Raw genomic sequence first — 87,971 nt, 5'->3', positions numbered from 1 at the left:
TCGACGGCAGCTCGATCAGCGGCTGGCGCGGCATCCAGAACTCCGACATGGTGCTGCTGCCGGACCCTTCCACCGCGTTCCTGGATCCATTCACCGCCGACCCGACGCTGGTGCTGACCTGCGACATCCTCGATCCGGCGACGATGCAGGCCTATTCGCGCGACCCGCGCGGCGTGGCCCACCGCGCCGAGGCCTATCTCAAGGCCAGCGGCATCGCCGAGCAGGGCTTCTTCGGTCCGGAACCCGAATTCTTCATCTTCGATTCGGTGCGCTTCGCCAACGAGATGGGCCATACCTTCTTCCAGGTCGACTCCGAGGAGGCGCACTGGAACTCCGCGCGCGAGTACGCGGGCGGCAACAGCGGCTACCGGCCGATGGTCAAGGGCGGCTACTTCCCGGTGGCGCCGCTGGATTCGCTGCACGACCTGCGCGCGGAAATGTGCAAGACGCTGGAGCAGGTCGGCATCGAGACCGAGGTGCACCACCACGAGGTGGCTAACGCCGGCCAGTGCGAGATCGGCACCAAGTTCAACACGCTGGTGAAGAAGGGCGACGACCTGATGACGATGAAGTACGTCATCAAGAACGTCGCCCACCGCAGCGGCAAGACCGTCACCTTCATGCCCAAGCCCATCGTGGGCGACAACGGCAGCGGCATGCACGTGCACATGTCGCTGGCCAAGGGCGGCGTCAACCTGTTCAGCGGCGATGGCTACGGCGGCCTGTCGCAGATGGCGCTGTGGTACATCGGCGGCATCTTCAAGCACGCGCGCGCGATCAACGCCTTCGCCAACTCCACCACCAACAGCTACAAGCGGCTGGTGCCGGGCTACGAAGCGCCGGTGATGCTGGCCTACTCGGCCTCCAACCGCTCCGCCTCCTGCCGCATCCCGTACGTGGCCAACCCGAAGGCGCGCCGCGTCGAGATCCGCTTCCCCGACCCGATGAACAGCGGCTACCTGATCTTCGCCGCGCTGCTGATGGCCGGCCTGGACGGCATCAAGAACCAGATCGACCCGGGCGCGCCGTCCGACAAGGACCTGTACGACCTGCCGCCGGAAGAGGAAAAGAACTTCCCCACCGTCTGCCATTCGCTGGACCAGGCGCTGGACGCGTTGGACAAGGACCGCGAGTTCCTCAAGGCCGGCGGCGTGTTCACCGACGACTTCATCGATGCCTACATCGGCTTGAAGATGAAGGAAGTGACGGCCTTCCGCGGCGCCACCCATCCGCTCGAATACCAGATGTACTACACGATCTGATGGCGCCGCATCGGCCCGCTTGGTCAGCCGATCAGGCGGGCTGGTGCGCCCGCACGTAGTCCACGAACGCCTCCCCCGGCAGCGCCGGCGACCAGTGGTACCCCTGCGCGTATTCGCAGCCGAACGCGTGCAGGCGCTCCAGGGTCTGACTGTCCTCCACGCCCTCGGCAATGGTCTGCAGGTCCAGGCAGTGCGCCATTTCGATGATCGCGCGCACCAGTCCCTCGTCATGGGCGTTGATGCACATCCGGCGCACGAACGACTGGTCGATCTTCAGCCGGTGCACCGAGAAGCGGCGCAGGTAGCCGAGGTTGGAATAGCCGGTGCCGAAGTCGTCGATGGCGATCTGCACCCCCTGCGCGCCCAGCCGCTGCAGCACGTCGCCGATGTTGCGCGCGTCGGCCACCAGCAGCGACTCGGTCAATTCCAGCTCCAGCGCGGTGGCCGGCAGGCCGCTGGCCAACAGCGCCTGCGCGACTTCGCGCTCGATGTCGTCGCGGCGGAACTGCAGCGGCGACACGTTCACCGCCACCCGCAGTTCGCCCAGGCCGTCGCTGCGCCATGCCTGGGCGTCACGGCAGGCCTGCCGCAGCACCCAGGTGCCAAGTTCGTTGATCAGGCCGCTGCGTTCGGCGATCGGGATGAACTTGCCGGGCGGGATCCAGCCCAGCTCCGGGTGATGCCAGCGCAGCAGCGCCTCGGCGCCGAGGATGCGCCCGCTGTGCAGGTCGAACTGCGGCTGGTAGTGCAGCTGCAGCTCACCCGATGCCAGCGCCGAGCGCAGGCCCGAGGCGATGTGCAGGTGCTCGGTGACGCTCTCGTTCATGCTGGCATCGAAGAAGCAGAACGTGTTGCGGCCGGCGTCCTTGGACTGGTACATCGCGGTGTCGGCGTTCTTCAGCAGCAGGTCGGCATCCTCGCCGTCGCGCGGCGCCACCGCGATCCCGAGCGAGGCGGTGACCAGCACCTCCACGCCCTCGACGGTGAACGCGCGGCCCAGCAGATGGGTCACCTTCGCCACCACCGCCACGATCGCGTCCTCGTCCTGCAGGTCGCCGAGCAGGATCAGGAACTCGTCGCCGGACACCCGCGCCACCGTGTCGGTCTCGCGCACGCAGGCGCGCAGCTTGTCGGCGACCTGGCAGAGCAGGTCGTCGCCGGCGGCGTGGCCCAGCGAATCGTTGATGGTCTTGAAGTTGTCGAGGTCGAGGAACATCACCGCGACCATGCCGCCGCTGCGCCGCGCCTGCTGCAGCAGGAAGCCCAGCCGTTCGCGCGCCAGCGAACGGTTGGGCAGGCCGGTCAGGCTGTCGCGCTGCGCCAGCACCTCGATCCGCGCGTGCGATGCCTCCAGCGCGCGTTTTTCCGCTTCCAGCTGGCGCATCGCCAGCATCAGGTCACTGGTGAGCAGCCACGCGAACAGACCGGTGACCAGCACGATCAGGCCGATGACGAACGGCCGCCGCCAGTCCAGCGGCATCACCGGCGCGCTATGGAACACCCCGGCCTGGTGCAGGAAGAACAACAGCGCCACCACCGCCAGCATGCCGCACACCAAGCCCCAGAACATGCGCCTGAAGCCGAATAGCCCGGCAAACAGCAGCAGCGCCGGGAACGCCATTGGCGCCTCGTCGTACAGGCCTTGGTTGTTGACCATGAGGACGCACAGCCCCAGCAGCAGCGTGGCCACCGTCAGCCCGACCGCATGCATTGTCCGGGCGCGCTGGTTCCAGTGCATCGCCAGCGCCAGCGACAAGATAATCACCATCTCCAGTCCGGCACTGCGGTAGCGCCCGAAAACAAGGTTCATCACGATCAGCAGGCCAAACACCGCCACGAGCACCCACAGCAGCTGCTGCAGGCGTCGCTGCCGCAGCCACGCGAGGCCCGCGGCATGCGACATGTCCATGGATGCGGGCAATGACTGGGGCATGCTGCCGGATGCACTTTGCGATAGGTGGCGACAGGCTAGCAGCCCCTCCGGGCCCAAGCACGGGCTAAGATCCGGGCATGCGCCGATTCCTGCTCTTGCTCCCGGCCTGCCTGCTGGCCGCTTCCTGCGCGCACGTCGAGGCGCCTTCCCGCAACCCGCTTGCCGAATGGGTGCCGTCGCCCAACCTCGACCAGCGCCGGCCGGTGGTGATCGTCCTCCACGCCACCGAACAGGCCTCCGCGCAGCAGAGCCTGGACACCCTGCGCACCGCCAACCGCCACGGGCCGGTAAGCTCGCACTACCTGATCGGCGACGATGGCCGGCTCTACCAGCTGGTGGCCGACAGCGAGCGCGCCTGGCATGCCGGCGGCGGCCGCTGGGGCACGCTGACCGACCTCAATTCCACCTCGATCGGCATCGAGATCGACAACGAAGTGGGCGAGCCCTACACCGAGGCGCAGCTGGTCACGCTGCTGCGGCTGCTGGACGACCTCACCACCCGCCTGTCGATCCCGAAAACGCAGGTGATCGCCCACGCCGATCTAGCGCCCACCCGCAAGCGCGACCCCGGCGCGCTGTTTCCCTGGCAGCGTCTGGCCGATGCCGGCTACGGCCTGTGGCCGCGCGGCGAGCTGGTCGATCCGCCGGCCGGCTTCGATCCGTGGCTGGCGATGGCAGCGATCGGCTATCCGCTGGAGGACCGCGCAGCGGCGGTGCGCGCCTTCCACCGCCACTACCGCGGCCGCGACGACGGCGAAGATCCCGCGGCAACGTTCGATGCGGAAGACCTGCGCATCCTGCATGCGCTGGCGGCGCAGAAGCTGGGGCAGTGATCAGCGCGGCGCAACCAGCAGCGGATACGGATTGATCGCGGTTCCTTCCCACCAGCGCCGCTCCGGGCCAAGCTCGAACACCGCGAAGTGCAGGTGCGGCGCGTCCGCGCTGGCATTGCCGGTGGCGCCGACGTAGCCGATCACCTGCCCGCGCCGCAGCACCTGGTGTTCGGCGATGCCCGGCGCATACCCCTGCAGATGGGCGTAGTAGTAGGCGTGGGTGCGCTGCGGGTTGAACTGGTACAGGGTGATGCCGCCGCGCTGGCTCGCGAACAGTTTTTCGACGCTGCCGTCGGCCACCGCCAGCACGGGCGTGCCCGCCGCCGCCATGATGTCGATGGCATCGTGCGCGCGGCCGCTGCTGCGCGCATCGGTGAAGGTGTCGCGCAGCTGCTGCGCGCTGACGCCGCGGACCGGAATCAGCAGGCCAGCCGCTGGCGCGGCCCGGGCGTCGGCGGCCGGCGACGGCGTTGCGGCGGCGACCACCGGCGCAGGCCGCGCTGGCGCGGTGGACTCGTCGAAGGGCGCGGCCGCCGGCTCGGTCGCGATGACCGCATCGTCTGCATGCCCAATCTGCGCTTGCGGGGTTTGGCGCCGGCAGGCAATGCCCACGGCGAGCAGCGCGAACGCCACATACAGCAGCGCGCGCAGGCTCCGGCGGGTTCGGCGCGCGACACCCACGGCCTTCAGTCGCGGAAGCTGACCGGGGTGCCGGCCGCCACCGCGCCGGCCACCGCCAGCGCGGCGAAGTTGGTCAGCCGCACGCAGCCGCTGGACTGGTCGCGGCTGATGTCGCCGGGCTCCGGGGTGCCGTGGATGCCGTAATGCGGCTTGTCGATGCCCATCCACACCAGCCCCACCGGCCCGTTGGGGCCCGGCGGCAGCATCGCCGGCTTGGCGCCCTTGGGTTGGTTGACCAGCAGGTCGGGGTCGTAGCGGTAGTCGGGTTCGCGCACCACGGTGGTGATCTTCCAGTCGCCGATCGGCAGCGGAAACCGGGTGGAGCCGGTGGACGCCGGGAACTGCGCATACACCCGGTCATCGCTGTCGAGCAGCTGCAGCAGCCCGTCCGACTTGTCCACCACCAGCTTGGCCGCCTTCGGCAACTGCTGCGCCGGGCGCGTATGCGGCACTACCAGCCGGGTGCCCGTCACCATCTCGACGCCGGGGTTCAGCGCGCGGATCAGCGCAGGCTTGCCGTTGAAGCGCTCGCCCAGCATTTCGAAGACGTCCTGATAGACCAGGCGCGGCATCTTCGCCTTGTCTGCCGGCTGTTCCGGAGTGGGCGCATACGGGCCGGCCACGTCCTCGGCCGTGAGCGTGTATTCAACCAGCACCGGCGCCGCGTCCTGGTTCAGCGCCGCCCAGGTCGCGGCGTCCAGCTTGCCGGATGCTTCGATCCCCTGAGCCGCCTGATAGCCGCGCACCGCGCGCGCCAGGTTCTTGCCGGCCAGGCCATCGATCTCGCCGCCGGAGTAGTGCGCGCGCAGCAGCAGCACCTGCGCCCGCAGCACGCTGGCCTTGCCGGTGGTCATCGCCGGATCGTTGGCGTCCTGCCCACTGGCGGCGACCGGCGCAGGCTCATCCTCGATCATCGGCACCGCAGCCGGCCCGGTGCCCCAGGCCCGCACCGGCTGCGGCCCGAGCACCGGCGGCGCGGCAACCGGGGGTGCCGACGGGGCTGCGGCGGGTTCGGGTGCCGCGGGCGCGGGCACCGGCGCCGGTGCGGCTTCCGGCGCGGTTCGGCCCATGGCCTCGTTTGCCGCGTTCACGGCGGGCGATTGCGCGCCGCAGGCAGCCAGCGCGATCAACAGCAGGGGGGTGGCGTGGCGGAGCTGGTGCATGGCAGAGCCTCGAGCGGAACCTGTCCAGATCCTGCCGGGCCGCGGTTGGCAGGCATGTGAAGCCGGCGCGGCGCAATTGCACTAAATTAGTGCAATGCGCCTGCCTGACCCCGCCGACAGCGTCCTCGACGCCCTGACCACGCCGCTGCTGCAGCTGGATGCGCAGGGCGTGGTGGCGTTCGCCAACGCGGCCAGCGCGCGCTGGCTGGGAGTCAGCCGGCGCCGGCTGATCGGCCTGCACGCGGCCGCGCTGGAGCGCGAGGGCAACCAGCTGGCCGCCCGGCTGGCGCAGCCGCAGGACGCCCCGGCGCGGCTGCGTCGGGTCGGGCTGGCGCTGCCGGGCAGCGATGCGCTGCGCTTCGCCGACCTGTGGCTGACCCCGGCGGAGGACGGGCTGTGGCTGGAAGCGCACCCGGTCGACGAATTTCCCGGCGGCGACCCGGCGCAGCTGCTGCCCTCCGCGCTGGCCGCCTCGCTGAAGGGGCTGGCGCACGAGCTGCGCAATCCGCTGCTGGGCATCAAGGGTGCGGCGCAGCTGCTGGCGCGGCGGGTCGATGCCGACGCGCGCGAGCTGACCGGCATCATCGAAAGCGAGGTGCAGCGGCTGGCCACGCTGGTGGACGGCCTGCTCAACCCGGCGCCGCCGCAGGCATTCGCCGAGCTCAACATCCACGCCGTGCTGGATCGCGTGCTGCGGCTGGCGGAAAGCGATGCCGGCTGGGCGGTGCAACTGCAGCGCGACTACGACCCCTCGCTGCCGGAATTCGCCGGCGACGCCGACCGCCTCTCGCAGGCGATCTGGAACCTGGTGCGCAACGCCATCGAAGCCGGCGCCGGCAGCGTGACCCTGCGCACCCGCGTCGAACACGGCGCGCGCCTGGGCGAGGCGCTGCTGGCGCTGGCGCTGCGGCTGGAAGTGATCGACGACGGCCGCGGGGTGCCGGCGGAACTGGCCGAACATCTGCTGCTGCCGCTGGTCAGCGGCCGCGCCGATGGCACCGGGCTGGGGCTGGCACTGGCCCAGCAGGTGGCGCGCGAACACCGCGGGGCCCTGACCTGGCGCTCGCGGCCGGGGCATACCGTGTTCACTCTGCTGCTGCCGCTGGCCAGCGATGCGGAGCAGACCGATGGCTGACGCCGCGCAGGTCTGGATCGTCGACGACGACCGCTCGGTGCGCTTCGTGCTGGCCGCGGCGCTGGGCGAAGCCGGCTTCCGCATCACCGCCTTCGCCGATGCCGCCGAAGTGCTGAACGCGCTGGCAGCCGGCCGCGTGCCGGACCTGCTGCTGACCGACGTGCGCATGCCCGGCGACAGCGGGCTGATCCTGCTGGACAAACTCAAGGCCAACCATCCGCGCCTGCCGGTGATCGTGATGTCGGCGCATACCGACGTCGCCAGCACCGCCGGCGCATTCCGCGGCGGCGCGCAGGAATTCCTGTCGAAACCGTTCGACATGGACGAGGCGGTGGCGCTGGTGCGGCGGGCGCTGCCCGAGCAGACGCTGGAACGCACCACGCTGCCGGCGAACCCGGCGCCGGAACCGACGCAGGCCCTGATCGGCCAGGCACCGGCGATGCGCGCGCTGTTCCGCGCCATCGGCCGGCTGGCGCAGGTGCCGCTGTCGGTGCTGGTCACCGGCGAAACCGGCACCGGCAAGGAACTGGTGGCGCGCGCGCTGCACCGCGAATCGCCGCGTGCGGCGCGCCCGTTCGTGGCGCTGAACACCGCCGCGATCCCGGCCGAACTGCTGGAATCGGAGCTGTTCGGCCACGAGGCCGGCGCCTTCACCGGCGCGCACAAGCGTCACATCGGCCGCTTCGAGCAGGCCGACGGCGGCACGTTGTTCCTCGACGAGATCGGCGACATGCCGGCCGCGCTGCAGACGCGGCTGCTGCGGGTGCTGGCCGAAGGCGAGTTCTTCCGCGTCGGCGGGCGCGAGCTTATCCGCGTCGACGTGCGCTTGATCGCCGCCACCCACCAGCCGCTGGAAACGCTGGTGGAACAGGGCCGCTTCCGCGCCGACCTGCTACACCGCCTCGACGTGGTGCGGCTGCAGCTGCCGCCGCTGCGCCAACGCCGCGAGGACATCCCGCAGCTGGCCGCGCGCTTCCTCGCCCACGCCGCACGCAAGCTGCAGCTTGCGCCGAAAAAGCTGTCCGCGGCGGTGCTGGAGCGGCTGTGCGCGCACGCCTGGCCGGGCAACGTGCGCGAGCTGGAAAACGTGTGCTGGCGGCTGGCCGCACTGGCCCCGGGCGAAACCATCGGCGCAGCCGACCTGGCGCTGGCGCTGCCGTCGGCCACCCAAGCCACGGCGCCCGCGGACTGGACCCGGCTGCTGGCCGACTGGGCGCGCACGCAGCTGGACGCCGGCACGCCGGCGCTGCACGCGCAGGCCCGCGAGCTGCTCGACCGCACCCTGCTGGACACCGCGCTGGAGCGCTGCAACGGCCACCGCAGCGACGCCGCCGCCCTGCTCGGACTGTCGCGCAATACCGTCACCCGCAAGCTGGGTTCATCGCGCAGGCGACGCTGACGGCATGCGGACTGCAACTTCTTCATCCCAACTGAAGCCGCATCCCGACATAGTGCCCTGTCAGCCAACGGAGACCGTCATGAATCCCTTGCCCCGAATCGCCATCGCCACCCTCGCCGCAGCATTGACGGCCTGCGCCAGCACGGCGCCGCAAACCGCGAGGCCCGACGCGCCCGCCGTGAGCAAGCACAACGCGAGCACTGCCACGCAGGCCATCGCCAACCTCGCCTCGGCCTCCGGCAGCCTGGTCAGCGGCCGGCTGGCGCTGGTGCCGATGGGCGACGGCGTGCACATCACCGGCGAGATCGGCGGCCTGCAGGCCAACAGCAGCCACGGCTTCCATATCCACGAGAAGGGCGACTGCAGCGCGGCCGATGCCAGCAGCGCCGGCGGCCACTTCAACCCCGCCGCGAAGCCGCATGGCCGCGCCGGGCACAGCGCGCACCATGCCGGCGATGGCGACAACCTGGTTGCAGATGCCCAAGGCGTGGCGCGGGTCAACGCACACTTCTCCGGAGTCAGCCTCGGCGGCGCCAGTGCCAACGACATCGCCGGCCGCGCACTCATCGTCCACGCCAACGCGGACGACTACAGCAGCCAGCCGGCCGGCAACGCCGGTGCACGGGTGGCCTGCGGGGTGATCCGGGTGACCGCTCCCTGACGCGCCCTGAGCAGGGCATGACGGCAGCGCGCGCCGCAGGGCGCGCCTGCCTCAGCGCAAGCAGTCGCTGCTGCCGTCGCCGCAGTGGACGAACTGCACCTGCACGCCGTGCACTTCCAGCACCGCCGCGTACTGGCGCTGGCGCGCCTGGAAACGGATGAAACCGCGCTCCAGCTTGCCGCTGTCGGTTTCTTCCGGCGCATTGCGCGCACGCCACGCCTGCGGCGACAGCATTGCGATCCGTACCTCGCCGTCGCCGTAGCGGGCCAGCGGTTCCGGCGCCGCGTCGAGCAGGAACTCGGCGTCCTTCTCGGCCAGCATCGGCCCGATCAGCGCGTGCTCCAGCAGCGACCACAGCGCGTCCAGACCGACGTTCTGGTACTGCATCGCCATCATCGCCAGCAGGTCGTGCAGGCTCAGGTAGCGGATGTGTTCGATCCGCGCGCCCAGCCCGTCCTGCAGCGCCAGCGCGGCGTCGGCCTGGGCCATGCCGCAGTCGAACAGCTTGGATTCCAGCTGCTCCGCGGCGGCCGCAAGGCCAGCCCCGCGCAGCACGAACGGCATCACCCGCAGGCCGCCTCCGGCCAGCGCCGGATCGCATTGCAGCGGCTGCGGCACATCGCCCTGCGCATCCGCGCCGAAGCCGATCACGCGCGCGCCCTGCGCCTGTCCCGGCGCGCGCTGCAGCAGCTCGATGACGCGCTGGTGCAGCGGCCAGCCGGGGCGCAGCGCTTCGGCCGGATCGAAATGCGCCGCCATCAGCGCCAGTTCGCAGTCGGCCACGTCCGGGGTCAGCTTGGCAAGATCGCGGCCCAGCAGCGCGGCCACCTCGCCGGCGCTGCCGGCGGCTAGCGCGGCGCGCTCCGGCATGCCGCCGTCGCGCAGTTCGATGGCGATGACGCCGCGGAACACGGCAAGGTCTGGCGCGGTGAACGACATGTTGAGTCCTGACTCGGAAGAGCGACGCTACACTCGACCCATTATGCCCGCGTCGCGGGCCAGACCCCGAGGTGTGCCATGCAACACGGTCGTCCCGTCGCCATCCTGGGTGGTGTCCGCATCCCGTTCTGCCGCCAGAACACGGCCTATGCCGACGTCGGCAACCTTGGCATGTCGGTGCGCACGCTGGGCGCGCTGGTCGAGAAATTCGGCCTGCACGGGCAGCAGCTGGGCGAAGTGGCGATGGGCGCGGTGATCAAGCATTCGTCCGACTGGAACCTCGGCCGCGAAGCCGCGCTGTCCTCCGGGCTGTCGCCGCTGACCCCGGGCATCACCCTGCAGCGCGCCTGCGGCACTTCGCTGGACACCATCGTCCACATCGCCGGCAAGATCGCCACCGGGCAGATCGAAGCCGGCATCGGCGGTGGTTCGGACACCACCTCGGACGTGCCCATCGTCTACGGCAAGGCGCTGCGCCAGCGCCTGCTCAAGGCCGCCGCGGCCAGGACCTTCAAGGACAAGCTGGCCGCGTTCAAGGGCTTCCGCCTGTCCGAACTGAAGCCGGACTTCCCCGGCGTGGCCGAGCCGCGCACCGGCAAGTCGATGGGCGCGCACTGCGAGGACATGGCGAAGGAGTGGAACATCTCGCGCGATTCGCAGGACGAGCTGGCCGCGGCTTCGCACCACAAGCTGGCCGCCGCCTATGCGCGCGGCTTCTTCGACGACCTAGTGGTGAGCTTCCGCGGCGTCAACCGCGACAACATCCTGCGCCCCGACAGCAGCATCGAGAAGCTGGCCACGCTCAAGCCGGCCTTCGACAAGAGCTCCGGCAGGGGCACCCTCACCGCCGGCAATTCCACCCCGCTGACCGACGGCGCTTCCGCCTGCCTGCTGGCCAGCGACGAATGGGCCGCGCAGCACGGCCACGAAGTGCTCTGCCACCTGCGCGACGCGCAGGTCGCGGCGGTCGATTTCGTCCACGGCGAAGGCCTGCTGATGGCGCCGACCGTGGCGGTGGCGGAGATGCTCAAGCGCAACGGCCTGGCGCTGCAGGATTTCGATTTCTACGAGATCCACGAAGCCTTCGCCGCACAGGTGCTGTGCACCCTGCGCGCATGGGAGAGCGAGGAGTACTGCAAGACCCGGCTCGGCCTGGACGCGCCGCTGGGCCGCATCGACCCGGCCAGGATCAACCCGAACGGCTCGTCGCTCGCCACCGGCCACCCGTTCGCTGCCACCGGCGCGCGCATCGTCGCCACCGCCGCCAAGGAACTCAAGCAGCGCGGCGGCGGCCGCTGCCTGGTCAGCATCTGTACGGCAGGCGGGATGGGCGTGGTGGCGATCCTGGAGCGCTGAGGACGGCGCCTCAATCGCCGTTGAGGATGCTGCGCGCCACCGCTTCGGCAATCTTGATGCCATCCACGCCCGCGGACAGGATGCCGCCGGCGTAGCCCGCGCCCTCGCCGGCCGGGAACAGGCCGCGCGTGTTGAGGCTTTGCAGGCTGGCGTCGCGGGTGATCCGGACCGGTGACGAGGTGCGGGTTTCCACGCCGGTCAGGATTGCGTCGTGCATCGCGTAGCCGCGGATCTGCCGCTCGAATGCCGGCAGCGCTTCGCGGATCGCGGCAATCGCGTAGTCGGGAAGCGCGCTGTCGAGGCTGCCCAGGGCGACGCCCGGCTTGTACGACGGTTGGACTTCGCCGAATTGGCGCGATGCGCGGCCGGCGAGGAAATCGCCCACCAACTGCGCCGGCGCGCTGTAGTTTTCGCCGCCCAGCACATAGGCATGGCTTTCCAGCGCGCGTTGCATGGCGATACCGGCCAGCACGCTGCCGCTGGCATCGAATGCGGCGAAGTCGGAGGGCTGGATGCCAACCACCACGGCCGCATTCGCATTGCGTTCGTTGCGCGAGTACTGGCTCATGCCGTTGGTGACCACGCGCTGCGGTTCGCTGGTCGCGGCCACCACGGTGCCGCCGGGGCACATGCAGAAGCTGTACACCGAGCGGCCGCTGCCGGCGTGCCGGCCTTTGCAGTGATGCACCAGTTTGTAGTCGGCCGCGCCCAGCAGCGGATGGCCAGCTTGCGGGCCGAAGCGGGCACGGTCGATCACCGACTGCGGATGTTCGATGCGGAAACCGATCGAGAACGGCTTGGCGTCCAGGTGCACGCCGCGCGCATGCAGCATCTCGAAGGTATCGCGCGCGCTGTGGCCCAGCGCCAGCACCACGTGGTCGGCGCGCAGCTGCTCGCCGCTGGCCAGGGTGACGCCGCGCACGCGCCGTTCGCCGCTGGGCGTGACGTCGATCAGCAGGTCATCGACGCGCTGGCCGAAGCGGATTTCACCGCCCAGCGCTTCGATGGTGGCGCGCATGTTCTCCACCATCGACACCAGCCGGAAGGTGCCGATATGCGGCTTGCTGACGTAGAGGATTTCCTCCGGCGCGCCGGCCTTGACGAACTCGGTCAGCACCTTGCGGCCGTGGTGCAGCGGGTCACGGATCTGGCTGTACAGCTTGCCGTCGGAGAACGTGCCGGCGCCGCCCTCGCCGAACTGCACGTTCGACTCGGGGTGCAGGTTGCGCTTGCGCCACAGACCCCAGGTGTCCTTGGTGCGCTCGCGCACCGCCTTGCCGCGTTCCAGGATGATCGGGCGAAAACCCATCTGCGCCAGGATCAAGCCCACGAACAACCCGCACGGGCCGAAACCGATCACCAGCGGGCGGTGCCGAAGCTGCGCCGGCGCCTTCGCCACCAGGCGGTAGCTGGTGTCCGGCGCGGGCTGCACGTGCGGGTCATCGGCAAAGCGCTGCAGCAGCTCGGCTTGGCGCGGGGTGTCCACGTCCAGCGCGTAGATCAGCGCGATCGCGCCGCGCTTGCGCGCATCGTGGCTGCGCTTGGCGACGGCGTAACCGTTCAACTCGTGCGGGGCGATGCCCAGCCGCACAATCACGGCCGCAGACAGCGCGGCTTCGTCGTGGTCCAGCGGCAGCTTGAGGTCGGTGATGCGAAGCATGGGCAACGTCCGGCGAATCCTTACTTCAGCGTGCGCTCGAACAACTCGTAGATCCGCCGGTATTCGTCATGCCAGCTGTCGGCATGGGTGAAGCCGTGCCGCTCCAGCGGATATGGCGCCAGCTCCCACTTGTCCTTGCGCAGCTCGATGAGCTTCTGCGCCAGCATCACCGAGTCCTTGAAGAACACGTTGTCGTCGATCATGCCGTGGGCGATCAGCAGGTGGTCCTGCAGGCCGTCCGCATATTCGAGTGGCGAGGAGCGTTTGTAGGCCTCGGGATCGAGTTCGGGCGTGTTGAGGATATTGCTGGTGTATTCGTGGTTGTACTGCGACCAGTCGCTGACCGGGCGCAACGCAGCGCCGGCCTTGAACACGCCCGGCTTCTGGAACAGCGCGGCGAAGGCCATGAAGCCGCCGTAGCTGCCGCCGTAGATGCCGGCGCGGTCGCGATCGCCCTGCTTGGTTTCCACCAGCCAGTCCAGGCCGTCGAGGTAATCCTCCAGTTCCGGCTTGCCCATCCAGCGGTAGATGGCGGTACGCCAGTCGCGGCCGTAACCCTCGCTGGCGCGGTAGTCGAGGTCGAGCACGATGTAGCCCTGGTCCACCAGCAGGTTGTGGAACATCTGCTCGCGGAAGTAGTTCGGATAGCGGGCGGAGACGTTCTGCAGGTAGCCCGCGCCGTGCACGAACATCACGATCGGGTACTTGCGGCCCGGCTCCATCTTCTCCGGGGCGTAGTACTTGCCCCAGATGGTGCCAGCGCCGTGCTTGCTGGGCACCTGCACGATCTGCGGCTGGATCCAGCTGCGCGCCTTGAAGTCGGCGCTGCGGGTATCGGTGAGGCGCTGCGCCTCGCCGCCCGCGGCGTCCACCACCGACAGCTGCGGCGGCAGGTAGGCCAGCGAATGGCGGACCAGCAGCTTGGTTCCGTCCGGCGATGCGGAGAAATCCTCCACCCCGTCCAGCGCGGTCAGCTCGCGCACCTCGCCACCGGCGGCGGGTACCTTGCAGACCTCGTAGTCGCCGGGTGCGCTGCGGTTGCACAGGAACCGGAACGTGGCGCCATCGCGCGACACGCTGACCTGCGAGGCCTCCCAGCGGCCCTGGGTGAGCTGGCGCCGACGCGTGCCGTCGAACGTATAAAGATGCGAGAACCCGCTTTCCTCGCTGAGATACCAGAGCGTGCGGCCATCCGGCAGCCAGCCGAATTCGTTGAAGCCCCAGTTGATCCACGCCGGGTCGGTGAGCCGGTGGCGCGGTTGCAGGCGCGCGCCGTCAAGGTCGACGCTGGCGATCCAGCGGTCCTTGTTGTCGATGGCGCGCAGCATCACCGCCGCGTTGCGGCCGTCTGCGCTCCACTGCACATCACCCACCTGCAGCGCGCGGTTGCCCTGCAGGGCCGGCTTGCCGGCGGCCTTGCGCATCGCCGCCAGCGGGTCGACGGCGATGCCGGGCAGCGGGTCGAACCCCAGCTCGACCAGCTTGCCGGTGGCAAGGTCGGCCAGCCACAGCCTGTGCGGCACCGGATCGCCGCGACCGACGCGGGTGCGCACGTCCTCGAACTCCTCGTAACCCGATTCGGTGACGTACATCGGCATCTTGCCGGCGCGTCCGCTGTCGGCGCCCTTCTCGCGGGTGACTGCCAGCAACCAGCGGCCATCCGGCGACAGCGCGGTGTCGGCGATCTCCACGCCCTTGCCCAGGTAGACCGGCGCCGGTGCGCGGGTCGGATCCGCCTTGCGCCAGTCGTCGGCCTGCACCCGCGCGGCGTCGCGGCGGGCGCGGTCGTCGTTGAGGGTGGCGATCAGGCGCAGCTGGCGATCGCGCAGGTCGTCGGCCTTGGGCGGCGTGCCCGGCGCGTCTTCGGCTTTCACCACCGCGGCCTGCACCACGCCGCGGCCGTCCCAGCGATACCAGGCCTCGCCCGCGCGCCACACCAGCGCGCCGCCGCTGCTCCATTGCAGGCGCGAGGCGGCCTGGTTGTCGCGGGTCAGCTGCTGCAGCGCACCGCCGCGCAGGTCGCGGACGAATACGTCGCCATTGCGGATGAAGGCGCTGCGGTTGCCCGCGGCATCGACCACCGCGCCGTCGGCGTCGAGGTCGGCGCGCGCGGCATCGTCCAGCCGGCCGGCTGCGCCACCGTTGATGCCCACCCGCCAGGTGTCGCGGATGCCGGCGCCGTCGCGCTTCTGCAGGTAATAGGCGGACTTGCCGTCCCAGCGCCACCACGCGCGCTCCACCGGGTTGCCGATCCAGTCGGGATCGGCCATCGCCTGGGTCAGGCTGACCCGCTCCGCGGCGTGCGCGGCGGGCAGGGTGGACAGCAGGGCGAACGCAAGCGGGAGGAGGCGCATGAACGGGTCCGGGGCGAAACGAATCGCGCAGCGTAGCAGCCGGTTTCCTGCGCGCCTGTGCCGGATGTCCCGACAGCGGTTCCGCCGCAGCGCGCTTTACCGCACAATCCGTGATTGTTTCCGCAAACCCGATTCCCCCGGATCGCGATGCTTGCCTTCGTCTACAAGAGCCTGAAAAAGGCCGACACCTTTCTCTACCTCGCCACGCGCGACGATTTCGGCTGCCTGCCTGAACCGCTGCGCGCGCAGCTGGGTAGCCTGCAATTCGTGCTGGAAGTGGCGCTGACGCCGGAACGCCGGCTGGCGCGGGAGAACCCCGACGTGGTGCGCAGCAACCTTGCCAGTCGCGGCTTCCACCTGCAGTTCCCGCCCACCATGGCCGACCCGATGAGCGACGACTGGGGCACCGATGCCTGAACGCATGCCCGTGGCTGGCGCCGCGCTGCTCGCGCTTGCACTGCTTGCGGCCGTCGGCAGCGGGTTCGCCGCCGACGGTGTCGCCGCCGCGCTGGCCTGGCTGGCGCAGGTGCCGGCCGCGCTGGGCATCGCGCTGCTGCGCGGCAGCCGCGACCGGCGCGCGCTGGCCCTCGATGCCGGCCGGCTGGCGCTGTTGTGGGGCGGCGGTTTCCTGCTGGCCGGCGCGCTGCTGGCCTGGCCGTTGCTGCGGCTGCGCGAAGCCCCGTCGCTGGGCCACGCGCTGGCGCTGGCCGGGCTGGCCGGTGCGCTGCTGGTGGCGCTGTGGTGGCGCTGGCCGGACTGGTACACGCTGGAACGCGGCGGCGGCAGCGCGCAGTCGCGCTTCGCCGCCCGCCAGGCGCAGGACCCCGCCGCCTGGCGCGGGCTGTTGCTGGGCGCGCTGCCGGTGTTCCTGCTGCTGGCCGGCGGCCTGCTGCTGGGCTGGCCGGATCTGCTGGCCGGTGGCGCCCGCCTGGGCATCAGCTTCGCCTATGCGCTGGCGCTGCTGCCGCTGGCGCATCTTGCCCTGCAGTCGGCGGCACCCGCCATCGCCCTGCACGGCCTGCCGGTGGTGGAAATGGACGCCGTCGCCGACCCTGCCGCGCTGGAGGAAGAAGCGTTCGACAGCACGCCGGCGATCGCGCCGCTGCCCGCTGCGGATGAGGCCAGTTCCGCCGCCGAACTGGCCGGCCTGAGCCGGCAGCTGTACGCCGCCGCGCGGCTGGGTCGGGTCGATCGCGCGCTGGCGCTGCTCGCGGCCGGTGCCGACCCGCAGGTGCAACCCGAACCCGATGCGCGCGATCGCCGCAGCCTGCCGGTGCTGGCGGCGGTGCTGCCGGACCTGCGCCTGCTGCGCGCGCTGATCGAGCGCGGCGTTGACGTCAACGCCATGCAGGACGGCATGACGCCGCTGCTGGCCGCCACCCGCGACAGCTGGCACGGCCGCCCGGAAGCGGTGATGACCCTGCTCGCCAACGGCGCCGATCCGCGCATCGCCGATGCCGACGGCAACACCCCCCTGCACCATGCCGCGCGCAGCTCCGACCCCGGCGTGGCCGCGCTGCTGCGCGACGCCGCCGCCGCCATCGACGCGCCCAACGCCGCCGGCCTGTCGCCGCTGGGCAGCGCCTGCGCCTGCGGCAATTGGCGGCTGGCGCGGTTCCTGCTGGAACGCGGTGCGCGCCCGGAACCCGCCGGCGGTCAGCCGGCCCTGCTGGCCGCCGCCGGCAGCGAGGAGGACGACCCCGCCGGCGTGCTGCTGCTGCTGCGCCACAAGGCCAAGGCCAACGCCCGCGACGCACGCGGCCGCAGCGCCCTGCACGAAGCCGCCGCGGCCGGCCACGCCGCGATCTGCCAGACCCTGCTGGAAGCCGGCGCAGATGCCGATCCGCGCGACGGCGAAGGCCGCACGCCGCTGCTCGACGCCGCCCGCAGCAGCGCCCAGCCGGCGCTGGAAGTGCTGCTGGCCGCCGGCGCCGACGCTTGCGCCTGCGATGCCGGCGGCGCCAACGCGCTGCACCTGGCCTGCGCCGCGGAAGCACCGTCGCCGGCGCTGGTGCAGCTGCTGCTGGCGCAGGGCATCGATCCGCACGCCGCCGACGCGCACGGGCGCAGCGCGGTGGAGATTGCCGTAGCCGCCGGCCGCTGGGCGCTGGCGGCGCTGCTCGATCCCGGCCGCAGCCCGTCGGCGGCGCTTGGCGACGATGAACCGGCGCCGGAACGCCCGCCATCCCTGCTGTTGCGCGAAGCGCTGCTGGAAGGCGCCGACGCGGCGCGGCTGCAGGCGCTGGCGGCGCGGCTGGAACGCGCCGACTTCGATCACCTGCTGGGCGATGCCGAAGTCGCCGCCAGCGCCGCGCGCACCGATTGGCTGCTGCGCCACGGCGCCAATCCCGAATCCCGCGTCGCCGCTGCCCCGGCGCCGATGCAGGCCGCGCTGACCCGCGGCGAGGCCGGCATCGCAGTCGCACGGCGGCTGCTGGCGCACGGCGCTTCGCCGGCCGGCGCCGGCGGACTGGCCGATTATCTGGCTGCCTGCCTGGATGCGCCGGGCGACGACGCGGGCGGCGAAGCCTTCGCGCTGGAACTGCTGGCGCGCGGCGCCGATCCATTTGCCGCCTCCGCCGCTGGCGACCCGCCGCTGCTGCTGGCGGTGCGGCTGGGTTGGCAGGCGCTGCTGCACCAGCTGCTGGCCCACGGTGCCGATCCCGACGGCTGCGACGGCCGCGGCATGAGTCCGCTGCATTTCGCCGCCAGCCTGGGGCGCCAACCGATGCTGACCGCGCTGCTGGCCGAAGGCGCTGCGCCGGACCGGCGCGCCGCCGACGGACAGACGCCCCTGGGCATCGCCTTGGCCAGCGGCCAGCGCGAGCTCGCCGACTGGCTGGACTGGCGCGGCTGGCCGCTACCGCATCGGCCACTGCGCGCCATCGACCTGCCGGCCGCCGCTATCACCGGCGACCGCGACGCGGTGCGGCGCCTGCTGGACCTCGGCTTTCCGATAGACACCACCGACAGCCAGGGCTGCACCGCGCTGCTGCGCGCGGCCGGTGGCGGCCATCGCGGGCTGGTCGAAGACCTGCTGGCGCGCGGCGCCGATCCCGGCCTGACCGCCAACACCGGTGCCACCGCGCTGTCCGCGGCGGTGAGCATGCGCCAGCCGGAGATCGTCGAACGCCTGCTGCAGGCTGGCTGCAGCCTGGAACAGCGGCTGCCCGGCGAAGTCACCGTGCTGATGCTGGCCGCCGCGCTGGGCCTGCCGGAGCTGGTGGCGCGGCTGCTGCGCGCCGGCGCCGACCTGCACGCGGTCGACGCGCAGGGCCAGACGCCCTTGCACTGCGCCGCCCTGTACGGCTTCACTGCCCGTGACCGCACCCGCCTGCTGGCACTGCTGGATGGCCTGTTGCTGGCCGGCGCCGACCCGCACCTGCCGGCGAAGAATGGCACCACCCCGCTGCTGCTGCTGCTGGGCGCACGCGCCGAGCCGGGCACGCCCAGTAGCGAGGACGTGCTGCTGGCCGCGCTGGAGCGGCTGCTGGACGAAGACGTGCGGCTGGACGCCCGCGACGCCCGCGGCTACGGCCCCCTCCATCTGGCCGCATTGCACGGCCTGCGCCGCACGGTGCAGGCGCTGCTGCGCGCCGGCGCCGACCCGGCGCTGGCCGACGCCGGCGGACGCATCCCGCGCGACATCGCCCTGCTGCGCGGTTACGTCGACATCGCCGCGGAGCTGGTCCCGCCGGCCGCGCCCCCGCCCTCGGGCGTGTCGATGGCGCGTTTCCTGCGCGAGTAGCGTGGCGAGCCTGCGGGCTGGCGCAGGAGATCCAAGCGCGTCCGGATGAACCGCGCGAGCGCAGCGGCCGCCTGGGCCTTACGCGGCCCCGGTCGGGGCATCGCCGCGAGCGCTGCCGGCATCCGCCTCGAACAGCCCATCCAGCTCCCGGCGCGCATCGCGGGTGGCCTGCAGCAGCGCATCCTCGTCGTCCTGCAGCAGCCGCTGCTGCTCCAGCAGCGACTCGTCCCATTCGCGGAAACGGCGCGCGCGATCCTCGGCCTGTTCGCGTTGCATGCCCAGCGCCACCAGCACCTCGCGGCCGATCTCCAGGCTGCTGCAGAAGGTTTCGCGCAGCGCTTCCGCGCCCAGATCGATCAGCTGCCAGGCGTGGCGGCGGTCGCGCGCGCGCGCGAACACCCGCGCCTGCGGATAGTTTTTTCGCACCAGCCGCACCATCCGCAGGCTGGCCTCGACGCCGTTGATGGCGACCACGAAGATGCGGATCCGCGCGGCACCGGCCGAGCGCAGCAGCGCCAACCGGGTCGGATCGCCGTAATAGATCTGGTCGGTGCCGATCTGCCGCGACAGGTTGACCTGCTCGATGTCCGGGTCGATGGCGATGAAGGCTATGCCCTGCGCGCGCAGCAGGCGGGCGACGATCTGGCCGAAGCGGCCGAAGCCGGCAATCAGCACCTGCGGGTGGCGGTCCTGCGGGATCGCATCGTACTCACGCGCTTCCGAGGCCAGCCTGTCGGGCAGCAGCTTCGACGCCAGCATCAGCAGCAGCGGCGTCAGCGCCATCGACAGGCCGACGATGGCGGTGAGGCGGTCAAGGGTGGCGGCATCCAGCAGCCGGGCCCGCCCCGCTTCGCCGAACACCACGAAGGCGAACTCGCCGCCCAGCGCCAGCACCGCCGCCAGCAGGCAGGCCCCGCGCGCGTCCAGCCGGCCCGGGCGCAGCCCCAGCGCGAACAGCAGCAACGATTTCACCGCCAGCAGCGTGGCCACGCCCGCCGCGATCAGCAGCGGCTCGGTGAGGATCCGCTGCACGTCGATGCCCATGCCCACGGCCATGAAGAACAGCCCCAGCAGCAGGCCTTCGAACGGGCGGATCTGCGCCTCCAGTTCGTGCCGGTATTCGGATTCGGCCAGCAGCACGCCGGCCAGGAATGCGCCGAGGCCCGCGCTCAAGCCCGCCGCCTGCATCAGCCAGGCGCTGCCCAGCACCACCAGCAGGGCGGCGCCGGTGAACACCTCGGGAAGATCGGTGCGGGCGATGACGCGGAACAGGTGGCGCAGCAGGTAGCGGCCGCCGAAGATCAGCGCCGCGATCAGCGCCACCGCGCGCGCCACCTCGGTCCATTCCAGGCCCACGGTCTTGGCCTTGCCCAGCAATGGGATTGCAGCCAGCAGCGGGATCGCGGCCAGGTCCTGGAACAGCAGGATCGCGAACGCGAGCCGGCCGTGCTCGGTGGCCAGCTCCTTGCGCTCGGCCAGCAGCTGCAGGCCCACCGCCGTGGAGGACAGCGCCAGACCCAGCCCCACCACCAACGCCGCCTTCCAGCCCAGCCCCGCCAGCATCGCCAGCGCACCCAGCGCCAGCCCGCACAGCAGCACCTGCAGGCCACCGACCAGGAAAATCGGCTTGCGCATCACCTTCAGCCGCGGCAGCGACAACTCCAGCCCGATCACGAACAGCAGCATGACCACGCCGATCTCGCTGGCCGCCAGCACCTTGTCCGGGTCGCGCACCAGCGCCAGCTCGTGTGGCCCCAACAGCACGCCGGCGGTGAGGTAAGCGAGGATCGCGCCCAGCCCGAACCGCTTGAACAATGGCACCGCCAGCACCGCTGCCAGCAGGAACACCAGTGCCAGTTCCAGGCCGCCGCTATCCATCCGTTCCTTCCATGCAATCCCGTGACCAGCTTACGGCACGGCGGGATTGGTCGGCGCGGTGGTCGCGCAGCGGCTGGCCTTGATCTTCGCATCCACCGCATCGAACGCGGCCTGCCGCTCGCGGCGGCTGCCGTCATCGGCATAGCGCAGCTTGAACTCGGCCTCGTCCAGGCGCCGATACCAGCTTGCGCACAGCTGCGTTTCCGGCACCGCGGCGCAGCTGTCCTGCTTCATCTCGCAGGCGCTGGCCATGCCCAGCGAAGCGCGGCCATCGATGCCGGTCACCTGCAGCGGCGCGCAGCGCGGCGGCGGTTCGGCGCTCTCGCCGAAATAGGTATCGCCTTCCCAGGTCCGGCACTGGTATAGCGGCGGCGGCGCGGGCAGGCCGGCGGCTTCGGGCGCCGGCGCGCGCTGCGCGGCCGGGCCGCTGACCAGCACGAAGTCGCCGTACACCGGCGGCGCCGGCGGCGTCTCGACCCGTGGTTTCCTGGCCGGTACCGGCACGGTCTTCACTTCGCCGATGCGGCGGATTTCCTGCTTCATGCCGGCCGCGCAGGGCGTGCCGTTCTGCATCGACACATTGCCCTTGGCATCGGTGCATTTGTAGAAGACGGTTTCCTGCGCCCACGTCGGCAGCGGCGTGCACACGAGCAGCAGCGCCAGCATCGGCAGCGGCATGATCAGCCGCATCTCAGCGGCCGCCGCAGTCGTTGTCGAGGCGCGCGTTGAGCGCACGTTCCTGTTCGCGCAGCACATCGCGCTCCTTTTCCTGCGCGTTGAAGAAGCGCGTGCGCAGTGTGCTGCGGCGGTCGCGCAGGCGCACGCAGGCCTCGACCGGCGGCAGCATGACGCAGTCGTCGCGGATCCAGCTTCCGCCGCCGGTGGCGACCGGCCAGTTGATGTCGCGATGCGGCGGGCGCATCACCCGCTCGGGATGGCCGATGTTGTCGCCCAGCACCGAGCGCGGGCGCACCGTCGGATAGCCCAGCGTCCACAACGGCACCCAGCGCGGATTGCCGCGGCCGTCGTCGCTGGTGTAGCGCTTGCCTTCGGGCGTGACGCATTCGTACAGCGGCCGCGGCGGCGCCAGATAGACGGTGCGGGTGTCGGTCGCAGCGGGCGGCGTTGCAGGCGTCGGCAACGACGCCGCGGCGCGCGGCGAAGCATCGACCGGCCGCAGCATCTCGCGCGCCTGCTGCGCCTGGCCTTTCGCACAGGGCGCGTCCTGCAGGCTGACCTTGCCGGCGGCGTCGGTGCAGCGATAGACGATGACCGTGGCTGCCGGCTTGGCCTGCGCACGCGCGCTGCCGGCGAACAGCAGCAGGCAGACGGCAAGGGCGAGGGCGAGGGCGACGCGCATGGCCCCATCTTGGCGCGTTGGCGCGCGCAACGAAACCCCGCGGCGCGCGCGCTTTCAGGCGGCCGTCAGCGCCAGCGGAATCGCCTTCGCGCCGCGCAGCATGCGCGCGATGCTGGCCGCGGCGTCGCGGCCTTCCTGCACGGCGGTCACCACCAGGTCGGCGCCGCGCACGCAGTCGCCGCCGGCGAACAGCGCATCGTGCGCGGTCTGGTACGGCAGCCGACCGTTGCCGCCGACCACCAGCCGGCCGTTGGCCTGCGCCTGTACACCGAGTGCCTGCAGCCACTGCGGCACGCGGGGGGAAAAACCGAAGGCGATGATGACAACGTCGGCGTCGAGCACCGATTCGCTGCCGGGAATCGGCTGCGCCGCTCGGCGGCCGTTGGCATCGGGTTCGCCCAGCCGCGTCTCCACCATCCGCACGCCGCTGGCGTTTGCTTCGCCGACGATCTCCAGCGGCTGGCGGTTGAACAGGAACTGCACGCCTTCCTCGCGCGCGTTCGCCACCTCGCGCGCGGAGCCGGGCATGTTGGCCTCGTCGCGACGGTAGGCGCAGGTCACACTGGCCGCACCAAGGCGGATGGCGGAGCGCACGCAGTCCATGCCGGTATCGCCGCCGCCAAGCACCACCACGCGCTTGCCGCGCAGCTCGGGTAGCGCCAGCTGGTCCTCCCAGCCGGCAATCGGCCGACCGTGCGGCTCATTGCCGGTGACGATGCGGCCGTTCTGCACGAGGAAGGGCAGCGCCGGCAGCACGCCGGCCAGTTCCTGTCCGGGCAGGCCGCCGTCGGTATAGCGATAGGCGCCGAGGCCGAGGAACACCGCATCGAACTCGTCCAGTAGCGCCGCGATGCCGACATCGCGGCCCACGTCCACGCCGAGGCGGAAGCGCACGCCCATGCCTTCCAGCACCGCGCGGCGGGTGGCGATCACCGCCTTGTCCAGCTTGAAGCTGGGAATGCCGAACTGCAGCAGGCCGCCGATCTGCTCGTAGCGGTCGAACACGCTGGCCTCGATGCCGCTGCGCACCAGCCGGTCGGCGCAGGCCAGCCCCGCCGGCCCGGCGCCGATCACCGCCACCCGCTTGCCGGTGGGCTTCACCTTCGACAGGTCCGGCCGCCAGCCTTGGGCGAAAGCGGTATCGACGATGTACTTCTCCACCGCGCCGATGGTGACCGCGCCGAAGCCGTCGTTGAGCGTGCACGCGCCTTCGCACAGCCGGTCCTGCGGGCAGACGCGCCCGCACATCTCCGGCAGCGGATTGGTTTCGTGGCAGAGCGCGGCGGCCTCATGGATGCGGCCTTCCTGCACCAGCTGCAGCCAGTCGGGAATGTAGTTGTGGACGGGGCACTTGGCTTCGCAATACGGATTGCCGCAATCCAGGCAGCGCCCGGCCTGGTGCGCCGCCTCGGCCTGCCCGAAACGCCCGTACAGCTCGTCGAAACTGCCGGCCACGCGTTCGGCCAGCGGTACCTTGGCCGGCATCTCGCGCGGCGACTCCAGGAACTGGAAGAGCTGTTGCTTGCTCATCAGGCCGCCCTCTTCAATTCGTGGGCCAGCGCTTCCAGGCTCGCCGCCTTCGGCTTGACCAGCCAGAACTTGCCGACGAAGTCGCGGAAGTCGTCGCGGATGCGCGCGCTCCAGGCGCTGCCGGTCAGCCGCGCGTGCGCCTCGATAAGATCGGTGAGGTGCTGGCGATAACCGTCCAGCCCCTCCGGGGTGATCCGCGAGATGTCGACCAGCTCGTGGTTGTAGCGATCAACGAAATCGCGCTCCAGATCCAGCACATAGGCCAGCCCGCCGGTGAAGCCGGCGCCGAAGTTCAGCCCGGTGCGGCCCAGCACCACCACCGCGCCGCCGGTCATGTATTCGCAGCAGTGGTCACCCGCGCCCTCGATGACCGCGGTGGCGCCGGAGTTGCGCACCGCGAAGCGTTCGCCGGCGCGGCCGGCCGCGAACAGCTCGCCGCCGGTGGCGCCGTACAGGCAGGTGTTGCCGAGGATCGGCGCGTCCTGCGAGGCAAACCGGCTGCCGGCCGGCGGCTGCAGCACGATGCGGCCGCCGGCCATGCCCTTGCCGACGTAGTCGTTGGCTTCGCCCTGCAGATGCAGGTGCAGGCCGCCGGCATTGAACGCGCCGAAGCTCTGGCCGGCGCTGCCGGACAGGCGCACATCGATGGGCGCATCGCGCATGCCGGTGTCGCCATGGGCGCGGGCGATGCGGCCGGACAAGCGCGCGCCGATGCTGCGGTCGGTATTGCGGATCGTGCCGACGAAAGCGCCGCCAGCGCCACCGGCGATGGCAGCGGCCAAGGCCTCATCCAGCTGCGCGGCCAACCCGTGCGGCGGCGCCTGCAGCGCCGGCGATCCGCAGTAGGCGGACGCCTGCGCCGGATCGCGCGCCAGCAGCCGCGACAGGTCCACGTCGACATCCTCGCGGGTCGCGCGCAGGTGCTGTTCCAGCAGGTCGGTGCGGCCGATCGCCTCGTCCAGCGTGCGCAGGCCCAGCAAGGCCAGCCATTCGCGCACGTCTTCGGCGACGTTGCGGAAGTAGCATTCGACGCGCTCGGGCAGGCCCTTGAAATGGTCGCGGCGCAACCGCTCGTCCTGCGTGGCCATGCCGGTGGCGCAGTTGTTGAGGTGGCAGATGCGCAGGTACTTGCAGCCCAGCACGATCATCGGCGCGGTGCCGAAGCCGAAACTGTCCGCGCCCAGCAGCGCCGCCTTGATCACGTCCAGCCCGGTCTTCAGGCCACCGTCGGTCTGCAGCAGCACGCGCCCGCGCAGCTCGTTGGCCTGCAGCGCCTGGCGCGCCTCGGACAGGCCCAGCTCCCACGGCACGCCGGCATAGCGCACCGAGCCGATCGGGCTGGCGCCGGTGCCGCCGTCGTGGCCGGCAATGGTGATGAGGTCGGCGCCGGTCTTGGCCACGCCGGCGGCAATCGTGCCGACGCCGGCATGCGACACCAGCTTCACCGAGATCAGCGCATCGGGATTGATCTGCCGCAGGTCGAAGATCAGCTGGGCGAGATCCTCGATCGAATAGATGTCGTGATGCGGCGGCGGCGAGATCAGGCCGATGCCGGGCTTGGCGTGGCGCAGCCGCGCGATCAGCGGGTTGACCTTGCTGCCCGGCAGCTGACCGCCCTCGCCGGGCTTGGCACCCTGCGCCAGCTTGATCTGCAGCACTTCGGCGTTGATCAGGTAGTCCGGCGTCACCCCGAAGCGCCCGGAGGCGATCTGGCGGATCTTGCTGCGCCTGTCGGTGCCGTTGCGCGCCGGATCTTCGCCACCTTCGCCGGAGTTGCTGCGCCCGCCGAGGCGGTTCATCGCGATGGCCAGCGCCTCGTGCGCCTCCGGCGACAGCGCGCCCAAGCTCATCGCCGCGCTGTCGAAGCGGCGCACGATGCTTTCCACCGGCTCCACTTCCGACAGCGGCAGCGGCATGACGGCGGGTTTCAGCCGCAACAGGTCGCGCAGCGCCGCCGGCGGGCGCGTATCGACGTGGGCGGCATAGGTTCTCCAGTCAGCGCGATCGCCGGTCAGCACCGCGTGTTGCAGCGACTGCACCACGTCCGGGTTGTACTGGTGGTATTCGCCGCCGTGGACGTAGTGCAGCAGCCCGCCCAGCTCCGGCAGCGCGTCGTCGTCCCAGCCGTGCGCAGCAAGCTGGCGCGCGTCCGCTTCCAGCCGGGCGAAGCCGGCGCCGCCGATCCGCGAGGGCGTGCCGTCGAAGCAGCGCGCCACCACCTCGTCGGCCAGGCCGACGATTTCGAACAGGCCGGCGCCGCGATAGCTGGCGATGCTGCCGATGCCCATCTTCGAGAGGATCTTCAGCAGCCCCTTCTTCACCCCGCGCCGGTAGCTGCGGCCGATCTGCTGCGGCTCGGCGGCGGTCTTGCCGCCCAGCACGCCGCGCCGGCCCAGCGCGTGCAGGGTCTGGTAGGCGAGGTAGGGATACACCGCGGTGGCGCCAAAACCAATGAGGCAGGCGAAGTGGTGCGGGTCGCGCGCGGTGCCGGTTTCCACGATCAGGTTGGCGTCGCAGCGCAGGCCGGCGCGGACCAGGTGCTGGTGGACCGCGCCGGTGGCCAGCAGCGCGTGCACCGCGGCGGCGCCGCGGCGCGGCCGGCGGTCGGACAGCACCAGCAGTTCGTCGCCGGCGCGCACCGCTTCCTCGGCCTGCGCGCAGATGCGGTCCAGCGCCTGCGCCAGCGTGGTGCTGTCATCGAAATACAGGTCGATGTAGCGGTAGCGGGCGGCGAAACGCGGCAGCGCCAGCAGCTGGTGCAGCTTGCGTTGCGACAGCACCGGCGAATTCAGCAGCACGTGGTCGACGTTGTCCGGGCCGTCGTGGAACAGGTTGCCCTCGCGCCCGATCTGGGTGGAGAGCGTCATCACGCAGGCTTCGCGCAGCGGGTCGATCGGCGGGTTGGTGACCTGCGCGAAGGCCTGCCGGAAGCAGTCGTACAGCGGCCGCACGCGCTGGCTGAGCGCCGCCATCGGGATGTCATCGCCCATCGAGCCGATCGCTTCCTGCCCGGTTTCCACCAGCGGGCGCAGCACCCGCTCCTGCTCCTCGCGGGTGAGCTGGAACAGTTTCTGGAAGCCGAGCACGGTGGCGTCGTCGAAGGGTTCGTCGCACAGCGCCGGGTCGATCAGCTCGGTGTGCAGGTAGGTCATGCCCTGCCGCAGCCACTGCTTGTACGGCGCGCGCGCGCGGTTGAGCGCGTCGATGGCGTCGTTGTCGAGCAGCCGGCCGGCGACCAGATCGACCGCGATCATCTCGCCAGGACCCAGCTTGCCCTTGGCCTGCACGCGCGCCGGATCGATGTCGAGCACACCCGCTTCGGAGGCGATGGCGAACACCCCGTCCGTGGTCAGCAGCCAGCGCGCCGGGCGCAGGCCGTTGCGGTCCAGCGTGCAGGCGGCGTGCCTGCCGTCGCAGGTGACCACCCCGGCCGGGCCGTCCCACGGCTCGGAGTTGATCGCGTAGTACTCGTAGAACGCCGACAGGTCGGCGTCCTTGTATTCCAGCGACTGGGTGGCCGGCGGCATCAGGATGCGCATCGCCTTGGGCAGGTCCATGCCGCCCAGCAACAGCCACTCCAGCGCATTGTCCAGCGACTGCGAATCGGAGCCGTGCATCGACACCACTTCGTCGAATCCACCCACATCCAGCAGCGGCGACTTCCACACATCCTTGCGCGCCTGCGCCCAGCGACGGTTGCCCTCGATGCTGTTGATCTCGCCGTTGTGCGCCAGCCGGCGGAACGGATGCGCCAGCGGCCAGCGCGGTTGGGTATTGGTGGAAAAGCGCTGGTGGAACAGCACCGCGCGCGCTTCCAGCTGCGGATGCGCAAGGTCGGGAAACAGCTGCCGCAGGTGCTTCGGCAGCACCATGCCCTTGTAGCCCAGCAGGCGGGTGGACAGGCTGATGACGTAGAAGTCGGGCGCCTCGCGCAGCGCCTGTTCGGCGCGCTTGCGGGCCAGGTACAGCGCGCGCTCGAACGCATCGGCATCGTCGCCGTCGCTTTCCGCGAACACCTGCGCGATGCGTGGCAGCGAGGCGCGCGCCAACGCGCCGCAGACCGACGGATCCACCGGCACGTCGCGCCAGCCGACCACGCGCAAACCGGCGGCGCCGAGCTCGTGCGCCAGCACCTCGCGGCAGCGCGCTGCGAGCGCAGCATCCCGAGGCAGGAACACGTTGCCGACGGCGATGGGCCCGGCATGCAGTGCGATGCCGGCGTCGTTCGCCAGCGCGTGCAGGAAGCCGTCGATGCCGTGCAGCAGCACGCCGCAGCCATCACCGGACAGGCCATCGGCCGCAACGCCGCCGCGATGCGCCATCCGCGACAGGGCTTCCAGTGCGCCATCGACGATCGCCCGCGACGCCCCACCCTCGACCTGTGCGATCAGGCCGAAGCCACAACTGTCATGTTCACTGGCAGGGTCGTACAAACCCCGGATCGGGCTGCGCCGCATGGTCTTGTCCGTGCAGGAGTTGTGGAACGCCCGCGTTCCGACTCTCCCAGTGGAACCCGATGCGCACCCCGACTAGAGCATAGTTTGTGCAGCGCAACAAGAGGGTTTTGCGAAGAATTTTCGTTGCAGGAGAAACCGCTTTTCGCCCGCAAACGCAGGGCGGACGCGGTTTTCAGCGCAGGACGGCGCCACTGCGCGCGTCGCGGATGGTGCTGGGCTGCGCGCGCCCGAGGGTTTCGCCATCGGTGACGGCATCGACCCCGGCAACGATGCGCGGGTCGAGTTCTTCCCGCGTGCGCGGCGAAGGTCGGCTTGCGATATTGGCGCTGGTCGACACCAGCGCGCCGCCGAAGCCGTCGCACAGTGCGCGCACCAGCGGATGCTCGGTGACGCGCACGGCGATGCCGTCATGCGCGCCGGTGATCCAGCGCGGCGCGTCCTTCGACGCCGGCACGATCCAGGTATTCGGCCCCGGCCAGCTGGCGCGTACTTCGGCCAGCTGCGCTTGACCCAACAATGCGGTGTCGATGAAAGGCGCGAGCTGCGCCTCATTCGATGCGATTAGGATCAAACCCTTGGCGACATCGCGCTGCTTGAGCGTCAGCAGGCGCAGCACCGCCGCTTCGCTGCGCGGATCGCAACCCAGCCCCCACACGCCTTCGGTGGGATAGGCAATGAGGCCGCCGTTACGGAGCGCGACGAAGGCGGGAGCGAGAGCGGCCTGCAGATCCATGGGGTTATTTTCCACTCATTCCCGTATCCACGGAAATGGCGGCGGAAAATTCAGAACGGCGCCTCGTCCCGCGACGGCTTCTTCACCACGCGCTTCTTGCCCGGCTCCACCTTGGCCGCGGTGAGCAGCGGCTTGGCGGGCTCGAGGTCGGCCGAATACGGGCGCGCGGCGTTCTTCGCGGGTGCCTTCTTCACTGCCTTCCTGGCCACGACCTTGTTGGCGGCCGGCTTCTTCGCCGCCTTCTCGGCGGGCGCCTTCTTCACCGCGGCCTTCTTGGCGGCGACCTTCTTCACCGCCGCCTTCTTCGCGCCGAAGCCCTTGCGCGCCGGCTTGCCGGTTTCTTCCAGCAGCTTCAGCGTTTCCTCCAGCGACAGCGAGGCCGGCTCGCGGTCCTTGGGGATCTTGCCGTTGAGCTTGCCGTCGCTGATGTACGGGCCGAAGCGCCCATTCAGCACCTGCACGTCGTGGCCGGGCCATTCCTTGATGACGCGGTTGCGGGCGATTTCTTCCTTCTCCTCGATCAGGAAGATCGCGCGCGCCAGGTCGATGACGTAGGGGTCGTCTTCCTTCTTCAACGAGGCATAGGAGCTGCCGCGCTTGGCGAACGGGCCGAAGCGGCCGATGCCCACGCTGACTTCCTCACCGCTGCCGTCGACGCCCAGCTTGCGCGGCATCTCGAACAACATCAGTGCTTCATCGAGGGTGATGTTGAAGATGCTCTGGCCGGGCTTGAGCGAGGCGAAGCGCGGCTTCTCCTCGTCTTCCACGGTGCCGATCTGCACCAGCGGGCCGAAGCGGCCGATGCGCGCGCTGAGCGGGCGGCCACTGGCCGGGTCGCTGCCCAGCACGCGCACGCTGCCGGCGTCGGCCTTGTCCAAGGTGGCCTTCTTGTCGTCCACCAACGCCTTGAACGGACCCCAGAATTTCTCCATCAGCGGGATCCAGTCCTCCTCGCCGCGGCTCACCGCATCCAGCTCGTCTTCGAGGTTGGCGGTGAAGTCGTAGTCGACGTATTTGGAGAAATGGCTGGACAGGAACTTGCCGACCGCGCGCCCGATGTCGGTGGGCTTGAACGCGCGACCATCCAGCACCGCGTACTGCTTGCCCAGCAGGGTCTGGATGATGGCGGCATAGGTGGACGGCCGGCCGATGCCGTACTCCTCCAGCGCCTTCACCAGCGCCGCTTCGGTGAAGCGCGGCGGCGGCTGGGTGAAATGCTGGTCGGCGTGGATGCGATCCAGCGGCACCATGTCGCCCAGCTTCATCAGCGGCAGCTTGCGGCCTTCGTCCTCGTCCTCCTTGCCCTTGCTGTCCTTGCCCTCTTCATAGACCGCAAGGAAGCCGGCCACCACCACGGTGGTGCCACTGGCGCGGAAGGCGTGCTCGCTGCCGGCGGACAGGTCGACGGTGACCGTGTTGAGCGTGGCCGGGATCATCTGGCAGGCCACTGCGCGCTTCCAGATCAGCTCGTAGAGCTTGCGTTCGTCGTCGGTGAGGAAGCGGGCGACATGCGCCGGCGTGCGCAGCGCGGCGGTCGGGCGCACCGCTTCGTGCGCTTCCTGCGCGTTCTTCGACTTGGTCTGGTAGACGTTGGGCTTGTCCGGCAGCGAGGCGGTGCCGAAATCGCGCGCGATCACGTCGCGGATCTCGGCCAGCGCGTCCTGCGACAGGTTCACCGAGTCGGTACGCATGTAGCTGATCAGGCCGACCGTGCCTTCGTCGCCCAGCGCGATGCCTTCGTACAGCTTCTGCGCCACCTGCATGGTCTTGCGGGTGGTGAAGCCGAGCTTGCGCGCGGCCTCCTGCTGCAGGGTGGAGGTGGTGAACGGCGGAGCGGGGCGGCGCTTGCGCTCCTTGCTGGCCACGTCGGTGACGTGCAGCCGGCCGCTGGCGGCCTGCTGGATGCGCAGCCGCGCGTCTTCGGCGGTGCTGCCGTCGGTGACGGTGAACTGTTCGAACTTCTTGCCGTCCAGCTTCACCAGCTTGGCGGTGAACGCCTGCGACGGGTGCGCGCATTCGGCCTCGATGCTCCAGTATTCGCGGGCGATGAAGGCTTCGATCTCCTCCTCGCGCTCCACGATCATCCGCAGTGCCGGCGACTGCACCCGGCCCGCCGACAGCCCGGCCTTGATCTTGCGCCACAACACCGGCGACAGGTTGAAGCCGACCAGATAATCCAGCGCGCGCCGCGCCTGCTGTGCGTCGACCAGGTCGGCGGCGATGTCGCGCGGCTGCGACATCGCTTCCTTGATCGCGCGCGGGGTGATCTCGGTGAACACCACCCGCTGCAGCGTCTTGTCCTTGAGCAGGTTGCGCTCTTTCAGGATCTCGGCGATGTGCCAGCTGATCGCCTCGCCCTCGCGGTCCGGGTCGGTCGCCAGATAGAGATGGTCGGCGGCCTTGGCGGCCTTGGCGATCGCATCGACGTGCTTCTCGTTCTTCTCGATGGTCTCGTAGCGCATCGTGAACCCGTTGTCGGGATCCACCGCGCCCTCCTTCGGCACCAGGTCGCGGACATGGCCATAGCTGGCGAGGACGGTGAAGTCCTTGCCGAGGTATTTGTTGATCGTCTTGGCCTTGGCGGGCGATTCGACGATGAGCAGGTTCTTGGCCATGGTGGCGCGGGTTCCGGTAGGGCGGCTGCAGGCCGCCGTAGATGCCAACGCCCGGAGCAGATGCCCCGGGCGCTTATTTATAGTGGAATCATGGACGGGGCTGCGCTGTCAAGTACGACCGCTGCCGGCCCGGCTCGCCGCGGGCCTGGCGAAGGCGGCGCGGCAGCTGCGGGCGGACGGCGCAGGGCGCAGCGCCCGAGGCTGGATCGGCTCAGTGCACCGGCTCCGGTTCGTCCAGGTACATCTGGGTTTCCATCCAGGCATAGGCCGCCTCGGAACCGGGCTGGTTGAACAGCACCATCAGTACCACCCACTTCAGGTCGTCCAGGTCCAGTTCGTCCTGGTCCAGCGCCATCGCCCGATCCAGCACCAGCTCGCGCTGGCCGGCATCCAGCACGCCATGTTGTTCCAGATACAGCAGGAAGCCGCGCGCCTCGATGTCCAGCTTGTCCAGCTCCGACCCGTGCAGCACCCGCACCGGCCCGCTGGGGCGCGCCTGCCCGGGCGCCGGCCGCTGTCGTTCCAGCGCGTCCAGCCAGTCGAAGGCGTTGTGGATTTCGCTGGGCGAGAACCCGGCGGCCGCCAGCTCGTTCATCAGCGAACTGTCGCGCGCAATGAACGCCGTGTCGGACAGCGCCGCGTCGTCGTTGGCGAAGTAGTGCTCGAACAGGTACAGCAGGACGTCCAGGATGCTCTCTTTCATGTCCGTGTGTCCTTGGCTCGTGCCCGTGGGCACCGTGGAAGCGAATCGCTGGTCTCAGACCCCGATCCGACTGTAACGGCCATGTTCGGCCGCGACCCGTCCTTCCAGCTCCAGCGCCAGCAGCATGGACGACACCGCCGCCGCCGTCAATCCACTGCGCTCCAGCAGTTCATCCATACCGGTTGGGTCGTGGCCGAGGGCCTGCCACAACCGGTTGATGTCTGGAAGGTCGGGCAGCCCTGCCGCCTCCCGCTCGGGTTCGACCGGGCAGGACGCCAGTTCTCCGCGCAGCCCCCGCACCAGATCGCGCACCAGCGGTGCCAGCGTCTCGGCCACTTCGGTCGGCGTCTCCACCAGCGCCGCGCCCTCGCGGATCAGCCGGTGGCAGCCGCGCGCCATCGGATTGTGGATGGAGCCGGGCAGCGCGAACACCTCGCGGCCAGCATCGCCGGCCAGCCTGGCGGTGATCAGCGCGCCGGAGCGGATGGCGGCCTCGACCACCACGATGCCCAGGCTGAGCCCCACCAGGATGCGGTTGCGGCTGGGAAAGTGCGTCCGCAGCGGCTGCGTGCCGGGCGGGTGCTCGCTGACCACGGCGCCGGCCTCCGCGATCCGCGCCATCAGCGCGCGGTGGCGGGCGGGATAGGCGATGTCGGGCCCGGTTCCCAGCACCGCGACGGTCATGCCGCCGGCGTCCAGCGTGGCCTGATGGGCGGCGGCATCGATCCCCGCCGCCAGCCCGCTGCCGATGCACAGCCCGGCGCGCGCCAGCGCGGCGGCGAACTGGCCGGCGTTGACGCGGCCGCCGGCGGTGGCGGTGCGGCTGCCGACAATGGCGACCGTGGGCCGCCACAGCAGATCCGCATCACCGGCCACGAACAGCATCGCCGGCGGCGAGGCGATCCGCCGCAGCAGCGGCGGGTAGGCCGCATCGCCCCATCCCAGCAAGTGATGGGTCGGCGCTTCCAGCCAACGCAGGCTGCGGGCCAGCGCAGCCGCATCGGGCCGCAGCAGGGCCGTGCAGGCCACGGCGTCGACCCCGTGGCTGGCCCAATCGCGACGTCCGGCGGCCAACGCTGCGGCGGCCCCGCCGTGGGTATCGAGCAGGCGGCGCAGCGCGGATGCGGCCGCACCGCTGTGCAGCAGACGCAGCAGGGGCTCATGTTCGGCGCAGGCAGACATGCGGCCAGCATCGTCCGCAAACGACAACGGCGCCCTCGGGCGCCGTTGCGGTCTTGCGTCGGGAAACCCCGAAAAATCAGTAGGGCGCGTCCGGATGCTTCAGCTCGTAGCCGACACGGACCGGCTTGACGCTGCTCATCACCAGCGCATAGCTGACATTGTCGAAGGTGCGGAACACCATTGCATGGCCGGCGAACTCGTCGGGCAGGCGCACCTTGTTTTCGAACAGGGTCACGTCGTCGTCGCGATCCAGCCCGGACTTGACCCGGTCGCTGACCGAGTCGCCGCGCCGCCACAGCGAGAACACGGTGCCGTTGTCGATGCCCTCGCGGGCGCCGCCGGAAATCGCGATCACGTCGCGGGTACCGCCGGAGGTCAGCTGGTCGGCGATCGACATCACCGTCAGGCGGCCGTACTTGGCCTGCTGCCTGGGCGGATGCGGGAAGAACTGCAGGTCGTAGGGCTGCGCCTCGACCGGCACCAGCCGGTCGCCGACGCGCACTTCGCGGCCCTCGTTGTCCAGCAGCACGGTGCTGGCCTGGATGCCGCCGACTTCACCGCGGGTCACGGTGCCGGTGGTCTGGGTGACCAGCTCATAGCCCATGAGCTCGGTGTTCTTGCTCGGGAACACCGCATTGCTCCACAGGGTGCCGTCATCCGGGCCGGGGCGGCCGCGGGCATCGAGATCCTGGCTCTGGAACAGGTCGCAGCACAGGCCGGCGCGCTCGACCATGCGATAGCGCTTCTCGGCCCGCACCACCAGGTAGCGCTGGCCGGGGGCGACGCCTTCCAGCCCGCGCACGTAGGCGACATGGCCGCGGACGGCGCGCGTGCGGTTTTCCTCGAGGCCGACCACGTAGGGCAGCTGATCAATGCTGGACACCATGCGGGTATCGCGCAGGAACGGCTCGATCTCTTCCAGCGGCACCGCGTTGAGCGGGCTGGCGGTACGCTCGCCGGCCTGCACCCTGGCCGCCACGCGGTCGAGGTAGGCCAGGCTGATGACATCGCCCGGATAGATCAGGTGCGGATTCTTGATCTGCGGGTTGGCCTGCCAGATCTCCGGCCACAACCACGGCTTCTTGAGGAAGCGCGCGGAAATGTCCCAGAGGGTGTCGCCACGCTTCACCACGTAGCTGTCCGGATGGTCGCCGCGCAGCTCGACCGCCGCGGCATAGCTGGCCACCGTCAACAGCGCGGCCGCAAGCATGGTGCGCAGACCGCGCGGACGCGGCGCACCCGTGCGCGCCAGGTTGGAAACCCGTTCAAGCATGATCGCTATCTCCCCGCTCCGTATGGCGAAAACCCCCTGAAGCCCGACCAATATAGCCCACAACCCGCGGCTGCTGGCAAGCGGCCGTGCAGGTCGGGCGCGATACAATCGCCGCCATCGCAGCCCACCCGGCTGCCGATTCCCGGATTTTCGCCATGGCCCAGCTCCCGATCCTCGAATTCCCCGACCCGCGCCTGCGCACCCAGGCCGTGGCCGTCGACGCCGCCGACGTGGCCACGCCTGCCTTCCAGACCCTGATCGACGACATGTTCCAGACCATGTACGAGGCGCCCGGCATCGGTCTGGCAGCCAGTCAGGTCGACGTGCACAAACGGTTCATGGTGATTGACGTAACCGAGGATCGCAGCCGGCCACTGGTGTTCGTCAATCCGGTCATCACCGCCCGCGACGGCGAACAGGTCTATCAGGAAGGCTGCCTGTCGGTGCCCGGCATCTATGCCGACGTGACCCGCAGCGACACCATCACGGTGGAGGCGCTGGACCGCCACGGCCAGCCGTTCTCGCTGCAGGCCGACGGCGTGCTGGCGGTGTGCATCCAGCACGAGATGGACCACCTGCTGGGCAAGCTGTTCGTCGACTACCTGAGCCCGCTCAAGCGCGAAATGGTGCGCAAGAAGCTGCTGAAGGCCAAGCGGGCCGCCTGAGCCCATGCGCGTCGTCTTTGCCGGCACGCCGGAATTCGCCGTCCCCTGCCTGCGCGCCGCCGCAAGCAAGGCCGAGGTGGTGGCGGTCTATACCCAGCCGGACCGGCCCGCCGGCCGCGGCCGCGGGTTGACGCCTTCGCCGGTGAAGCTGGAAGCGGTGCAGCGCGGCATTCCCGTGCACCAGCCGGAAAACTTCCGCGCGGCGGAAGCGAAGGCCGTGCTGCGCGCACTCAAGCCCGACCTGATGGTGGTGGTGGCCTATGGGCTGATCCTGCCGCAGTCGGTGCTGGACATTCCCGAATATGGCTGCTGGAACGTGCACGCCTCGCTACTGCCGCGTTGGCGCGGCGCCGCGCCGATCCAGCGCGCGATCGAGGCCGGCGACACCCGCACCGGGGTCTGCCTGATGCAGATGGAGAAAGGCCTGGACACCGGCCCGGTGCTGCTGGCGCAAGCGCTGGATATTGGCCCCGAGGAAACCGGCGGCCAGCTGCATGACCGCCTGGCCGAGCTCGGCGCGAAGGTGCTGTCCGATGCGCTGGGGCTGCTGCGCGCCACCATCCAGCTGCCGCCGCACCCGCAACCGGCCGAAGGCGTGACTTACGCGCACAAGCTGGACAAGGCGGAAGCGACACTCGACTGGCCGCAATCGGCAACGGTGCTGGCCAACAAGGTGCGCGCCTTCAATCCGTGGCCGGTGGCGGAAGCGCAGCTGGCCGGGGAGCGCGTGCGCATCCATGCCGCGCGTGCGCTGGACGAAGCACACGACGCCGAACCCGGCAGCGTGCTGCGCGCCGGGCGCGACGGCATCGACATCGCCTGCGGCAGCGGCGTGCTGCGCCTGCAGACCCTGCAGCGCGACGGCGGCAAGCCGATCAGCGCACAGGATTACCGCAACGCCCGCCGCGACGTGTTCGCGTGAGCGACGGCGTCGCCACCCGGGTCGCCGCGGCCCGCACCCTCGACGAGGTGCTGCACCGCGGCCGCTCGCTGAAGGCTGCGCTGGGCGCCACCTTGCCCGGCCTCGACGACCCGCGCGACCGCGCGCTGGTGGAAGCGATGGTGCTGGCCGCGCTGCGCCAGCGGGTGCGCTACAACGCCGCGCTGGACGGCTGGATGCCGCGTCCGCTGGGCCAGCGCGACGGCATCCTGCGCGCGCTGCTGCTGGCCGGCCTTGCGCAGCTGACCCTGGGCCTGCCGGCGCATGCCGTGCTGGCGGCCACGGTGGATGCAGCCCGCGCGCTGGGCCGCGCCCACCAGGCCGGGATGGTCAACGCGCTGCTGCGCCGCGCGACCCGCGAATCCTTGCCGCCGGCCGATCCCGCGCAGGCGTGGCCGCAGTGGCTGGCGCGGCAGGTGCGCGCGGACTGGCCGCAACAGGCCGAGGCGATCTTCGAGGCCAGCGCGCAAATCGCGCCGATGTGGCTGCGCGTCAACCGCCGCTGGATCGGCCGCGACGACTATCTGATTTTGCTGCGCGAAGCCGGCATCGAGGCCGCGTCGGCGCCTTCGCTGGCCGACGCGCTACGGCTGGAATCCGCGTTGCCGGTGCAGCAACTGCCCGGCTTCGACGCCGGGCTGGTATCGGTGCAGGACGGCGCGGCGCAGGCCGTGGCCGATGCGCTGTCGCCCGCCGCAGGGACGCGCGTACTCGACGCCTGCGCCGCCCCCGGCGGCAAGGCCGCGCATCTGGCCGAGCGCGATACCAGCCTGCGCATCACCGCGCTGGACGTGGATGCACGGCGCGCGCGGCGGATGCAGGAGACGTTCGCGCGGCTGCGCCTCGAGAGCATCGACGTGCGCACGGCCGATGCCATGCAGCCCGACGGCTGGTGGGATGGCACGGCCTTCGACGCCATCCTGATCGACGCTCCGTGCAGCGCCACCGGCATCGTGCGCCGCCAGCCCGACGTGCTGCTGCACCGGCGCGAAACCGACATTGCCGCCCTGCGCGGCACCCAGGCGCAGCTGCTCGACGCGCTGTGGCCGCTGCTCGCCCGCGGCGGCGCGCTGGTCTATGCCACCTGCTCGATCCTGCAGGCGGAGAACGCCGCGCAGGCCGAAGCCTTCCTCGCCCGAACAGCCGACGCCACGCTGGCGCCGCTGGACGCGGGGTTCGGCCACGACAGCGGCTTCGGTCGCCAGCGCCTGCCCGGCGAAGCCGGCATGGACGGCTTTTTCTGCGCGCGGCTGCAAAAGTCCTGAGCCTTCGCCACTATCATTCGGCGATGACCCAAACCCGCCGAGAAACCTGGCTGTTCTGGCTGTTCGCGCTGCTGATCCTGGCCACCGGGCTGGGCCTGCGCGATCCGTGGCCCGCCGACGAGCCGCGCTTCGCGCTGGTGGCGAAGCAGATGGTGGAAAGCGGTAACTGGCTGTTCCCGATGCGCGGCAGCGAACTGTATTCGGACAAGCCGCCGCTGTTCATGTGGATGCAGGCCAGCGTGCTGTGGCTGACCGGCAACCTGCGCATCGCCTTCCTGCTGCCGTCGCTGCTGGCCGCACTGGGCACGCTGTGGTGCGTGACCGACCTGGGGGCGCGCCTGTGGACGCGGCGCGTCGGCCTGTACGCGGGCTGGGCCACGCTGCTGACCATCCAGTTCACCTGGCAGGCCAAGAAGGCGCAGATCGACCCAATGGTGGTGTTCTGGATCACGTTGTCCTGCTACGCGCTGCTGCGGCACGTGCTGCACGGTCCGAACTGGCGGCTGTGGGCGCTGGGTTGGGCAGCGGCTGGGCTGGGTACGATCACCAAGGGCGTCGGCGTCATCGCCCTGCTGCTCCTGATTCCCGCTGCCGTCGCCTCGCTGCGCGGCTGGGCCGGGGTGCGCATCCATGCGCGCGATGCGCGCTTCTGGCTCGGCCCGCTGGCCTTCATCGGCGCCTGCGGGGTGTGGCTGGTGCCGATGCTGATCGCCGCGCTGGGCCATGGCGGTGGCGACTATCGCGCCTACGTCGACGACATCCTGCTGCGCCAGACCGTCACCCGCTACGCCAACTCCTGGCACCACGGCCAGCCGTGGTGGTACTTCATCGAAGTGTTGCTGACCGCCTGGCTGCCCACCGCACTGGCGCTGCCGTGGGCGATCCCGGCGTGGCGGCGACGGCTGCGCCGGCGCGATGCGCGCTTCCTGGTCCCGCTGGGCTGGGTGCTGCTGGTGTTCGTGTTCTTCAGCATCCCGTCCGGCAAGCGCGACATGTACATCCTGCCGGCGCTGCCGATGCTGGCGCTGGCGCTGGCGCCGCTGCTGCCTGGCATCCTGCGACGCCCGAATGCACAGCGCCTGCTGCTGGGCTTCGTGCTGGCGTTCTCGCTGGCCGCGCTGGGCGCGGGCCTTGCAATGCTGCTGGGCGAGCCGGGGTTCGAGCGCGGTTTCATGGAAGGCCGCGATGCGCACGTTGCCAGCGGACTGGCGTGGATGTTCGCGGCCATCGGCGGCTTCGGCCTGGGCAGCGCGCTGTGGTTCGGGCGGCGCCGTGCGCACGCCGCGCTGGTGGCGATGCTGACCACGTTGTGGCTGCTGTACTCGCTGGTCGGCGCGCCGCTGCTGAACGACGGCAGCTCCTCGCGCGGGCTGATGCGCGAGGTCGGCGCGGCGATCGGGCCTGACGCCGAACTGGGGCTGGTGGGCTGGCGCGAACAGCAGCTGTTGATGGCCGACCGCCCGGCCGCGGACTTCGGTTTCAAGCGCGATGTCGCCCTGCAGTTCGCCGACGGCGTGCGCTGGCAGCAGGGCCATCCCGAAGCACGCTGGGTGCTGGTGGAGGAAAGCCAGGGCCTGCCCGCCTGCATCGACCGAGCGCGCGCGCGCGACATGGGTGTGGCCAACGGGCGCCGCTGGTGGTTGCTGGATGCAGAGGCCACCCGTGGCTGCCGCTGAATCAGCTGCAGCGCCCTGGCTGGGCCTGCTGGTGCCGGCGCACAACGCCACGCGTTACATCGAAACCTGCCTGCACTCGCTGCTGGAGCAGGCGGCGGGCGATCCCGGCATCGAAGTGCTGGTGCTGGACGATGCGTCCAGCGACGACACCGGCACCATCCTCGCGCGGCTGGCGGCGGTGCATCCCGGCCAGCTGCGGGTGCTGCGGGCGCCGCGCAACGGCGGCATTTCCGCGGCACGCAACAGGCTGCTGGCCGAAGCGACGGCGCGCTACCTGTGGTTCGTCGACGCCGACGACGTGCTGCTGCCCGGCGCGATCGCCGGCCTGCGCGACGTGCTTGATCGGCACGACCCGGACCTGGTGCTGTGCGATTTCCGGTACCTGCGCGAGCGCGGCCTGTCGCGCACCCGCTGCACCTGCCACGCGCCAGCGAACACGCCTTCGGACAGCCGCGCGCGGCTGGTGGCGGCCACGCTTGCGGCCGGGGAACTGCACGTATGGTCGAAGGTCGCGCGGCGCGAGCTCTGGCAGCAGGTGGCATTCCCGGTCGACCGCCACTTCGAGGACATCGCCGGTACCTGCCAGCTGCTGGCACAGGTGCGCCGCTGGGTCCACGTGCACCGTCCGTGGCTTGGCTACCGGCAGCATCCTCACAGCATCATGGCGACGCTGACGCACGCGCGGCTGGACGAATGGATGATGGCACTGGAAGGCATGCAGCCGCTGCTGGCGGATGCCGAAGTCGCGCGCGATCCTGCTGCGGTACAGGCACTGGCGGACTTCCGTCTGCGCAATCTGGCCTCGGCGCTGCGGCGTACTGCGCGCCTGCCGGCTGCAGATCGCGCAACCGCACAGACCACGCTGGCGAAGGCGCGGACGCGACTGTTCCCGCACGGCACCGAACCAGTGCTGCGCGCATGGCTGCGTCGCGGCTGGTGGCTGCGCGCGCTGCGCACCCACCGCGCGCTGCGCGCCGCGTTCGGACGCTAGCCGATGTCGAAGCCCGTTCGCGTCCTCCATTTCGTCACCGGCGGGTTCTCCGGCGGGGCGACGCAGGTCGCGCTGCAGCTGGTCAATGCCGCCCGCGACAGCGCGCGCATCGAGCCGCTGCTGGTGCTGCGGCGCAAGCGGCGCACGCCGCCGGCGCGTATCGCCGAGCTGCGCGAACAGGGCGTGCCGCTGCGGCTGGTGCCGGGCTGGTCACACCTGGCGACGATCATCGCGCTGGTTAAGCTGTGCCGCGAATTCCGCCCGGACGTGCTGGTGGCGCACGGCTTCTCCGAACACCTCTGGGGCCGCTATGCCGGGCTGCTGGCGAAGGTGCCGCACCTTGTCCACGTCGAGCACAACACCCGCGAACGCTACACCCGCTGGCGGCTGGCGCAGACGCGCTGGCTGGCGCGGCGCACCGACCGCATCGTCGGCTGCTCCGAAGGCGTGCGCGCGGCGCTGCTGGCGCTGGGCATGCCGCCCGAGCGCACCATCGCCATTCCCAACGGCATCCGGCTGGATCCGTTCGCTGAAGCCGACGCGCAGCCCTTCGCGGAACGCACGCCCGGCATCGTGATGGTGGCGCGGTTCTCCAAGCAGAAGGACCACGCGACCCTGCTGCGGGCAGTGGCGCTGCTGGGCCAACGCGGCCTGCACGTGCCGCTGCAGCTGCCCGGCGGCGGCAAGGCGCTGCATCGCAAACCGCTGGAGGCGCTGGCCGCGCAGCTGGGCATCGCCGACCGGGTGCAGTTCCCGGGCGTGGTGCGCGACGTGCCGCAGCGGCTGATGACGCACCAGGTCTGCGTGCTCAGCACCCATTACGAAGGCATGCCCTTGGCGCTGCTGGAAGGCATGGCTGCAGGCTGCGCGGTGGTGGGCAGCGCGGTGCCCGGCGTGCGCGAGGTCCTGACTGACGGCGAAGATGGCCTGCTGGTGGCGGAAGGCGACCCGCAGGCGCTGGCGGACGCGCTGGAACGGCTGCTGCGGCATCCGGACGATGCCGCGCGGATGGCGGCGAGGGCGCGGCGCGCGGCGCTGGAACGGCACGACCGCGAACTGATGAACCGGCGCTACGAGGATCTGTTCCTGGCACTGGCGGCTGCAGCGAATCGCACCGCCTGAGCCGTGGCGGCGGAAGGCTTTCCTACAGGCCCCGCGCGCGCCGCTGCTCCCACGCCCAGGCATGCTCCACGATCGCATCCAGCGCCGGGTAGCGCGGCTGCCAACCCAGCGCTGCGCGCGCGGCGCGGGCGTTCGCCACCAGCGACGGCGGGTCGCCGTCGCGGCGCGCGCCCGTCACCACCGGGATCGGATGGCCGGTGACGCGGCGCACCGCTTCGATCACCTCGCGCACCGAATAACCATTGCCGTTGCCGAGGTTGTAGCGCGCGCTGTCGCCGCCGGCGAGCAGCTGCCGCAGCGCCAGCAGATGGGCGTCGGCCAGATCTTCGACGTGGATGTAATCGCGGATGCAGGTGCCATCGGCGGTGGCGTAGTCCTCGCCATGGACGGTGATGTGCGGGCGGCGCCCGGACGCGACCTGCAGGATCAGCGGAATCAGGTGCGTCTCAGGCTCGTGGCATTCGCCCAGCTCGCCTTCGGCATCGGCCCCGGCGGCGTTGAAGTAGCGCAGGCAGACCGACTTCAGCCCGTAGGCGCGATCAAAGTCCTCCAGCATCTGCTCCACGAACCACTTGCTGCGGCCGTAGGGATTGATCGGCGCCTTCGGGTGCGCCTCGTCGATCGGCACGTACTGCGGGTCGCCGAAGATCGCGGCGGTGGATGAGAAGATGAACTTTTCGATGCCGTGCGCGCGCATGCCGTCCAGCAGGGCCTGGGTGGCGGTCACGTTGTTGCGGTAGTACCTGGCCGGATCGGCGACCGACTCGCCGACCTGGATGAAGCTGGCGAAGTGCATCACCGCCGCCGGCCGGACCTCGCCCAGCACCGCATCGACGAAGCCGCCATCGCCAATGTCGCCGACGTGCAGCCGCGCGCCCAGCAATGCCTCGCGATGGCCGGAGGACAGATCGTCGGCGACCACCGCGTGGAAGCCGGCGCGGCGCAGCCGCTTGACCATGTGCGAACCGATGTAACCGGCGCCGCCGACGACGAGGATGGTGTCGGGCATGTCGATGCGGGTTCCTTTGCGAGGTGCGGATTGTCGCCGGCGAGGCCCGGGTCAGCGGTACAGATCCCAGTACGGGTTTTCCTCGCCACTGCCGGGCGGGCGCAGCGTGTAGCGCTTGTAGGTCCACTGGTACTGGGCGAAATCGCGGCGAACCACGCCTTCCACGCTGGCATTGAGCGCGGCAACCGCGCGCTGTGGGTCGGCATCGCCAATCGCCTCCGGCGCGGCCTCGACGTGCAGGGCGAAGCGCGGCGCGCCCGCGCCCGGCAGCCGCTGGCACCAGCACAGCAATACCCGCGCGCCGCTGCGGTTGGCCAGCCGCCCCAGCAGGGTCATGGTCAGCGCCTGCTTGCCGAAGAACGGCGCGAATTCCCCTTCGCCGGCCTTGGGCTGCTGGTCGGGCAGGATGCCGACCACCCCGCCCCTCTGCAGGCGCTTGAGCAGGGTGCGCACGCCGGCCGCCTCGGCGCGGACTTGCTCCACGTCACCGCCTGCATTGGCGCGGACGCGACGCAGGAACGCCTCGCCCACCGCCGATTCCGGCGGCCGGTACAGGATCGCCAGCGGCGTCTTGCTGGCCAGCCACTGGTTCAGCAACTCCCAGTTGCCCATGTGCGGGGCGGCCACGATCAGCCCGACGCCGCTGCGTACGGCTTCGTCGAACAGCGCCTCGCCGCGGACTTCCGCGATGTCGGCCAGATTGCGCGCGGCCGGCCGCGTCCACAGCCGCAGCGTCTCGAAGGTCTGGCGGGCGGTGGTACGGAGGATGTCGCCCAGCAGTGCTTCCCGCGCGTTGGCGTCAAGATCGGCGCGGATCAGTTCCAGATTGCGCCGCGCGACCCGCGCCTCACGCGCATCCAGCGCGAGCCACAGGCGCGCCACGGCATCCGCCAGCATCCGCAGCAGCCACCACGGCAGGCGCGCGATGGCCCAGGCCAGGGCATACAGCAGGGCGGCGGCAAGCTCGGTCATCGGCCTATTGTAGGAGCCGCGCGCGATGTCCATGAAACCGCGGTGCCCACCCTACAATGCGCCCATGCTTGCCCTGATCCAGCGCGTGACCGAAGCGAAGGTGACCGTCGACGACGCCGTGGTCGGGGCGATCGGCGCGGGCCTGCTGGCATTGGTGGCGGTGGAACCGGGCGACACCGAAGCGCAGTTCCGGCGGCTCGCGCAGCGCCTGCTCGGCTACCGAATTTTCAGCGACGATGCCGGCAAGATGAACAGATCTTTGGCGGATATCGGCGGTGAATTGCTGCTGGTCAGCCAGTTCACCCTGGCCGCGGATACCCGCAGCGGCATGCGTCCCAGCTTCACCACCGCGGCCCCGCCTGCGGAAGCTGAACGCGGGTTCGACCGGCTGGTGGCGATCTGCCGGGAACTGCACCCGCGGGGGGTGGAAACCGGGCGTTTCGGTGCCCATATGGTGGTCAGCCTGGTCAACGACGGGCCAGTCACCTTCCTCCTTCGCCCCTGAACCTGCGGCCCTCCGGCGACCGGCGCCACCGCGCACGGTATAATGCTTGGTTCTCTTTCTGCGTCGTCCGCAGATCCCCACGAAACGGTAGCACCCCAATGGCCAACGAACGGCAGACAGCCCCGCAATCCGATATCAAGCTCCTGATCTCCAAGGGTCTGGAGCAAGGCTATCTGACCTACGCCGAGGTCAACGACCACCTGCCCGACGACGTGGTCGATCCGGAGCAGCTGGAAGACATCATCGGCATGATCAACGGCATGGGCATCGAGGTGCATGAAGTTGCACCCGATGTGGAAACCCTGCTGCTGGCCGGCCAGCAGGCCGGTGGCCGCGAAGTCGACGAAACCGCGGCCGAGGAAGCCGCCGCGGCGCTGAGTTCGGTAGATACCGAGGGCGGCCGCACCACCGACCCGGTGCGCATGTACATGCGCGAGATGGGCACGGTGGACCTGCTGACCCGCGAGGGCGAAATCGCCATCGCCAAGCGCATCGAAGAAGGCCTGGCGCAGATGAACGCCGCGCTGGCCAGCTTCCCCTGGTCCGCCCAGATGCTGCTGGAGGATTGGGAGCTGCACAAGGCCGGCAAGAAGCGCCTGGCCGAGATCGTGGTCGGCTTCAACGACGAGGAGCCGGAGCCGGAACCCGCGCCGGCGCCCGTGGCCGCCGATGACGACACCGACACCGAGGCGGACGAGGAAGAGGACGAGGACAGCGGCGAGGCCGATGAGCCGGCGCCGACCGGTCCGGACCCGGCCGAGGTCGCCGCCCGCATGGAGGCGATGGGCGCCGCGTTCGCCCGCTTCGAGAAGGCCTGCGCCAAGGGCGGCCCCGATGCCAAGGCCGCACTGAAGGCGCGCGAAGAAATCGCCGCGATCTTCGTCTCCCTGAAGCTGCCGCTGCCGTTGACCGACGCGCTGGTGAAGAAGCTGCGCGAAGCGATCAACCAGGTGAAGGACCACGAGCGCCGCATCCTCGACCTGTCCACCCGCGTCGCCAAGATGCCGCGCAAGGACTTCATCAAGGCCTGGGACGGCAACCAGACCAACCTCGAATGGGTCGACGAACTGCTCAAGCGCAAGCAGAAGTGGGGCAGCGCCCTGCGCGACGTGCGCGAACAGATCATCGCCGAGCAGGAAGCCACCATCGCGCTGGAGAAGGCGATGCAGGTGACCCTGGCCGACCTCAAGGAAATCAACCGCGCGATGGTCTATGGCGAAACCAAGGCGCGCAAGGCCAAGAAGGAAATGGTCGAGGCCAACCTGCGCCTGGTCATCTCCATCGCCAAGAAGTACACCAACCGCGGCCTGCAGTTCCTCGACCTGATCCAGGAAGGCAACATCGGCCTGATGAAGGCGGTGGACAAGTTCGAGCACCGCCGCGGCTTCAAGTTCTCGACCTACGCGACGTGGTGGATCCGCCAGGCCATCACCCGCTCGATCGCCGACCAGGCGCGCACCATCCGCATCCCGGTGCACATGATCGAGACGATCAACAAGCTCAACCGCATTTCCCGCCAGATGCTCCAGCAGTACGGCCGCGAGGCCACGCCGGAGGAGCTGGCCAAGGAAATGGACATGCCCGAGGACAAGATCCGCAAGGTCATGAAGATCGCCAAGGAACCGATCTCGATGGAGACGCCGATCGGCGACGACGAGGATTCGCACCTCGGCGATTTCATCGAAGACACCAACGTGATGTCCCCGATCGATGCCACCACCGACATCAACCTGATCGAAACCGTGCGCAACGTGCTGGCCGGGTTGACCCCGCGCGAAGCCAAGGTGCTGCGCATGCGTTTCGGCATCGACATGAACACCGACCACACGCTGGAAGAGGTCGGCAAGCAGTTCGACGTCACCCGCGAGCGCATCCGCCAGATCGAAGCCAAGGCGCTGCGCAAGCTGCGCCACCCCAGCCGTTCGGAGACGCTGCGCAGCTTCCTCGACGTGGAGTGATTGCAGCACCGCGCCGCACGGAAACCCGCCGCGCACCGGCGGGTTTTTTGTTGCCTGCGGCTACAATTCCGCCATTGCGGGCCTATAGCTCAATGGTTAGAGCAGAGAACTCATAATTCTTTGGTTCCAGGTTCGAGTCCTGGTGGGCCCATATCAACGCAGGCGGATCGACACCTGCGCATTTCCGTCGAACGCCACCTGCCAGCCCAGGCGCTGGGCCAGCCGGTCGAGCAGGGCGGAGCCGGTGCCGGTGTCCGCGCGCATCGGCGTTGCGGCATCGGCATCGGGGTCTTCCGGCGTCATGCGCAGGACGATTCGGCCCGGTTCCAGCGCCAGCTGCAGGGTCGCGTCGGTGCGCGGCTGCGCCAGTTTTCGCGCCAGCCCGGCGACCAGCAGCACGGCTTCGCGCGGGGCGGTGTGCAGCTCGCCGTCGGCATCGATGCTTGCGGTGATTCCCGGTTTGCCGGCCAGCGCAATCTCGGCGGCATCCCGCAGCAGCTGCGCCGCGGCGGTGGTTTCGAGCTGCAGCGGGCGCCGCCGCGCGGCGGCGAGCATGGCTTCCAGCAGGCGCTGCATCTCGCCGGCGCCGCGCGCCAGGCGCGCGTAGCGGGCGCGCTGCGCGGGCGCTGCGCTGGCATCGTCCAGCAGCACCTCGGCCACGCCCTGGATCACCGCCAGCGGGGTGCGCAGTTCGTGGCTGGCATCGGCCAGGAACGCCTGCTCGTGCGCGTCGGCATCGACCAGCCGCGTCTGGTAGCCGTCGATGGCGCGCGCCAGCCGGCCCAGGTCGTCGTCGCTGACGGCGTCGGCAAGCCGGCTGGGCTGCGGCTGCACCGGCAGTGCGTCCACCCCTTCTGCCAGCGCGCGCACGGGTTTGAGTGCAACTCCCGACAACCACCAACCCAACCAGCCCGCCAGCATCGTGGCGGAAAGCAGCATGGCCGCCACCAGCAGGTGCAGGAGGCGCTCCGTCGCCTCGATGTCGCCCAGGTCGATGACGAACACCAGCCGCCCCGCCGCGGTATCGAACACGCCGACGTGGACGGCCTCGCTGCCCGGGTCTTCGCGCACGCCGGGCGGAAAGCCGGCGTAGTTGCGCGGCAGAGTGGGATCGTCGAGGCGGTAGCCGCGCAGGCGCTGGGTGCGCGGCAGCTGCGCCGGCATATGGTTGGCCAGGCGCAGGCCGTAATCCTCCGCCTGTCCCTGCAGGATTTCGTTGGCCACCACGTATTCGTAGCGCTCGGCGACCGCCAGCAGGGTGACCGCGGCCAGGGCGCCAAGCAGCAACCCCAGCAGGGTCGCCAGCAAGGTGAAGCGCTGCCGCAGCGACAGCGGCCGGCGCGGAAGCGCTGCGCTCATGCCGGCGCCACGATGCGATAGCCGACGCCGCGCACCGACTGCAGCAGCGGCTGCGCGAACGGCCGGTCGATCAGCGCGCGCAGCTCGTACACCTGCGTCTGCAGCGCGGCCGTGTCGGCGCCGCCCGCGCCCCATGCGCTTTCGATCAGGCGCGCGTGCGGCACGATCCGCGGCGCCTCGCGCAACAGCGCGTCCAGCAGCGCGCCCTGCAGGCGGGTCAGGGCGATGTCGCGGCCGTCGCGGCGTGCAGTCAGGGTGCGTGGGTCGTAGGCCAGTGCAGCGTACGCAACTTCGCCCGCGGCCGGCCGGCCGCGCCGCTGCAGCGCGCGGATGCGCGCCTCCAGTTCCGCCATCGCGAACGGCTTGACCAGATAGTCGTCCGCGCCTTCGGCGAAACCTCGCAGCTTGTCGTCCAGGGTGTCGCGCGCGGTCAGCATCAGCACCGGCACGCCGTGTCCAGCCTCGCGCAGGCGGCGGCACAGCTCCAACCCGTCCATGCGCGGCAGGCCGACGTCCAGCACGATGGCGTCGAAGTCGCCGCGCAGCGCCCGCGCCAGACCCGACACGCCATCGGCGCAGTGGTCCATCTCATGGCCGCGCCGTTCGAGGAAGTCCCAGATGTTGGCGGCGATGTCGTGCTGGTCTTCGATCAGCAGGACGCGCAGGCCAGCGGCAGGCACGCCGGGCGGGGCGGGATTGGGCATGGCGATAGCCTGCCACCGCTGCTCGGCAGAGTGTTAACCGGCGGCTGAGATTCGGCTGAGACGCGCTTACCCGAGCCGCCACAGGCTGCACGGATGACCCAAGTCCCCGCTGCCCGCTTCGACCGTTTCCGCCCGCTGCGCTGGCTGGTGGCCTGCTTCCTCGTCATCTCCGCGTTGACCCGGCTGGCGCTGCTGGTGGCCACCGGCAGCGGCGTGCCGGCGGCGCCCGGCCCGTGGCTGTACGCGTTCGGCGTCGGCCTGGGCTACGACCTGCTGGCGGCGCTGTACTTCGCCTGGCCGCTGGTGCTGCTGCTTTGGCTGCTGCCCGCCGGCTGGCTGCTGCGCCGGCGCGGGCGGCTGGCGGTCGGCGGACTGTGCCTGCTGCTGCTGTTCGTGCTGCTGTTCGTGGCGGTGGCCGAATGGACGTTCTGGGACGAATTCCAGGCGCGCTTCAACTTCATCGCGGTGGACTACCTCGTCTACACCACCGAGGTGATCGGCAATATCCGCCAGTCCTACCCGGTGGGGCTGATCCTGTCCGCGGTCGCGGCGCTGGCGCTGGGCGGCTTCTTCGCCACCCGCCGCTGGCGGCGCGTACGGCGCGACGAGGCCGGCTTCGCCGCGCGCACCGTGGTGGTGGCGTGCTGGCTGGCGGCCAGCGCATTGGGCACCTGGCTGGTCAGCGGCGAGATGAAGGACCGCAGCGACAACGCCTACGTCAACGAGCTGGCCGGCAACGGCATCTACCAGTTCTTCTCCGCCTACCGCAGCGCTTCGCTCGACTACGCGCGCTATTACCGCACCGTGCCGATCGACGAGGCCTGGGCGCAGGTGCGCGCGCAGGTAGCGACACCGGACGCCACCTTCTTCGGCCCCGCCGGCATTGCCCGCCACATCCACAACGCCGCGCCGGAGCAGCGCATGAACGTGGTGCTGATCAGCGTGGAAAGCCTGTCCGCCGACTTCTCCGGCACCTACGGCCGCAAGGACTCGCTGACCCCCCGACTGGACGCGCTGACCAGGGACAGCCTGCTGTTCGCCGACCTGTGGGCCACCGGCACACGCACCGTGCGCGGACTGGAAGCGCTGTCGCTGTCGGTACCGCCCACGCCCGGCGAATCCATCGTCCGCCGCGAGCACAACGAGGGCCTGGCCACGCTGGGCGAAGTGTTCCGCGGCAAGGACTACCACGCCATGTTCCTGTACGGCGGTTACGGCGCGTTTGACGACATGAACCGCTTCTTCAGCCACAACGGCTACGACGTCCACGACCGCACCGACATCCCCGACCAGGAGATCCACCACGAGAACGTCTGGGGCGTGGCCGACGAAGACCTCTACAGCATGGCGATGAAGCATTTCGATACCGATTTCAAAGCCGGCAAGCCGTTCTTCGCCCACCTGATGACCACCTCCAACCACCGCCCCTACACCTTCCCGGCCGGTCGCGGGCCGTGGCCGCAGGGCAAGCGCGAGAGCGCCGTGGCCTACACCGACTGGGCGATCGGTGATTTCCTGCGCCGCGCCAGCAGCAAGCCCTGGTACCGCAACACCCTGTTCGTGATCACCGCCGACCACTGCGCCTCCAGCGCCGGCATCGCCGCACTGCCGGCGTTCCGCTACCGCATCCCGCTGTGGATCTACGCGCCCGGCGGGCAGGTCGCGCCGGGCCGCGTGGAGCGCCGGGTCAGCCAGATCGACATCGCGCCGACCGTGCTGGGGATGCTGGGCATGGACTACGACAGCCGCTTCTACGGCGTGGACGTGTTTCAGCAACCCTCCGGTCGCGCGCGCGCCTTCATCGGCACCTACCAGCTGCTGGGCTACCTGCGCGACGACAAGCTGGTGCAGCTCTCTCCGCATCGCAAGGTGGACACGTTGCGCCCGGCCTACGCCCGCGACGTGGCGCAGCCCGAACTGGCGGAGGATCCGGCACTGACCCTGCAGGCAATCAGCGCCTACCAGACCGCGACCACCGCGTTCGCCGACGGCTCGATGACGCAGGCCGCGCTGGAGCGCGAAGCGCGCGCGGCTGCGGCGACAGGCGCGGGCTCGCGCTGACGCCATGGCGCGATGACTTCCGGCGCTGGCGACGCCCAGTCGCCCGTCGCATCCTGCGCGTATCCCGCCGAGGTCTTCTCGATGCGCATTCTGTTCGCCCTGTTGCTGTCCTGCTGCCTGCCGCTGGCCCATGCTGGCGAACCTGCGCCCGCCGAGGTCGCGGTGCTGGTCACCCTGCACCAGCTGCACGCACAGGTGCCCGCCTACGACGACGCGGCGCTGAAGCGCAGCATCGAGCGGCTGGCGCCGGACGTGCTGTGCATCGAGGTAAGCCCGTCCCGCTACACCGCGCGCGGACCGGAGGCCAACAAGGTCGAATACCCGGCGGTGGTGTATCCGCTGATCGATGCCCGCGGTTACCGGGTGTACCCGATGGAACCGGCAGCGCCGCGCGACGCGGAGATCCTGCAGCCCTACCTTGCCGCCAGCCGCACGTTCGCCGAGCAACAGCCCGCCGCGTCGCAGGCGTTCCAGGCGCAGGCCAGCGCGCTGTACGACACCCTGCGCCTGTACTGGAGCTCGCCCGCACGGGTGAACGACGCCGTCACCGACGCGCAGATGCAGGCCAAGCACGCCCTGCAGGCTGCGCTGGTCGGCGAGGACGAGCGGGCCGGCTGGGAGGCGTGGAACGGCGAGTTCCTGGCCACCATTATCCGCGCCGCGCGGGAGCACCCGGGCAAGCGCATCGTGGTGCTGGTCGGCGCCGAACACGGCTACTGGCTGCGCGCGGCGCTGGCGCGCACGCCCGGCCTGCGCCCGCTGGACACCGCGTCGCTGCTGGCCGCGACCGGCGACTGAGCAACCCCCGGCATAATGCGCGCCGACCTTACGCTGGAGCCGCGCATGCTGCTGGACACCGTCGAACACGAAACCGGCCCCAACCCGCAGTGGGGCGTGCTGTGGCTGCACGGCCTCGGCGCGGACGGCAACGACTTCGCGCCGATCGTGCCGGAGCTGGTGCGGCGGGACTGGCCGGCGCTGCGCTTCGTGTTCCCGCATGCGCCGGTGCGCGCGGTCACCATCAACGGCGGTGCGCGGATGCGTGCGTGGTACGACATCCGCGACTTCGACCTGGCCAACCGCGCCGACCTGGAAGGCGTGGACGAATCGGTGGCGCAGGTGGACGCGCTGATCGCGCGCGAGGCCGCGCGCGGCATCCCGCCGCAGCGGCTGCTGCTGGCCGGCTTCTCGCAAGGGGGCGCGATCACCCTGGCAGCGGGATTGGCGCGTGCGCAGCCACTGGCCGGGCTGATCGCCCTGTCCACCTACCTGCCGATGCCGCTGGCGCTGGCGCAGCAGCGGCTGCAGCCGCAGGCCGCGACGCAGCCGCTGTTCATGGCCCACGGCAGCTTGGATCCGGTGGTGCCGGTGGCGGCCGGCGAAGCGGGAATGCAGGCGCTGCGCGGCTTCGGCTTCGACCCGCAGTGGCAGCGCTATCCGATGCAGCACCAGGTCTGCGCCGAGGAGATCGCCGACCTGGCCGACTGGATGGGCGCGCGCCTGGCCGCCGGCTGAGGTGACGCGCGCCGCTTGCCGCGGCTACCATCGCCGCCAGGGCCGGGCGCTGCCGGGGAGAGACACGCCATGACCGCAACCGCGTTGCGCGTGCTGATCGTCGACGACGAGCCGCTGGCACGGGCGCGGCTGCGCGCGCTGCTGGAGGCCCAACCGGGCGTGCAGGTGATCGGCGAGGCCGGCGACGGCGAGACGGCGCTGGCGGCCTGTGCCGCCGAAGCCCCGGAGCTGGTGTTGCTGGACATCGCCATGCCCGGTATCGACGGGTTGGAGACCGCGCGCCGGCTGGGTGCGCTGCAGCCCCGGCCGGCCATCGTGTTCTGCACCGCGTTCGACGCGCATGCGTTGTCCGCGTTCGAAGCGCAGGCGCTGGACTACTTGGTCAAGCCGGTGCGCGGCGAACGCCTGGCCGGGGCACTGGACAAGGTGCGCACCTTCCTCGCCGGCCGTGCCCGCCAGCAGGACGCCCCCCTGCCGGGCCAGCCGCGCAGCCACCTGTGCGCGCGCCTGCGTGGCAGCCTGCGGCTGATCCCGGTCGAGGACATCCGCTACCTGCAGGCCGACGAGAAATACGTGGTGGTGCACCACGCCCGCGGCGAGGACCTGATCGAGGAATCGTTGAAGTCGCTGGAAGCCGAATTCGCCAGCCGCTTCATCCGCATCCACCGCAACTGCCTGGTGGCGCGCGACGAGATCGTCGAATTGCAGCGCGCGCCCGATGGCCAGGTGCATGCCGTGCTGCGCCACGTGGCGACACCGCTGGAGGTCAGCCGGCGCTGCCTGACCCAGTTGCGCGACGCGCTGCGACACCTGTAGCGACGCGCCGCGCCAATTCGCGGTTACGGCTTGGACGTGGGCGCCGGCGTCGGCTCGGCCTCCATCAGATAGGCCGGCAGCGCTTCGTTGCCTTCGTCACGCTGGCTGCGGTCGGCCTCCACCAGGTAGCGGCGGCGCGCCAGCCAGGCATCGCGGGTCAGCACGTATTCGTCGGGGGCGGCTTCGCGCAGTTCGTCCAGCGACAGCAGGCCGGAGCGCACGTCGATCAGCCACAGCGCTTCCAGCGACACCCGGGTGCGATCGTGCTCGACGTAGGTCATCGGCGCCATCGAGGAATCGCCCACTGCGCCCACGGCATCGCGCACGGTGCGCGGACCGAGGAAGGGCAGCTCCAGGTAACGCGATTCTCGCCAACCCCAGCGTGCCAGCGTGCGGCCGAAATCGGCACCGTGGCGGTGCATCTTCAGTGCCTTGGTCGCCGGATCGAAGATCCCGCCGATGCCGACGATGGTATTGACCAGGAAGCGGCCCAGCGTCTCCACCGATTCACGCGGACGCCCCTGTAGCAGCAGGTTGCCGAACGCCAGCGGCGCGCCGATGTTGTCGAAAAAATTGCTGACCCCGGCGCGCACCGGCAGCGGCACAACCTTCACGTAGCCGCGCGCCAGCGGGCGCATGAAACCCTGGTCGATGGCGGCGTTGAACGCGTGCACGCGGCGGTTCATCGGCTCCCACGGGTCCAGCGCGGCGAAACGGTCGCCGCCGTCGTCGCCGACGGTGGCCGCGTCGCCGTAGATGGCCGCGAAGTCGTCGTCGCCGACGCTGTCCGCAGGCGGCTCGAGGGTGGCAGTCGTGGCCGTGGCATCCGCCAGCGCCGGCGCGGCCGGTTCGGTGGCGGTCGCGGGTTCGACCGGCGCCGGCGACGCGGTGTCGGCGGCCGGCGCTCCCGCGACCGCTGCCTCGACCACCGTGTCGGCCGGCACGTCGGACGCGGCGCGCGGCGCCGGCCCGGTGGCGCAGCCGGCGGTGGCCAGCAACAGGACTAGGCCGGCGCCGGCAAACAGGCGGTTCATACGGTTCCTTGCGCGCGGATCAGGTCCGCGTTCATACGGTAGGCGGCGCACAGGCCGGCCAGCCCGGGCGGCTCGCCTTCGATGCGGCGGGTTGCCTGCGGCAGGCGGTCGGCCAGTTCGGCCAGCAGCGCCAACCCGGCGCTGTCGAGCGCTTCGACCGCGTGCAGGTCCAGCGCCTGGGCGCCGTCCAGCGCGGCCAGCGCACGCGGCCACAGGCCGGCCACGCTGGCGCGGTCGAGCCGGCCGCGCAGGCGCAGCAACGTGCCCGCGCGCTCCACGCTGGGCTCAGTGGCTGCCATTGCCGGAGGCGGCCTTGAGGCTGCCGTTGCGCAGGTCGGCGGCGACCTGGGCAATGCCCTTCTGCCGAAGCGGGCTGTCGAACTGGCCGCGGAAGGTCTGCACGTAGGACACACCTTCGATCATCACGTCGAAGATCTTCCAGCCGCCGTTGTTGCGGACCAGGTAGTCCACCGGCACCGGCGCGCCGTTGTCGCGCAGCAGCTCGGTGGACACCTTCATGCCGCGCCCGCCGGGCAGTGCGGTCTCGCCCTTCAGGCGCAGCCGCGGCTTGCCTTCGAAGTCGAGCAGGGCGGCGCCGTAGCGCTGCATCAGGTTGTCCACCATGGCGTCGGCGAACAGCTTGATGTCGGCCTCGCTGGCACCGCGGCCGTGCGCGCCCAGCACCAGCCGGGCGGCATACATGCTGTCGAAGCTGCCGCGCAGTTCGCTGTCGATGAAGCTGCGCAGGGTGGCCGGGTTCTTGCGGAACTCGGCGCGGCGCTGCTGCAGGGTGGCGAGGATGCGGCCGCCGTTGGCGACCACCTGCTGGCCGGGGGTAACAGCGGCCTGCTGGGCGTGGGCGGCCAGCGGCGTGACCGCCAGCAGGGGCGCCGCGACGGCGAGCGACAGGGACAGGATCAGGGACTTCATGGGGTGGTTTCCGTGGGGGACGGGGGAGTTGCGCTGTCGTTGGCAGCGGCCGGCGCGGCCGCGCTGCCGCCGCCGAACATGTACTTGCCAACCATCTGGATCAGATCCACTGCCGGCTGCGTATAGGCGATTTCCTCGCCGGACTTGAGGTTCTCCGGGTCACCGCCCGGCTGCAGGCCGACGTAGCTCTCGCCCAGCAGGCCGCTGGTGAAAATGCCGGCGGAGGTATCGGCGGGCAGCTGGTAGCGCTGCTGGATGTCCAAGGTCACCACCGCGTCGAAACGCTTGGGGTCGAGGTCGATCTTCGCCACCCGCCCCACCGACACGCCGCCAATCCGCACCGGCGCCTGCAGGCGCAGCTGGCCGAGGGTGGAGAAGCGCGCGGTCAGCGGATAGGTGTCGCCGCCGCCGCCGAACTGGCGGTTGGTCGAGGCGAACGCCAGCACCAGCAGCGAGGCCAGCGCCAGCAGGAGGAAGGCGCCGACCGCGAATTCGAGCCTGGGGCCACGGATTGCCATTGAATTACCTCTGTCCAAACTTGCGGGCATCACCGACGCCCGGTGTTTCGATGGATCCCGCGCACGACGCGCGGGCGCATGGGTGACTTACTGGAACAGCAGCGCGGACATCACGAAATTCAGCATCAGCACCAGCAGCGAGGCGTTGACCACCGCGCGGGTGGTGGCCACCGAGGTGCCCTCGATGGTGGGTTCGGCGTGGAAGCCCGAATGCGAGGCCACCAGTGCCGCGGTGCCGCCGAACACGGCCGACTTCAGCAGCGCCACGCCGAAGTCGTCCCACGCATCCACGCTGTTCTGCAGCGCCGACCAGAAGGTGCCGTTGTCGAGGCCGAGGATGCGCACCGCCTCGAACCAGCTGGCGGCAATCGCCAGCGAGCAGAAAAAGCCGGTCAGCAGCGGCACGCACAGCACCGCCGCCCAGAAGCGCGGCGCCACCGCCTTGGCCAGCGGGTCGATCGCCATCAGCTCCAGCGCCTTGATCTGGTCGGTGGCGCGCATCAGGCCCAGCTCGGCCGAGATCGAGCTGCCGGCGCGGCCGATGAACAGCAGCGCGGTCAGCACCGGGCCCAGCTCGCGGTACAGCGACAGCCCCAGCAACGTGGAAAGCGCGTCCGAGGCGCCGAAGGTCTGCAGCGTGCGGTAGCCCTGCAGGGTCAGCACCAGGCCGACGAAGGCGCCGCCCACCGCGATGATCGGCAGCGAGCGCGCGCCAACCTTGTAGATCTCCTTGACCAGTTCGGCCAGGAAATCGGCGCTCGGGCGCGAGGCGCGCAGCACCGACAGCGAGAACAGCCCGGCGCGGCCAAGCGAACGCATGGATGCGACCACGGGCATCAGGCGGCCTCCTGCCGGGGCGCGCTTTCGAACGCGATCGGGCCGTCGGGGGTACCGTCGAGGAACTGCCGCAGCAGCGGATCGGTGCTGGTCTGCAGCGCCTCGGGGGCGCCGTCGAACATGACGGTGCCATTGGCGATGACCACCGCCTGGTCGCAAACCGGCAGCGTTTCGCGCACGTGGTGGCTGACCACGATGCAGGTCAGGCCCAGGGTCTGGTTGAGCCGGCGCAGCAGGCTCATGATCACCCCGCTGGCGATCGGGTCCAGCCCGGTCAGCGGTTCGTCGCAGAGCAGCAGCGGCGGGTCCAGCGCCAGCGCGCGGGCCAGCGCGGCGCGGCGGGCCATGCCGCCGGACAGCTCGCGTGGGAACAGGTTGGCGGCGGCGCGCAGGCCCACCGCATCCAGCTTCATCTCCACCAGCCGGCGCAGTACCGGCTCCGGCAGGCGGGCGTGGGCGCGCAGCGGCAGCGCCACGTTTTCGGCCACGCTGAGGTCGGTGAGCAGCCCGTTGCCCTGCAGCAGCACGCCCAGGCCCTTGCGCATTTCCAGCAGCGCACGCGGACGGCGCGGCACTTCCTTGCCGAAGACTTCAACCCGGCCGGCCGTCGGCACCAGTTCGCCGGTAATCGCAGCCAGCAGGGTCGACTTGCCGGTGCCGGACGGCCCCAGCACCGCGGTCATGTTGCCCTGCGGAATCGCCAGGTCCAGCCCGTGCAGGATGGTCCGTCCGCCGCGATCCAGGCGGACGGACGACAGGCGCACGGCAGTGGCGGACGGGTCAGACATGACAATGGGGGACCGGAAGGGGGATGCAGAGCGGCCGCGCGCGGGCGCGAGGCCGCACAGGTTGCCGCGATCTGGCTGAACCGGGCTGAAGCGATTGAACCAACGGGTACAGGAATTATCGCGCATCCCGACCCCGCGGTGTACCGCCATCCGGATGCCGAGCTGGAATGCTGCGTCCCGCAAGGCGCAGTTCCGGCGGCTTCGGCTCACTGCATGAGATGGGGCTCCGGCATCATGGCTGCATGTCCGGCACCGCTTCAGACTTCCGCCTCTACCACTCCAACGCGCTGGACGTGCTGGCCGCGCTGCTGGCCGACGAGCTGCGCGCGCCCGCCGCCGGCCAGCCGCTGCTGGCGCCCGACACCGTGCTGATCCCGCAGGTGGCGATGCGGCGCTGGCTGCAGGCCACCCTGGCGCAGCGGCACGGGGTCGCCGCCAACCTCGAATTCCTCACTCCCGGCGAATTCGTCACCCGCGCGCTGGACGCCAACCTCGGCAAGGCCGGCGACGACCTCGACCCCGCCGGCCTGCACTGGCGGCTGTACGCCGCGCTGACCGATCCGGCGCTGCTGGCGAAGCCGGCCTTGGCGCAGATCGCGGGCTGGCTGGGCGATGCCGATCCGCTGAAGCCGTGGGCGCTGGCCGGCGAGCTGGCCGCGGTGTTCGAGAAATACCAGGCCTGGCGCCGCGACTGGCTGCTGCGCTGGGACGACGGCGCCGACCGCGACGACCCGCAGGCGATCCTGTGGCGCGCGGTGGCCGGCGGCCGCGGCCACCGCGCGCGGCGCATCCAGGACTACCTCGCCCGTTTCGCCGACGGCGACGCCAAACCCGCCAGCCTGCCGCCGCGGCTGTTCGCCTTCGCCACCCTCAACATATCGCCCGACGTGCTGCGGGTGCTGGCCACCCAGGCGCGCGTCGGCGCCCTGCACTTCTACCTGCCCACGCCCAGCCGCGCCTACTGGGGCGACCTGCAGACGCTGGGCGCACGCCTGCGCGCGGGCGAAGATCCGTTCGCCGGCGATGCCGCCGACAACCCGCTGCTGCGCGACTGGGGCGCGGCCGGGCGCGACTTCATGGCGCTGCTGGGCAGCTACGAGGTGGTGCATCCCAGCGGCGAGATCGCCGCCTATGCAGACCCGGCCGAAAGCGCCAATGCCGGCCTGCTGCAGCGCCTGCAAGCGGATCTGTTCCACCGCCGCGCCACGCCGGGCGCGCCGCTGCGCCCACAGGTGGACCTCGACGATCCCAGCCTGCAGTGCCACGCCAGCCACACCCGCCTGCGCGAACTGCAGGTGCTGCATGACCGCCTGCGCGGCCTGCTGGAGGACGATCGCTTCGACCCGCCGCTGCAGCCGCGCGACATCGCGGTGCTGGCGCCGGACATCGATCCGTACGTGCCTTACCTCGATGCGGTGTTCGGCGGCCACGGCCCGCGCGACCAGACGGTTGGACAGGCCATCCCGTATGCGCTGGCCGACGCCAGTCCGCTGGCCGACGAGCCGCTGGCCGACCTGTTCCTGCGCCTGCTGGCGCTGCCGGTGTCGCGCTTCGGGCTGGAGGAAATCCTCGACCTGCTGGCCACGCCCGTGCTGGCCGAGGCCAACGGCCTGGACGCCGATGATTTCGAACGCCTGCGCGGCTGGCTGGGCGAGGCCGGCGCGCGCTGGGGCATCGATGCCGGCCACCGCGCGCGCCAGGGCGCGCCGGCCGACGATGCCTACACCTGGCAGTTCGCGCTCGACCGTTTGCTGCTGGGCCATGCCAGTGGTGCCGACGACGACATCGCCGGGGTCGCGCCGTGGAGCGAACTGGAAGGCAGCTCTCTGGAGGCGCTGGACCGGCTGCTGCGGCTGCTGCGCGTGCTGGCGCGGCATGCGCGCGCGCTGGACGAGCCGATGCCGCCGGCGCAGTGGCGCGAACGCCTGCTGAAGCTGCTGGATGCACTGCTGCCCAAGCCGCCGGCGGACAGCGGCGCCCAGCGCGCGCTGGAGCGGCTGCGCAAGCTCATCGACGCCTTCGCCACGCAGGCCGGACAGGCCGGCTTCGACGCGCCGGTGCCGGCCGAGCCGGTGCGCGCGCATTTCGCCGCCGTGCTGGGCGAGGCCGATACCCGCGCGCCGCTGCTCACCGGCGGGGTCAGCTTCGCGCGGATGGTGCCGATGCGGCTGCTGCCGTTCCGGGTGATCTGCCTGCTGGGCATGAACGATGGCGATTTCCCGCGCCGCGACCCCGCCGCCGGGCTCAACCGCCTCACCGCCGAAGCCGGCAACGCGCGGCGCCGCCACGGCGACCGCTCGACCCGCGAGGACGACCGCTTCCTGTTCCTGCAGCTGTTCGCCTCCGCGCAGGACGTGTTCTATCTCAGCTGGCTGGGCGCGGATGCGCGCGACGGCAGCGCGCGCGAGCCGTCGGTGCTGGTGACCGAGTTGCTGGCTGCCGCCGCGGCGCAGCACGTCGATGCCGCTGCAGCCGCGAAGCAGCTGGTGCTGCGGCATCCGCTGCAGCCGTTCTCGCCGGCCGCGTTCGGCGCTGCCGATGACGGCGACGCGCGGGACCCACGCCGTTTCAGCTATCGCCGCCACTGGCATCCCGCCGCCGGTCGCCTGTCCGGCGCGCGCACTGCGCTGGCGCCGTGGATGCAGGCTGAAGCCACGTTGGCGCCAATGCCCGCTGAAACCGAACTGTCGCTGGACGCACTGCGGCGCTTCCTGCTGGCGCCGGCCGAACAGTTCCTGCGCCAGCGCCTGCAGCTGCGCTTGCCGGAAGCCGAAGACGGCGGCGAGGACATCGAGCCGCTGCAGGCGCCCGGCCGCGGGCTGGCCCGCAGCCTGCTGCAGCGCGCGGTATTCGCCCGCCTGCTGGCCGGCGACGATCTCGACGCGATGCAGGCGCCGCTGCGCGCGCGCGGGCTGCTGCCCTCCGGACCGCCGGGCCGGCGCGCGCTGGCGGAGATCGCCGGCGAGGTCACGCCCTACGTGGCGCCGTACGCGCAGTGGCGCGGCGCAGCGGCGGCAGGCACGCTGCCGCTGGAGTTGGAGATCGACGGCCTGCGCCTGCATGGCCGCATCGCCGACGCCTGGCCGCAGGGCATCGCCCGGCTGCGCTTCGGCGCACCGAACGGTCCGTCGGTGCTGCGCAATGGGCTGGACTGGCTGCTGGCATGCGCGGCCGGCGTCGAGCTGCCGTTCGTGGAATTCCACGAAGCCGATACCGGCATCGGCCCGCATACCCGCGATGCGCTGCCGCCCGACGCCGCCATCGCTGCGCTGCGCGCGCTGCTGGCGCTGCGCCGCGAGGGCCTGCGGCAGCCGCTGCCGTTCGCGCCCTACAGCGGCTGGGAGCTGTTCTCCGCGAAGACCGTCAACGCCGGCATCGGCAACGCCGCAAAGAAATGGCGCGGCAGCGGCAACGGCGGTTGGGCCGAACGCAGCGCCGAAGCGCTGCGGCTGGCGCTGCGCGGGCGCGATCCGTTCGACAGTGCGGAGGCGCTGCGCGACTTCGCGCGGGTGACCGGGATCGTGTTCGGCGCGGTCACCACCGGCCAGCCCGCGCCCATCGACATCGACGACATGGCGCTGCCGGACGACGACGCGGAGGACGCGGCATGAACCAGCCCGCGCCCGATCCGTACCTGGACGTGCCGCTGGACGGCGTGCATCTGGTCGAGGCCAGCGCCGGCACCGGCAAGACCTACACGCTGGCCACGCTGGTGACCCGGCTGGTGGTGGAGCGCGGCCTGCGCATCGGCCAGGTGCTTGCCGTCACCTTCACCGAAGCGGCCACGCAGGAGCTGCGCAAGCGCATCCGCGAGCGCCTGCAGCTGGCGCTGGCACTGGTGGACGCGGCGCCGGCCGAAGACGAAAGCGCGGAAGCCGCACTCACCCGCGCACTGCTGCAGCGCCATCGCGCCGCCAGTGGCGAAAGCGACGCCGCGCTGCGCCGGCGCCTGCGCCAGGCCGCGGTGGAAATCGACCTGGCCGCGATCTTCACCATCCACGGCTTCTGCGCGCGGGTGCTGCGCGAGCACGCGCTGGAAGCCGGCCAGGGTTTCGATGCGCCGGAGCTGCTGGCCAGCGACGCCGAGCTGCGCAAGGAGATCGCCGCCGACCTGTGGCGCCAGCACGCGCAGACACCCGAGGGCGCGGACGATCTGGCCGCACTGTGGAAGGGCGGCTACGAGGAGCTGGCGAAGGATCTGCCGGCGCTGCTGGGCGGGCAGGTGCTGCTGCCGCCGGATGCGCCGCTGCCGGCGGATCCGCTGCCGCGCGTGCAGGCGGCGGGTCAAGACTTGGCCGACGCGTTCCACGCGCAGGGCGATGCACTGTTCGATGTCTTGGCGGCCGCCATCGACGCCGACGTGATGAACCGCAACAGCTACCGGCTCGAATGGCTCATCGATTTGCGCAGCTGGCTGTGCGGGTTCGCGGCCAATCCCGCGTCCGGTGATACGCCACACCCCAAGCTGGAAAAGCTGGCCGCCGACGCACTGGAAAAAGGCACCAAAGCAGCCCACAAAGGCAAGACACCGACCTCGCCACTGTGCGGCCTGATCCCGCCCTATCTTGACGCTGTGCAGGGTCGCGAAAACTACCGCGCGCTGCGCCGCGCCGCCCTGCTGCACCGCCTGCGCGAGGACGCCCGCGCCCGCATGGCCACGCGCAAGCGCGAGCGCCGCGTGCAGGGCTACGACGACCTGATCGACGGCGTGGCCGAAGCGCTGGAAGGCACGCACGGCGACGCACTCGCCGCACGCCTGCGCACGCAGTACGCGGTGGCGCTGGTGGACGAGTTCCAGGACACCGACACGCGCCAGTGGCGGATCTTCGAGCGCGTGTTCGGCAGCGGCAGCAGCGAGCCCGCGCTGTTCCTGATCGGCGATCCCAAGCAGGCGATCTACGGCTTCCGCGGCGGCGACGTGCATACCTATCTGGAGGCCGCCGCCGTTGCCGACCATGCGCCCGCGCTGGCGCACAACTTCCGCTCGCGGCCAGCGCTGCTCACCGCGATTGCCGCGCTGTACCAGCAGGCGGGCGAAGATGCATTCGTCGATCCGCGCATCCGCTTCTTCGAAGTCGAAGCCGGCGGCAAGCGCGCCGACGCGGACTTCCTGCGCAATGGCGAACCCGCAGCCGCGCTGACGTTCTGGCAGGCAGCACCGCCCAGCGGGCTCGACGCCAAGGGCAAGCCGAAGACCCGCTGGAACGCCGGCGAAGCGCGCGCGCTCGCCACCCGCGCCTGCACCGCCGCCATCCACGGCGTGCTCACCGACGCCCGCGCCGGGCGCGCGCTGATCGAGGGCAGGCCGGTGCAGCCCGGCGACATCGCCGTGCTGGTGCGTTCGCACCGGGAGGCGTTGATGATCCAGCAGGCGCTGGCCCAGCTGGGCATTCCCGCGGTCGCGGCCGGCAAGCAGAGCCTGTTCGCCACCGGCGAGGCGCGCGAGCTGCACGCGCTGCTGCTGGCGCTGCTGCACGGCGCCGACGATGGCCGCCTGCGCGCGGCGCTGGGGACGGTGCTACTGGGGCTGGACGCACTTGCCATCGACGCGCTGGAACGCGACGGCGACGCCCACCGCCGCTGGCAGCTGGAGGCCCAGCGCTGGCGCGAGCGCCTGCGCGGCGGCGGCCCGCTGGCGCTGGTGGGCGACCTGTGCGCGGCGCACGGCGAGCGCCTGCTGGCGCTGGTCGACGGCGAACGCCGGATCAGCAACTACCTGCAGCTGGCCGAACTGCTGCAGGAAGCGCAGCGGCAGGCGTTGGGCCTGCACGGGCTGGTGGACTGGCTGGGCCGCGCCATCGCCGGCGCCGATGCGAATGACGAAGCACAGCTGCTGCGGCTGGAATCCGACGCGCGCCGCGTGCAGATCGTCACCCTGCACAAGAGCAAGGGATTGGAATACCCGCTGGTGTTTCTGCCGTTCGTCGGCATCGGCAGCAACGAAAAATCGCCGAACCGCCATTGCAGCGTGCATCTGGAAGGCGCGCGCCGCCTGCACTGGAAGTTCGAGGCGCTGCCCGAAGCCAATTGGGACACCGCCAGCACCGCATGGAAGGCCGAGCAGCGCGCCGAGGACGCACGCCTGCTCTACGTCGGCCTGACCCGCGCCGAGCACGCGCTGTGGATCGCCAGTGGCGATTTCTTCGCCGCCGACAGGACCGCGCTGGCAAAGCTGCTGGGCGATGCGGATGCGCTGCAGCAGGCCGGCATCGTGTTCGATGCCGCGCCGCTGCCCACCGATCTGCCGCGCCTGCCGCCGGCGTCCGATGCCGCGGTGCCGCCCGCGCGCGAGGCAACGCGCGCGCTGCACAACGACTGGTGGGTGTACAGCTTCAGCCAGCTGGCCCGCGCCGAGGCCGGCGGTGACACCGCGAGCATCGCCACCCTGCCGGCGCCCGGCGGCCACGACGAACCGGAGAACGCGGACGACCCCGCACCTGTCGAAGCGTTCGACCCGCGCTTCGCCGGCAACCGTTACGGCGTGGCCCTGCACGCGGCGCTGGAACACACCGACTTCGCCACTTGGGGCGACTGGCATCCGGGCGAGCCGGCGCCGGCGGACGAAGCCCACGTCATCGCTACGGCGCTGCGCGGCGAAGGCTACGGCGAGGACGCGCTGGACGACGGCATCGCGCTGACCACCCAGCTCATCGGCCACACGCTCACCGTGGCGCTGCCTGAAGGCACCCGCCTGTGCGACGTGCCGGCCAGCGAACGGCGCCCCGAGATCGAGTTCCAGTTCGCCCTGCAACCCGTGCAGGTGGAAGCGCTGCTGGCGCTGCTGCACGCGCACGGTATCGTCCGCGAGCGCGACCGCTTCGGCGCGCGGCAGCGGCTGGAAGGCCTGATGACCGGCCTGATCGACCTGACCTACCAGCACGGCGGAAAGTGGTACGTGCTGGACTACAAATCCAACCGTCTGCCGGGCTACGACGACGCGGCGTTGCAGCGCGCGATGGCGCACAGCGAATACGACCTGCAGGCGCTGATCTACACGCTGGCCCTGCACCGCTGGCTGCGTTTCCGGCTGGGCGCAAGCTACGACTACGCGCGCGACTTCGGCGGCATCCGCTACCTGTTCTGTCGCGGCCTCGATGCCGGCACCGCCGCGTCCCCCGGCATCCACGCGCAGCGCTTCACGCCAGAACTCGTGCATGCGCTGGATGCGCTGTTCGGCCACGCCGATGGAGTGGCCGCATGAGCCTGCTGCGCGAACTCAACCGCATCGGTGCGCTACGCCCGCTGGACGATGCGCTGGCCAACACCCTGCGCCGGCTCGATGCGGACACCCCGGACAGCGTGCTGGCCGCCGCGGCACTCGCCTCGCTGGCGGTGGCGCAGGGCCATGCCGGCTTCGACCCCGCGCAGCCGCGCCTGCTGGTGAATTCCGACCTGGCGTGGCCGGATGCAGACGCTTGGGCGCAAGCCTTGGCGGCGTCGCCGTTCGTGGCCACGCCCGAGGCGGCCGATGCGCAGGCCGCCGCCGCGCCGCTGGTGTTCGAACACGGCCTGCTCTACCTGCGCCGCTACCGCGAATACGAGCGCCGGCTGGCGCTGCGCCTGCGTGCGATTGCCGGCGCGGCGATGCCGGAGACAGGCATCGCACCCTTGGCGCCGCTGTTCGCGCAGCTGTTCCCCGACGCCGCCAGCGGCGACGCCCAGGCCCGCGCCGCCGCGCTGGCGCTGCGCCGCAACCTGCTGCTGGTCACCGGCGGCCCCGGCACCGGCAAGACCACCACCATTGCCCGCCTGCTGGCGCTGCGCATCGCGCAGGCGCTGCAGGCCGGCCACCCGCCGCCGCGCATCGCCCTGGCCGCGCCCACCGGCCGCGCCGCCGACCGCATGGCCGAAAGCCTGCGCCGCGCCGTGCGGCAGATGGAAACCTACGGCATCGATGACGCCCTGGCCGCGCTGCCGGGCGAGGCCAGCACCCTGCACCGCCTGCTCGGCGTGATCCCCGATGCGCCGCGCTTCCGCCATCACGCGGACAACCCGCTGCCGTTCGACATCGTGGTGGTGGACGAGGCCTCGATGGTGGACCTGCCGCTGATGTGCAAACTCGCCGAGGCGGTGGCGGATGGCGCGCAGCAGGCACCTACCCAGCTGATCCTGTTGGGCGACCCGGACCAGCTGCCCTCGGTGGAAGCCGGCGACGTGCTGGCCGGCATCCTGCGCGCCGCGGGCGCCGGCGATGCGCTGGGCGCGGACGATGCCGCCGCGCTGGCGCCACTGCTCGGTGCGGCCGCCGTGGCCTCGGCGGCCGACAACATCCCGCCCGCGGTAGAAGCTGCAGAACCGCAGGCAACGCTGCCGCTGTTCCCTTCCTCAACATCGGCGCCATCCGCCCTGCACGGCCACCGCATCCACCTCACCCGCGGCTGGCGCCAGAGCGACAGCCTGACGCTCGCGCCGCTGGCCGATGCCGTGCGCCGCGGCGATGCCGACGACACGCTCGCACTGCTGCGTGGCGGGAGCCTCGCCAACGTCCATTTCCACGACAGCACCGACGACCCGCTGGCCGCGCGCGGCTTCGACCTGCTGGCGCATTTCCGCGGCCTGGCCAGCGCCGCCGATCCCGCCGCCGCGCTGGCCGGCGCCAACCACCTGCGCCTGCTCACCGCCCTGCGCGACGGCCCGCAGGGCGCACGCGGTCTCAATGCCCGCATCGAAGCCCAGCTCTCCGGCCGCCGCATCGGCAGCCCACCCGCGTGGTTCCCCGGCCGCCTGCTGCTCATCACCGAGAACAGCTACCGCCACGGCCTGTTCAACGGCGACGTGGGCGTCTGCCTGTTCGACACCAGCGGCGCGCTGCTGGCCTGGTTCCCCGGCGGCAACGAAGGCGTCCGCGCCTTCCACCCCGCCGCACTACCCGCGCACGAATCCGCCTTCGCCATGACCGTGCACAAGGCCCAGGGCAGCGAATTCGACGAAGTCTGGCTGCAGCTGCCGCGCGCCGATGCCCGCGTCCTCAGCCGCGAACTGCTCTACACCGGCCTGACCCGCGCGCGTTCCGTGCTGCATGTGGCGGGGAGCGAACCCATCCTCCGCGATGCGTTGGTGCGGCATGCGGGACGCGTGTCGGGGTTGGGGTGGAGGTTGGGGTGAAGGAACGACCCGCCTTCCTTCTTGGTCAATTCCTAGCACGTAGGAAGTGAATCGGGGTCAATCTGCAACTGTAGCCTGTAAGCCGTATCGTCCTTAGCGCCCGGAAAGATTAGAGCCGTGATACGGGGCTTGATCGAATTTTTTAAGTGCCGGATTTGCGGTGGATCTTTGAGGTATTCACCTATCGTTTGAATCGCATCAGCGCTTGACTGGTAGAAGGGTTCCTTCTGGCCGGAAGCTACATCGCCATTTGGCGAGACTTGAACCATCCACTCCATTGATCCCTCGAAGAACATCTCTACGATCCGCAGGTCCACAATCGGAACGTTCTCAATGACGTCACCAGCACCAAGCGCATGGTTCAGAACTACCACTGGCAGCACTTCAAATTCTTCTGGAATCGAAATGTCGTAGTGCGATGCGCGGGCTCTGAAATCGCTCTTGGCAGTCCGGATTGCCTCTGCCTTCCTTGCGACCTGTTTGGCAGCATCGAAGACCTTTGTGCGGTGGTTCTTTCGATCAACTGGCGAAACGGGTTGCAAGAAGCATTTGATTTCACCCACGACAACCTTGTCGCCTAGCACCATAAGCAAGTCAATTTCTTCTTCGCGCCCACCAGTTGGCGTGAACTCAAAAGACGAGGTGCATATCTGGCTAGAGCTCTTCAGAGAAGAGTTCACCACGCGTAGTGCAATGGAACTACGCGCGAATTGTTCGAACTCATTTCCGCGAAAATCCAAAGGAAAGCCGAGTCGCTTGAGCCAGACATCAATCAACCATTGGAAATTTGGATGCAATAGAGGATGGACACAAAGCGCGAACGTTTCTTCGCTCGTCTGGACAAAGGGAGAAGACCAGAGTTCGTCTAGCGGAGCGTTGTCGGCTTTCTTCCCCATGCCTCGAAAAGTCAAAAACTTAATCAACTTTTCAGCAAGTAGCTTCGGTATATTCAATCCCCCTTCAATCGCCTCAATCAGAGCGGGGGCTGGAATGCTCGGGGCGAGCTTCGCCCAACTAGCTTGGTAATCGTCCTCTTTTCGTTCACGCTTGAGCTCTTGGATAGCTGGTTGCGCGATGGATTGCGCTAGACCCATCAATAGCAAGTACGCATCGACTACAAGCATTAGGCTGAGGTCGCAATCTTCGGGTGCGCCATCCATCGCCATCTTTCGATAGTAGTTTGGCACGAGAGATTTGACAGTCGCGGAATATGCGGCAAAGTCGTTTCCAGCAAGCGCTGCAGAAATTGCAACTTCGCCGTCGTTCTCAATTCTGGCCACGAGCTGGTTGATTGGGGTCGGGGCCAATTCGCCGCTATCAAATGCGCGCTTCATGTTCAGGAATCGAATGTTAAAGCGCTGGACGATTGTCAATAGGTAACGATGCTCAGAAACAACTCTAATTCTTTCGGCTTCCTCATTCTTGGGCGCGAAGACAAAGGGCGAATGCTTCATCAGTCGCACGCCATTCCAAACCACGCTCATCCAAAGATCTTCGATGCATACGTAAGCATTGGCGACCCGAAAATCACGAGCGATTTCGTCCCAAGGTTGATCTGAGAGGCTCGCCAATGTCTCGGCGGTAGCGGCAGGACACATTCGAAGCAGCGCCGTGGATATGTCTACTGCCGTCTCGCAGATCTCACTTGGCAAATATCTCCCTCCGGCGATCTCCATCTGTTGCAATGCAAGCTTGTCGATGGATACGACTTTGTCGACGTTGATCTGGTCAACGCTCTCGCCTGCGATAACCTCAGCCAGAAGGCATTCGCGGTTGCAAAGTGAAATGAATGAAAGCTGCTTTAGGCCCGATGGAACTGCTTTCCTGCTAATGAAGGAGAGGCGCTTGCGAAGCTCATCCAGTCCAGAGGAGAACAACATTCCAATTGCGATAATCAGTAGATCTTCATCGCTACATCCACTCTTTGCGCCACGCTCGAGCCAGGCTTTTGGATCGAATGCTCGTGCGTTCGGGCCAGCGAGCTGCTGGTTTTGTATTTCCTCTACAACACTCATTCGTAATCCTTTCGAAGGCTAGGGAAACAGAGGGTCAGAGTGGCCTTTTCGCTCTTGCCTAACAGTGGAAACGGGGTCAGCCCCAACCGCCTTCGTCGATTCTTTCGGGTGTTCGCGGAACCAGACGCCAAACACTCCGTTGTGGGTGAAGCGACGCAGTTCGAACTGCTTCGATTCGTGGATGACATGACGCCATCGGGAACATCCGTATTTCTGCGGCGTTTGGTCCGGCTGATGCTCCGACACCCAGCGAGCGGCAGCTTCCAGGTTCACCCAGCCATCCACAGCCAGTTCGCGATAGGCCTCCCGCAGCGCAGTCACGACTCCGGCGATCGGCCAATGGACTTGTCCATTGGGTTCAATCCCATTCACGACCATCTCGCGGAACTCGGGCGTCTGCACCAGTCGGGCCAATTCTCGCTTGGCCTCATCCATGCGCCCGGCGAACGTCATCAGTTGATTGAAGTGACGGTCGATTTCGTTGTACGCGCTTCTCAGGCCCTCCTGCGCATGCAGACAGCCGTCAACGGTCCCGATGTCGTGTTGTTCGATGAAGTGGTGTACCAGCGTGTTTCGCAACGTTACCAACTCGCGCAGTTCCACTTTGAGAGCTTCGTGGGCGTCGGGTTGGATCGCGAAATGCGTGCTTAAATGAATATGGATTGAGGCTTCGGGCTGGTCTGGAATGTAGTCCGGAGGCTCGTTCCCGGCCGGGACAATGCACGTGCCCATGAGCCGGCCGACCAGCGCCCCCAGCGTCTTGTCGCTTGTCTCTGCCAGCCGAGCATCACTCGCACCGGGAAGCGTCTGCAGAGTTCCTGACAGCTCCTGCCAGGCAACCATGACCTTCAGAAGTTTCTCGTATTGCTGGACGCGGATAAGGCAGCGCCCAAGAAGGCGCTGGACTTCGCGCTGCGGTATAGCAATCTCGGTTTGATCGGAGTCGTCCATCCGGAAAGTGTGCGGCGAAGCGTGCTCGCGGAAAAGGTGCCGGCACGAACGGGGGATGTCGAAAACCCGGAGCCGACTTTTGAAAGCAGCTGGCCGGTGTGGCACCAAAGCCCCGTGCTTTGGGGGGGAGAGAGGCATCTTCGATCTTCCACCCGCGCGGGGAGCGCAATGACCCAGCCACCGTCGGGAACCTACTTTTCCATCGTCAGCGTGTTGCTGCTCGTGCTGAGCGTTGTCGCGTTCTCGGACAACCTGTTCACGGACGTGGGCCAGCCCAGCAACCGCGATCCGAAGTTCATCGTCCACGGCGTGTTCGGGCTGGCCTGGTACGCGCTACTGGCAACGCAGGCGAACCTGGTGCGGACGCGCAACCTGCGGCTGCACCGCAAGCTCGGCGTTGCCGCTTTCCTCGTTGCCATCGGCGTCACCCTCAGCACGCTCTACATATTCATCGTGCTGTGGAAGGGCTGGGCGAACATGGAACCCGAGGTGCGGGCCAATCGCCTGCTGCTGCCGGGCTATGCGCTGTGCATCCTGCTTGCATGGCGACGGCGCGGACGGTCCGACTGGCACAAGCGGCTGATCTTCATCGGCACCTTTTTCATGCTGGGTCCGGTGGTGGACCGCGTGTACGACCCGCTGGTCGTGTCGTGGGCCAAGCCGCTGTTTTCCACGCTCTACACCAGTCAGGTGGACGAGGCCGCCTACCTCGTGTTCCGCTGGGGCAGCTGGATCGGCTTCTTCCTGTCGCTGTGGCTTTACGACCGGAAACAGATCGGGCGCATCCATCCCGTGACACGCACGGGATGCATATGGTTCGCACTGGTGGTGTTGATCAGCGAATTCTCCTGAGCGCACAAACGGCGAAGCAACGGGCCAGGTTCACCCAATCGGACATCGCGCAGGAAACAGGTGCGCCGCTCAAGCGTTTTTTTGAACTCGATCCACAAGGCCCGGCGCGCGGCGTAGCCGGCGACCGAGGGCTGGCCAGGGCGGCGTTCACACGATCCTGAACCGGGCCCCGCGATGCTGTGCGCCGCATTCGTGCAAAGCGAATCGAGCCAATGCCACGACGCTGGAGCCGCAAGTCCATGATCTGGGCCGTCATCACCACCGTGTTGCTGACCGCGCTGGCGATCGTCCTGGCCGCCAATTTCAAGACCCCGGAGAAAGCGCTGGAACGCAAGCTGGAGCACCGCTATGCGGTCGCCGACCCGCAGTTCCGCCGCGAGATGGGCGTGATGCTGGGGCCGGGCATCGTGCCGGGCAACCGCATCCAGGACCTGCAGAACGGGGACGAGATCTTCCCGGCCATGCTGGCGGCCATCCGCGCCGCGCAGCACACCATCACCCTGGAGACCTATATCTACTGGTCCGGCGAGGTGGGCCGCCAGTTCGCCGACGCGCTGTCGGAGCGCGCCCGCAACGGCGTGGCCGTCAAGGTGATGGTGGACTGGGCAGGCAGCATCAAGATGGAGAACACGCTGGTGGAGCGGATGCGCGACGCCGGGGTGGAGCTGCACCAGTACCGGCCGCTGCACTGGTACAACATCACCCGGCTCAACAACCGCACCCACCGCAAGCTGCTGGTGGTGGATGGCCGGGTGGGGTTCACCGGCGGCGTCGGCATCGCCGACCTGTGGTCCGGCCATGCGCAGGACCCGAAGCATTGGCGCGACCTGCACTTCCGCATCGAAGGCCCGGTGGTGGCGCAGATGCAGGCGGCGTTCAACGACAACTGGATCAAGACCACCGGCGTGGTGCTGAACGGCGACGGCTATTTTCCGCCGCTGCAGCGGGTGGGCGACACCGATGCGCACGTGTTCGTGGCTTCGCCCGCCGGCGGCAGCGAATCCATGCATCTGATGTACCTGATGGCGATTGCCGCGTCGGAGCAAACCATCGACCTGCAGGCCGCCTATTTCGTGCCCGACCCGCTGATCATCAAGGCGCTGCTGGCCGCGCGGCAGCGCGGCGTGCGCGTGCGGGTGGTGGTGCCCGGCAAGTTCATCGACTCCGACACCGTCCGCCTGGCCTCGCGCGCGCAGTGGGACGAGTTGCTGCAGGCCGGCGTGGAGATCCACGAATACCAGCCCACGATGATGCACAACAAGCTGCTGATCGTGGACGGGTTGATGGTGTCGGTGGGCTCCACCAATTTCGACGTGCGCAGCTTCCGGCTCAACGACGAGGCCAGCCTCAACGTCTACGACGCCGGCTTCGCCGCGCGCATGACCGAAGTGTTCGAGGACGACCTGAAGCACACCGTCCGCTACAGCCACGAGATGTGGGAGCGCCGGCCGCTGAAGGAAAAGCTGGTGGAGAAGTTCATCCGGCCGCTGCGCTCGCAGCTCTGATCGGCGCGAGCGGCGCCCGGCGCTACCAGACCAGGTCGTCCGGCACCTGGAACTGCGCGTAGTAGGCATCGTCCTCGGAGCTGGCGGCGGCGGGCTCGGCGTCCGCGGACAGGCCGTGGTCCAGCACGATCATGCCGGCGTCGCGTTCGCGCACCTTGTCGGCGGCGGCGCGCGGCAGCAGGGCGAAACCCTCGCCCACGCGGACGATGACCAGCGCGCCTGTGGCCAGCTTCTTGCGCTGGTCCTCGTTGACCAGGATGGTGCGGATGGCAGCATCGACGGTGAAGCGGTATTCGATCTCGCCGGCCGCGGCCAGCTTGCGGTCCTGGATGATCTGCCGCGCCTGCGCGCGCAGTTCGGCCGCCTGCGCCTGTGCCTTGCGCTCGCGCTCCAGCGCGCGGTCGCGCTCCGCCTTTTCGGCACGCGCGCGTTCGGCTTCCAGCGTGGCCTCGCTGGGCGCGGCCTGCGCCTTGGCGTGCCGGGCCACGTGCTGCTCGCGGGCCACCGCGGCCACCTTGGATTTCTTCACCAGCCCTGCCTTGAGCAGCTGTTCCTGCAGGGGATTCGCCTTGGCCATCGCGCATGTCTTGTCCGGGGGTTGCCCGGCCATGATACGGCGCCCGCCAACCACCATTCCGTGCGGAGGCTGCAGCGCCCTACCCACACGGCACGGATCGAGCCCGTGTCGATTCGCCGCCCCGTCATCCGTCGCAGGTAGGATCGCCACACCACGGGAGCCCCCTATGCAGCCGACGCCGACGCCCGACAGCCCCGCCGCCGCCCCACCCGACTCGCTGTGGGCCGGCCTGCGCGACGCCATCCGCGGCACCAGCGCGGACTACACGCGCATCCCGCTGCGCCGTGCGGTGTTCCTGCTGGCGGTGCCGATGGTGCTGGAGCTGGTGCTGGAATCCACCTTCGCGGTGGTGGACATCTTCTTCGTGGCGAAGCTGGGACCGTCGGCGGTGGCCACGGTGGGGCTGACCGAGAGCTACCTGTTCCTGCTGTATTCCATCGCGATGGGCCTGGCGATGGGCATCACCGCGCTGGTGGCGCGGCGGGTGGGCGAGGGCGCGTCGGAGGAGGCCTCGGTCACCGCGGCCCAGGCGCTGTGGATCGCGGTATTGGCGTCGGTGCCGTTCGCCATCGCCGGCACCGTGTGGGCGCGCGAACTGCTGGCGCTGATGGGCGCGGACGCGTGGACGCTGGAGCACGGCGTGGGCTACATGCAGTGGATGCTGGGTGGCAACGTGGTGATCCTGCTGCTGTTCGTGATCAACGCGATCTTCCGCGGCGCCGGCGACGCCGCCATCGCCATGCGCGTGCTGTGGGTGGCCAACGGCCTGAACATCCTGCTGGACCCGCTGCTGATCTTCGGCTGGGGCCCGGTGCCTGCGTTCGGCGTGGAGGGCGCAGCCATCGCCACCACCATCGGACGCGGCACGGGCGTGCTGCTGCAGCTGTGGATCCTGTTCCATGGCGGCAAGCACATCCGCCTGCAGGCGGCGCAGCTGGCCTGGCGCGCCGGCGTGGTCTGGCAGATCGTGCGCACCTCGCTGGGCGGCGTGGGCCAGATGCTCGTATCGATGACCTCGTGGATCTTCCTGATGCGCATCCTCGCCAGCATCGGCAGCGAGGCGGTGGCCGGCGCCACGATTGCCATCCGGGTGATGATGTTCACCATGATGCCGGCCTGGGGCATGTCCAACGCCGCCGCCACGCTGGTGGGACAGAACCTCGGTGCGCGGCAGCCGGAGCGCGCCGAGGCGTCGGTATGGCAGATCGGCCGCTACAACATGGGCTACCTGCTGTGCATCGCGCTGCTGTTCTTCCTGCTGCCGCGCGAGCTGGTCGGGTTCTTCAGCAGCGATGCACAGGTGGTGGACATCGGCGGCGAGTGGCTGCGCATCCTGTCGTACTCGCTGTTCGTGTACGGCTGGTGGATGGTCAGCGTCCAGGCCTTCAACGGCGCCGGCGACACCGCCACGCCCACTTGGATCAACGTGGTGTTCTTCTGGCTGATCCAGATCCCGCTGGCCTGGCTGCTGGCGCTGCGCCTGCAGCTGGGGCATTCGGGCGTGTTCTGGGCGGTGTTCGTGTCCGAAACGGCGGTGGGCCTGTTCACCCTGTGGCTGTTCAGCCGCGGGCGCTGGAAGACGGTGCAGGTGTAGCCGCGTTTGCGCCGGCGCATGTCGATCCGGCGTTTACATGCTTGCGGCCACACTTCGCCCCACATCCGCAGCGCAAGGAGCCGCTCGATGGACACCACCGAATCCTGCATGACCAACCTGTTCCTGCAGCTGGGCCTGCCCGCGGGCAAGGACGACATCGCCCGCTTCATCCGCGAGCACCAGTTGCCGGAAACCCTGCTGATCTCCGAGGCACCGTTCTGGAACGACGGCCAGCGCCAGTTCATCCGCGAGGAATGGCGGGAGGACGCCGACTGGGCGATCGTGGTGGACGAGCTGAACGAGGCGCTGCACGCCGATGCGGTGGCCGCGCGCGTGGCGCAAGACTGACCGCGATGGCCGCGCCCGGCTTCGCCATCCGCTGCAAGGCCACGCTGCTGCGCCCGGCCAGCCCGAGGAACGCGAGCTGGCGGTTCCTGCGCCTGCCGCAGGCCGCCAGCGACAGGCTGACGTCGCGCGGGATGGTGGCGGTGGACGGCACGCTGGAGGGCCACACCTTCACCGCGATCCTGGAACCGGATGGCGAAGGCGGCCACTGGCTGAAGCTGCCGCGCGCACTGCATGAAGCCGCCGGCGTGGCGGTTGGCGACAGCGTGGCGCTGTCGCTGGCTCCCGCGGAGAAGGAGCCGGAGCCGCGGGTGCCGGTCGATCTGCGCGGCGCGCTGGCGGACGCGCCGGAGGCGCTGGCGCAATGGAAAACCCTGACCCCGGCCGCGCGCCGCGATTTCATCCAGTGGCTGGACACCTCCAAGCAGGCCGAAACCCGCGAACGCCGGATCGGCAATGCCTGCGACATGCTGGCGGCGGGCAAGCGGCGGATCTGCTGCTTCGACCGTTCCGGCATCTACGGCAAGGGCATGGCTGCGCCGCAGGCGGCTGAGGCCTGAGGGTCGCGGCAAACGCAACATCCGGCGGGTATCGTGGCCGCCGCGGAACCGCCGCGCCATCCCTGCCTTGATGCCTACTGCCGTCCCGCCAACCCGATCGAATCCGCCCGGCAACGCTGGCGAGGTGTTCGGCGCCTTCCTGCGGCTGGGGCTGACCGCGTTCGGCGGGCCCATCGCCCACATCGGCTATCTGCGCGAGGCCTTCGTGCGTCGCCGCGGCTGGCTGGACGATGCCCACTTCGCCCAGCTGCTGGCGGTCTGCCAGTTCCTGCCCGGGCCGGCCAGCAGCCAGATGGGGTTTGGCATCGGTCTGGCGCGCGCCGGCTGGCGCGGCGCGCTGGCGGCATTCGCCGGGTTCACCCTGCCGTCGGCGCTGCTGATGCTGGGGTTCGCCGCGCTGGCACCGCGGCTGGGCGCGGGCGCGGCGGCACTGCACGGGTTGAAGCTGGTGGCGGTGTCGGTAGTGGCGCATGGGTTGCTGGGCATGGCGCGGCAACTGGCGCCGGACCTGCCGCGGCTGCTGGTTGCAGCCGGCGCGGCAGCGCCGGTGCTGGCCAGCGGCAATGCGTGGCTGCAGCTGGCGGCGATCGCGCTGGGCGCAGTGCTGGGAACGTGGTGGTGCCGGCAGGCTGCGGCGCCGACGACGGCGCTGTTCCCGTTCGGCGGCGGCCGGCGGATCGCGGCCGTCTGCCTGACGCTGTTCCTGCTGGGGCTGCTGGCCGCGCTGCTGCTGCCGGCCAGCGCCACGCCCTCGCTGGCCGGGGTGGCGGCGGCGTTCTATCGCGCCGGTGCGCTGGTCTTCGGCGGTGGCCACGTGGTGCTGCCGCTGCTGCAGCAGTCGCTGGTGGCGCCCGGCTGGCTGCCCGCGGACAGCTTCCTGGCCGGCTACGGCGCGGCGCAGGCGGTGCCGGGGCCGATGTTCTCGCTGGCGGCATTCCTCGGCGCGGAAATCCCGCTGGGCCTGCCGCCGGCAGTGGGCGCGCTGGTGGCGCTGCTGGCGATGTTCCTGCCCGGCTTCCTGCTGCTGGCCGGGATGCTGCCGCTGTGGGCCGGGCTGGTGCGGCACCGCCGCGCGGCCAGCGCGATGGCCGGCATCAACGCCGCCGTGGTCGGCCTGCTGGCGGCGGCGTTCATCGACCCGGTCTGGAGCGGCGGCGTGCGCGCGCCGGTGGACGCGGCGATTGCCGTGGTCGGCTTCGCGCTGCTGGCCGGGCTGCGCTGGCCGGCATGGACCGCGGTGCTGTGGTGCGTGGCCGCGGCTGTCGGGATCGACGCATTGGCTTGAGCGCAGAATGGGCCGACCCGGCAGGAGCAAGGCGATGACCCACGCAGGCGCAAGCGACGTCCTCAACCAGCCGCCCGCGCCCGGGCCGTTCGACCTGTGGGGCGACGATCCCGGCCTGCGCGAGGCGGTGCTGCGCGAGAGCGGCGCCAGCTTCGTCGCCCGGCTGGCCGGCTACGGCGCGCTGGCCGGCGACACCCTGCTGCGGCTGGCCGACGACGCCCACCGCGACCGTCCGCGCCTGCAGACGCACGATGCCTACGGCCGCCGCGTCGACCGCGTCGCCTTCAACCCCGCTTGGCACGAGGTGATGGGCACGGCAATCGCACACGGCGTGGCCGGGCTGTCCTGGGCGCACACGCAGCCGGGCGCGCAGGTAGCGCGCGCGGCGCTGAGCTACCTGCACTACCAGGCCGAGCCGGGCAGCAGCTGTCCACTGACGATGACCCACGCCGCGGTGCCGGTGCTGCGGCAGGCGCCGGCGCTGCGCGAATGGGCGGACAAGGCCTGCGCGTTCGACTACGACGGCCGCGACGTGCCCATGGCGCACAAGCGCGGCGTCACCCTCGGCATGGGCATGACCGAGAAGCAGGGCGGCAGCGACGTGCGCGCCAACACCACCCGCGCCACCGCGCTGGGCGCGGATGGCGAATACGCGCTGGCCGGGCACAAATGGTTCTTCTCGGCGCCGATGTCGGACGCCTTCCTGGTGCTGGCGCAGGCACCCGGCGGGCTGAGCTGTTTCCTGCTGCCGCGCTGGTGCCCGGACGGGACGAAGAACGCGCTGCGGCTGATGCGCCTGAAGGACAAGCTGGGCGACTGGTCGAACGCGTCCAGCGAAGTGGAGTTCGACGATGCCTGGGCGTTTCGCGTCGGCGACGAAGGCCGCGGCGTGGCCACCATCCTGGAGATGGTGATGCTGACCCGGCTGGACTGCATGCTGGGCTCGGCCGGGCTGATGCGGATGGCGCTGCGGCAGGCGCTGCACCATGCGCGCCATCGCCGCACGTTCGGCAGGCGGTTGTTCGACCAGCCGCTGATGCGCAACGTGCTGGCCGACCTGTCGCTGGAATCCGAAGCCGCCACTGCCCTGGCCCTGCGCGTTGCCGGCGCGGTCGACCGCGCGCCGCACGACGCGCAGGAAGCGGCGTTGGCGCGGATCGCCACCGCCATCGGCAAGTACTGGATCTGCAAGCGCGCGCCGGTCTTCGCCAACGAGGCGCAGGAATGCCTGGGCGGGCTCGGCTACATCGAGGAGACGCTGCTGCCGCGGCTGGTCCGGCAGGCGCCGCTGAACTCGATCTGGGAAGGCTGCGGCAACATCCAGTGCCTGGACGTGCTGCGCGCGCTGGCGCGCGAACCGGCGACTGCGGCGGCGCTGCGGGCCGAGTGGCAGGCGGCGGCCGGGCTGGACGTGCATTTCGACAGCGCCCTGCAGGCCGGGATCGCGGCGCTGGACACGGGCGTCGGCGAAGCAGGCGCGCGCGGCCTTGTCGAACAACTGGCGCTGCTGTTGCAGGGCGCCATCCTCCTGCGCGCCGGACATCCGCTGGCGCAGGCCTGGTGCGCCAGCCGGCTGGCGGCGCCGCACGCGGCCACGTTCGGCACCCTGCGCGAGGCCGCGCACATCGACGCCGCGCTGGCCCGCTGCGGACCCTGACGCCGGCTCAGCCGGCGCGCATCGTCCCGGTCTCGAGCCAGCGCTGGTGCCAGGACAGCGCTTCCGGCAGCAGGTGCGGGGTGTGCTTGCCGAAGCTGTCGCGGCACGCGCGGTCGAAGTAGTCCTGCAGGGCGTCGCGGTAGTCCGGGTGCGCGCAGTGGCGGATGACTTCGCGCGCACGCTGCTTGGGCGAGAGCCCGCGCAGGTCGGCCAGACCCTGTTCGGTGACGATCACCGCGACGTCGTGCTCGGTGTGGTCGACGTGGCTGACCATCGGCACGATCGAGGAAATCGAGCCGTTCTTCGCGGTGGACGCGCTGAGAAAGATCGACAGGAAGCCGTTGCGGGCGAAATCGCCGGAACCGCCGATCCCGTTCATGATGCTGCTGCCCATCACGTGGGTGGAATTGATGTTGCCGTACAGGTCGGCCTCGATCATCCCGTTCATGCCGATGCAGCCCAGCCGCCGCACCATCTCCGGATGGTTGGAGATTTCCTGCGTACGCATCACGATGCGGCTGCGGTAGAAGTCGAGGTGGCGGCGGAATTCCTCGTTCGCCGCAGGGCTGAGCGCGAAGCCGGTGCACGAGGCGTAGCGCAGCACGCCCGATTTCAGCAGGTCCAGCATGCCGTCCTGGATGACCTCGGTGTAGGCCTCGAGGTCGCGCAGGCCGCTGGCGCCAAGGCCAGCCAGCACCGCGTTGGGGATGTTGCCCACGCCCGACTGCAGCGGCAGCAGGTTGGCCGGCAGGCGGCCGCGCGCCACTTCGTGCTGGAGGAATTCGATCAGGTGCCCGGCGATGCGCTGGCTGTCGGCGTCGATAGGGCTGAACGGGCTGTTACGGTCGGGCGCGTCGGTCAGCACCACCGCGGCGATCTTGTCCGGGTCGCAGCGCAGCGTGGTCTGGCCGATGCGCTCGTCGCCGCGGGTCATCGGGATCGGCCGGCGGTGCGGCGGCAGCGCGGTGCCGTAGTAGATGTCGTGCATGCCCAGCAGCTCGACCGGCTGCCACTGGTTGACCTCGATGATCACCCGCTGCGCGAGGTCCAGCCAGGTCTTGTTGTTGCCCACCGACGTGGTGGGCACCAGCGAGCCGTCCTCCAGGATCGCCGCCACTTCCACCACCGCGGTGTCGATCTGGTTGTAGAAGCCGAACCAGACGTGCTGCGCCACGTGCGAGAGGTGGATGTCCAGGTAGTCCAGTGCGCCGGCGTTGATGCGCTTGCGCGCGCCGGGGTCGCTCTGGAACGGCATCCGCATCGCCAGCCCATCCACCTGCGCCAGCGCGCCGTCCAGCTCGGGCGCGGTGGACGCGCCGGTGAGCAGGTTGATGCGGAACGCCTCGCCGCGCGCATGCGCCGCCTCGATGTGGCTGGCCAGCGCCTGCGGCACCGCCTTGGGGTAGCCGGAGCCGGTGAAGCCGCTCATCGCGACGGTTTCGCCGGGCCGGATCAGCGCCGCGGCCTGGGCGGCACTGGTCACGCGTTCGCGCAGGCCGGCGTGGAGGATGCGTTGTTCGGGCATGTCGTTGCACAGGGGAACGGGCCTTCATTATCCGCCGTGGCGCACCGCCGGACGCGGCTGCATCCACGACGCTGTGTCCCGTAAACGACCGCGTTTACACTGGCGGCTTCCCCCGAACGCCAAGGAAAGCGCCATGAGCCAGTGGTTCCTGCACGACCCGTCCGCCAACCGCCGCCTCGGCCCGATGGATGCCGACGCCGCGCGCATCGAAGCCGCGCGCAATCCGTCGCTGCTGGCCTGGAAGGAAGGCATGGGCGACTGGCTGCCGGTGCGCAATATCGCCGAGCTGTACGACGCCGCGCCCGGCGGCGTGGCAGGCGCACCGCCGCCGCCGCCGCGCAACGGCGGCAAGGGCCGCAGCGACGAGATCGATTTCAAGATCCACGGCCAGGAAATGCAGTTCGTCGAGATCGAACTGGATCCGGGCGAAAGCGCGATCGCCGAAGCCGGCGCACTGATGTTCAAGGACAGCGCGGTGCAGATGGACACCGTGTTCGGCGACGGCTCGGCCTCCGGCCAGGCCGGCGGCTTCATGGACAAGCTGCTGTCGGCCGGCAAGCGCGTCATCACCGGCGAAAGCCTGTTCACCACGCTGTACACCCACGCCGGCAGCGGCAAGGCCAAGGTCGCGTTCGCCGCGCCGTATCCGGGCACGGTGATGGCGATGAAGCTGGACGAGCACGACGGCCGCATCATCTGCCAGAAGGACAGCTTCCTGGCCGGCGCGCGCGGCGTGCAGGTGGGCGTGCACTTCCAGAAGAAGATCCTCACCGGCCTGTTCGGCGGCGAAGGTTTCATCATGCAGAAACTCGAAGGCGACGGCTGGGTGTTCATCCATGCCGGCGGCTGCGTGGTGGAGCGCGAGCTGGCCGCAGGCGAGCGCATCGACGTCGACACCGGCTGCGTGGTCGGCTTCCATGCCAGCGTCAACATGGACGTGCGCCCGGTCGCCGGCCTGAAGTCGATGTTCTTCGGCGGCGAAGGCGTGTTCCTGGCCACCCTCACCGGCCCCGGCAAGGTGTGGCTGCAGTCGCTGCCGTTCTCGCGCCTGGCCGGCCGCATGCTGGCGGCGGCACCGCAGAACGGCGGCAGCCGTGGCGAGGGCTCGGTACTGGGCGGACTCGGCCGCATCCTCGACGGCGACAATTCCTTCTGACCCTGATCGCGGCCGCCGCGTGCGATAGCGGCGGCCGCGCATTGCGGTTCGTGCAGTCGCCTTCACCACCATGAGCGGTTCATGAGCCTCCACATGGGGCTAACGGAAAGTTCATCGCCTGAAGACAGCGCCGGGTGCAACTTGGCCCGGTCGGCAACAGCCGGCTCCCCCCAACGGAAACATCCAAGGAGCGCGACATGACTGTCAAGAAGGATCACAGCATCGGTGAAGGTACGGGCGCGGTTGCGGGCGCGATCACGGGCGCGGCCGTCGGTTCGGCTGCCGGCCCGGTCGGCACCGTGGTCGGTGCTATCGCCGGCGGTGCACTGGGCGCCAAGGGCGGCGGCGCGGTGGCGGAGGCCATCAACCCGACCGAATACTCCCGTCACTTCGAGAGCAACTACAAGAGCGCTCCGTACTACGTGAGCGGTAGCGAATGGCGCGACTACGAGCCGGCCTACAAGTACGGCTACGACACCTACAGCCAGTACCGCGGCCGCAAGTTCAAGGACGTGGAGTCCGACCTCGAGCGCAACTGGGAAGCCACCAAGGCGAACTCGCGGCTGGCCTGGTCGGAAGCCAAGGGCGCGGTGCGCGATGGCTGGCACCACATCGAGAACACCCTGCCGGGCGACGCCGACCGCGACGGCCACTGAGCCACGGCGCCATCGCGATGACAAGGCCGCCTCCGGGCGGCCTTTTTGCGGGACGCGGTAACATGCGCGGCCGTCCACGCCCGTTCCTGGAGCCCACGATGTCCGACGCCCCCCGTCGCGAGGATTCCCGCCACGACGTCACCCGCCAGCAGGCCGAGGACGCCGTGCGCACGCTGCTGCGCTGGGCCGGCGACGACCCGACCCGCGAAGGCCTGCTGGACACGCCGCGACGGGTGGCCAAGGCCTACGAGGACTGGTTCAGCGGCTACGCGCTGGATCCGGACGACTACATGGCCCGCACCTTCGAGGAAGTGGGCGGCTACGACGAGATGATCGTGCTGCGCGACATCGAGTACGAAAGCCACTGCGAGCACCACATGGCGCCGATCATCGGCAAGGTCCACATCGGCTACCTGCCGGACGGCAAGGTGGTCGGCATCAGCAAGCTGGCGCGGGTGGTCGAAGCCTATGCGCGCCGCTTCCAGGTGCAGGAAAAGATGACCGCGCAGATCGCCGGCTGCATCCAGCGCGCGCTGCAGCCGCGCGGCGTGGGCGTGGTGGTGGTGGGCGCGCACGAATGCATGACCACGCGCGGCATCCACAAGCGCGGGGTGAGCATGGTGACGTCGAAGATGCTCGGCAGCTTCCGCGACGACGCACGCACCCGCGCCGAGTTCCTGCGCTTCATCGAGGTCGGCCCGGGCCGCTGAGTTCAGGGCTTGCAGCGCCCCATTTAATCCGGGTAATATTCACCTCCCCTTCGAGGAGATCCGCCCGTGGCCAGCCCGTCCCTGCGCTGCACCGCTTTTTCCGGCAGCTACCGGATCGCCAGCGGCGAACTGCGCCACGTCGCGCTGAAAGCCAAGCAGGCCTTCGATGCGCAGCCGGAGCGGCCGGTGCTGGTGTTCGACGACGCCGACGCACGCACCCTGGAACTGCCGCTGGAGCTGCCGTCGGCCGACCTGCTGGCGTGGCTGTCCAGCCCGCAGACCCTGCGCGACGACAACCCCGAACCGGAGCGGCCGCGCCGCCCCGGCCGGCCCAAGCTGGGGGTGGTGCCGCGCGAGGTGACCCTGCTGCCGCGCCACTGGGACTGGCTGGCGGCGCAGCCCGGCGGCGCCTCGGTGGCGCTGCGCCGGCTGGTGGACGCAGCGCGCAAGGTGTCGGTGGAGGATGACCGCCACCGCGCCGCGCAGGAAACCACCTACCGCTTCATGCAGGCAATGGCCGGCAACGAGGCCGGCTTCGAGGACGCCACCCGCGCGCTGTTTGCCGGTGACTACGGGCGCTTCCAGGCCGGCATCGCGCGCTGGCCGGATGACGTGCGCGAACACGTGGAATGGCTGGCGACGGACGCCTTCGTCGCCTGATCCAGCGCCTGCGCCGCGTACCGGCGCGGCAACAACCAGACACCCAGGGATTTCCGCTTGAACGCCACCCCCGCTCCCGGCGCGCGCAAGGCCGCGCTCGCCTTCATCTTCGTCACCGTGCTGATCGACGTGATCGCGTTCGGGGTGATCATCCCGGTGCTGCCGCACCTGGTGGAACAGATGGTCGGCGGCGACCTGTCCACCGCCGCCTACTGGACCGGCGTGTTCGCGTTCGCATTCTCGGCCGTGCAGTTCTTCTGCACGCCGATCCAGGGCGCGCTGTCCGACCGCTTCGGCCGCCGCCCGGTGATCCTGCTGTCCTGCTTCGGGCTGGCCGCGGACTTCGTGTTCATGGCGCTGGCGCCCACGCTGGCGTGGCTGTTCGTCGGCCGACTGCTGTCGGCCGCCACTTCGGCCAGCTTCTCCACCGCCAATGCCTACATCGCCGACGTGGTGCCGGCGGAACAGCGCGCGAAAAGCTTCGGCATGATCGGGGCGGCGTTCGGGCTGGGCTTCATCGTCGGCCCGCTGATCGGGGGCGTGCTGGGCGACATCAACCACCGGCTGCCGTTCTGGTTCGCCGCCGGGTTGGCCCTGCTGAACTTCCTGTACGGCCTGTTCGTGCTGCCGGAATCGCTGCCGCGGGAGCGCCGCACCGCGCGCTTCGACTGGAAGCACGCGCGTCCGATGGGCGGCGTGCGCATGCTGCTGGAACACCCGCGCATCTGGGCGCTGGTGGCGGTGGTGTTCATCGCCAACTTCGCCCACTACGTCTATCCCAGCACCTTCGTGCTGTTCGCCGACGCCGCGTTCGACTGGAAGGAAAAGCAGGCCGGCTACGTGCTGGCCGCGGTGGGCGTGTGCAGCGTGATCGTCAACGTGGCGCTGGTGGGGCGGCTGGTGAAGGCAATGGGCGAACGCCGCGCAATGCTGCTGGGGCTGGCCTGCGGCACCGCCGGCTTCGTGCTGTACGGGTTGGCCGGGGCGGGTTGGGTGTTCCTCATCGGCCTGCCGATCAGCGCGCTGTGGGCGGTGGCGGGGCCGGCGACGATGGCGCTGATCACCCGCCAGGTGCCTGCCAACGAGCAGGGCCGCATCCAGGGCTCGCTGGGCAGCCTGGTGTCGCTGGCCGGGATCGTGGCGCCGGCGCTGTTCGCCGGCTCGTTCGGGTTCTTCATCGGCCCGCGCGCGCCGGTCCACCTGCCCGGCGTGGCGTTCCTGATCGCCGCACTGCTGCTGGCGATCGCCGCGCTCGTGGCGTGGCGCTATACCGATGCCGCGCACCTGCAGGCAAGCGCGACCTCCGACGTGCAGGGCCTCGACGAGCGCGCATGAGCCACGGCTACCGGGCGGCGGTTAACCGCAACTGATGCGCTCGATGAGGCCGCCGGCGTCCTGCAGCACGTTCACCCGGTCGCCGCGGTATTCCAGGGTCACCATCTGGTCGGGCTTGAGCGCACGCACCAGCGTGGCGCCGCTGGCCTTCCGCGCCGCCTCGATATTGGCCGCGGTGGCCGGCTGGCCGACATAGCGTTGGGCCGCATCGGCATTGCAGGCCATCGGCGCCTCCGCGGCGGGCGGCGGCGTGGCGGGCCGGCTGGCGCAGGCGGACAGCAACAGCAGGGGGGACAGCAGCGACAGGCGCAGGGTCATGGGGCAGGCTCGCGGAAATGTGACGCGCCCATCATGTCGCCGCGCCGATGAATCCTCCGTGCATGCCTTTCGGCAGGGGGGCACGCCCGGTGCGGTCAGTAGCATGCGGGTTTGCCCGTCATCCGGAGTTGCCATGACCCGCCGCCGCCTGCTGCCCCTCGCCCTTTCCCTCGTGCTTGCCGGTGGCGCGCATGCGCAGGCCGCGGTGCCGCCGCCGCAGGACGTGCCCTACGCGCCGGGCATGATGAAGGTCGAGGTGGACGCCACCAACCTGTCGCAGCGCATCTTCAGCATCAAGCAGACGATCCCGGTGCAGGCCGGCCCGCTGACCCTGCTGTTTCCGCGCTGGGTGCCGGGCGGGCACTCGCCCCGCAACGGGCTGGACGACATCGCCGGCCTGACCTTCATGGCCAACGGCCAGAAGCTGGACTGGAAGCGCGACACGCTGGAAGTGGGCGCGTTCCACCTGGTGGTGCCGGACGGCGTGGGCGAGATCACCGCCGAGTTCGACCTGCTCACCGCCACCGGCCCCGGCCAGGGCCGGGTAGTGATGACGCCGAACATGCTCAACATCCAGTTCATCTCGACCTCGCTGTACCCGGCCGGCCACTACATGAGCCGGATCATGGTCGACCCGCGCGTCACCTATCCGGCCGGCTGGACCGCGTTCACCGCGCTGCACGAGGACGGCCGCAGCGGCGACACCGTCGATTACGAGAACGTCCCCTACGACATCTTCGTCGACTCGCCGGTGTATGCCGGCCGCCATGCGAAGAACATCGACCTGACCCCCGCCGGCAAGCCGCAGGTGAAGCTGGGCGTGGTTGCCGATGCGCCGAAGTACCTGGAAGCCAAGCCGGAGCAGGTGGCCATCCACAAGAAGATGGTCGACCAGGCGATGAAGCTGTTCGGCGCGCAGCATTACGACCACTACCAGTTCCTGTTCTCGCTGTCCGACCAGATGGGCGGCAACGGGCTGGAGCACCAGCGCAGCAGCGAGAACGGCGTCGGCACCGACTACTTCACCGGCTGGAAGGAGAAGCAGGGCTTCACCGACCTGCTGGCGCATGAGTTCGTGCACTCGTGGAACGGCAAGTACCGCCGCGGCAAGGACCTGTGGGTGCCCAACCTCAACACGCCGATGCAGGACAGCCTGCTGTGGGTGTACGAGGGCCAGACCCAGTACTGGGGCAACGTGCTGGCCGCGCGCAGCGGCATGCGCCCGCTGCCGGCGTCGATCGACGCGCTGGCGCTGGTGGCCGCCACCTATGCCGACAACCGCCCCGGCCTGTCGTGGCGCGGCATCCAGGACACCACCAACGACCCGATCGTGGTCGGCCGCGGCGCACGCGCCTACCTCAACTACCAGATGAGCGAGGACTACTACCGCGGCGGCCAGATGATCTGGCTGGAAGCGGACGCGCTGATCCGCGCCGGCAGCAACGGCAAGCGTTCGCTGGATGATTTCGCCAAGGCGTTCTTCGGCGTCAACGACGGCGAATGGAAAGTGCAGAACACCTACACCTTCGACGACGTGGTGGCCACGCTCAACGGCGTCTATCCGCACGACTGGGCGAAGTTCCTGCGCGACCGCCTCGACGGCAAGACCGGGCTGGCCGGCGGCATCGAGGCCAGCGGCTGGAAGCTGGTCTACAAGGACGAACCCAACGCCTATGCGAAGGCCGCAGGCAGCCGAGGCGGCGCCGACTTCACCTATTCGATCGGCCTGTCGATCGGCAAGGACGGCAGCATCGGCGACGTGCGCTGGGACGGCCCCGCCTTCAACGCCGGCCTCGGCAGCGGCACGCAGGTGATCGCGGTCAACGGCATGGCTTATGACGGCGAGGCACTGGAAGACGCGATCAAGGCGGCCAAGACCGGCAAGGCGCCGATCGAACTGCTGGTCAAGGAGTTCGACCGCTACCGCATGGTCAAGATCGACTACCACGGCGGCCTGCGCCATCCGCACCTGGTGCGGATCGAAGGCAAGCCGGACTACCTGACGCCGATCCTGAGCGCGCGCAAGTAAGCGCGCCTCAGCCGAAACGCGCGCGGGCGGCTTCCAGCCTGCGCGCTTGCGTTTCGGCGATGTGCCTGATCTCGCCGGAGAGGCCGGCGTCCGCGCCGGCGCGCTGCCAGAACACCAGCGCCATCTGCGCGGCTTCCCGCCACGGCGTTTGCTGTTCGGGCACCGGCGGCGGCAGGTCAAGCACGCGCGCCACCACCTCGCCGCTGGCTGCCGGGCGCAGCGCCATCGGCAGCATGTCGTAGCTGGGTGCCAGCGTCAGCGGACGGGTGTCGGCCAGCAGCAGGCTGGCATTGCCAAGATGCATGTCGCTGTTGCCGATCAGGCTCCCGAACCAGCCCAGCAGGGCAAGCCTGCGCGCATCGTTCGCGTCCAGCCAGCCATCGCGCTGCAGCTGCGGCGCAAACCGCCACCAATCGATGCGGCCATGGCCGTAGTGCGCGGCATCCAGCGCAGCCAGCGATACCAGCCCGTGACGCCCAAGCGCAGGCGTGCGGTCGAAGCGGGCGGATTGCAGGAACACCCGTCCGTCCGCTTCGAGCAACTCGCTTTCCGCCGCCGGGATGGCGTGTGCGCGCAGCACCTCGCCGGCAAGGTGTTCGCAGCGCAGGAGGTCGGCCCAGCGCTGCGCCGCCGGCGTGCCGCGGCGTTCGCTGAACTTCACGATCACCGCGCGATGCCCGGCGTCGCCGCGCAGCAGCGCGGTGAACTTGGGCTGTTCGCCGCCAGCCGAGGAGCCGACGTCCTCGCCGCTCAGCGCGGCTTCCGCCAGCGCGGGATAGCGCGCTGGGCGTTCGGACATGGCGATGGCCTCCGTCGCCAGCGTGGCCCGCAGTGCGCGCAGCAGCGCGGCGTCCCCCAGCACCAGGTCGCCCGGCGCGTCATCGCCATGGCGCAGCAAGGCCAGCACCACATCGTCGGCGCGCCAGCGAGCCAGGTCGTCCGGGGCGCCGATGTCGATGGCGACGCGGCGTGCGAAAGCACGGCCCAGGAAACCCTGCGGACGCTGGTCATCGAGAAACCAGGGCAGGCCGGGGAACAGCCCATCGGCAGAGCCATGCAGCAACGCCGGCAATGGCCGCGCAGGCGCAAAGTGGAAGCCGTCACCATGCAGCGCCCGCAGTTCACCCAGCGTTTCCGGCTGCCCGTCGGGCCGGATGCGATGCAGCGGCCAGCGCAGTCCCGCCCGCGCGATCTCGCGCGCCAAGGCATAGCGGCTGGCGCGGGCGCGGCCGATGCGGACGACGCGCTCACCGGCGCTTCCCAGCAGGCGCGAGATGGTGGGCTGGCTGACACCCAACGCCTGTGCCAACGTGGCGGCCGGCAGCGGGCCGTCGCGGCGAAGCAGGGTTTCCAGCGCGGCTTGACGGGCGTCGGCCATGCATTGATTGAATAGATATTTGAATGGATAGTCAAGGCAATAGGCCCTGATCTACCTGTCTTCAAACGCGTTATGCAGGCATCACGCTCAGTCAGTGAATAGATATGCGAATTGATTTGCATCGCCTGCACGATCCGCAGCGGCTTGTCCCACTCCTTGAGCAGCCGCGCCAGCTGGGCGCGGACCTTGTGCAGGTGCGCTTCCTTGACGTGGCCGAAGCCGCGGATGTGTTCCGGCACGCTGGCGATCTCGGCAGCGAGGTCGGCGTTGCCGGCGCCCCGCCTGTCCAGCAGCGCGCTGACGGTCTTCTGGTACGCGCCGATCAACGCTGCTCCGCCCACTTGGGGCCTACTGCGCGGCGAGCCACTCCACGTAGGATTCGAAGTGGTGCACCGCGAAGCCGCCGAAGCCGGCGTGCCCGGCATAGGCGCTGGCCGTCTGCGCCAGCGCCTGTTCCAGCTGCGCGTCAGTGTTGTCGAAGAACGTCACCTTGGCGATCTCGTTGGGAGCGGTCTCCACCCCGATCACCACGCGCTTGCCCCGCAGCGCCGCCGCGTCGATCTCCGCGCGCGCGTGGGCGATGATCCCGTCGCTGCCATCGGCGCGGTCGCGGTAGTCCATCAGCACCGCGTGGTCGAACACGTCCAGCACGTGTTCGTGCATGTACTGGGTGCGCCGGCTCCACTTCACCCGCAGGCCGTCGTACCAGAACGGAATCGCCGGGCCGACCTGCAGCGCCGATTGCCCGGAACGTCGCTTCATGTCCATCAGGCTGCGGCCGAGGTCGAGGAATTGCGTCAGCAGCTTGGTCTTCTGGCTTGACCATGCCTTGAGCAGGTGCGGTTCGATGTCCAGGCTCACGCCCTCGAAACGCTCCGCGGGCAGCGCGCTGGCGTTGTAGTCCAGCACGCCCTGGAACTGCGCCTCCGCGATCGCGCGCCGTTGGGCGGCGGTGTAGGCGTCGCTGTTGAGGTGGCCCGATCCCAGCAGCGCGTGCGGATGGATGCCGTTGGCGCGCAGGCGCGACAACAGCACGCGGTATGCAGCCGGGTCGTTCGCCAGCCGGTTGCTGGCCGGGTAGGGCTCCACGTAGAGGTAGACGGTGGAAATGCCGCGCCCGCGCAGGAAGGCGATGGCGTCGCCGGCGTATGCGGGGTCATCCAGCCAGCCGGTGCTGGCATCTTCCCAGACCCAGACCGCGCGCTCGGCGGCGTGCAACGCCGGGGCGGACAACAGGG

The 87,971-nt window shown here is 70.0% G+C and carries 69 protein-coding genes, 1 tRNA gene and 1 pseudogene (1 of these 71 cut by a window edge); 37 read left to right on the top strand and 34 right to left on the bottom strand.

Going from position 1 to position 87,971, the window contains the following annotated elements:
• On the top strand, positions 1 to 1,262 hold a 1,262-nt coding region (glnA, locus tag G582_RS0103440), incomplete at its 5' end, for a type I glutamate--ammonia ligase (RefSeq protein ID WP_028838641.1).
• 31 nt (positions 1,263 to 1,293) lie between these two features.
• On the opposite strand, the gene G582_RS0103435 is transcribed toward glnA, so the two are convergent.
• Positions 1,294 to 3,165, bottom strand: coding sequence for a putative bifunctional diguanylate cyclase/phosphodiesterase (locus G582_RS0103435; protein ID WP_169380542.1), 1,872 nt, complete (start codon positions 3,163 to 3,165; stop codon positions 1,294 to 1,296).
• 107 nt (positions 3,166 to 3,272) lie between these two features.
• On the opposite strand from G582_RS0103435, the gene G582_RS15295 reads away from it, so the two are divergent.
• On the top strand, positions 3,273 to 4,028 hold the full coding sequence (locus tag G582_RS15295; protein ID WP_038052659.1) for an N-acetylmuramoyl-L-alanine amidase: 756 nt from the start codon (positions 3,273 to 3,275) through the stop codon (positions 4,026 to 4,028).
• On the opposite strand, the gene G582_RS15290 is transcribed toward G582_RS15295, so the two are convergent.
• Together G582_RS15290 and G582_RS0103420 are read right to left on the bottom strand one after the other, a co-directional pair.
• Positions 4,029 to 4,640: a M23 family metallopeptidase gene (locus G582_RS15290; protein WP_425476532.1), complete on the bottom strand. Its 612-nt coding sequence runs from the start codon at positions 4,638 to 4,640 to the stop codon at positions 4,029 to 4,031. It lies immediately after the preceding gene.
• Between the two features lie 74 nt (positions 4,641 to 4,714).
• Positions 4,715 to 5,623, bottom strand: a complete 909-nt coding sequence (locus G582_RS0103420) for a L,D-transpeptidase family protein (RefSeq protein WP_248642667.1) — start codon at positions 5,621 to 5,623, stop codon at positions 4,715 to 4,717.
• Positions 5,624 to 5,972: 349 nt separating this feature from the next.
• Between G582_RS0103420 and G582_RS0103415 the strand changes: the two genes are divergently transcribed.
• The 3 genes from G582_RS0103415 (at position 5,973) to G582_RS0103405 (ending at position 9,067) form a co-directional block, all read left to right on the top strand.
• Positions 5,973 to 7,007, top strand: a complete 1,035-nt coding sequence (locus G582_RS0103415; protein ID WP_028838638.1) for a two-component system sensor histidine kinase NtrB — start codon at positions 5,973 to 5,975, stop codon at positions 7,005 to 7,007.
• The gene (ntrC, locus tag G582_RS0103410) at positions 7,000 to 8,406 is read left to right on the top strand and encodes a nitrogen regulation protein NR(I) (RefSeq protein WP_028838637.1); all 1,407 of its coding nucleotides are present in this window, start codon (positions 7,000 to 7,002) and stop codon (positions 8,404 to 8,406) included. The genes G582_RS0103415 and ntrC overlap by 8 nt, the downstream gene beginning before the upstream one ends.
• A gap of 79 nt (positions 8,407 to 8,485) precedes the next feature.
• The gene (locus G582_RS0103405) at positions 8,486 to 9,067 is read left to right on the top strand and encodes a superoxide dismutase family protein (protein ID WP_028838636.1); all 582 of its coding nucleotides are present in this window, start codon (positions 8,486 to 8,488) and stop codon (positions 9,065 to 9,067) included.
• 51 nt (positions 9,068 to 9,118) lie between these two features.
• Here G582_RS0103405 and G582_RS0103400 read toward each other — a convergent pair whose 3' ends face one another.
• The gene (locus G582_RS0103400; protein WP_028838635.1) at positions 9,119 to 10,006 is read right to left on the bottom strand and encodes a hypothetical protein; all 888 of its coding nucleotides are present in this window, start codon (positions 10,004 to 10,006) and stop codon (positions 9,119 to 9,121) included.
• Between the two features lie 78 nt (positions 10,007 to 10,084).
• Between G582_RS0103400 and G582_RS0103395 the strand changes: the two genes are divergently transcribed.
• Positions 10,085 to 11,362 (top strand): acetyl-CoA C-acetyltransferase, encoded by a 1,278-nt coding sequence (locus G582_RS0103395; protein WP_028838634.1) that lies wholly within the window; start codon positions 10,085 to 10,087, stop codon positions 11,360 to 11,362.
• Between the two features lie 10 nt (positions 11,363 to 11,372).
• Here the strand turns inward: G582_RS0103395 and G582_RS0103390 are convergent, their stop codons facing one another.
• Both G582_RS0103390 and G582_RS0103385 read right to left on the bottom strand, forming a co-directional pair.
• Positions 11,373 to 13,022 (bottom strand): NAD(P)/FAD-dependent oxidoreductase, encoded by a 1,650-nt coding sequence (locus tag G582_RS0103390; protein ID WP_028838633.1) that lies wholly within the window; start codon positions 13,020 to 13,022, stop codon positions 11,373 to 11,375.
• Positions 13,023 to 13,042: 20 nt separating this feature from the next.
• A complete protein-coding gene (locus G582_RS0103385; RefSeq protein ID WP_038052653.1) occupies positions 13,043 to 15,376 on the bottom strand; it encodes a S9 family peptidase in 2,334 nt (777 codons plus the stop codon).
• A 147-nt stretch (positions 15,377 to 15,523) separates the two neighbouring features.
• On the opposite strand from G582_RS0103385, the gene G582_RS0103380 reads away from it, so the two are divergent.
• Together G582_RS0103380 and G582_RS0103375 are read left to right on the top strand one after the other, a co-directional pair.
• A complete protein-coding gene (locus tag G582_RS0103380) occupies positions 15,524 to 15,793 on the top strand; it encodes a YcgL domain-containing protein (protein ID WP_028838631.1) in 270 nt (89 codons plus the stop codon).
• Positions 15,786 to 19,124, top strand: coding sequence for an ankyrin repeat domain-containing protein (locus G582_RS0103375; protein WP_028838630.1), 3,339 nt, complete (start codon positions 15,786 to 15,788; stop codon positions 19,122 to 19,124). Before G582_RS0103380 ends, G582_RS0103375 begins: the two co-directional genes overlap by 8 nt.
• Before the next feature lie 78 nt (positions 19,125 to 19,202).
• Here the strand turns inward: G582_RS0103375 and G582_RS0103370 are convergent, their stop codons facing one another.
• From G582_RS0103370 to G582_RS0103325, 10 genes are all read right to left on the bottom strand, one after another.
• On the bottom strand, positions 19,203 to 21,002 hold the full coding sequence (locus G582_RS0103370) for a monovalent cation:proton antiporter-2 (CPA2) family protein (RefSeq protein ID WP_028838629.1): 1,800 nt from the start codon (positions 21,000 to 21,002) through the stop codon (positions 19,203 to 19,205).
• Between the two features lie 30 nt (positions 21,003 to 21,032).
• The gene (locus G582_RS17065; RefSeq protein WP_051246575.1) at positions 21,033 to 21,692 is read right to left on the bottom strand and encodes a hypothetical protein; all 660 of its coding nucleotides are present in this window, start codon (positions 21,690 to 21,692) and stop codon (positions 21,033 to 21,035) included.
• A gap of 1 nt (position 21,693) precedes the next feature.
• Positions 21,694 to 22,362, bottom strand: a complete 669-nt coding sequence (locus tag G582_RS0103360) for a DUF4124 domain-containing protein (RefSeq protein ID WP_028838628.1) — start codon at positions 22,360 to 22,362, stop codon at positions 21,694 to 21,696.
• A gap of 54 nt (positions 22,363 to 22,416) precedes the next feature.
• A complete protein-coding gene (locus G582_RS0103355) occupies positions 22,417 to 23,892 on the bottom strand; it encodes an FAD-dependent oxidoreductase (RefSeq protein ID WP_028838627.1) in 1,476 nt (491 codons plus the stop codon).
• Entirely contained in the window at positions 23,892 to 28,349 is a 4,458-nt protein-coding gene (gltB, locus tag G582_RS0103350; protein WP_028838626.1) for a glutamate synthase large subunit, read from the bottom strand. The genes G582_RS0103355 and gltB overlap by 1 nt, the downstream gene beginning before the upstream one ends.
• Before the next feature lie 172 nt (positions 28,350 to 28,521).
• Entirely contained in the window at positions 28,522 to 29,082 is a 561-nt protein-coding gene (tsaC, locus tag G582_RS0103345) for an L-threonylcarbamoyladenylate synthase type 1 TsaC (RefSeq protein ID WP_038052649.1), read from the bottom strand.
• A gap of 50 nt (positions 29,083 to 29,132) precedes the next feature.
• The gene (locus tag G582_RS15280) at positions 29,133 to 31,697 is read right to left on the bottom strand and encodes a DNA topoisomerase I (protein ID WP_083960922.1); all 2,565 of its coding nucleotides are present in this window, start codon (positions 31,695 to 31,697) and stop codon (positions 29,133 to 29,135) included.
• Positions 31,698 to 31,908: 211 nt separating this feature from the next.
• Complete coding sequence (locus tag G582_RS0103335; RefSeq protein WP_028838624.1) at positions 31,909 to 32,400, bottom strand: DUF494 family protein; 492 nt, start codon at positions 32,398 to 32,400, stop codon at positions 31,909 to 31,911.
• A gap of 54 nt (positions 32,401 to 32,454) precedes the next feature.
• Positions 32,455 to 33,582 (bottom strand): DNA-processing protein DprA, encoded by a 1,128-nt coding sequence (dprA, locus tag G582_RS0103330; RefSeq protein ID WP_028838623.1) that lies wholly within the window; start codon positions 33,580 to 33,582, stop codon positions 32,455 to 32,457.
• Positions 33,583 to 33,658: 76 nt separating this feature from the next.
• A complete protein-coding gene (locus tag G582_RS0103325) occupies positions 33,659 to 34,792 on the bottom strand; it encodes a LysM peptidoglycan-binding domain-containing protein (protein ID WP_038052694.1) in 1,134 nt (377 codons plus the stop codon).
• Positions 34,793 to 35,010: 218 nt separating this feature from the next.
• On the opposite strand from G582_RS0103325, the gene def reads away from it, so the two are divergent.
• From def to G582_RS0103295, 6 genes are read left to right on the top strand one after another with little or no spacing between them, the layout of a single operon-like run.
• Complete coding sequence (def, locus tag G582_RS0103320) at positions 35,011 to 35,520, top strand: peptide deformylase (RefSeq protein ID WP_028838621.1); 510 nt, start codon at positions 35,011 to 35,013, stop codon at positions 35,518 to 35,520.
• 4 nt (positions 35,521 to 35,524) lie between these two features.
• Positions 35,525 to 36,442 carry a methionyl-tRNA formyltransferase gene (gene fmt, locus G582_RS0103315; protein WP_028838620.1) on the top strand — a complete coding sequence of 306 codons (918 nt, stop codon included), beginning with the start codon at positions 35,525 to 35,527 and terminating at the stop codon, positions 36,440 to 36,442.
• Positions 36,439 to 37,725, top strand: a complete 1,287-nt coding sequence (gene rsmB, locus G582_RS0103310; RefSeq protein ID WP_028838619.1) for a 16S rRNA (cytosine(967)-C(5))-methyltransferase RsmB — start codon at positions 36,439 to 36,441, stop codon at positions 37,723 to 37,725. The genes fmt and rsmB overlap by 4 nt, the downstream gene beginning before the upstream one ends.
• 23 nt (positions 37,726 to 37,748) lie before the next feature.
• Entirely contained in the window at positions 37,749 to 39,401 is a 1,653-nt protein-coding gene (locus tag G582_RS15275) for an ArnT family glycosyltransferase (protein WP_051246573.1), read from the top strand.
• Positions 39,388 to 40,392 carry a glycosyltransferase family 2 protein gene (locus G582_RS0103300; RefSeq protein ID WP_038052646.1) on the top strand — a complete coding sequence of 335 codons (1,005 nt, stop codon included), beginning with the start codon at positions 39,388 to 39,390 and terminating at the stop codon, positions 40,390 to 40,392. Before G582_RS15275 ends, G582_RS0103300 begins: the two co-directional genes overlap by 14 nt.
• A gap of 3 nt (positions 40,393 to 40,395) precedes the next feature.
• Positions 40,396 to 41,514 (top strand): glycosyltransferase, encoded by a 1,119-nt coding sequence (locus G582_RS0103295; RefSeq protein ID WP_028838617.1) that lies wholly within the window; start codon positions 40,396 to 40,398, stop codon positions 41,512 to 41,514.
• A gap of 22 nt (positions 41,515 to 41,536) precedes the next feature.
• On the opposite strand, the gene galE is transcribed toward G582_RS0103295, so the two are convergent.
• Both galE and G582_RS0103285 read right to left on the bottom strand, forming a co-directional pair.
• Entirely contained in the window at positions 41,537 to 42,523 is a 987-nt protein-coding gene (gene galE, locus G582_RS0103290) for a UDP-glucose 4-epimerase GalE (protein ID WP_028838616.1), read from the bottom strand.
• 51 nt (positions 42,524 to 42,574) lie between these two features.
• Positions 42,575 to 43,528 (bottom strand): lauroyl acyltransferase, encoded by a 954-nt coding sequence (locus G582_RS0103285; RefSeq protein WP_248642661.1) that lies wholly within the window; start codon positions 43,526 to 43,528, stop codon positions 42,575 to 42,577.
• Between the two features lie 31 nt (positions 43,529 to 43,559).
• Here G582_RS0103285 and dtd point away from each other — a divergent pair, with 31 nt between their 5' ends.
• The 3 genes from dtd (at position 43,560) to G582_RS0103270 (ending at position 46,109) form a co-directional block, all read left to right on the top strand.
• Entirely contained in the window at positions 43,560 to 44,000 is a 441-nt protein-coding gene (dtd, locus tag G582_RS0103280; protein ID WP_028838614.1) for a D-aminoacyl-tRNA deacylase, read from the top strand.
• 98 nt (positions 44,001 to 44,098) lie between these two features.
• Entirely contained in the window at positions 44,099 to 45,958 is a 1,860-nt protein-coding gene (rpoD, locus tag G582_RS0103275) for an RNA polymerase sigma factor RpoD (protein ID WP_028838613.1), read from the top strand.
• Between the two features lie 78 nt (positions 45,959 to 46,036).
• Positions 46,037 to 46,109 (top strand) — tRNA-Ile (locus tag G582_RS0103270).
• 2 nt (positions 46,110 to 46,111) lie between these two features.
• Here the strand turns inward: G582_RS0103270 and G582_RS0103265 are convergent.
• Positions 46,112 to 47,317: a sensor histidine kinase gene (locus G582_RS0103265; RefSeq protein WP_028838612.1), complete on the bottom strand. Its 1,206-nt coding sequence runs from the start codon at positions 47,315 to 47,317 to the stop codon at positions 46,112 to 46,114.
• Positions 47,314 to 48,021, bottom strand: a complete 708-nt coding sequence (locus G582_RS0103260; RefSeq protein ID WP_425472143.1) for a response regulator transcription factor — start codon at positions 48,019 to 48,021, stop codon at positions 47,314 to 47,316. Before G582_RS0103260 ends, G582_RS0103265 begins: the two co-directional genes overlap by 4 nt.
• A 93-nt stretch (positions 48,022 to 48,114) precedes the next feature.
• Here G582_RS0103260 and G582_RS15270 point away from each other — a divergent pair, with 93 nt between their 5' ends.
• The 4 genes from G582_RS15270 to G582_RS0103240 all read left to right on the top strand — a co-directional run bounded on the left by G582_RS15270 (position 48,115) and on the right by G582_RS0103240 (position 52,413).
• Positions 48,115 to 50,082: an LTA synthase family protein gene (locus tag G582_RS15270; protein ID WP_083960920.1), complete on the top strand. Its 1,968-nt coding sequence runs from the start codon at positions 48,115 to 48,117 to the stop codon at positions 50,080 to 50,082.
• Between the two features lie 12 nt (positions 50,083 to 50,094).
• Entirely contained in the window at positions 50,095 to 50,880 is a 786-nt protein-coding gene (locus G582_RS0103250; RefSeq protein WP_028838610.1) for a hypothetical protein, read from the top strand.
• 45 nt (positions 50,881 to 50,925) lie between these two features.
• The gene (locus tag G582_RS0103245) at positions 50,926 to 51,597 is read left to right on the top strand and encodes an alpha/beta hydrolase (protein ID WP_028838609.1); all 672 of its coding nucleotides are present in this window, start codon (positions 50,926 to 50,928) and stop codon (positions 51,595 to 51,597) included.
• A gap of 69 nt (positions 51,598 to 51,666) precedes the next feature.
• Positions 51,667 to 52,413 carry a LytR/AlgR family response regulator transcription factor gene (locus tag G582_RS0103240; RefSeq protein WP_028838608.1) on the top strand — a complete coding sequence of 249 codons (747 nt, stop codon included), beginning with the start codon at positions 51,667 to 51,669 and terminating at the stop codon, positions 52,411 to 52,413.
• Positions 52,414 to 52,436: 23 nt separating this feature from the next.
• Here G582_RS0103240 and G582_RS0103235 read toward each other — a convergent pair whose 3' ends face one another.
• The 6 genes from G582_RS0103235 to G582_RS0103210 form a co-directional block, all read right to left on the bottom strand.
• On the bottom strand, positions 52,437 to 53,447 hold the full coding sequence (locus G582_RS0103235) for an MlaA family lipoprotein (RefSeq protein WP_028838607.1): 1,011 nt from the start codon (positions 53,445 to 53,447) through the stop codon (positions 52,437 to 52,439).
• The gene (locus G582_RS0103230) at positions 53,444 to 53,746 is read right to left on the bottom strand and encodes an STAS domain-containing protein (RefSeq protein ID WP_028838606.1); all 303 of its coding nucleotides are present in this window, start codon (positions 53,744 to 53,746) and stop codon (positions 53,444 to 53,446) included. Before G582_RS0103230 ends, G582_RS0103235 begins: the two co-directional genes overlap by 4 nt.
• A complete protein-coding gene (locus G582_RS0103225) occupies positions 53,733 to 54,377 on the bottom strand; it encodes an MlaC/ttg2D family ABC transporter substrate-binding protein (RefSeq protein ID WP_028838605.1) in 645 nt (214 codons plus the stop codon). Before G582_RS0103225 ends, G582_RS0103230 begins: the two co-directional genes overlap by 14 nt.
• Entirely contained in the window at positions 54,374 to 54,895 is a 522-nt protein-coding gene (gene mlaD, locus G582_RS0103220) for an outer membrane lipid asymmetry maintenance protein MlaD (RefSeq protein WP_028838604.1), read from the bottom strand. Before mlaD ends, G582_RS0103225 begins: the two co-directional genes overlap by 4 nt.
• 87 nt (positions 54,896 to 54,982) lie before the next feature.
• On the bottom strand, positions 54,983 to 55,732 hold the full coding sequence (locus G582_RS0103215; RefSeq protein ID WP_028838603.1) for an MlaE family lipid ABC transporter permease subunit: 750 nt from the start codon (positions 55,730 to 55,732) through the stop codon (positions 54,983 to 54,985).
• Positions 55,732 to 56,520 (bottom strand): ATP-binding cassette domain-containing protein, encoded by a 789-nt coding sequence (locus tag G582_RS0103210; protein ID WP_028838602.1) that lies wholly within the window; start codon positions 56,518 to 56,520, stop codon positions 55,732 to 55,734. The genes G582_RS0103215 and G582_RS0103210 overlap by 1 nt, the downstream gene beginning before the upstream one ends.
• Positions 56,521 to 56,762: 242 nt before the next feature.
• On the opposite strand from G582_RS0103210, the gene recC reads away from it, so the two are divergent.
• Genes recC through recD form a run of 3 tightly spaced genes read left to right on the top strand, consistent with a single transcriptional unit; the run spans position 56,763 to position 65,625 of the window.
• On the top strand, positions 56,763 to 60,131 hold the full coding sequence (gene recC, locus G582_RS15265) for an exodeoxyribonuclease V subunit gamma (protein ID WP_038052642.1): 3,369 nt from the start codon (positions 56,763 to 56,765) through the stop codon (positions 60,129 to 60,131).
• The gene (recB, locus tag G582_RS0103200; protein WP_028838601.1) at positions 60,128 to 63,721 is read left to right on the top strand and encodes an exodeoxyribonuclease V subunit beta; all 3,594 of its coding nucleotides are present in this window, start codon (positions 60,128 to 60,130) and stop codon (positions 63,719 to 63,721) included. The genes recC and recB overlap by 4 nt, the downstream gene beginning before the upstream one ends.
• Positions 63,718 to 65,625, top strand: a complete 1,908-nt coding sequence (gene recD / locus G582_RS15260; RefSeq protein ID WP_038052682.1) for an exodeoxyribonuclease V subunit alpha — start codon at positions 63,718 to 63,720, stop codon at positions 65,623 to 65,625. The genes recB and recD overlap by 4 nt, the downstream gene beginning before the upstream one ends.
• Positions 65,626 to 65,657: 32 nt before the next feature.
• Here recD and G582_RS17820 read toward each other — a convergent pair whose 3' ends face one another.
• The gene (locus tag G582_RS17820) at positions 65,658 to 67,640 is read right to left on the bottom strand and encodes a hypothetical protein (RefSeq protein WP_156880235.1); all 1,983 of its coding nucleotides are present in this window, start codon (positions 67,638 to 67,640) and stop codon (positions 65,658 to 65,660) included.
• 18 nt (positions 67,641 to 67,658) lie between these two features.
• Positions 67,659 to 68,591 carry an OST-HTH/LOTUS domain-containing protein gene (locus tag G582_RS15255; protein ID WP_083960919.1) on the bottom strand — a complete coding sequence of 311 codons (933 nt, stop codon included), beginning with the start codon at positions 68,589 to 68,591 and terminating at the stop codon, positions 67,659 to 67,661.
• Here G582_RS15255 and G582_RS0103185 point away from each other — a divergent pair.
• Complete coding sequence (locus tag G582_RS0103185) at positions 68,574 to 69,443, top strand: hypothetical protein (RefSeq protein WP_156880233.1); 870 nt, start codon at positions 68,574 to 68,576, stop codon at positions 69,441 to 69,443. The genes G582_RS15255 and G582_RS0103185 overlap by 18 nt on opposite strands.
• 239 nt (positions 69,444 to 69,682) lie before the next feature.
• Positions 69,683 to 70,948, top strand: coding sequence for a cardiolipin synthase (gene cls / locus G582_RS0103180; RefSeq protein ID WP_028838599.1), 1,266 nt, complete (start codon positions 69,683 to 69,685; stop codon positions 70,946 to 70,948).
• A 22-nt stretch (positions 70,949 to 70,970) separates the two neighbouring features.
• Here cls and G582_RS0103175 read toward each other — a convergent pair whose 3' ends face one another.
• Positions 70,971 to 71,525 (bottom strand): DUF2058 domain-containing protein, encoded by a 555-nt coding sequence (locus tag G582_RS0103175; protein WP_028838598.1) that lies wholly within the window; start codon positions 71,523 to 71,525, stop codon positions 70,971 to 70,973.
• Positions 71,526 to 71,691: 166 nt separating this feature from the next.
• Here G582_RS0103175 and G582_RS0103170 point away from each other — a divergent pair, with 166 nt between their 5' ends.
• From G582_RS0103170 to G582_RS0103150, 5 genes are all read left to right on the top strand, one after another.
• A complete protein-coding gene (locus tag G582_RS0103170) occupies positions 71,692 to 73,119 on the top strand; it encodes an MATE family efflux transporter (protein WP_051246571.1) in 1,428 nt (475 codons plus the stop codon).
• An 87-nt stretch (positions 73,120 to 73,206) separates the two neighbouring features.
• Entirely contained in the window at positions 73,207 to 73,467 is a 261-nt protein-coding gene (locus G582_RS0103165; RefSeq protein ID WP_028838596.1) for a DUF2789 domain-containing protein, read from the top strand.
• A 5-nt stretch (positions 73,468 to 73,472) separates the two neighbouring features.
• Positions 73,473 to 74,024, top strand: a complete 552-nt coding sequence (locus tag G582_RS0103160) for a YdeI/OmpD-associated family protein (protein WP_028838595.1) — start codon at positions 73,473 to 73,475, stop codon at positions 74,022 to 74,024.
• A gap of 70 nt (positions 74,025 to 74,094) precedes the next feature.
• The gene (chrA, locus tag G582_RS15250; protein ID WP_038052639.1) at positions 74,095 to 75,309 is read left to right on the top strand and encodes a chromate efflux transporter; all 1,215 of its coding nucleotides are present in this window, start codon (positions 74,095 to 74,097) and stop codon (positions 75,307 to 75,309) included.
• Positions 75,310 to 75,343: 34 nt separating this feature from the next.
• Positions 75,344 to 76,966, top strand: coding sequence for an acyl-CoA dehydrogenase family protein (locus G582_RS0103150; RefSeq protein ID WP_028838594.1), 1,623 nt, complete (start codon positions 75,344 to 75,346; stop codon positions 76,964 to 76,966).
• Positions 76,967 to 76,973: 7 nt separating this feature from the next.
• On the opposite strand, the gene scpC is transcribed toward G582_RS0103150, so the two are convergent.
• Complete coding sequence (gene scpC / locus G582_RS0103145; RefSeq protein WP_028838593.1) at positions 76,974 to 78,491, bottom strand: succinyl-CoA:acetate CoA-transferase ScpC; 1,518 nt, start codon at positions 78,489 to 78,491, stop codon at positions 76,974 to 76,976.
• A 133-nt stretch (positions 78,492 to 78,624) separates the two neighbouring features.
• Between scpC and G582_RS0103140 the strand changes: the two genes are divergently transcribed.
• The 5 genes from G582_RS0103140 (at position 78,625) to G582_RS15240 (ending at position 83,008) form a co-directional block, all read left to right on the top strand.
• Positions 78,625 to 79,647, top strand: coding sequence for a TIGR00266 family protein (locus G582_RS0103140; protein WP_028838592.1), 1,023 nt, complete (start codon positions 78,625 to 78,627; stop codon positions 79,645 to 79,647).
• 197 nt (positions 79,648 to 79,844) lie between these two features.
• A complete protein-coding gene (locus G582_RS15245; protein WP_051246567.1) occupies positions 79,845 to 80,303 on the top strand; it encodes a glycine zipper domain-containing protein in 459 nt (152 codons plus the stop codon).
• A gap of 98 nt (positions 80,304 to 80,401) precedes the next feature.
• Positions 80,402 to 81,013, top strand: coding sequence for a GTP cyclohydrolase I FolE (gene folE, locus G582_RS0103130; RefSeq protein ID WP_028838591.1), 612 nt, complete (start codon positions 80,402 to 80,404; stop codon positions 81,011 to 81,013).
• Positions 81,014 to 81,079: 66 nt separating this feature from the next.
• Entirely contained in the window at positions 81,080 to 81,673 is a 594-nt protein-coding gene (locus G582_RS0103125) for a DUF2239 family protein (protein ID WP_028838590.1), read from the top strand.
• 57 nt (positions 81,674 to 81,730) lie between these two features.
• A complete protein-coding gene (locus tag G582_RS15240; protein WP_083960918.1) occupies positions 81,731 to 83,008 on the top strand; it encodes a TCR/Tet family MFS transporter in 1,278 nt (425 codons plus the stop codon).
• Between the two features lie 21 nt (positions 83,009 to 83,029).
• Here the strand turns inward: G582_RS15240 and G582_RS0103115 are convergent, their stop codons facing one another.
• A complete protein-coding gene (locus G582_RS0103115; protein WP_028838589.1) occupies positions 83,030 to 83,326 on the bottom strand; it encodes an I78 family peptidase inhibitor in 297 nt (98 codons plus the stop codon).
• A gap of 133 nt (positions 83,327 to 83,459) precedes the next feature.
• On the opposite strand from G582_RS0103115, the gene G582_RS0103110 reads away from it, so the two are divergent.
• Complete coding sequence (locus G582_RS0103110) at positions 83,460 to 85,355, top strand: M61 family metallopeptidase (RefSeq protein WP_028838588.1); 1,896 nt, start codon at positions 83,460 to 83,462, stop codon at positions 85,353 to 85,355.
• A 7-nt stretch (positions 85,356 to 85,362) separates the two neighbouring features.
• Here G582_RS0103110 and yjjJ read toward each other — a convergent pair whose 3' ends face one another.
• From yjjJ to G582_RS0103100, 3 genes and pseudogenes are all read right to left on the bottom strand, one after another.
• Positions 85,363 to 86,733: a type II toxin-antitoxin system HipA family toxin YjjJ gene (yjjJ, locus tag G582_RS15235; RefSeq protein WP_051246560.1), complete on the bottom strand. Its 1,371-nt coding sequence runs from the start codon at positions 86,731 to 86,733 to the stop codon at positions 85,363 to 85,365.
• 179 nt (positions 86,734 to 86,912) lie between these two features.
• A pseudogene (locus G582_RS18635) lies at positions 86,913 to 87,158 on the bottom strand (DUF6537 domain-containing protein); the annotation flags it as partial.
• Positions 87,082 to 87,971, bottom strand: partial view of a hypothetical protein gene (locus tag G582_RS0103100; protein ID WP_028838587.1) — the 3' portion only. It continues 40 nt past the right edge of the window; 890 of the gene's 930 nt are visible here — the last part of the coding sequence; its start codon lies beyond the right edge, outside the window — the gene reads right to left on this strand; the stop codon is at positions 87,082 to 87,084. The gene G582_RS0103100 and the pseudogene G582_RS18635, both read right to left, overlap by 77 nt.

The sequence above is a fragment of the Thermomonas fusca DSM 15424 genome (assembly GCF_000423885.1).
In the GTDB taxonomy this organism is placed as follows: Bacteria; Pseudomonadota; Gammaproteobacteria; order Xanthomonadales; family Xanthomonadaceae; genus Thermomonas; species Thermomonas fusca.
This window is presented reverse-complemented; position numbering and strand designations above follow the sequence as displayed.

Coding starts and splice junctions, on each gene's coding strand:
- G582_RS0103435 (WP_169380542.1), bottom strand. CDS start 3,165: ATGTCGCATGCCGCGGGCCTCGCGTGGCTGCGGCAGCGACGCCTGCAG.
- G582_RS15295 (WP_038052659.1), top strand. CDS start 3,273: ATGCGCCGATTCCTGCTCTTGCTCCCGGCCTGCCTGCTGGCCGCTTCC.
- G582_RS0103420 (WP_248642667.1), bottom strand. CDS start 5,623: ATGATCGAGGATGAGCCTGCGCCGGTCGCCGCCAGTGGGCAGGACGCC.
- ntrC (WP_028838637.1), top strand. CDS start 7,000: ATGGCTGACGCCGCGCAGGTCTGGATCGTCGACGACGACCGCTCGGTG.
- G582_RS0103405 (WP_028838636.1), top strand. CDS start 8,486: ATGAATCCCTTGCCCCGAATCGCCATCGCCACCCTCGCCGCAGCATTG.
- G582_RS0103400 (WP_028838635.1), bottom strand. CDS start 10,006: ATGTCGTTCACCGCGCCAGACCTTGCCGTGTTCCGCGGCGTCATCGCC.
- G582_RS0103395 (WP_028838634.1), top strand. CDS start 10,085: ATGCAACACGGTCGTCCCGTCGCCATCCTGGGTGGTGTCCGCATCCCG.
- G582_RS0103390 (WP_028838633.1), bottom strand. CDS start 13,022: ATGCTTCGCATCACCGACCTCAAGCTGCCGCTGGACCACGACGAAGCC.
- G582_RS0103385 (WP_038052653.1), bottom strand. CDS start 15,376: ATGCGCCTCCTCCCGCTTGCGTTCGCCCTGCTGTCCACCCTGCCCGCC.
- G582_RS0103380 (WP_028838631.1), top strand. CDS start 15,524: ATGCTTGCCTTCGTCTACAAGAGCCTGAAAAAGGCCGACACCTTTCTC.
- G582_RS0103375 (WP_028838630.1), top strand. CDS start 15,786: ATGCCTGAACGCATGCCCGTGGCTGGCGCCGCGCTGCTCGCGCTTGCA.
- G582_RS0103370 (WP_028838629.1), bottom strand. CDS start 21,002: ATGGATAGCGGCGGCCTGGAACTGGCACTGGTGTTCCTGCTGGCAGCG.
- G582_RS17065 (WP_051246575.1), bottom strand. CDS start 21,692: ATGCGGCTGATCATGCCGCTGCCGATGCTGGCGCTGCTGCTCGTGTGC.
- G582_RS0103360 (WP_028838628.1), bottom strand. CDS start 22,362: ATGCGCGTCGCCCTCGCCCTCGCCCTTGCCGTCTGCCTGCTGCTGTTC.
- G582_RS0103355 (WP_028838627.1), bottom strand. CDS start 23,892: ATGAGCAAGCAACAGCTCTTCCAGTTCCTGGAGTCGCCGCGCGAGATG.
- gltB (WP_028838626.1), bottom strand. CDS start 28,349: ATGCGGCGCAGCCCGATCCGGGGTTTGTACGACCCTGCCAGTGAACAT.
- tsaC (WP_038052649.1), bottom strand. CDS start 29,082: ATGGATCTGCAGGCCGCTCTCGCTCCCGCCTTCGTCGCGCTCCGTAAC.
- G582_RS15280 (WP_083960922.1), bottom strand. CDS start 31,697: ATGGCCAAGAACCTGCTCATCGTCGAATCGCCCGCCAAGGCCAAGACG.
- G582_RS0103335 (WP_028838624.1), bottom strand. CDS start 32,400: ATGAAAGAGAGCATCCTGGACGTCCTGCTGTACCTGTTCGAGCACTAC.
- dprA (WP_028838623.1), bottom strand. CDS start 33,582: ATGTCTGCCTGCGCCGAACATGAGCCCCTGCTGCGTCTGCTGCACAGC.
- G582_RS0103325 (WP_038052694.1), bottom strand. CDS start 34,792: ATGCTTGCGGCCGCGCTGTTGACGGTGGCCAGCTATGCCGCGGCGGTC.
- def (WP_028838621.1), top strand. CDS start 35,011: ATGGCCCAGCTCCCGATCCTCGAATTCCCCGACCCGCGCCTGCGCACC.
- fmt (WP_028838620.1), top strand. CDS start 35,525: ATGCGCGTCGTCTTTGCCGGCACGCCGGAATTCGCCGTCCCCTGCCTG.
- G582_RS15275 (WP_051246573.1), top strand. CDS start 37,749: ATGACCCAAACCCGCCGAGAAACCTGGCTGTTCTGGCTGTTCGCGCTG.
- G582_RS0103295 (WP_028838617.1), top strand. CDS start 40,396: ATGTCGAAGCCCGTTCGCGTCCTCCATTTCGTCACCGGCGGGTTCTCC.
- galE (WP_028838616.1), bottom strand. CDS start 42,523: ATGCCCGACACCATCCTCGTCGTCGGCGGCGCCGGTTACATCGGTTCG.
- G582_RS0103285 (WP_248642661.1), bottom strand. CDS start 43,528: ATGGACATCGCGCGCGGCTCCTACAATAGGCCGATGACCGAGCTTGCC.
- dtd (WP_028838614.1), top strand. CDS start 43,560: ATGCTTGCCCTGATCCAGCGCGTGACCGAAGCGAAGGTGACCGTCGAC.
- rpoD (WP_028838613.1), top strand. CDS start 44,099: ATGGCCAACGAACGGCAGACAGCCCCGCAATCCGATATCAAGCTCCTG.
- G582_RS0103265 (WP_028838612.1), bottom strand. CDS start 47,317: ATGAGCGCAGCGCTTCCGCGCCGGCCGCTGTCGCTGCGGCAGCGCTTC.
- G582_RS0103260 (WP_425472143.1), bottom strand. CDS start 48,021: ATGCCCAATCCCGCCCCGCCCGGCGTGCCTGCCGCTGGCCTGCGCGTC.
- G582_RS15270 (WP_083960920.1), top strand. CDS start 48,115: ATGACCCAAGTCCCCGCTGCCCGCTTCGACCGTTTCCGCCCGCTGCGC.
- G582_RS0103250 (WP_028838610.1), top strand. CDS start 50,095: ATGACTTCCGGCGCTGGCGACGCCCAGTCGCCCGTCGCATCCTGCGCG.
- G582_RS0103245 (WP_028838609.1), top strand. CDS start 50,926: ATGCTGCTGGACACCGTCGAACACGAAACCGGCCCCAACCCGCAGTGG.
- G582_RS0103240 (WP_028838608.1), top strand. CDS start 51,667: ATGACCGCAACCGCGTTGCGCGTGCTGATCGTCGACGACGAGCCGCTG.
- G582_RS0103235 (WP_028838607.1), bottom strand. CDS start 53,447: ATGAACCGCCTGTTTGCCGGCGCCGGCCTAGTCCTGTTGCTGGCCACC.
- G582_RS0103230 (WP_028838606.1), bottom strand. CDS start 53,746: ATGGCAGCCACTGAGCCCAGCGTGGAGCGCGCGGGCACGTTGCTGCGC.
- G582_RS0103225 (WP_028838605.1), bottom strand. CDS start 54,377: ATGAAGTCCCTGATCCTGTCCCTGTCGCTCGCCGTCGCGGCGCCCCTG.
- mlaD (WP_028838604.1), bottom strand. CDS start 54,895: ATGGCAATCCGTGGCCCCAGGCTCGAATTCGCGGTCGGCGCCTTCCTC.
- G582_RS0103215 (WP_028838603.1), bottom strand. CDS start 55,732: ATGCCCGTGGTCGCATCCATGCGTTCGCTTGGCCGCGCCGGGCTGTTC.
- G582_RS0103210 (WP_028838602.1), bottom strand. CDS start 56,520: ATGTCTGACCCGTCCGCCACTGCCGTGCGCCTGTCGTCCGTCCGCCTG.
- recC (WP_038052642.1), top strand. CDS start 56,763: ATGTCCGGCACCGCTTCAGACTTCCGCCTCTACCACTCCAACGCGCTG.
- recB (WP_028838601.1), top strand. CDS start 60,128: ATGAACCAGCCCGCGCCCGATCCGTACCTGGACGTGCCGCTGGACGGC.
- recD (WP_038052682.1), top strand. CDS start 63,718: ATGAGCCTGCTGCGCGAACTCAACCGCATCGGTGCGCTACGCCCGCTG.
- G582_RS17820 (WP_156880235.1), bottom strand. CDS start 67,640: ATGAGTGTTGTAGAGGAAATACAAAACCAGCAGCTCGCTGGCCCGAAC.
- G582_RS15255 (WP_083960919.1), bottom strand. CDS start 68,591: ATGGACGACTCCGATCAAACCGAGATTGCTATACCGCAGCGCGAAGTC.
- cls (WP_028838599.1), top strand. CDS start 69,683: ATGATCTGGGCCGTCATCACCACCGTGTTGCTGACCGCGCTGGCGATC.
- G582_RS0103175 (WP_028838598.1), bottom strand. CDS start 71,525: ATGGCCAAGGCGAATCCCCTGCAGGAACAGCTGCTCAAGGCAGGGCTG.
- G582_RS0103170 (WP_051246571.1), top strand. CDS start 71,692: ATGCAGCCGACGCCGACGCCCGACAGCCCCGCCGCCGCCCCACCCGAC.
- G582_RS0103165 (WP_028838596.1), top strand. CDS start 73,207: ATGGACACCACCGAATCCTGCATGACCAACCTGTTCCTGCAGCTGGGC.
- G582_RS0103160 (WP_028838595.1), top strand. CDS start 73,473: ATGGCCGCGCCCGGCTTCGCCATCCGCTGCAAGGCCACGCTGCTGCGC.
- chrA (WP_038052639.1), top strand. CDS start 74,095: ATGCCTACTGCCGTCCCGCCAACCCGATCGAATCCGCCCGGCAACGCT.
- G582_RS0103150 (WP_028838594.1), top strand. CDS start 75,344: ATGACCCACGCAGGCGCAAGCGACGTCCTCAACCAGCCGCCCGCGCCC.
- scpC (WP_028838593.1), bottom strand. CDS start 78,491: ATGCCCGAACAACGCATCCTCCACGCCGGCCTGCGCGAACGCGTGACC.
- G582_RS0103140 (WP_028838592.1), top strand. CDS start 78,625: ATGAGCCAGTGGTTCCTGCACGACCCGTCCGCCAACCGCCGCCTCGGC.
- G582_RS15245 (WP_051246567.1), top strand. CDS start 79,845: ATGACTGTCAAGAAGGATCACAGCATCGGTGAAGGTACGGGCGCGGTT.
- folE (WP_028838591.1), top strand. CDS start 80,402: ATGTCCGACGCCCCCCGTCGCGAGGATTCCCGCCACGACGTCACCCGC.
- G582_RS0103115 (WP_028838589.1), bottom strand. CDS start 83,326: ATGACCCTGCGCCTGTCGCTGCTGTCCCCCCTGCTGTTGCTGTCCGCC.
- G582_RS0103110 (WP_028838588.1), top strand. CDS start 83,460: ATGACCCGCCGCCGCCTGCTGCCCCTCGCCCTTTCCCTCGTGCTTGCC.
- yjjJ (WP_051246560.1), bottom strand. CDS start 86,733: ATGGCCGACGCCCGTCAAGCCGCGCTGGAAACCCTGCTTCGCCGCGAC.